This is a genomic window from Vibrio sp. HM8-C (genome assembly GCF_058630515.1).
In genome coordinates this window covers 173,015-288,357 of record NZ_JBMMKS010000001.1, presented here as the reverse complement: position 1 = coordinate 288,357, position 115,343 = coordinate 173,015, and the positions used below count along the sequence as shown (strand labels likewise).

At 43.2% G+C, this 115,343-nt stretch carries 101 protein-coding genes, 1 tRNA gene, 2 pseudogenes and 1 riboswitch (2 of these 105 running past the window's edge); of the genes and pseudogenes, 56 read left to right on the top strand and 48 right to left on the bottom strand.

Going from position 1 to position 115,343, the window contains the following annotated elements:
• On the top strand, window positions 1–791 hold the 3' portion of the coding sequence (locus ACOSVQ_RS01290) for a LysR family transcriptional regulator (RefSeq protein WP_491980797.1). 85 nt of this gene lie to the left of the window's left edge; 791 of the gene's 876 nt are visible here — the last part of the coding sequence; the start codon falls outside the window, past its left edge; its stop codon occupies window positions 789–791.
• Window positions 792–848: 57 nt separating this feature from the next.
• On the opposite strand, the gene ACOSVQ_RS01285 is transcribed toward ACOSVQ_RS01290, so the two are convergent.
• The 3 genes from ACOSVQ_RS01285 to fadI form a co-directional block, all read right to left on the bottom strand.
• Window positions 849–1,397, bottom strand: coding sequence for an NAD(P)H nitroreductase (locus ACOSVQ_RS01285; protein WP_491980796.1), 549 nt, complete (start codon window positions 1,395–1,397; stop codon window positions 849–851).
• A 161-nt stretch (window positions 1,398–1,558) separates the two neighbouring features.
• On the bottom strand, window positions 1,559–3,682 hold the full coding sequence (fadJ, locus tag ACOSVQ_RS01280; protein WP_491980795.1) for a fatty acid oxidation complex subunit alpha FadJ: 2,124 nt from the start codon (window positions 3,680–3,682) through the stop codon (window positions 1,559–1,561).
• Window positions 3,682–4,989: an acetyl-CoA C-acyltransferase FadI gene (gene fadI, locus ACOSVQ_RS01275; RefSeq protein ID WP_491981108.1), complete on the bottom strand. Its 1,308-nt coding sequence runs from the start codon at window positions 4,987–4,989 to the stop codon at window positions 3,682–3,684. The genes fadJ and fadI overlap by 1 nt, the downstream gene beginning before the upstream one ends.
• 640 nt (window positions 4,990–5,629) lie before the next feature.
• Here fadI and ACOSVQ_RS01270 point away from each other — a divergent pair.
• The 4 genes from ACOSVQ_RS01270 to ACOSVQ_RS01255 all read left to right on the top strand — a co-directional run bounded on the left by ACOSVQ_RS01270 (window position 5,630) and on the right by ACOSVQ_RS01255 (window position 10,028).
• Entirely contained in the window at window positions 5,630–6,193 is a 564-nt protein-coding gene (locus ACOSVQ_RS01270) for a sigma-70 family RNA polymerase sigma factor (protein ID WP_491980794.1), read from the top strand.
• Window positions 6,186–6,908: a DUF3379 family protein gene (locus tag ACOSVQ_RS01265; protein ID WP_491980793.1), complete on the top strand. Its 723-nt coding sequence runs from the start codon at window positions 6,186–6,188 to the stop codon at window positions 6,906–6,908. Before ACOSVQ_RS01270 ends, ACOSVQ_RS01265 begins: the two co-directional genes overlap by 8 nt.
• 243 nt (window positions 6,909–7,151) lie before the next feature.
• The gene (locus tag ACOSVQ_RS01260) at window positions 7,152–8,417 is read left to right on the top strand and encodes an outer membrane protein transport protein (RefSeq protein WP_491980792.1); all 1,266 of its coding nucleotides are present in this window, start codon (window positions 7,152–7,154) and stop codon (window positions 8,415–8,417) included.
• Window positions 8,418–8,720: 303 nt separating this feature from the next.
• The gene (locus tag ACOSVQ_RS01255; RefSeq protein ID WP_491980791.1) at window positions 8,721–10,028 is read left to right on the top strand and encodes an outer membrane protein transport protein; all 1,308 of its coding nucleotides are present in this window, start codon (window positions 8,721–8,723) and stop codon (window positions 10,026–10,028) included.
• Window positions 10,029–10,057: 29 nt separating this feature from the next.
• Here the strand turns inward: ACOSVQ_RS01255 and ACOSVQ_RS01250 are convergent, their stop codons facing one another.
• On the bottom strand, window positions 10,058–10,525 hold the full coding sequence (locus tag ACOSVQ_RS01250) for a low molecular weight protein-tyrosine-phosphatase (RefSeq protein ID WP_491980790.1): 468 nt from the start codon (window positions 10,523–10,525) through the stop codon (window positions 10,058–10,060).
• Between the two features lie 85 nt (window positions 10,526–10,610).
• On the opposite strand from ACOSVQ_RS01250, the gene cobO reads away from it, so the two are divergent.
• Window positions 10,611–11,216 (top strand): cob(I)yrinic acid a,c-diamide adenosyltransferase, encoded by a 606-nt coding sequence (gene cobO / locus ACOSVQ_RS01245; RefSeq protein WP_491980789.1) that lies wholly within the window; start codon window positions 10,611–10,613, stop codon window positions 11,214–11,216.
• A 134-nt stretch (window positions 11,217–11,350) separates the two neighbouring features.
• Here cobO and ACOSVQ_RS01240 read toward each other — a convergent pair whose 3' ends face one another.
• From ACOSVQ_RS01240 to apbC, 3 genes are all read right to left on the bottom strand, one after another.
• Window positions 11,351–13,516 carry an AsmA family protein gene (locus tag ACOSVQ_RS01240; protein WP_491980788.1) on the bottom strand — a complete coding sequence of 722 codons (2,166 nt, stop codon included), beginning with the start codon at window positions 13,514–13,516 and terminating at the stop codon, window positions 11,351–11,353.
• A gap of 152 nt (window positions 13,517–13,668) precedes the next feature.
• Window positions 13,669–14,310 carry a uridine kinase gene (gene udk, locus ACOSVQ_RS01235; RefSeq protein ID WP_491980787.1) on the bottom strand — a complete coding sequence of 214 codons (642 nt, stop codon included), beginning with the start codon at window positions 14,308–14,310 and terminating at the stop codon, window positions 13,669–13,671.
• A gap of 245 nt (window positions 14,311–14,555) precedes the next feature.
• Window positions 14,556–15,629, bottom strand: a complete 1,074-nt coding sequence (gene apbC, locus ACOSVQ_RS01230) for an iron-sulfur cluster carrier protein ApbC (protein WP_491980786.1) — start codon at window positions 15,627–15,629, stop codon at window positions 14,556–14,558.
• 158 nt (window positions 15,630–15,787) lie between these two features.
• Between apbC and metG the strand changes: the two genes are divergently transcribed.
• Together metG and ACOSVQ_RS01220 are read left to right on the top strand one after the other, a co-directional pair.
• Entirely contained in the window at window positions 15,788–17,851 is a 2,064-nt protein-coding gene (gene metG / locus ACOSVQ_RS01225) for a methionine--tRNA ligase (protein ID WP_491980785.1), read from the top strand.
• 305 nt (window positions 17,852–18,156) lie between these two features.
• Window positions 18,157–18,963: a hypothetical protein gene (locus tag ACOSVQ_RS01220; RefSeq protein WP_491980784.1), complete on the top strand. Its 807-nt coding sequence runs from the start codon at window positions 18,157–18,159 to the stop codon at window positions 18,961–18,963.
• A 78-nt stretch (window positions 18,964–19,041) separates the two neighbouring features.
• Here the strand turns inward: ACOSVQ_RS01220 and udp are convergent, their stop codons facing one another.
• From udp to moaA, 7 genes are all read right to left on the bottom strand, one after another.
• Window positions 19,042–19,800, bottom strand: coding sequence for a uridine phosphorylase (gene udp, locus ACOSVQ_RS01215; protein WP_042486185.1), 759 nt, complete (start codon window positions 19,798–19,800; stop codon window positions 19,042–19,044).
• 286 nt (window positions 19,801–20,086) lie between these two features.
• Window positions 20,087–20,503, bottom strand: a complete 417-nt coding sequence (locus ACOSVQ_RS01210) for a CBS domain-containing protein (RefSeq protein WP_491980783.1) — start codon at window positions 20,501–20,503, stop codon at window positions 20,087–20,089.
• A gap of 171 nt (window positions 20,504–20,674) precedes the next feature.
• Window positions 20,675–21,130 (bottom strand): molybdopterin synthase catalytic subunit MoaE, encoded by a 456-nt coding sequence (gene moaE / locus ACOSVQ_RS01205; protein WP_491980782.1) that lies wholly within the window; start codon window positions 21,128–21,130, stop codon window positions 20,675–20,677.
• Between the two features lie 2 nt (window positions 21,131–21,132).
• Window positions 21,133–21,378, bottom strand: coding sequence for a molybdopterin synthase sulfur carrier subunit (moaD, locus tag ACOSVQ_RS01200; protein ID WP_491980781.1), 246 nt, complete (start codon window positions 21,376–21,378; stop codon window positions 21,133–21,135).
• Window positions 21,375–21,854, bottom strand: coding sequence for a cyclic pyranopterin monophosphate synthase MoaC (moaC, locus tag ACOSVQ_RS01195; RefSeq protein WP_491980780.1), 480 nt, complete (start codon window positions 21,852–21,854; stop codon window positions 21,375–21,377). The genes moaD and moaC overlap by 4 nt, the downstream gene beginning before the upstream one ends.
• A gap of 12 nt (window positions 21,855–21,866) precedes the next feature.
• On the bottom strand, window positions 21,867–22,373 hold the full coding sequence (gene moaB, locus ACOSVQ_RS01190; protein WP_042486196.1) for a molybdenum cofactor biosynthesis protein B: 507 nt from the start codon (window positions 22,371–22,373) through the stop codon (window positions 21,867–21,869).
• A gap of 78 nt (window positions 22,374–22,451) precedes the next feature.
• The gene (gene moaA / locus ACOSVQ_RS01185; protein WP_491980779.1) at window positions 22,452–23,441 is read right to left on the bottom strand and encodes a GTP 3',8-cyclase MoaA; all 990 of its coding nucleotides are present in this window, start codon (window positions 23,439–23,441) and stop codon (window positions 22,452–22,454) included.
• Window positions 23,429–23,578, bottom strand: a riboswitch (molybdenum cofactor riboswitch). Its footprint overlaps the gene before it by 13 nt.
• A 251-nt stretch (window positions 23,579–23,829) precedes the next feature.
• Here moaA and ACOSVQ_RS01180 point away from each other — a divergent pair.
• On the top strand, window positions 23,830–24,720 hold the full coding sequence (locus ACOSVQ_RS01180; RefSeq protein WP_491980778.1) for a YvcK family protein: 891 nt from the start codon (window positions 23,830–23,832) through the stop codon (window positions 24,718–24,720).
• Between the two features lie 76 nt (window positions 24,721–24,796).
• Here the strand turns inward: ACOSVQ_RS01180 and luxU are convergent, their stop codons facing one another.
• The 3 genes from luxU to uvrB form a co-directional block, all read right to left on the bottom strand.
• Entirely contained in the window at window positions 24,797–25,147 is a 351-nt protein-coding gene (gene luxU / locus ACOSVQ_RS01175; protein ID WP_491980777.1) for a quorum-sensing phosphorelay protein LuxU, read from the bottom strand.
• A complete protein-coding gene (gene luxO / locus ACOSVQ_RS01170) occupies window positions 25,147–26,547 on the bottom strand; it encodes a quorum-sensing sigma-54 dependent transcriptional regulator LuxO (RefSeq protein WP_491980776.1) in 1,401 nt (466 codons plus the stop codon). Before luxO ends, luxU begins: the two co-directional genes overlap by 1 nt.
• A 265-nt stretch (window positions 26,548–26,812) precedes the next feature.
• Window positions 26,813–28,843: an excinuclease ABC subunit UvrB gene (uvrB, locus tag ACOSVQ_RS01165; protein ID WP_491980775.1), complete on the bottom strand. Its 2,031-nt coding sequence runs from the start codon at window positions 28,841–28,843 to the stop codon at window positions 26,813–26,815.
• 640 nt (window positions 28,844–29,483) lie between these two features.
• On the opposite strand from uvrB, the gene ACOSVQ_RS01160 reads away from it, so the two are divergent.
• Window positions 29,484–29,559, top strand: a tRNA-Asn gene (locus tag ACOSVQ_RS01160).
• Window positions 29,560–29,616: 57 nt separating this feature from the next.
• Here ACOSVQ_RS01160 and ACOSVQ_RS01155 read toward each other — a convergent pair.
• The 3 genes from ACOSVQ_RS01155 to ACOSVQ_RS01145 form a co-directional block, all read right to left on the bottom strand.
• A complete protein-coding gene (locus tag ACOSVQ_RS01155) occupies window positions 29,617–32,064 on the bottom strand; it encodes a molybdopterin guanine dinucleotide-containing S/N-oxide reductase (RefSeq protein WP_491980774.1) in 2,448 nt (815 codons plus the stop codon).
• Between the two features lie 23 nt (window positions 32,065–32,087).
• The gene (locus tag ACOSVQ_RS01150; protein ID WP_491980773.1) at window positions 32,088–33,182 is read right to left on the bottom strand and encodes a NapC/NirT family cytochrome c; all 1,095 of its coding nucleotides are present in this window, start codon (window positions 33,180–33,182) and stop codon (window positions 32,088–32,090) included.
• 171 nt (window positions 33,183–33,353) lie between these two features.
• On the bottom strand, window positions 33,354–35,471 hold the full coding sequence (locus ACOSVQ_RS01145) for an alpha-galactosidase (protein WP_491980772.1): 2,118 nt from the start codon (window positions 35,469–35,471) through the stop codon (window positions 33,354–33,356).
• A gap of 364 nt (window positions 35,472–35,835) precedes the next feature.
• Here ACOSVQ_RS01145 and ACOSVQ_RS01140 point away from each other — a divergent pair, with 364 nt between their 5' ends.
• Window positions 35,836–36,840, top strand: a complete 1,005-nt coding sequence (locus ACOSVQ_RS01140) for a substrate-binding domain-containing protein (RefSeq protein ID WP_491980771.1) — start codon at window positions 35,836–35,838, stop codon at window positions 36,838–36,840.
• 21 nt (window positions 36,841–36,861) lie between these two features.
• Here ACOSVQ_RS01140 and ACOSVQ_RS01135 read toward each other — a convergent pair whose 3' ends face one another.
• Window positions 36,862–37,161 (bottom strand): PTS sugar transporter subunit IIB, encoded by a 300-nt coding sequence (locus tag ACOSVQ_RS01135; protein WP_491980770.1) that lies wholly within the window; start codon window positions 37,159–37,161, stop codon window positions 36,862–36,864.
• 308 nt (window positions 37,162–37,469) lie between these two features.
• Here ACOSVQ_RS01135 and rsxA point away from each other — a divergent pair, with 308 nt between their 5' ends.
• From rsxA to gloA, 8 genes are read left to right on the top strand one after another with little or no spacing between them, the layout of a single operon-like run.
• Window positions 37,470–38,051, top strand: a complete 582-nt coding sequence (gene rsxA, locus ACOSVQ_RS01130) for an electron transport complex subunit RsxA (protein WP_491980769.1) — start codon at window positions 37,470–37,472, stop codon at window positions 38,049–38,051.
• Window positions 38,051–38,638 (top strand): electron transport complex subunit RsxB, encoded by a 588-nt coding sequence (gene rsxB, locus ACOSVQ_RS01125; RefSeq protein WP_491980768.1) that lies wholly within the window; start codon window positions 38,051–38,053, stop codon window positions 38,636–38,638. Before rsxA ends, rsxB begins: the two co-directional genes overlap by 1 nt.
• A gap of 8 nt (window positions 38,639–38,646) precedes the next feature.
• Window positions 38,647–41,235, top strand: coding sequence for an electron transport complex subunit RsxC (rsxC, locus tag ACOSVQ_RS01120; protein WP_491980767.1), 2,589 nt, complete (start codon window positions 38,647–38,649; stop codon window positions 41,233–41,235).
• On the top strand, window positions 41,235–42,281 hold the full coding sequence (gene rsxD / locus ACOSVQ_RS01115) for an electron transport complex subunit RsxD (RefSeq protein ID WP_491980766.1): 1,047 nt from the start codon (window positions 41,235–41,237) through the stop codon (window positions 42,279–42,281). Before rsxC ends, rsxD begins: the two co-directional genes overlap by 1 nt.
• A 9-nt stretch (window positions 42,282–42,290) precedes the next feature.
• Window positions 42,291–42,920, top strand: coding sequence for an electron transport complex subunit RsxG (rsxG, locus tag ACOSVQ_RS01110; protein WP_491980765.1), 630 nt, complete (start codon window positions 42,291–42,293; stop codon window positions 42,918–42,920).
• Window positions 42,920–43,621: an electron transport complex subunit E gene (locus ACOSVQ_RS01105; protein WP_491980764.1), complete on the top strand. Its 702-nt coding sequence runs from the start codon at window positions 42,920–42,922 to the stop codon at window positions 43,619–43,621. Before rsxG ends, ACOSVQ_RS01105 begins: the two co-directional genes overlap by 1 nt.
• A gap of 36 nt (window positions 43,622–43,657) precedes the next feature.
• Window positions 43,658–44,290 (top strand): endonuclease III, encoded by a 633-nt coding sequence (nth, locus tag ACOSVQ_RS01100; RefSeq protein WP_491980763.1) that lies wholly within the window; start codon window positions 43,658–43,660, stop codon window positions 44,288–44,290.
• Between the two features lie 49 nt (window positions 44,291–44,339).
• The gene (gene gloA / locus ACOSVQ_RS01095; RefSeq protein WP_491980762.1) at window positions 44,340–44,756 is read left to right on the top strand and encodes a lactoylglutathione lyase; all 417 of its coding nucleotides are present in this window, start codon (window positions 44,340–44,342) and stop codon (window positions 44,754–44,756) included.
• A gap of 77 nt (window positions 44,757–44,833) precedes the next feature.
• Here the strand turns inward: gloA and motY are convergent, their stop codons facing one another.
• Entirely contained in the window at window positions 44,834–45,718 is an 885-nt protein-coding gene (gene motY / locus ACOSVQ_RS01090) for a flagellar protein MotY (protein WP_491980761.1), read from the bottom strand.
• Between the two features lie 258 nt (window positions 45,719–45,976).
• Between motY and rnt the strand changes: the two genes are divergently transcribed.
• Together rnt and ACOSVQ_RS01080 are read left to right on the top strand one after the other, a co-directional pair.
• A complete protein-coding gene (gene rnt / locus ACOSVQ_RS01085) occupies window positions 45,977–46,630 on the top strand; it encodes a ribonuclease T (RefSeq protein ID WP_491980760.1) in 654 nt (217 codons plus the stop codon).
• A 29-nt stretch (window positions 46,631–46,659) separates the two neighbouring features.
• Window positions 46,660–47,985 (top strand): Na+/H+ antiporter family protein, encoded by a 1,326-nt coding sequence (locus ACOSVQ_RS01080; RefSeq protein WP_491980759.1) that lies wholly within the window; start codon window positions 46,660–46,662, stop codon window positions 47,983–47,985.
• 166 nt (window positions 47,986–48,151) lie between these two features.
• On the opposite strand, the gene purF is transcribed toward ACOSVQ_RS01080, so the two are convergent.
• From purF to nagE, 10 genes and pseudogenes are all read right to left on the bottom strand, one after another.
• On the bottom strand, window positions 48,152–49,663 hold the full coding sequence (purF, locus tag ACOSVQ_RS01075; RefSeq protein WP_491980758.1) for an amidophosphoribosyltransferase: 1,512 nt from the start codon (window positions 49,661–49,663) through the stop codon (window positions 48,152–48,154).
• 35 nt (window positions 49,664–49,698) lie between these two features.
• A complete protein-coding gene (locus tag ACOSVQ_RS01070) occupies window positions 49,699–50,190 on the bottom strand; it encodes a CvpA family protein (RefSeq protein ID WP_491980757.1) in 492 nt (163 codons plus the stop codon).
• A gap of 62 nt (window positions 50,191–50,252) precedes the next feature.
• Window positions 50,253–50,528: pseudogene (locus ACOSVQ_RS01065) on the bottom strand (SPOR domain-containing protein); the annotation flags it as partial.
• A gap of 66 nt (window positions 50,529–50,594) precedes the next feature.
• Window positions 50,595–50,804: pseudogene (locus ACOSVQ_RS01060) on the bottom strand (cell division protein DedD); the annotation flags it as partial.
• Window positions 50,805–52,070: a bifunctional tetrahydrofolate synthase/dihydrofolate synthase gene (folC, locus tag ACOSVQ_RS01055; RefSeq protein ID WP_491980756.1), complete on the bottom strand. Its 1,266-nt coding sequence runs from the start codon at window positions 52,068–52,070 to the stop codon at window positions 50,805–50,807.
• Window positions 52,071–52,113: 43 nt separating this feature from the next.
• Window positions 52,114–53,040, bottom strand: coding sequence for an acetyl-CoA carboxylase, carboxyltransferase subunit beta (gene accD, locus ACOSVQ_RS01050; protein ID WP_491980755.1), 927 nt, complete (start codon window positions 53,038–53,040; stop codon window positions 52,114–52,116).
• A 209-nt stretch (window positions 53,041–53,249) separates the two neighbouring features.
• A complete protein-coding gene (gene truA / locus ACOSVQ_RS01045; RefSeq protein WP_491980754.1) occupies window positions 53,250–54,044 on the bottom strand; it encodes a tRNA pseudouridine(38-40) synthase TruA in 795 nt (264 codons plus the stop codon).
• A 149-nt stretch (window positions 54,045–54,193) separates the two neighbouring features.
• Window positions 54,194–58,324, bottom strand: coding sequence for a FimV/HubP family polar landmark protein (locus ACOSVQ_RS01040; protein ID WP_491980753.1), 4,131 nt, complete (start codon window positions 58,322–58,324; stop codon window positions 54,194–54,196).
• A gap of 232 nt (window positions 58,325–58,556) precedes the next feature.
• Window positions 58,557–60,227 (bottom strand): glutamine--tRNA ligase, encoded by a 1,671-nt coding sequence (glnS, locus tag ACOSVQ_RS01035; protein ID WP_491980752.1) that lies wholly within the window; start codon window positions 60,225–60,227, stop codon window positions 58,557–58,559.
• A 253-nt stretch (window positions 60,228–60,480) separates the two neighbouring features.
• Window positions 60,481–62,061 (bottom strand): N-acetylglucosamine-specific PTS transporter subunit IIBC, encoded by a 1,581-nt coding sequence (gene nagE / locus ACOSVQ_RS01030; protein WP_491980751.1) that lies wholly within the window; start codon window positions 62,059–62,061, stop codon window positions 60,481–60,483.
• A 480-nt stretch (window positions 62,062–62,541) separates the two neighbouring features.
• On the opposite strand from nagE, the gene nagA reads away from it, so the two are divergent.
• The 4 genes from nagA to asnB all read left to right on the top strand — a co-directional run bounded on the left by nagA (window position 62,542) and on the right by asnB (window position 68,481).
• Window positions 62,542–63,678: an N-acetylglucosamine-6-phosphate deacetylase gene (gene nagA, locus ACOSVQ_RS01025; protein WP_491980750.1), complete on the top strand. Its 1,137-nt coding sequence runs from the start codon at window positions 62,542–62,544 to the stop codon at window positions 63,676–63,678.
• Between the two features lie 2 nt (window positions 63,679–63,680).
• Complete coding sequence (gene nagC, locus ACOSVQ_RS01020) at window positions 63,681–64,895, top strand: DNA-binding transcriptional regulator NagC (RefSeq protein WP_491980749.1); 1,215 nt, start codon at window positions 63,681–63,683, stop codon at window positions 64,893–64,895.
• 101 nt (window positions 64,896–64,996) lie between these two features.
• Window positions 64,997–66,583 carry a cation:proton antiporter domain-containing protein gene (locus ACOSVQ_RS01015; protein WP_491980748.1) on the top strand — a complete coding sequence of 529 codons (1,587 nt, stop codon included), beginning with the start codon at window positions 64,997–64,999 and terminating at the stop codon, window positions 66,581–66,583.
• A gap of 233 nt (window positions 66,584–66,816) precedes the next feature.
• Window positions 66,817–68,481, top strand: coding sequence for an asparagine synthase B (asnB, locus tag ACOSVQ_RS01010; RefSeq protein WP_491980747.1), 1,665 nt, complete (start codon window positions 66,817–66,819; stop codon window positions 68,479–68,481).
• Between the two features lie 68 nt (window positions 68,482–68,549).
• Here the strand turns inward: asnB and rfaH are convergent, their stop codons facing one another.
• Window positions 68,550–69,047, bottom strand: a complete 498-nt coding sequence (gene rfaH, locus ACOSVQ_RS01005) for a transcription/translation regulatory transformer protein RfaH (RefSeq protein ID WP_491980746.1) — start codon at window positions 69,045–69,047, stop codon at window positions 68,550–68,552.
• A 311-nt stretch (window positions 69,048–69,358) separates the two neighbouring features.
• On the opposite strand from rfaH, the gene ACOSVQ_RS01000 reads away from it, so the two are divergent.
• The gene (locus ACOSVQ_RS01000; protein ID WP_491980745.1) at window positions 69,359–70,747 is read left to right on the top strand and encodes a peptide MFS transporter; all 1,389 of its coding nucleotides are present in this window, start codon (window positions 69,359–69,361) and stop codon (window positions 70,745–70,747) included.
• Between the two features lie 64 nt (window positions 70,748–70,811).
• Here ACOSVQ_RS01000 and hemH read toward each other — a convergent pair whose 3' ends face one another.
• From hemH to htpG, 3 genes are all read right to left on the bottom strand, one after another.
• The gene (hemH, locus tag ACOSVQ_RS00995) at window positions 70,812–71,768 is read right to left on the bottom strand and encodes a ferrochelatase (RefSeq protein WP_491980744.1); all 957 of its coding nucleotides are present in this window, start codon (window positions 71,766–71,768) and stop codon (window positions 70,812–70,814) included.
• 172 nt (window positions 71,769–71,940) lie between these two features.
• Window positions 71,941–72,585: an adenylate kinase gene (gene adk, locus ACOSVQ_RS00990; RefSeq protein WP_491980743.1), complete on the bottom strand. Its 645-nt coding sequence runs from the start codon at window positions 72,583–72,585 to the stop codon at window positions 71,941–71,943.
• A 354-nt stretch (window positions 72,586–72,939) separates the two neighbouring features.
• Window positions 72,940–74,844, bottom strand: a complete 1,905-nt coding sequence (gene htpG, locus ACOSVQ_RS00985) for a molecular chaperone HtpG (protein WP_491980742.1) — start codon at window positions 74,842–74,844, stop codon at window positions 72,940–72,942.
• Between the two features lie 292 nt (window positions 74,845–75,136).
• Here htpG and ACOSVQ_RS00980 point away from each other — a divergent pair, with 292 nt between their 5' ends.
• Genes ACOSVQ_RS00980 through ACOSVQ_RS00970 form a run of 3 tightly spaced genes read left to right on the top strand, consistent with a single transcriptional unit; the run spans window position 75,137 to window position 76,903 of the window.
• Window positions 75,137–76,054 (top strand): winged helix-turn-helix domain-containing protein, encoded by a 918-nt coding sequence (locus tag ACOSVQ_RS00980; RefSeq protein WP_491981107.1) that lies wholly within the window; start codon window positions 75,137–75,139, stop codon window positions 76,052–76,054.
• Window positions 76,051–76,566: a regulatory protein ToxS gene (locus tag ACOSVQ_RS00975; RefSeq protein ID WP_491980741.1), complete on the top strand. Its 516-nt coding sequence runs from the start codon at window positions 76,051–76,053 to the stop codon at window positions 76,564–76,566. Before ACOSVQ_RS00980 ends, ACOSVQ_RS00975 begins: the two co-directional genes overlap by 4 nt.
• A 58-nt stretch (window positions 76,567–76,624) precedes the next feature.
• The gene (locus tag ACOSVQ_RS00970) at window positions 76,625–76,903 is read left to right on the top strand and encodes an Rdx family protein (protein WP_491980740.1); all 279 of its coding nucleotides are present in this window, start codon (window positions 76,625–76,627) and stop codon (window positions 76,901–76,903) included.
• Window positions 76,904–76,948: 45 nt separating this feature from the next.
• Here ACOSVQ_RS00970 and yfcE read toward each other — a convergent pair whose 3' ends face one another.
• From yfcE to ACOSVQ_RS00945, 5 genes are read right to left on the bottom strand one after another with little or no spacing between them, the layout of a single operon-like run.
• Window positions 76,949–77,497, bottom strand: a complete 549-nt coding sequence (gene yfcE, locus ACOSVQ_RS00965; protein WP_491981106.1) for a phosphodiesterase — start codon at window positions 77,495–77,497, stop codon at window positions 76,949–76,951.
• Between the two features lie 46 nt (window positions 77,498–77,543).
• Window positions 77,544–77,951 (bottom strand): CBS domain-containing protein, encoded by a 408-nt coding sequence (locus tag ACOSVQ_RS00960; protein WP_491980739.1) that lies wholly within the window; start codon window positions 77,949–77,951, stop codon window positions 77,544–77,546.
• A complete protein-coding gene (locus ACOSVQ_RS00955) occupies window positions 77,948–78,298 on the bottom strand; it encodes a P-II family nitrogen regulator (protein WP_042486396.1) in 351 nt (116 codons plus the stop codon). The genes ACOSVQ_RS00960 and ACOSVQ_RS00955 overlap by 4 nt, the downstream gene beginning before the upstream one ends.
• Window positions 78,288–79,097: a DUF1538 domain-containing protein gene (locus ACOSVQ_RS00950; RefSeq protein ID WP_491980738.1), complete on the bottom strand. Its 810-nt coding sequence runs from the start codon at window positions 79,095–79,097 to the stop codon at window positions 78,288–78,290. Before ACOSVQ_RS00950 ends, ACOSVQ_RS00955 begins: the two co-directional genes overlap by 11 nt.
• Window positions 79,094–79,828 (bottom strand): DUF1538 family protein, encoded by a 735-nt coding sequence (locus ACOSVQ_RS00945; RefSeq protein ID WP_491980737.1) that lies wholly within the window; start codon window positions 79,826–79,828, stop codon window positions 79,094–79,096. Before ACOSVQ_RS00945 ends, ACOSVQ_RS00950 begins: the two co-directional genes overlap by 4 nt.
• A gap of 205 nt (window positions 79,829–80,033) precedes the next feature.
• Here ACOSVQ_RS00945 and ACOSVQ_RS00940 point away from each other — a divergent pair, with 205 nt between their 5' ends.
• The 5 genes from ACOSVQ_RS00940 (at window position 80,034) to ACOSVQ_RS00920 (ending at window position 84,526) form a co-directional block, all read left to right on the top strand.
• A complete protein-coding gene (locus tag ACOSVQ_RS00940; RefSeq protein ID WP_491980736.1) occupies window positions 80,034–80,948 on the top strand; it encodes a TIGR01777 family oxidoreductase in 915 nt (304 codons plus the stop codon).
• Between the two features lie 18 nt (window positions 80,949–80,966).
• Window positions 80,967–81,794, top strand: coding sequence for an SDR family oxidoreductase (locus tag ACOSVQ_RS00935; RefSeq protein ID WP_491980735.1), 828 nt, complete (start codon window positions 80,967–80,969; stop codon window positions 81,792–81,794).
• A gap of 345 nt (window positions 81,795–82,139) precedes the next feature.
• Window positions 82,140–82,994 carry a co-chaperone YbbN gene (locus ACOSVQ_RS00930; protein ID WP_491980734.1) on the top strand — a complete coding sequence of 285 codons (855 nt, stop codon included), beginning with the start codon at window positions 82,140–82,142 and terminating at the stop codon, window positions 82,992–82,994.
• A gap of 156 nt (window positions 82,995–83,150) precedes the next feature.
• Window positions 83,151–84,080 (top strand): SPFH domain-containing protein, encoded by a 930-nt coding sequence (locus ACOSVQ_RS00925; RefSeq protein ID WP_491980733.1) that lies wholly within the window; start codon window positions 83,151–83,153, stop codon window positions 84,078–84,080.
• The gene (locus ACOSVQ_RS00920; protein WP_491980732.1) at window positions 84,077–84,526 is read left to right on the top strand and encodes an NfeD family protein; all 450 of its coding nucleotides are present in this window, start codon (window positions 84,077–84,079) and stop codon (window positions 84,524–84,526) included. Before ACOSVQ_RS00925 ends, ACOSVQ_RS00920 begins: the two co-directional genes overlap by 4 nt.
• Window positions 84,527–84,578: 52 nt before the next feature.
• On the opposite strand, the gene cueR is transcribed toward ACOSVQ_RS00920, so the two are convergent.
• From cueR to zipA, 5 genes are all read right to left on the bottom strand, one after another.
• Window positions 84,579–84,983 carry a Cu(I)-responsive transcriptional regulator gene (cueR, locus tag ACOSVQ_RS00915; protein ID WP_491981105.1) on the bottom strand — a complete coding sequence of 135 codons (405 nt, stop codon included), beginning with the start codon at window positions 84,981–84,983 and terminating at the stop codon, window positions 84,579–84,581.
• Window positions 84,984–85,045: 62 nt separating this feature from the next.
• Window positions 85,046–85,792 carry a YccT family protein gene (locus tag ACOSVQ_RS00910; protein ID WP_491980731.1) on the bottom strand — a complete coding sequence of 249 codons (747 nt, stop codon included), beginning with the start codon at window positions 85,790–85,792 and terminating at the stop codon, window positions 85,046–85,048.
• Between the two features lie 73 nt (window positions 85,793–85,865).
• A complete protein-coding gene (locus ACOSVQ_RS00905) occupies window positions 85,866–86,954 on the bottom strand; it encodes a porin (protein ID WP_491980730.1) in 1,089 nt (362 codons plus the stop codon).
• Between the two features lie 487 nt (window positions 86,955–87,441).
• Window positions 87,442–89,451, bottom strand: coding sequence for an NAD-dependent DNA ligase LigA (gene ligA, locus ACOSVQ_RS00900; protein ID WP_491980729.1), 2,010 nt, complete (start codon window positions 89,449–89,451; stop codon window positions 87,442–87,444).
• Window positions 89,452–89,515: 64 nt separating this feature from the next.
• Window positions 89,516–90,385, bottom strand: a complete 870-nt coding sequence (gene zipA, locus ACOSVQ_RS00895) for a cell division protein ZipA (RefSeq protein ID WP_491980728.1) — start codon at window positions 90,383–90,385, stop codon at window positions 89,516–89,518.
• 238 nt (window positions 90,386–90,623) lie between these two features.
• Between zipA and cysZ the strand changes: the two genes are divergently transcribed.
• The 5 genes from cysZ to crr all read left to right on the top strand — a co-directional run bounded on the left by cysZ (window position 90,624) and on the right by crr (window position 95,540).
• Entirely contained in the window at window positions 90,624–91,367 is a 744-nt protein-coding gene (cysZ, locus tag ACOSVQ_RS00890) for a sulfate transporter CysZ (RefSeq protein ID WP_491980727.1), read from the top strand.
• A 170-nt stretch (window positions 91,368–91,537) separates the two neighbouring features.
• Window positions 91,538–92,506, top strand: coding sequence for a cysteine synthase A (cysK, locus tag ACOSVQ_RS00885; protein ID WP_491980726.1), 969 nt, complete (start codon window positions 91,538–91,540; stop codon window positions 92,504–92,506).
• A gap of 296 nt (window positions 92,507–92,802) precedes the next feature.
• On the top strand, window positions 92,803–93,060 hold the full coding sequence (locus ACOSVQ_RS00880; RefSeq protein WP_102940220.1) for an HPr family phosphocarrier protein: 258 nt from the start codon (window positions 92,803–92,805) through the stop codon (window positions 93,058–93,060).
• 140 nt (window positions 93,061–93,200) lie between these two features.
• Window positions 93,201–94,925: a phosphoenolpyruvate-protein phosphotransferase PtsI gene (ptsI, locus tag ACOSVQ_RS00875; RefSeq protein WP_491980725.1), complete on the top strand. Its 1,725-nt coding sequence runs from the start codon at window positions 93,201–93,203 to the stop codon at window positions 94,923–94,925.
• 105 nt (window positions 94,926–95,030) lie between these two features.
• Window positions 95,031–95,540, top strand: a complete 510-nt coding sequence (gene crr, locus ACOSVQ_RS00870; RefSeq protein WP_042486447.1) for a PTS glucose transporter subunit IIA — start codon at window positions 95,031–95,033, stop codon at window positions 95,538–95,540.
• 135 nt (window positions 95,541–95,675) lie between these two features.
• Here crr and ACOSVQ_RS00865 read toward each other — a convergent pair whose 3' ends face one another.
• The gene (locus ACOSVQ_RS00865) at window positions 95,676–96,827 is read right to left on the bottom strand and encodes a 2-octaprenyl-3-methyl-6-methoxy-1,4-benzoquinol hydroxylase (RefSeq protein WP_491980724.1); all 1,152 of its coding nucleotides are present in this window, start codon (window positions 96,825–96,827) and stop codon (window positions 95,676–95,678) included.
• A gap of 277 nt (window positions 96,828–97,104) precedes the next feature.
• On the opposite strand from ACOSVQ_RS00865, the gene miaB reads away from it, so the two are divergent.
• The 5 genes from miaB (at window position 97,105) to lnt (ending at window position 102,704) form a co-directional block, all read left to right on the top strand.
• Window positions 97,105–98,529, top strand: a complete 1,425-nt coding sequence (gene miaB / locus ACOSVQ_RS00860; RefSeq protein WP_491980723.1) for a tRNA (N6-isopentenyl adenosine(37)-C2)-methylthiotransferase MiaB — start codon at window positions 97,105–97,107, stop codon at window positions 98,527–98,529.
• A 67-nt stretch (window positions 98,530–98,596) separates the two neighbouring features.
• On the top strand, window positions 98,597–99,703 hold the full coding sequence (locus tag ACOSVQ_RS00855; RefSeq protein ID WP_491980722.1) for a PhoH family protein: 1,107 nt from the start codon (window positions 98,597–98,599) through the stop codon (window positions 99,701–99,703).
• Window positions 99,700–100,164 carry an rRNA maturation RNase YbeY gene (ybeY, locus tag ACOSVQ_RS00850; protein WP_491980721.1) on the top strand — a complete coding sequence of 155 codons (465 nt, stop codon included), beginning with the start codon at window positions 99,700–99,702 and terminating at the stop codon, window positions 100,162–100,164. The genes ACOSVQ_RS00855 and ybeY overlap by 4 nt, the downstream gene beginning before the upstream one ends.
• 73 nt (window positions 100,165–100,237) lie before the next feature.
• The gene (gene corC, locus ACOSVQ_RS00845; RefSeq protein WP_491980720.1) at window positions 100,238–101,137 is read left to right on the top strand and encodes a CNNM family magnesium/cobalt transport protein CorC; all 900 of its coding nucleotides are present in this window, start codon (window positions 100,238–100,240) and stop codon (window positions 101,135–101,137) included.
• 43 nt (window positions 101,138–101,180) lie between these two features.
• A complete protein-coding gene (gene lnt / locus ACOSVQ_RS00840) occupies window positions 101,181–102,704 on the top strand; it encodes an apolipoprotein N-acyltransferase (protein ID WP_491980719.1) in 1,524 nt (507 codons plus the stop codon).
• Between the two features lie 59 nt (window positions 102,705–102,763).
• Here the strand turns inward: lnt and ACOSVQ_RS00835 are convergent, their stop codons facing one another.
• The gene (locus tag ACOSVQ_RS00835; RefSeq protein ID WP_491980718.1) at window positions 102,764–103,234 is read right to left on the bottom strand and encodes a zinc ribbon-containing protein; all 471 of its coding nucleotides are present in this window, start codon (window positions 103,232–103,234) and stop codon (window positions 102,764–102,766) included.
• A 122-nt stretch (window positions 103,235–103,356) separates the two neighbouring features.
• On the opposite strand from ACOSVQ_RS00835, the gene leuS reads away from it, so the two are divergent.
• The 12 genes from leuS to lipA all read left to right on the top strand — a co-directional run.
• On the top strand, window positions 103,357–105,933 hold the full coding sequence (leuS, locus tag ACOSVQ_RS00830) for a leucine--tRNA ligase (RefSeq protein WP_491980717.1): 2,577 nt from the start codon (window positions 103,357–103,359) through the stop codon (window positions 105,931–105,933).
• Window positions 105,934–106,039: 106 nt separating this feature from the next.
• Window positions 106,040–106,672, top strand: a complete 633-nt coding sequence (locus tag ACOSVQ_RS00825; protein ID WP_491980716.1) for an LPS-assembly lipoprotein LptE — start codon at window positions 106,040–106,042, stop codon at window positions 106,670–106,672.
• A gap of 8 nt (window positions 106,673–106,680) precedes the next feature.
• Complete coding sequence (gene holA, locus ACOSVQ_RS00820) at window positions 106,681–107,706, top strand: DNA polymerase III subunit delta (protein ID WP_491980715.1); 1,026 nt, start codon at window positions 106,681–106,683, stop codon at window positions 107,704–107,706.
• 66 nt (window positions 107,707–107,772) lie between these two features.
• A complete protein-coding gene (rsfS, locus tag ACOSVQ_RS00815; RefSeq protein ID WP_042486474.1) occupies window positions 107,773–108,090 on the top strand; it encodes a ribosome silencing factor in 318 nt (105 codons plus the stop codon).
• Window position 108,091: 1 nt separating this feature from the next.
• The gene (gene rlmH / locus ACOSVQ_RS00810; protein WP_102940307.1) at window positions 108,092–108,562 is read left to right on the top strand and encodes a 23S rRNA (pseudouridine(1915)-N(3))-methyltransferase RlmH; all 471 of its coding nucleotides are present in this window, start codon (window positions 108,092–108,094) and stop codon (window positions 108,560–108,562) included.
• Between the two features lie 6 nt (window positions 108,563–108,568).
• Entirely contained in the window at window positions 108,569–110,455 is a 1,887-nt protein-coding gene (gene mrdA / locus ACOSVQ_RS00805) for a penicillin-binding protein 2 (protein ID WP_491980714.1), read from the top strand.
• On the top strand, window positions 110,452–111,573 hold the full coding sequence (gene rodA / locus ACOSVQ_RS00800) for a rod shape-determining protein RodA (protein ID WP_491980713.1): 1,122 nt from the start codon (window positions 110,452–110,454) through the stop codon (window positions 111,571–111,573). The genes mrdA and rodA overlap by 4 nt, the downstream gene beginning before the upstream one ends.
• Window positions 111,573–112,361 (top strand): septal ring lytic transglycosylase RlpA family protein, encoded by a 789-nt coding sequence (locus tag ACOSVQ_RS00795; RefSeq protein ID WP_491980712.1) that lies wholly within the window; start codon window positions 111,573–111,575, stop codon window positions 112,359–112,361. Before rodA ends, ACOSVQ_RS00795 begins: the two co-directional genes overlap by 1 nt.
• An 88-nt stretch (window positions 112,362–112,449) precedes the next feature.
• Window positions 112,450–113,625: a serine hydrolase gene (locus ACOSVQ_RS00790; RefSeq protein ID WP_491980711.1), complete on the top strand. Its 1,176-nt coding sequence runs from the start codon at window positions 112,450–112,452 to the stop codon at window positions 113,623–113,625.
• Window positions 113,626–113,746: 121 nt separating this feature from the next.
• Window positions 113,747–114,025 carry a DUF493 family protein YbeD gene (gene ybeD / locus ACOSVQ_RS00785; protein WP_102940236.1) on the top strand — a complete coding sequence of 93 codons (279 nt, stop codon included), beginning with the start codon at window positions 113,747–113,749 and terminating at the stop codon, window positions 114,023–114,025.
• Between the two features lie 191 nt (window positions 114,026–114,216).
• Window positions 114,217–114,885: a lipoyl(octanoyl) transferase LipB gene (lipB, locus tag ACOSVQ_RS00780; RefSeq protein WP_491980710.1), complete on the top strand. Its 669-nt coding sequence runs from the start codon at window positions 114,217–114,219 to the stop codon at window positions 114,883–114,885.
• Window positions 114,882–115,343, top strand: partial view of a lipoyl synthase gene (gene lipA / locus ACOSVQ_RS00775; protein ID WP_491980709.1) — the beginning only. Its footprint extends 504 nt past the window's final position; only the first 462 of its 966 coding nucleotides appear in the window; the start codon lies at window positions 114,882–114,884; its stop codon lies off the right edge, out of view. The genes lipB and lipA overlap by 4 nt, the downstream gene beginning before the upstream one ends.

Genomic DNA, 115,343 nt, shown 5'->3' with positions numbered 1-115,343 from the left:
TTGCAACGATTACTCGACGCATTCAAGCATTAGAAGACTCGTTGAATTTAAGGCTTCTTAATCGTCACGCACGCAAACTTTCACTGACGGAAGCTGGCGAACGATTTTTCAAAGATTGTTCTCCTCTGTTGCATCGTTTGGCTTCAATGGCTGAAGAGATCACTGATGAGTGTAGAGGTGCATCAGGAAAACTGAAGATCTCTTCACCTTCAAACCTGACTAAGCGCTTGATGATGCCGATGTTCAATGAGTTCATGAAGCAGTATCCAGAAATCAATATTGAACTGACAACCAGCAACCAAGCCGATCAACTTGATCCAACCGAATGGGATGTGATTTTTAGAATTGGTCCTCAGCGCGATTCAAGTTTAATTGCTCGTAAAATCAGTGAAGTGAAAGACATATTGGTCGCAAGTCCAGCTTACTTAGCAAAGAACCCTGCACCCAAACATGCAGAAGAGCTAAGCCGACATTCACTGCTTAAAGGTCACCCTCTATTAAAGTGGCAACTGACCAACACCGAAGGCGAAACGATCATCAACCTAGATAAAGGCCGATTCCAAGCCAATACCTTAGATGTTGTACGCATCGCTTGTTCGGAAGGATTGGGCATTACACTTATGCCAAACGTGATGATCACTGAATACATCGCAGAAGGCAGCCTAGTGCGTGTTCTTGATCAGTGGAGCGCGAACCCTCGTGATATCTATATGTTGTATAACCATAAAGATCACTTACCAGAAAAGGTGCGCCTCTTTATCGATTTTGTTATCGCTTACCATCTGCATTAATTCATTAAAAAAGGGCCTTTCGGCCCTTTTTGTTAGTCTGTTTTCAACCTTTAAAGATTAGAGAAACTCGACAAACTTGCTCAGTTCTCGCTCTGGCACTTTCATTGTCGAACCTTCAGGAGTGCCTAAGTAAAGGAAGCCAACCACGTGGTCTTCACCTTCTAAGCCAAAAGCATTTCTTACTTCAGGATGGAACATCAAGTTTCCTGAACGCCATATCCCCTGAAAACCTTGTGCCACCGCTGCCATCTGCATTGCCTGAACAGCACAACCCGCTGATAAATGTTGTTCGAAAGCTGGGACTTTTTCATGAGGTGTAACTTTAGCAATTACAGTAATCACCATTGGAGCTCTGAAAGGCGCATCTTTCATCTTAGCGACAGAAGCTTCATCGTTGTTATCTGCAATTGCAGCCTTAACCAAAATGTCAGAAAGTTTATGAAGACCACTACCCTGCGCAATAACAAAACGCCAAGGAGTTAGATTCGCGTGGTCCGGAGCGCGTAGGCCTGCACGGATTATATTTTCCAGAGCTTTACCTTCTGGAGCAGGTGCTTCCAGCTTAGCCATTGAGCGACGATTGAGCAGCAGTTCGAGAGCATCCATGATAAGTCCTTCTTAAGTGCTTAATTTGTTGAAGATATGAGTCTAAACCAATCCTAGCATAGATATTTTTATTCTCATCAATGCAAAAAGTGAGGTTTTTACCTCACTTTTCATTTTTGTTGCACAGGTTGTACAAGAACTGCGACTATTGATAGAAGCGACTATGAATAGAAAGCTTCACCTGTTCCTGCTCGAGTTAACAAGCCATCACACGGCGCAAATCTTTCACCATACTTTTCTGCATGTTGGTTCATCATCTCCACCAGCTTAGAGATACCGATATGATCCATGTAACGGAACGGTCCGCCTAAAAATGGCGGGAAACCGATACCGAAGATCGCACCAATATCTCCATCTCTCGGGCTACGAATAATCCCTTCGTCCAAGCAACGTACTGCTTCATTGAGCATCGGCAACATACAACGTAGGGAAATATCACTTTCACTAAGATGAGATTCAGGTTTTAGATTCAGTAGCTTATAGACTGATTTATCCACTTCCTTGTTCTTGCTGCCTTTATAGATATAGAAGCCTTTGCCTGACTTCCTACCTTTACGGTTGTCGTTAAGTAGCTTGTCAAACACATCAGGACCTTGGAAACGCGGCCCCAGCTCTTTTACTAAAATCGGCATGATTTTAGCGCCGATATCGATGCCTACTTCATCCAAAAGCGTGATAGGCCCGACAGGGAAGCCTGCGTTTAACAATGCAGTATCGATCTCTTCAATAGGCACGCCAGCCATAAGAATTTGCGCCGCTTCATTCATATAAGGTGCAAGAATGCGGTTAACGTAAAAACCAGCCTTGTCTTTAACAACAATCGGTGTTTTACCTTGTTTGCGAGCTAAAGCGACAACCGTTGATACGGTTTCATCTGACGTCGTTGCGTGTGGAATCACCTCAACCAAAGGCATTTTTTCAACCGGGCTAAAGTAATGCAAACCCACGACATTTTCAGGACGAGCAGCTTTTTCGGCGATCTGGTGAATCGGTAATGACGAAGTATTGGTAGCAAAAATCGTCGTTGGTTTCGCATGAGATTCAATGTCTGACACCATTGATTGCTTCAATGCTAGGTCTTCAAATACCGCTTCAATAACGACGTCAGCCAAATCGAATGCAGTAAAATCCGTGCCGCCAGACAGCTTCATCATTTCATGCTGAACCTGAGCATTAGTCAGAATGCGACGTTTACGCTGCTTCTCAAACAACCCATAGTTGTATTTCAGCGCATTAAGAACTCCGTCATTTGAGACATCTTTAATTCGTACCGGAACTTTGGCTTTTGATGCGCTAACGTGGCTGATACCCGCGCCCATTAAACCACCACCTAAAACGCCCACTCGCTCCACTTTCCTCGGCTCTGCATCGCTGCCATTTTCTTTCTTCATTTCCGTTGTTGCAAAGAAGATAGAACGCAGTGCTCTCGATTCCGATGTCATCACAAGCTCACCGAATCTTTCCGCTTCTCGCTGAAGTCCAGCTTTCATTCCTTTCTCTAAACCAAATTGAATCACCTCCAAAATGGCTTTTGCTGCTGGGTAATTGCCACGCGTTTTTTGTTCTGTCTTTTTAGATGCTTGCTCAAAAACAAATTTACGACCTAACTGAGTTCGGGAAATGAGTTTTTCTTTGGTGGTTAGTTTGACTTTGCTGCGTTTTTTATTTTTCTCATTCACAAAGCGTTTGGCGACATCCAACAGAACGCTATTAGGTACACACGCATCAACTACACCCAACTTTTTCGCTTTGGCTGCGCGAAGTTGTTTGCCAGTAAGAATTAAATCCAAAGATGCTAACAAGCCAATCAATCGAGGCAAACGTTGAGTACCACCAGAGCCCGGAAGCAAACCAAGCATAACTTCTGGCAAACCTAAACGGGTTTTGTCATCGTCACTACACACTCGGTAGTCACACGCTAGAGCAAGCTCTAATCCGCCGCCCAAACATGGCCCGTGAATAGCGGCAACGACAGGAAATGGCAGGTCAGACAGTTGTTGGAACATCTGCTGCCCTTGGGTTGCCAAGTCCTGAGCTTCTTTAGCAGAAGTGCAGGAATCCAGCATACGAACATCTGCGCCAGCGATAAAATTATCTGGCTTTAAAGAGTGGATAATCAGACCTTTGACTTGACTTTTAGACTGATTGAGTTCTGAGAACACCTCTTGCATTTCCGCTGCAAACGCAGATTGCAAGGTATTCATTTTCTCCCCTGGCACGTCAATGGCGAGCCAAGCAATACTGTCTTCATCAATTTTTAGATGGAACGCATTTGACTCACTCATTACTCAACCTCCAAAATCATTGCCGCACCTAATCCACCAGCAGCACATGCAGTATTCAATGCAAGACCACCGCCTCTACGTTTTAATTCACGAAGCGTTTGAGTGATCATACGTGCACCAGTCGCTGCAAACGGGTGTCCGTAAGCGATAGAGCCACCTAGTACGTTAAACTTATCCATATCGACTTCACCGATCGCCTGACTACGACCCAATATATCTTGAGCAAACTTATCACTAGCAAACATCTTCAAGTTTGCTAGTGTCTGAGCAGCAAAGGCCTCATGCATATCAATCAAAGTCAAATCAGATAGTGAAATACCAGCTCTGTCCAAAGCAATAGGTGTTGCATGGGATGGTCCCATCAGCATGTCTTGCTGAACACCAATTGCGGAAAATGCGTAGGAACGGATATATCCCATAATATCGAGACCTAACTCTTTCGCTTTGCCTTCACGCATCAACATAATGGCAGCCGCACCGTCTGTTAAAGGTGTACTGTTTGCAGCGGTTACTGAACCATATTGGCGGTCGAACGCTGGACGAAGTTTCGCGTAACCTTCTAATGTGGAGTCATGGCGGATGTTGTTATCCTGCTCTATCCATTTCCTATAAGGCTCAGGGAAGGCGGTCATCACTTCACCTTGAATTTTTCCATCATTCCAAGCGGCAGACGCTAGCGTATGTGAACGATGAGCCAATGCATCTTGGTCTGCACGCGAAATTCCGTGCGTTTTCGCCATTTGCTCAGCGGTTTGTCCCATTGAAAGACCTGTAGAATATTCCGCAACAGCAGGCGGCACAGGCATCAAATCTTTCAATGACAGTGACTTTAACACACTGAGTTTTTGGCCAAGCGTTTTGGTCTTGCTTAAAGCCAATAAACTTGCTGCCAGCTTTCTTGAAACACCAATAGGCAAAACAGATGAAGAGTCCGCACCACCCGCAATACCGATATCAATCGTTCCTGCCATAATACTTTCTGCAACGTTTACTGCAGATTGAAAGCTAGTTGCACAAGCGCGCGTCACACTGTATGCATCTGTGTTGATGTCCATACCAGTGCCGAGAACAATTTCCCTTGCAATATTCGGTGCGGCAGGCATCTGAACTACTTGTCCAAACACCACTTGTTCAATCAGTTTCGGTTCGATATTTGTACGCGCGAGCAGTTCGCTCACAACCATTTTCCCAAGGTCAACGGCTGGAACTTGGCTGAATTCAGTACTCTGGCGCGCAAAAGGAGTTCGGAGACCGGCGACGATAGCAACACGTTCACCAGAACGCGTTTTAACTTCCTGTTTGCTAATTCCCTGTTTGCCCATTAACTGTTTACCCATTACTTTTCCTTAGAATAAGAGGTCTGACCTGCTCATTGTAACGAGAATGTTAATACAATCAAACACGCGTTTAGAAAACGTGATATCTGCATCGAAACCACTGTTCTGAGCAAGCTTCTGCTACCTTTAAAACAGATTGTCACTATGGATTTGGAATCAGGTGAGAGAGGATTGAAATAAAAATTTTCAAAAAGATGAATTAAAAGCAAAAAAAAACCACACAAATCTGTGTGGTCGGAATATATAGTAAAACAATTAACTTACGCCAATTGAAAATAATCAGTTTCCTGATTAGGAGAAAGTAAAGTCAGCCTTCAAAAGGAAGTGTCATCTTGCTCAACATGCTAGTCACAAGGACTAACTAGATGACGTAAACAACTATAACCGCTCCTGAGCATTAGATTTTGAAATAGATCAATTTTAATGTGATTTATTGAGTTGAATGAAATTAATTTTATCGAAAAGATGTTTTAAGCACGTATTTCTATCAGCTCTAAAGAATTTCTGTCAGTAAGATTGTAAATATCGAAACCAATGACTTAGCTCTCACCTTAGTCCTAGTATTCGAACGCAGCGAAATATCTACACTACAGAGCCATCGGAGACTCGAGTGTCAATTATAAAAATATTTGGAAAGAAATCCGCTAACCATCCGGTCAATAATGGTATGGATAGACAAAGAAAATACGAAGCACTTGTGCGTGCTTATCACACCGATCTCTATCGCTACGCCTATTGGTTGTGTAAAGACCAAAGCGTGGCGGAAGATCTGGTGCAAGAAACTTGCTTACGAGCGTGGAAGTCACTAGAAAGCTTGCAAGATGAGAAGGCAGCGAAATCTTGGCTCATTACGATACTGAGACGAGAAAATGCTCGACGCTTCGAACGTAAGCAATTCGATCTCGTTGATATTGAAACCCATGGTAGTGAAGCCAAAGTATCGGACGACGCTCACCATCAAAGAGAATGGCTGCAGAAACAGATAATGATACTCGAAGAAGAGTATCGAGAGCCACTGTTCTTGCAAATTATCGGTGGTTTTAGCGGAGAAGAGATAAGTGAGATTCTAGAACTTAACCAGAACACGGTTATGACTCGACTTTTCCGTGCTCGTAATCAATTAAAAGAGATGTTGGATTCTTCCGAAAACTTTAGAGGGCAGCAAAATGGATGATTTAGAATTTCGCCGCCGCGCCATGTCGGATCCGAAGCAAAAAAACAGTGAATACGCTGAAGCATTATCAAAAGAAGCAAACCAAAAGTTTTTAGATGATGTATTAAAATTCGATGCGCAAATTGCAGATGCAATGAAAGTAGATGTGCCTGAAGGATTGGCTGACAGAATTTTGTTTAAGCAAAGCTCACAAGTGGATAATGTCACCACCATCAATTTTGCTCGAAGAGCAATGGCTATGGCGGCATCCATTGCGTTTGTGTTTGGCTTGGTTGTTGGTCAGGTAAACTGGGGAAAACTATTGGTGCCACAAGCACAAGCAAGCTTAGTGGATATAGCCATAAAACATGTCGTCGATGAAGAAGGATTCGTTTCCAATCTTGATGAGCAAGTAAGTTCTCGCCAGATCAATGCAAAGTTATTGCCTTTTGCTTACAAGTTCACTGAGAACTTTCCATACCATGTTTATTACTTGAATCATTGCGGATTTGGACATTCCAATGCTCTGCACATGGTGTTCCAAGGTGAAAATGGCAAAGTGACGCTATTCCTAGCGAGTGTTCAAAGTGACATTAACGGACATTTCAATAAAGATGGAATGTCTGGAATGGTTGAATCGATTGGTGATAAAAGCCTTATTCTCGTAGGTAACAACAACGAAAATATGCGCAAAATTGCCGATAATCTTCTTCCTCTACTTAGCCCTGCTAAATAACCCTTCTGAATAGACAATAAGCCCACTAATTAAGTGGGCTTATTGTCTTCATCCTAGAGTTAAAGCTCTAAAAAATCATGTTTTCTTACAAATTCATGTCAGTTAACCACCATTTCTAGAATTTTCTCGTCCAACTAGACAATGGTCGGATTTCTATATTGTAGACTAGGTACTAGGATCAGCCCCCAACTGAGCAATTGCTCAAAAAAGCCCACCAGAGGCTATACAAAAAAGGAAATACGAATGAACAAGACGCGTCTGTTTAAACGTTCACTATTAGCAGTGACAGTAACACTAGCTACGCAGCAAGCAATGGCTGCTGGCTTCCAGCTCAACGCACAATCAGCAACTGGCCTAGGCCGTGCATTTGCTGGTGATGCTGTAATCGCAGATAACGCTTCAGTAATGGCGCGTAACCCTGCAGCAATGGCACTTTTCGACAAAATGGAACTTTCTCTAGGTTTCGAATCGATTACTACCATGATCGAAGTAAAAGATGCTAGCTATACGGTACCTGTGCTCGGCGCAAGTGATGTGAATGATACTGATGATGTTGGTAGCACGTCGATAGCACCAAACATACATCTAATCGTTCCAGTAAATGAAAAATTTGCCTGGGGTATCAACGCTTATACCAATTTTGGTACAAAAACCGAATTTTCAGACAATTACACAGCTCGGGAATACGGCGGTCTAACAGACGTTAAAAGCTTTAACTTCGGTTTAGCTGGTTCGTACCGATTAAACGAGCAATTAAGTTTTGGTGCAGGTCTAGACTTAATCTATGGTCAAGGAACATTCAAGCGTTCTACAAGCGCATCTATTGAAACTATTACCGGAGGAGCTACTCCTGAAGGTACAGCATTGGTTGATGTTGACAAAGCTGACGGATGGGCAGTTGGTTTTAACCTAGGTACTGTTTATGAACTAGACGAAAATAATCGCTTTGGTTTTGGCTACCACTATAGTCCAGAATTCACAGCAAAAGATGATAAAGGACAGGAAATCACTCTTCCATTACCCGATATTGCTGAGTTCTCTGGTTTCCACAAGATTGAAGATACATCTTTTGCCGTTCATTACAGTGTGCAATGGATTGGCTGGAGTGCATTCGACAAAATTGAAATGCGCAACCTTCAAAACGCAGGTGTGGGTACTTCATACGACAAAAAATATCAATGGCAAGATGGCTGGCATTACTCTATCGGTGGTACCTATTACCTAAACAGCGACTGGACTCTACGCGCAGGTTATATGTATGACACTAGTGCACAAGATGAGTTAACTTCAATCTCTGTACCTGATTCAGATCGTCAATGGTTCTCAGCTGGTTTTACTTACACAATTGACGAAGCTTCTAACGTTGACTTTGGCTTCACATACTTACTTGGTGAAGATACACAAGTAAACGAATCAGTACCTCTAAGCGCTACTGCTTCTACCAGCATTTCTGCAACTACTCATGCTGATGCTATCTTGATGGGCTTACAATACAGCCGTTCTTTCTAATCAATAGTTAGAAATAACACAAACGCTAAAGGGCTGGTTTACCAGCCCTTTTTTACATCTTTCCGAATAATTTTTTTATTTTAAGCGCACAAGTGTGTCTTTAAATCAACCCTAACCCCTACACGTGTACGCTGAAAAAACATTCATGAGAAAAATTAAGCAGTCATATATCTTTCTCATTAAGATTTTTTAGCATTTTATTTTATATATCAGTTAAAAGCTGGTTTTCATTTTTCATGGCTGATTTTAGTTCTTAGACTTTACCGTTCAGTTTTTTCAAATTTCAGCGAACATAAAATCAAAATGAAAACAAATAAGACTCTCCTTACTCTAGCGGTGGCTGCTAGTTTGGCTAGCGTACCAACTCTTTCTCATGCTGCAGGTTTTCAACTTGCCGAATACTCAGCAACTGGCCTAGGTCGTGCCTACGCAGGTGAAGCCGCTATTGCAGATAATGCCAGCGCACAATGGCGCAACCCTGCAATGCTTACTTACCTAAAGGGTACTCAAGTTTCAACGGGCGCAATTTATGTAAACCCGAATTTGGATGTTGAAGGTAATGTTGAGTTCTACGGTAAAAACATACGTACAGAGTCAAACGACTTTGCCAATGATGCAATTGTTCCAAATCTGTATTTATCAAACCAAATCAATGACAAGCTATTTTTTGGCTTAGCTTTTGGAACAAACTACGGGATGGAAACATCTCTGTCTTCTGACTTTTCCGCTAACCATTTCGGTAACGAAGCAATGGTTAAAAGTGTAGAGATCAATCCTAACCTTGCCTACCGTATGACAGAGACAATTAGTGTTGGTGGTGGTGTTCGTTATGTTATGGGTGAAGGTCATTTTGGCGCACAAACAGCATCTAACAACTATGTTGCAACTACGCCAACTTTAGTATCTATGCCTAAAGGTACTACGCTCAAGTACATGGAAGGTACTGATAACGCATGGGGTTGGCAAGCAGGTGCCGCTTGGCAAATTAACTCAAGCAACCGTATTGGTTTTACCTATAAGTCTGAAGTAGATCTTAAGCTTACTGGTCATGCCGAAGGCATTGGATTTGGGTTATCGGCTGGCTCCAAAGATAATGGATACATGGTGTTAACTCTTCCTGCAACAGCGGAAATTGCCAGCTTCCACCAAGTAACAGATAAAATTGCCTTACACGGCAGCATCAACTGGACTGACTGGAGCAGCTTCGAAAAACTTGAAGCTGAGTTGGATAAATTAGGCACTCAGATGGTTAAAGAGGAAAACTGGAAAGACAACTACCGTTTCGCGCTTGGCGCAACTTACCAGTTGGATTCAAAGCTTGCTCTACGCAGCGGTGTTGCCTACGACATGGGTGCGGTAAGCGACCAGAACCGAACCATCACAATTCCAGAAACAGATCGTATCTGGCTGAGCATTGGTGCTGGCTATGATGTAACAGAACAGTTCACTGTCGATGCTGGCTTTACTTATATTGTTGCAAAAGATGCATCGATTAAAGAATCGCGCGGCTATGATTCTGATGACAAAGCAGCAGCAGTTGGTGGCACATTTGTTGGTCAAACTACTGGCAGTGTATGGCTACTTGGTGTGCAAGCAAGTTATCGCTTCTAAAAAGCTAAAGTTAGTTGAACAGGCCAGCATTAAAGCTGGCCTCTTTGTTTCAAATACAGTAGAAACTCGTCAGAAGCTTCCTCTAACAAATCCAGCACTAATTCAAAACCTTGATCGCCGCCATAATATGGGTCTGGAATCTCTTCATAGTGTGATTCTCCATGAGCCAAAAACAGTGACAACTTGTACTGTAAAGGTTTAGGACATAACAACATAAGATCTTCTAAATTTTCATGATCGGCTGCCAATATGTAGTCAAAATCCTCGAAATCCCTTTTGGTTACTTTACGTGCCAAAATACCTGAAAATGAATAGCCTCTTCGTTCTCCAGCAGCTCTTGCTCGCTTGTCAGGTAGAGCTCCCTCGTGGTAACCAATCGTCCCTGCTGAATCCACTTCAACATCCAAACCTAGCTCTTCAGCTTTTTTTCTTAAAACCGCCTCTCCCGTTGGTGAACGACAAATATTCCCCATGCAAACCACTAAAATTTTCGTCATTGTAATTCCTTGCTTTTGGTCTGTGTTTGCTGACGCCTCGTTAAGTTATCATAGTCATAAGAATCAGATTGAAAAAGGAATTGTCATGTCCAGCGAAGATGTAAAACAAGATCGTCATAAAGCTCGCCAACAAAAAGTAAAAGAAAAAGTAGATGCCCGCGTTGCAGCAGCCCAAGAAGTAAAAGGGTTATTGTTAGTCATTACTGGTAATGGCAAAGGAAAATCCACCTCTGGATTTGGTACCATTGCCCGTGCAGTTGGACACAATAAAAAATGTGCAGTAGCTCAGTTCATTAAAGGGACTTGGGACAATGGCGAACGTAACTTGCTTGAGAAATTGGGCGTTGAATTTCAAGTCATGGCAACTGGCTTTACTTGGGATACGCAAAACAAAGAAAGTGATACCGCAGCGGCGCAAATCGTCTGGCAAGAATGTAAACGCATGCTCAAAGACGAATCTATCGATGTCATTTTGTTTGATGAACTGACTTACATGGTTAATTACGGTTACATCGAGCTGGATGAAGTTGTTGAAGCACTAGAAAATAGACCACACATGCAGTCAGTGATAATTACTGGTCGTGCCGCTCACCGAACTTTAATCGAAATGGCAGATACCGTTTCTGAAGTAAAAAACACCAAACATGCTTTTGAAGCTGGCATCAAAGCACTACAAGGTATCGACTGGTAGTCATTTTTAGATCGCCCTACAAGGCGCGAAACTGTCTGGTATATATCATAAAAAAGCGAGTGGCCATTTTAACGCCACTCGCTTTTCCATCAGCTTTTCATCAACAATAAGATGCTTAGCTAAAACCAATCCACTTAGTTAAACAGCCCTTTTAGTAAGCTATCAACCGCTTTCTTAGTGTCTTCGTTTTTGATCTTATCACTTAACTTTTCGATACCTCGATCCACTTCTTTTTTGGCTTTTTGTTTAAGTACATCGTCAAAAATAAGTTTGTATTTAGGATCAGACCATTTGCCAGAAATGTTTACAGGAATAGTCACATCACGCAGTTCATCGATATCTTTACCGCCCTGACCTTTCAATGATCCAACAACAGAAGTGCTTAGAGTAAAGTCTACCGTTTCATTTAAGTAGTTGGCTTTACCCTGCCCTTTAATACGCAGAGCTGGCGACTGCATATGCAGATCGTCTGTAGTCACGTTGCCTTTATCAAGCTTTAGCGTCGCTGTCATCGCGCTAAAATCGGTCTTCTTCACTTGGTCAGCTTCCGTTACATCACCACCAGTAATTTTTGCGTAGTTCGTGCGTAACAGATGGGCAACGTTGATGCCATTAACAGCGCCGTCTTCGAAATTGATAGCAACTGTACCTACAAGATTCTTTTGAATCCCTGTCGGCGTTAAACTTTTTCCTTGAGCATTGACTTCGATGTTACCCGTACCTTCAAGCATATCGTTGTCTAGCACATCAACAAGCATCGGTTGTACCTTCACGCCTTTCACGGACTTCTTAATCGTATACGTAGCTGGTGATTTACGAGCATCTATTTGAGCTGATGCTGCTAGCGAACCTTGATACAAATTAGCGGTAAAAGATTTGAGCGTCACTAAGCCACGATTCACGACAACATCCGCTTTCACGTTCTGCATTTTTGCATTGTTCGCTTTAAGCTTATCAATAGTGATATCGCCTGCCACATCGAGTGTCTGTAAGGCGGAAAGATCGGGTTCCACTTCTTCTTGGTTAGATGCTGTTGGTTTAGCCTCGGTTGAAGAAGAAGATGATTGATTCGTACTTTCTGATGGTTTCGCAGAATCTGCCTTTTCAGTCCCCAAGAATGCATCCACATCGATGTCCGGACTGTGGAGGGAAAAGCGAACTTTCGGAATATCGGCCAAAACAACATTAAGCTTGCCATCAAATTGCAATGCATTAGCAGTGAGTTTTGCCAGAACGACATTTAGCGTGCTTTTACTGATATCAAATGCAATGTCTGATTGCATTCCAACTTTCATCGGTGACTGAGGTAATGCTGCACCTTCTAAATTCGCCTCTAGGTTAAATCCACTAGCAGCGACTTTTGTGATGTCTTTATTTACGACTAGAGAGCTAGAACCTTCGGCCTCTAACACCATGTCCGCTGCTTTTCCTTTTACAGAAAACTCCAGTGCATTTGGCTGGTCGAAATCAAAAGTAGCCAGAGCTAACTTCGCAGACTCAATGTTGTTTGCTTGGTCGCTAAAGCTCGCGTCCACGTTGATATTGCGTAGCGCGTATTGAGCAAAGTCTTTAGACAATTTAACTTCTGCGTTACCCGTCGCTGCGAAATTCTGAGGATTATTTTTTTGCTGCTCGTTACGTCCTTTTGCAGCAAAGCTAACTAAAGTCCACTTTTCAGCTTCGAACTCATTAACTTTCAACTGCACATCGTAGAGTTTGGTTTCAGTACCCGCTTTACGATCTTGAATATCCAGCAGTGCGTTGTTTATGGTCACACCGGCCAGTTGAATTGACCAGTCTTGAAGACTATTGCCTTGAGCGCGATTACCTTGAACGGAATTATCAGGCGAAGTGGTATCTTGAGGTTTCGCTGGAGTTTGTGATTCAACGGCATCTTGAGATGTTTTTGCTTGAGTCAAACTGTCTAGGTTGGTTTTGCCATCTTTGAGCGTTTCTAAATATATTTCCGCACCATCCAGCTGCACATTACCAATGACTAATTGTTTATCAAGTAGCGGCATCACCGAAACATCTACGCCAACATTGTCGACTTTGAACAAGTTTGGTTTAGAGAATCCTTCAGGGTTTTTAAGTTCAGTTTTGCCTATTTCAAAACCGATCGAAGGGAAAAATTTCCAGCCAATATCGCCCTCAATAATAAGATCGAGTCCGGTCTGTTGTTTCGTTTGCTCAACAATTAAAGGCTTGAACTGATTAGGATTAACGAACAAAACAAGTGCTGCAACTGCGCCAATAACAATCACGACTAGTACAGCAACCAAGAGTAACAGTTTTTTCATCTGTTTTATCCTTGTTTGAAAACATCAACATCCATGATTAACCAATGATTTTCAATCCGCTAATCAATGATATAGATATAAAAAAAGTGGCACCTAAAGTGCCACTTTTCAGTTAAAAAATAAAGTCGGCTAATGCCAAGCATTGGTCAAAATTACGATTTTAGCAATTTTGCAATGTGTGCTTTTAACACATCGATCGCGATACGGTTTTTACCGCCACGAGGAACGATGATGTCAGCATATTGTTTTGACGGTTCAATAAACTGGAGGAACATAGGACGAACCGTTTTTTGATATTGCTTTAGCACTGAATCCATAGTGCGACCACGATCTTCTACATCACGCTTAACGCGGCGTAATAAACAGATATCTAGTGGAGTATCCATAAATACCGTTACTTGCATAAGCTCACGAAGGCGTGGGTCAGTCAGCAGCAGAATACCTTCTAAGATTATGACTTTTTTAGGTGTCATCGTCGTAGTGTGGTCTGTGCGAGTATGCTCAGTGTAGCTGTACTCTGGAACTTCAACTGCTTGGCCATTCATTAACTGTGTTAGATGTTCACACAATAAATCATGGTCCAATGCACTTGGGTGGTCGTAATTGGTTTTAACACGCTCTTCCATGCTCAGATGGCTTTGGTCTTTGTAATAGCAATCTTCCGTAATCACACCAATTTGGTGGTCACCAACTTTCGCACTCAGTTCATTGTAAATGGTGCTCGCTATAAGGCTTTTACCAGAAGCTGATGCGCCGGCGATACCAACGATGACGCATTGATTATTATCAGACATGTATGTGCACTCGATACGTGTATTTTGGGAATTAAGTTAAACCGCCTGATTATAGGGAGTTAAAAAGGGTTATACCAGTTTGCATTAGCTTTAAATGCCAGTAATTTCTGATGTTGGACAATAAAAAGCCAGAGCAAACGATTACATTTACTCTGGCTACATTTTGGTATCTTTCGACTCGCTATTTTTCTGCATTCAGCCAAGCATTCGACGTAGAGTGAAAGAATTGCGGGTGAACATTGCCCTTATTCCACCATAGTGAACATGATGGATTCAGGTTTTGGTTTACCTTGCCAATACAGAGAAGCACACACTCGTTCAGCCAATTGAATATAAGCCGCTGCGTGTTCACTTTCTGGTCGTGCTGCGACCGTTGGAGCACCTGCATCGATGTCTTCTCGCATGCTGATGTGAAGAGGAATCTGAGCAAGCAATGAGAGACCAAACTCATTCGCTAAAGTCTGCGCGCCACCATGACCGAAGATATGTTCCTTCTCACCACAATGACTACAGATGTGGTAGCTCATGTTCTCGACCATGCCAATAACCGGAACATCGACTTTCTCGAACATCGCCGCGCCCTTACGAGCATCCGCCAATGCCAAATCTTGGGGAGTGGTAACAATGAGTGCACCAGTAACAGGAATTTGCTGAGAAAGCGTAAGTTGAATGTCGCCTGTACCCGGTGGCATATCAATCACCAAGTAATCTAATTCCGGCCATTCAGTTTCAGTAAGAAGCTGTGCCAACGCTTTAGAGGCCATAGGTCCACGCCAGATTGTGGCATCGGATTTATCCACCAAGTAACCGATGGAATGAGTGTAGATGCCATGCGCCTTTATTGGCTGCATCCATTTATTGTCTCGAACTTCTGGTTTGGCATCTAACTGCCCTAACATCATAGGTACAGAAGGACCATAGATATCAGCATCGAGCAAGCCAACTTTCGCTCCACATTTTGCAATCGCTAATGCTAAGTTGACTGCGGTCGTCGACTTACCTACTCCACCTTTCGCTGAAGTCACCGCAATAATGTTTTTCACACCACGCACTTCTGACGCAACATGTGTTTCTAATGCTTTCGGAGCCACAACAACTTCATAATAGAAATCAGGCACTTCACCAGATTGCTGCTGTTGTGCGATCCAGCTTGAAAGTTCTTCAGGCAAAGAGAGCGTGGCAAATGGAAGTGTAATCTTAAATCCTTGAGCCTCCACAGAAACAATATTTGGTTGCGAAGCCCAATCTTGAATTAGAAAAGGATGCTGAAATTGGTTTAACCAATCACAAAAATCTTGCTTGGAACTGAATTGACGCATAGGTCCTCCTTGTTTGCCCTATGCTACCACCAGCTAAGCCTATACAGAACCCTGAAAAAACTAAGGCAATCACACCTTTGATGCCTTGGAGTTAGGTGGCTCATGGGGTAGTATTACCCATCAAATTTTTATACCTATCAAGAAAGCGAATATTAAGTATGGCAAACGATCCAAGACTCTCTACCGCAAGGAAATTGCTGGTCACTTGTGCCCTTCCGTACGCTAATGGTTCGATCCACTTAGGTCATATGCTTGAGCACATCCAAGCTGACATCTGGGTTCGCTACCAACGTCTACGCGGCAACACTGTAAACTTCATCTGTGCTGACGATGCCCACGGCACGCCAATCATGCTAAAAGCACAACAGATGGGTATGACACCAGAAGAGATGATCGCCGCTGTTAGCGAAGAGCACCAAAAAGACTTCGCTGGCTTTGATATCAGCTTTGACAACTACCACAGCACACACTCAGATGAGAACCGTGAGCTGGCTTCTCACATCTACCTAGAGCTTAAAAAGAATGGTTTTATCTCTAGCCGTACAATTTCTCAGTTGTTTGATCCTGAGAAAGAGATGTTTCTGCCAGACCGTTTCGTAAAAGGTACTTGTCCTAAGTGTAAGTCAGAAGACCAATACGGTGACAACTGTGACGCTTGTGGTGAGACATACAGCCCAACTGAGCTTATCAATCCTAAGTCTGCAGTTTCTGGCGCTACGCCAATCATGAAAGATTCTGAGCACTTCTTCTTCGACTTGCCTCAGTTCGAAAGCATGCTAAAAGAGTGGACTCGTTCAGGCTCTCTTCAAGCTGAAACAGCAAACAAGATGCAAGAGTGGTTTGAGTCTGGTCTGCAACAGTGGGATATCTCACGCGATGCACCTTACTTCGGTTTTGAAATCCCGGGCGAAAAAGACAAGTTCTTCTACGTTTGGCTAGACGCGCCAATTGGCTACATGGGTTCATTCAAAAACCTATGTAACAAACGTGATGACCTAGATTTCGACGAGTACTGGAACAAAGACAGCAAAACTGAACTTTACCACTTCATCGGTAAAGACATCGTTTACTTCCACAGCCTATTCTGGCCTGCGATGCTAGACGGTTCAGGTTTCCGTAAGCCAAACAACGTATTCGTTCACGGCTACGTCACTGTAAACGGCGCGAAGATGTCTAAGTCTAAAGGTACTTTCATCAAAGCAAGTACTTACCTAGAGCATTTAGATCCAGAATGTCTACGTTACTACTACGCGGCGAAGCTAAACAGTCGTATTGATGACCTCGACCTTAACCTTGAAGACTTCACTCAACGCGTAAACGCTGATGTGGTTAACAAAATCGTTAACCTTGCTTCTCGTAATGCAGGTTTCATAGCTAAGCGTTTTGAAGGCAAGCTATCAGACAATTTTGTAGAGCCAGCGCTATACAACGAGTTCGTAGAAGCGGCTGACCGTATTGCAGAACAATTTGAAGCTCGCGAGTTTGGTCGCGCGATTCGTGAAATCACAGCACTAGCAGACAAAGCAAACCAATACGTCGATGAGAAAGCTCCTTGGGTTGTTGCGAAACAAGAAGGTCAAGATCAAGAGCTACAAGATATCTGTTCTGTGGGTATCAACCTGTTCCGCGTTCTAATGACGTATCTGAAACCTGTTATGCCTGAGCTAGCAGCGCGTACTGAAGCATTCCTAAACCAAGAATTAACTTGGGAAGGTATTGCTACTCCGCTAACTAGCCATGAAATCACAGCGTTTAAAGCACTGTTCAACCGTATCGATCCTAAGAACATCGAAGCGATGATTGAAGCGTCGAAAGAAGATGCGGCTGCAGAAGTCGCTGCGAAACAAAAAGCAGAAGCTGCGCAAGCAACTGAGCTAAGCAAAGATCCAATTGCAGAAGAAATCGAATTCGATGATTTTGCAAAGGTTGACCTACGTATTGCAAAAATCGTTTCATGCGAAGCGGTGCCAAAAGCAGACAAACTACTGAAATTCCAATTGGATATCGGTGGTGAAATGCGCCAAGTATTCTCTGGCATTAAAGCCGCTTACGAACCAGAAGAGTTAGTTGGTAAGCTTACAGTGGTGGTTGCAAACCTTAAGCCTCGTAAGATGAAATTTGGCATGTCTGAAGGCATGATCCTAGCAGCCGGCCCTGGTGGCAGTGAGCTATGGATTCTAGAGCCACACGAAGGTGCTCAACCGGGCATGCGTGTAATGTAATTGCTCTAAGTCGTAGCTCTAATTAGTAGCCCTAAGCATCCGCTTTAAAGCAAAACCTTTAATAAGCCCTAGCGTCATAGTCGCCGGGGCTTTTTTTATGAACCAGCTCACACTTTTAGTTCATTTCGCCCTTTAATGGTGCAAGTTTTTATTTAAACATTTTCTAACCAATTGATTTTAAATTAGTTATTCCTTGGCATTAAAACTGCAATTCCTCTGATAAACAATAATATCCCTTCACTGGTCGATGCCAAGGCACGGCTACAAGGTGACCTTCAACGTTCAAGGCATACAAGGAGTTGGTTATGTTTGTCATTGTCTCAATGCTGATCTCAATCGGCATACTTGGTTTGATGTTCTTCTATTCAAAGCAAAGAGAATCGACTTTGCAGCGCAAGTACGAACTTCTTATCGACCTCCGACAACTGCTTTATCTCAGTAGACAACACCGCAGTGCAACTCATCACGCACTGATGTTTGGCGAGAAAAGAGATGCAGAGCTAAGCCATTTGCAAGATTTGCTGCACGAGAAATCGAATCACCTGATCTCTACTTCGCACTTCGATAACAAACCTATGTATCGAGTGTTGCAGCTTAAATTAAAAGCGCTGATGAATAACTGGCAGGATAGAAGCGTTTCTCGTAATCAAATGATGCATGGCAAAGCGATTCGCCACTGTATGTTTTTAATGGACGAAGTGATGCTGGCTTGGTTAGTAGAATCTGGTCGAGAAGATTTAAGCGATGAGTACCACATGAATTGGCAGCAGGTGATCGATTCAATGGACACTCTCACTCAATTGCGTATTTCTATTGAGGATATGCACACGCAAGATGGTTCAGCGCGTCTTCGCCATTACTGTGATTTATTACGTCGTAAACTTAACCAGCTTGCACTGATTAGCCCGTTGTCGATTGCATCTCCAGCTTGTTCGAAAGCCATGCATCTATTGAGTGAGCTGCATGAGAATCCAACTTTCGACATTCCCCAAGATCAATTGTACCAACTGACTTCAGATGTATCGCTGAGCATTGCTCATGTCTACGATCAAATGCTGGCTGATGTGAGTGAAAGTCTTTACATCCCTTTGCCAAAACTTATCGTGGCTTGATAAACGAAAACGCCATACTGCAAAAAGTATGGCGTTTTACAATTTAGATCTTAATCTAAGCTGTTATAAATGCGTGAGTTAAAGCATCTTACGAGCGGCTTCTACTACCACTTTAATTGAACGAGCTTCAGTCTCTTTAAGGGTTGCGTGATCTGGGATTTCTTTTTGAGTACGGTTGATGATAACACCAGCAACACAACCCGCTTTCAAACCAGAACTTGCACACATAGTCAGCAGAGTTGCTGATTCCATTTCAAAGTTCAGCACGCCCATTTCTTGCCACTCTTTCATTGAGCCTTGGAAGCGCTTAACGACACGACCAGTGAACGTGTCATAACGCTCTTGACCAGGGTAGAAAGTGTCACTTGAAGCAGTAATGCCCATGTGTACTGTAGCGCCGCTCTCTTCTGCCGCTTGCTTCATCGCAATAGCAACATCAAAGTCTGGTACTGCAGGGAACTCCATTGGAGCAAAGTGCAGACTTGCACCATCTAGGCGAACAGAACCCGTCGTCACGATCATATCGCCAACATTAACATGTGGCTGAATAGCACCAGTTGTACCAACACGTAAGAAGCTACGAACACCCAGTTGTGCCAGCTCTTCTACTGCGATAGAAGTTGAAGGACCACCGATACCAGTAGAACAAACGACTACTGACTTGCCATCTAGCTCTGCGCGGTAAAGCGTGTATTCACGGTGGCTTGCAAGAAACACAGGATTATCCATCAGTTCTGCAATTTTTTGTACACGTGCTGGATCACCTGGGATGATCGCTAAAGTTGCGCCATTAAGATCAGCTTCGGTAACACCAAGGTGGAATACTGCTTGAGACATAGGTTGCTCCTTCATGCGGCTTATTCAGCTCATAAATGTAATTAGGTACAGGACAACTTTAGCTCACTACGGAAAGTTAAAGAGTGATAAATATCACACCAATGAAAGCAAGATATATTTACGTTACACGCAAAGATGACCGCTATCACATTACTGATAAAATTTAGCCGTCTTCTGGTCACTATTGTACTGAGAAACAAAAAAACACTGAGAAACAAAAAAGCACAGTTCAACACTGTGCCTCTATTAAGCGGTTGGGTATGGACGGTAGCTGCAGAAAAACGCTTTATACAGGATGTTTAAAGCAGCTAGCCAACGTTTTTCCTATAGCACGCAATACATCACGTCGAGTGATAATTCCGACTAACTTGCCATTATCGATCACAGGATATACTTTTGGCTTGCCCACTTTCATCATGTCTGCCAGTTCTATAACCGACATTTCAGGCGATACAGACAAAACTTCTTTGTGCATACAGTCACTCACTATATGAGTGTCTTGGCAGAAATAACTGACCTTCACCAATTTATCGAGCAAATCCTGCTCAGAAAGGAAACCAATCACACGCTCTTTGTCATCGATTACTGGTCCGCCCAAGTGGTCAGAACGAATCACTTTATCTAATGCAGCAGACAAAGACATATCAGGAGTAAAGGTTACCGCTTTCACGGTCATATAATCTTTTACTTTTAGTGAATCCATTTCAGTCTCCTTAGATTCCTTACGTAAAGGTGGCTAATAATCTAAGTGTTGACTAATTTCTTGATTTTACTAAATGGAAATCACCAATTATTTTGATAGTTCTAACCTATTACACTAAATCATATCTATTGATCTTATCTTTGGAACAGTTTCAATATCCCTAAAACGCGACTACTTAGCCCAGCGCTGAGCAGCTTTTGCATCTGATTCTCTAGAGTCTATCCAGCGGGTACCGTCGTCAGTTCGCTCTTTCTTCCAGAATGGTGCTTTGGTCTTTAAATAATCCATTACAAATTCGCAAGCCTCAAAAGAAGCCGAGCGATGAGCGCTACTCACACCAACAAATACTACTTGGTCGCCAATATCGAGATCGCCAATTCGGTGAATTAAGCGCAGTTGAAGTAACGGCCAGCGTGATTTCGCCTCTTCGCAAATCTCATTTAGAGATTTTTCCGTCATTCCCGGATAGTGTTCCAAGTGCAACCCAGTGACATGATCACCTAAATTCATGTCACGAACTTTACCGATGAACGTCACTACCGCTCCCGCATCTGTACCAGAAGCGAGTGCCTCATACTCTTGTGCGACAGAGAAGTCCTCGACCTGAACCGAAACATAAGCGTTCATCGTTAACCCCCTGTCACTGGTGGGAAGAATGCGACTTCATCACCATCGGTCAGTTTAAAGTCCATAGGTACAATTGACTGATTCACAGCGGCAAGCAACTTACCCGATTCTAAAGCCAAAGCCCATTTGTCAGACTGAGAGGCAAGATGAGCACGTAGATTTTCTACTGATTCAAACTCATGCTCTAACGACAGACCATCACAATCTACTAACTCTCTTGTTTGAGCAAAAAACAATACGTTAATCATACATCTACCTTAAAGTGACCCGATTTTCCGCCCGTTTTTTCCAACAGGCGAATTTGCCCGATCACCATATCTTTCTGCACCGCTTTACACATATCGTAAATCGTTAGCGCGGCCACAGAAGCGGCGGTTAGCGCTTCCATTTCAACGCCTGTTTTACCCGCCAACTTACATACCGATTCAATACGAACCTTGTTTTCCGCTTCTATCGCTTCAAGTTGAACTTCTACTTTCGACAGTAGCAAAGGGTGGCAAAGTGGAATTAAATCCCATGTTTTCTTTGCTGCTTGAATACCTGCGATACGAGCGGTAGCAAACACATCACCTTTATGGTGTTGACCAGATACAATCAGTTGCAACGTTTCTGCCGCCATATGCACAAAAGCTTCAGCGCGCGCTTCTCTAACTGTTTCCGCTTTAGCAGAAACATCAACCATGTTCGCTTCACCCGAAGCGTTGATATGAGTGAATTGAGTCATTGTTGTTTACTCTTACAGATGCGGCATAAAGTTACATGGGCGGTGGCTAGCGTCTAATTGTTGTTTGATGATTTTCGTCCAACCTGTACGACATGCACCTGTTGAACCTGGCATCGCAAAGATAACGGTATGGTTTGCAAAACCAGCTACTGCGCGAGATTGAATGGTAGAAGTACCAATCTCTTCATAAGAAACCATGCGGAACAATTCACCGAAACCTTCTACTTCTTTGTCAAATAGCGGCTTCAAAGCTTCAGGTGTGCTGTCACGAGATGTAAAGCCAGTACCACCCGTAATCAATACCGCCTGAACTTTTTCATCAGCAATCCACTGCGAAACTACTGCGCGAATTTTGTACATATCATCAATTACGATTTGCTTATCCGCTAAATGGTGACCCGCTTCTTGAAGTTGCTCTGCAAGGTAACGCCCTGATGTGTCATTTTCTTCTGTACGTGTATCTGAAACGGTTAGAACTGCGATATTCGCTGGCTGAAATTTGCTTTCTGCGTGACCCATTTGCTCACCCTAATGTAATTTTCTTATTCGTTAATTTAACTGCATTAACCTCGAAAGCCCGGTGCTTTCGCGGTCTACTTATCCACCAATAGACGCTAAATGTGGCGTCATGCCGGTGTTTCCTTCTTGAAGAAAATGGCTGACGGATTTGTTTTGTAACTGCATTTGAATTCGAGCAATAAGCTCAGCTTCCTGTGCGTCTTGTTGTAATAAATCTCTAAGTTCGATGCCCTGATCGCCAAAAAGGCAAAGATGAAGTTTGCCAAGAGCAGAGACTCTTAGGCGGTTACAACTCTCACAGAAGTTCTTTTCATAAGGCATGATAAGACCTATTTCACCCTGATAATCGGGATGAACAAAGACCTGTGCTGGACCATCATTGTTCTCTCTGACCTTTAGAATCCAACCATTAGCAATCAGTTGATTTCGAATCGAGACACCGGATATATGATGCTTGGTAAACAAATCGTCCATTTCACCTGTTTGCATCAGTTCAATGAAACGCAATTGGATTGGGCGATGTTTAATCCAGTTAAGAAACAGTGGAAGCTCGTGGTGGTTGCGATCTTTCATCAACACCACATTCACTTTTACTTGCTCATAGCCGACTTCGAATGCGCGATCGATACCAGCCATGACTTGATGAAAACGGTTTTCACCCGTGATCTGATGGAACATTCTGGGATCTAAGCTATCAACGCTGACGTTGATGTGCGTCAGACCTGCCTCTTTCCACTCTGCTACACCCTTTTCCATCCGATAGCCGTTGGTTGTGGTCGCAATTTTTCTGATGTTTCCGTTGTCTGCAACGACTCGGATAATATCGGTAAAATCCTTGCGTAAGGTCGGCTCTCCGCCAGTGATACGGATTTTAGAGGTGCCACAATCAGCAAACGCGTTCACCACGCGATGAATTTCTGGAAGAGTTAGAAAAGACGAGTTTTTGCTTCCCGAAGGTTTATAGCCATCAGGTAGGCAATAAGTGCATTTGAAGTTACATACATCGGTAACTGATAGGCGCAAATAATAAAATTTACGCTGGAATTTATCTTCGAATTGTTGCGCCAAGGAACACCTTTCCAAATACGGGAGGCATAAGCATTTCCACTCATGCCCTTGTGACAACATGCCACTGGCTTTTTCACCATATCACTACAATCAATCAGCAGAGACTTAGATAAAGAAGCTCGGAGTTATGGCAGCCGGTTAGAAAGCTTTTAACTTATCTAATCAGCGACTACTGGCAGTAAAATACTGAAAAACGCATCATGTTTCTAGTAAATCAGTTGCAAAAGAAAACCAATATCCTAATTTACCTCTAAATAAGTATATGGACTTTTCTTTATCCTATACATTCTAGTATACCCAAGCGACCTAGCATGTTGAGCGTTCTCATATCAGCTTAACAATGACGACTATTGAACTGGGTATATAAAATATTAGAAGAATAAGAAGTATGAATTTATATCAAGATAAAAAAGTGGTCGCTATAGGCGGCGGCCATGGCCTCGGACGTATTTTGGCCGCGTTGAAACACTTTGGTTCGAACGCGACAGGCATTGTTACTACCACTGACAATGGTGGCTCAACGGGACGTATCCGCAACTGCCAAGGCGGCATTGCTTGGGGTGATACTCGTAACTGTATTAACCAGCTCATTACCGATCCTTCAATCAGTTCGATGATGTTCGAGTATCGCTTTAAAGGCAGCGGTGAACTCGATGGGCATAACCTTGGTAATTTAATGCTCACTGCCCTAGATAACCTTTCAGTTCGCCCGCTGGATGCTATCAACCTTATCCGCGCAATGCTTAAAGTAGATGTAAACATCATTCCAATGTCGGAACACCCTTCAGATCTCACTGCGTTGGCAACGAACGGTAAGTGGGTTACTGGCGAAACCAGTGTAGACGAAATGGAAGATGATCTGTTACGCCTTGATTTAGAACCTAAAGTAACGGCTACCCTTGAAGGTGTAGAAGCTATTGCTGAGGCGGATGCAATTATCCTTGGCCCCGGAAGTTTTCTTACCAGTATTATGCCGCCTTTGCTTTTGCCGAAAATTGGCCAAGCCATTTTTGATAACACAAAAGCCAAGGTAATTTTTATTGAAAACTTATCACCAGAGTATGGTCCTGCTGGACGCATGAACCTAAAACAGAAACTGGAATGGTGTGAACGAGCCTGTAAAAACCGTAAGATTGATGTGGTTCTGGGTCCAAAAGAACATCCAGAATTAAAAGAAATATGGAACTGTGTGACTCGCGATTTGGCATCACCAAACCGCGATTGGCGTCATGACCGAGATAAATTACGTCTGGTTATCGAAGAGCAGTTAAACGACTAACACTTAGTCTGTAAATCTGCTAATTGGCTCAAGTTGAAAGTGTTGATTATCGAGACTTTATTATGGTTCTCGATAATCAATGGCTACTGACAATCAACTGCTGATAGCAGCCGTGAGTTTGATTGAGAATATCAACCATATTTTCAGCTTCAATCCCTTCATCAAAATGTTCACCTAACTTTGCCTTTGCATCGATATCGACCGCCTTGGCACAAAGCTTATCTGCACCAAAACTGGCAGCACTGCTTTTTAATGCGTGGCTGATATCTTTAAGGTATTGAGTTTTATCTGTTAACTCATCACTGGTTAAACTTTGTTGGTAAGTCACCAGCTCTCCAAGAAAGATCTCAACGAGAAGCGGAACGTTATCCTCGCCTATTTCTCTCGCCAGTTTATCTATCTTGCTTTGATTTAACACGTCCACCATTACCTACTTTCCTTCTCTTTTTCATTCCACGTTTGTAGTTTTCGATAAAGGGTTGAAGGACTTACATCCAAATAACCCGCCGCTTTAGGAATGTTGCCATCACACGCTTCTATCGCTTTTTCGATGGCCTGCTTTTCTGTCATCCAAAGAGGAAATATTTCATGAGCGCTTATCGGAGCACTGATTGGCATCTCGGCAATCTCAACACGTTGCTGAGGCACGTTCAAAGGAGGTGGTAACATCTCTTGAGATATCTCTTTACCGTCATTTAAAACCACCACATTACGCAATACGTTCTGCAACTGACGAACGTTCCCCGGCCACTCATAACGTTTAAAGCGTTCAACCACTTCTGGTGACAGACGCACAAAACCTTTACCTTCTTCTTTGGACATATAACCGAGCAGCGAGTACGCGATTTCAATAACGTCATCGCTGCGTTCACGTAGAGGTGGCAGATGTAAAGGAATCACGTAGAGACGGTAATACAAGTCTTCCCTAAAACGTCCTTCCTGCACCTCTTTCCATGGGTCTCTGTTGGTTGCACAAACAAATCGCACATCCACGCTTTTCATCTTCGAGGAACCCACTTTTTGAAATGTACCTGTCTGAATAAAGCGCAGCAATTTTGTTTGCAATTCTAGATCCATTTCGCACAGTTCATCGAGAAATAGTGTGCCTCCGTCTGCCAACTCCGCTGCGCCTTGTCGATCTGAAGCCGCCCCTGTAAACGCACCTTTGACGTGGCCAAACAGTTCACTCTCAATCAAATCTTTAGGAATCGCGGCACAGTTAATAGCGATGAAAGGTTTGTCACCCCGCTTACTCGCTGCGTGAATCGCTTCTGCACATACTTCCTTACCCGTACCACTTTCACCCGTGATAAAGATACTCGCTTTACTGGTTGCAGCTGAGTCAATGGTTCGGTAGACCGCTTGCATGGTTTGGCTACTACCGATAAATCCTTGATAGTTTTGATTATTGACGCCATCAACATCATTTTTCAGCTTGCTAGCTTTGCGGATTGCATTATTTACCGTGACACGTAGGCGGTCTGCTTCACAGGGCTTAATTAGAAAGTCCTGCGCTCCATGACGCATTGCTTCTACAGCAGTATCGATAGAGCCGTGCGCCGTCATAAAGATGACCGGAACGTCAGGTGATTTCTGTTTCACTTCATGTAAAACGTCCATCCCGGTCATATCGGGTAGTCGAAGGTCGAGTAGAATTAAATCCGGCTCGCGCGCTGCAATACTTTCAATCGCTTCGCGGCCGGTACCTACGATATTGATGTCTATTTCAAGTGGAGTGAGATAAGAACGATACAACGCCGCTACAGACGCCGTATCTTCCACCATCAACAAGTATTTTGTTTTTTGTGGAGTGTAATTTTGTTGCATAGCCTAGCCATTTATTATTTGCATTTTGCTTCATGATTGCATTAGAAGTTGCAATTTGCAAACCAACAGTGTCTAAACCATACATTTAGTATGAGAATTATACAAAAACAGCATTTTATACATGGCACATTAAATGCTAGTTTCATAATGACCCTAACGGGTCACCTAGCCAACTGACGTTGTTAGTGAATACGATATTCACAAAATTACAGCCAATAGACCGATTTCTATTGGCTATTTTTTTAGCTGAAAATTGCTCCAATCACTAAGAATTAGTAATGAACTGCTTTCTCAAATCTTCAATCTTGTCGCGCGTTTTCGCCGCCAACTCAAACTCTAAGTTTTGAGCATACTTGTACATCTGACCTTCAAGCTTACTGATCTCTTTATCCAATTGCTGTGGTGTTAAAGACCCGTAATTCGCAGCGTCTTCAGCAACTTTAGACAGCGCAACCACTTTGCTCGTTTTCTGCTTGCGAGATTTAGCAATGTCGCCAATCTCCATAATGTCTTTGATATTGCGTTTTAGAGCCTGAGGTTTGAGCCCCATAGCCTCGTTATAAGCATGCTGCTTTTCTCGACGACGATTAGTTTCATCCATCGCTTTTTTCATCGACTTGGTAATACTGTCTGCGTAAAGAATTGCTTTACCTTCAATATTACGAGCCGCACGACCAATGGTCTGAATTAATGAACGTTCTGACCGTAAGAAGCCCTCCTTATCAGCATCCAAAATGGCCACCAGCGACACTTCTGGCATGTCTAAGCCTTCTCGCAACAAGTTAATGCCAACAAGAACGTCAAACTCACCCAAACGCAAATCACGGATAATTTCGACCCTCTCGACCGTATCGATATCCGAGTGCAGATATCTCACCTTAACACCATGCTCATGCAGATATTCAGTAAGGTCTTCAGCCATTCTCTTAGTCAAGGTAGTAACCAACACCCTTTCATCTTTAGCAGAACGAATACGGATCTCAGAAAGCAAATCATCCACCTGAGTCGTCACTGGGCGCACTTCAAGTTGTGGATCTAATAGACCTGTAGGACGAACAACCTGATCAGCCACTTCTCCGCCAGATTTTTCCAACTCATAGTTACCCGGTGTTGCAGAGACGAAAATCGTTTGTGGTGCTAGCGCTTCGAACTCTTCAAACTTGAGAGGTCTATTATCCAGTGCCGAAGGCAGACGGAAGCCAAACTCCACCAGCGTTTCTTTACGAGAGCGATCACCTTTAAACATGGCGCCGATTTGCGGTACCGTAACGTGCGATTCATCAATGACTAACAAACCATCGTGAGGAAGATAATCAAACAGTGTCGGAGGCGGCTCACCCTCGTTACGACCACTCAAGAATCTAGAATAGTTTTCAATGCCCGAGCAAAAACCTAACTCGTTCATCATTTCAATATCAAATTGGGTTCGTTGAGTAATACGCTGCTCTTCCAGCAATTTGTTGTTCTCAAGCAGATACTTACGGCGCGATTCAAGTTCTACTTTAATGCTTTCAATCGCTTCAAGAATCCGTTCACGTGGCGTAACGTAGTGCGTTTTAGGATAAACAGTAAAACGAGGCAAATCTCTTTGCTTGATTGCACCTGTCAAAGGGTCAAACAAACTGATGCAATCAACTTCATCATCAAACATTTCCACACGCACCGCATCTTGATCAGATTCAGCGGGGAAAATGTCAATGACTTCACCACGAACGCGAAACTGACCACGCTCGAACGCTACATCATTGCGTGAATACTGAAGCTCAGCCAATCGACGTAACATATCGCGCTGATCGATCACATCACCACGACGCAAGTGAAGCATCATTTTCAAATAAGAATCTGGGTCACCCAGACCATAAATTGCCGAAACAGAAGCTACGATAATGGCGTCTTTACGCTCAAGCAGAGCTTTAGTAGCAGAAAGACGCATTTGTTCAATGTGGGCGTTAACCGAAGAGTCTTTTTCGATGAAGGTATCAGTTGTTGGTACGTATGCTTCGGGTTGATAGTAGTCGTAGTAAGAAACGAAGTATTCAACGGCATTATTTGGAAAGAATGACTTCATTTCACCATATAGCTGCGCCGCAAGAGTCTTGTTCGGTGCGAGCAAAATGGTCGGTCGCTGAGATTGAGCGATGACATTGGCTAGGGTAAACGTTTTACCTGAACCCGTTACACCCAACAGTGTTTGGTGAGCCAACCCAGCCTCAATTCCTTCCAAAAGTTGTTCTATGGCTTTAGGCTGATCGCCAGATGGACGATAGTCTGATACCAATTCAAACGCCTTACTCATTACGCATTCTTCCTACTCTTTTGACTCGGAGGTATAAAACAGAGAGCTATTGTCGCTGCTTGACTTACAGCATGGCAAGTCATAATTGCCAAGCACACAATCAACCCATCGAAAACAACAATTAATTTCATAAAAATCATCAATGAAACGAATGTAAATTCACAAATCAAACTTGTGTTTCAGATCTATCACACCCGAAAAATAGTATTCGCATCCTTCTCTGAAGTTTGTTAGTATCGTCGCCCCACCGAGTTATATCCGTTTAAAATCCTCAAAAAATAATCCACTGGTTTTCCCCAAAATATTTTATTTTGACATTAAATTGACCTTTCCATCGTCATATCAACGCAATAGAAGAAACAGTGGATAAAGTACTTAAAATCTAAAAAATCATTAAGTTAGTCGATTTATACAATCGATTACATTTAGAGTTTTCACTTAAATAATAACAACCATAAAGATTGCTCAAGTTTCATTAACACACTTATCCACAAATTTGGTGGATAAGTAAATCCAGCGTAATACCCATAAGGGGTACAGAAAAGTAAACTGTTTTTTTTGAAAAAAATTCACTTAATTTTCGAGTGTAAAGGTTGACACTCCACGCCCCTCTAAGTAACATCCGCTCGCGTAAAGCAATTCCCCCTTAGTTCAGTCGGTAGAACGGCGGACTGTTAATCCGTATGTCGCAAGTTCAAGTCTTGCAGGGGGAGCCAAATTCCATAAAAAAGACGTCCTAGGACGTCTTTTTTTGTTTCCGGTGACCAATCAAACTAGCTGCTCATCGGTGGTTCAAACGCGGTAAGAGTCGGTGCGTCTCCTGTGTATTTCTCGATTCGAACTAATGCTGAATTTGCTGCACACCCATTAGCCAAGCGAGACGACGGTATATCTAGCGTCAGCACATTACAGCCACCGTTCTTACATATCCCCGTCTGCTTATCAAAGTCTGGCCAAGCGCCTTCGTGAATACACACGGACCCTTGTTTGATTCTGTCCGTTACTTCTGCACCAACCAACACTTGCCCTCGTTGGTTAAAAGCTCGTACTAAATCACCCGTTTTTATATCTCGCGCCGCAGCATCATCAGGGTGGATCCAGATGGGTTCTCGATCAGCAATCGCATACTGCCCACGAATAGCGGCGTAGTTAAACTGGCTATGAAGACGATGTGCAGCATGCGCTGTCATTAGCTGCAATTCTCCGTCTTTTGCGTTACCTGTGTATTCGTCTGGAGCCAACCATGTTGGATGCGGCGGGCAATCTTTGAGGTTATACCCTTCAATAGTTTTGGAGTAGATCTCAATCTTGCCACTTGGAGTGCCCAAAGGATTGAGTACCGGATCTTCACGAAATGCCGCATGGCGAACAAACTTGGCATTCTTCTCATTCCATTTCATTTCGATAAGCTCGTTATCTTCCCAGAACTTGCTGAAGTTAGGCATAGCTACGCGAGCATTACGTCCCCCTTGTTGTGCTGCGGTGTAAAAGCCGTACAGCCACTCCATCTCGGTTTTGCCGTCGGTATACACATCGTGCCCACCGGGTGCGAGCAATTCAGACATATCAGCAAATACATCAAAATCGCTTCGAGACTCACCTTCAGGCTCAACCACTTTCTTCATTGGCACTAAGTGTTGGTTACTGTAGTCCCCTGTCATAGTCAGATCGTTACGCTCAAACGACGTGGTGATAGGTAACACTACATCTGCATGCTTTGCAGCAGCGGTCCAATATGGTTCAGAGATCACTATAAGTTCAGGTTTTTGCCACGCTTTGATAAGCCTATTGGTATCTTGATGGTGTGTGAAGTTGGCACCACCAGCCCACCAAATCATTTTGATATTCGGGAACTTGAGCTCATGCCCGTTGTGCATGTAAGACTTACCTGGATTTTCGAGAGCCTCCACAATACGCGCCACAGGGAAGCTTTGTGTCGCTCCAGAAACAGCCCAGTCATTGCCCGCCGAAGAGCCGCCACCGAGCGATGCCGAAATTGCAGGAAGTACGCCCGCATCACGAGTTGGGTTACCACCGTTTGAATAGTGATACGACAGACCAAAACCACCACCGGGCAAACCAATCTGTCCGAGCATTGCAGCCAAAGTCGCAATCATCCAATGGCGCTGCTCGCCATATTGCTGACGCTGCATTCCCCAACCTGACATCAACATGGTTCTGTTTTGGATGAAAATATCAGCTAATAAATCAAGTTGCTCTGGAGAGACGCCACAAATCTTTGATGCCCATTGCGATGATTTTTCAATACCATCTTCTTTGCCCAGCAAATACGCTTCAAATTGTTCAAAGCCCGTAGTGTACTTATCTAGAAACGCTTTATCGTGCTTACCCTTTTTCACTAAGGTATGGGCGATACCTATCATCATCGCCACATCGGTCATGGGATGAGGTGCTATCCATTGAGCATTTTCACCAAAAAACTCTATGGTTTCAGAACGTATCGGGTCTATCGCAATGATGGTTTTTCCAGATTTTTTCAGTTGATGGAAGAACTCAAGCCCCGCGCAGTCTGTTGAACTCCACGCGATTTTCAGTGTGTTTACTGGGTTTAACCCCCACAGAACAACCACTTCGCTGCTTTCCAAAATTACTGGATATGTGGTTTGCTGCTCATACACCTCAATCGACCCCATCACGTGGGGCATAATGACTTGCGCAGCACCTGTCGAGTAGTCGCCAAGGTGTCCTGAATAGCCACCCGCCATACTCATGTATCGTTGCAACAAGGTTTGAGCTTTGTGTAATACACCGCTGGAACGCCAACCATACGATCCTGCAAATACAGAAGCAGGGCCGTATTGTTTGCGAATGCGCATGTGCTGCTCGTGAATGAGTTTGTACGCTTTCTCCCATGACACCTGAACAAACTCATCACTACCACGAACGCCCTGCGGCGAACTAGGATTGGCTAGAAAACCTTTACGGACCATTGGGTACTTCACACGCGCTTTGGTATACACCTGATCAGGACCAGTAAGCTGAAGACTATTTGGCATGGTCTGAGCCAGTGCATTTTTTGAAGAAACCAAACGTCCATCTTGCACTTCACATAGTAGTGGTCCCATTCGTCCAGCGGTTAATACACCACTACCGCGCTCATTCATAGCTGCTAGAGAAACCGGTGAAAATGAACTGTACGCAAGCGCGCCAGCAGTGATACCAGTACCTTTTAAGAATCTACGGCGAGTCATATTAGTCATAATATTTATCCTTCTTTATATCCTTAGTGACCAACCACATCTTTCGCGTGGTGCTGGAAGAACTTGGTGAGAATTTCTAAGTTTTCGACTGAGATATCAGTACGATCCCCCATACTCTTCGCCACCGGTCCCCATGCGTTCACCGTAAAGTGATTCGAAGGTATTTTTGCATGACAAGTTGAACAATAAACGTTATTCAACTCTTCAGCGTATGACCAAACCGGATCTAATGAATCAACGACGGGCGAATTAATTGCCCCTGTTAACGATACAGTTCGCCATTCATTACCATATATATCCGCTTTGAACTCCGCAGCTTGTAGAGCCTGTTGCCCTTTCTCCGTCAACGTTGCCACGATCGCGCGTTGACCTTCACCCATATAAAGTACTTGCTCTGCGCCTTTCATCTGGTAAGCGGAAAGTTTAACTGTGCGTTCATCACCATTTGCCTGAACTACTTCAAGTGCCGCTGTTGGATTTAACTTACCTAGATCGGCTATTGCAATTTCGGTCACGGGATAGACAGTTTTTGCATCTGGAGAGGTTTGTTTGGTAAACGCCATTAAGGTATCGAAGGCTTTACTATCTAACTCGACTTCGGGCGCAAAATGAGCAACGCCTTTATGACAGTCAATACAGGTTTGATTCTCTTGGATGCCGTATGCATGCATTTTTGCTGCTTCTCTGGTTTGAGCAAAAGGTTCCATAGCATCAGCGTTGTGACAAGTGCGACATGTGGCTGAATCATTCTCACGGAACTGCTGCCACACCATCTCAGCCAGCTCTTTTCTGTGAGCTTCATATTTTTCAGGGGTATCTATCTTGCCGGTGATAAATTCGTGGTAGATATCTTTTGTTGCACGAATCTTAGTGATCAAATAGCCCATAGTATCTGTGGGAATATGGCAATCAGAACATTCTGCTCTTATGCCTTTAGCATTACTAAAGTGAACAGAGCCTTGGTATTCCTTGTAAGGAATTTCCATTGAGTGACAAGAGAGGCAAAACTCGGTATCGGAGGTGTAGTGCATAATAGCCGCGCTTCCTCCTAACGTTAGCCAACCTATACCTATGCCCACCAACATTAATAACGCGAGATATCTTTTTTTTATCGACATAGCAGCACCACATCCACATTAATTGTAGTGTTAAGTGTAATTCACGGATTGTAGTTGTGTTGCTTATGCCCCTAGTACACTATCGAAATATTTATTTTTCTTATCTCTAAGAAAATTGAGATATGAAAAAAGACGGCACCTATGTCCGTCTTTTGATGATTTGAATCGCGTTTAGCTAATCTTATCCAGTTTTATCAATATTGCCGTTTCAGCATCGAGAATCGGCATTGTTAGCCCGACGTTTTGACACCATTCACCCGACATTTCACAGCCTGTTGTCGTCCATTCTGGCTGACAAGCCACAATATTGTTGAAGTTGCTAGGCTTATCAATTACTGACACTTGGTATACAGACTCTGGATCTAACCCAACAATACGCAGGTGACCACTTAATGAGTAGGTTGGCATCGCCAGTTGAGACACTAACACGACCGCTTCACTAAGGTCTTGTGATACAACTGCATGTATCTGATGAGCCTTGTCTTCACTCGGAATACGCCACGTCGTTCCACTGTGTAATAGCGGACGAAGCACCTTATGCAATTTCACGTAGTGTTCAAACCCTTGCTTTTCTTCTTGGCTCTCTTTCACAGGGTCAAGTTCAATCCCCATGTGCCCAAATAAAGCAGTCAGTCCCCTGAACTCAATACTGTGTCGACGACGTGTACTGTGGCAATGACTAGCACCAATATGGCTACCCATCACTTCCGGAGGGAAGAAATAACTCATTCCACGCTGAATGGTCTGGCGCTCCAATGCATCGTTGTTGTCTGATGCCCAGAATCGCTGAGTTCGTTTTAACACTTCGTAATCAATACGCCCGCCACCAGCAGCACACGATTCAATATCCACATGCGGATGCTTAGCTCGAACCTTATCCACCAACTGATAGTAACGCTGTGTCTGTTTATGCGCTGCAGCCTGACCGGCATGAGCAGGCTGAACCACTTCCCTGTTCATATCCCACTTGATATAAGCAATATTGTAACTGGATAGGAAATGATCTAGTCGCTCAAACAGGTAATTAAAGGCATCTTCATTCAGTAAATCAATCACATACTGATTACGCCCTGTTGGCTGCTCATACCCTTCTACTGCCAGTAACCATTCAGGATGTTGGCGGTACAGGTCTGAATTTTTGTTGATCATTTCAGGCTCAAACCACAAACCAAACTCCATACCAAGTTGATTCACGTGATCGACAATCGGACTCAAGCCTAAAGGGTATTTGCTTTCATCAAGAAACCAATCCCCCAAAGCAGCTTTGTCATCGTTACGCCCTTTAAACCAACCATCATCAATGATGAAGCGTTCCACACCCATTTCTGCCGCTTGAGTTGCCATTGACAAAATGTAGTCAGGATCGTGATCAAAATAGATACCTTCCCACGTGTTGAGATGGATTGGGCGTGGCTTTGATGCAAATTCTTCAGACAAAATGCTGTGACGTACATGAGCGTGGAACTGCTGGCTCATGCCGTTCAGACCTTTATCACTGTAACTGGCATACAGCCAAGGCGTGGTGACACTTTCACCTTGAGCTAAAGCGAGTTCTCCAGCGAAATAGATCACTTCTGCTTGCACAAGGCGTCGACCGTCGGCTTTTACATCAGCACGCATTCGGTGGTTTCCACTCCAAGCGAAATGGAACCCCCAGACATCACCGCTTATTTCATCGAAATATTGTTCACCTGCGACAAATGCAGGATAGTGTTCATGGGAAGTACGACCACGACGATTTTCCTGTTGATACCCACCCTGCACTAATGGCTGGCGAGCTGTTTGAAATTCATGAACCCAACGCCCAAAAAAGGTCATCAGCTCATTAGCTCTTGCAGGCAAAGGTAAGGTACTCGCCAAACGATTGACCTGATAAATACCCGATTTCAAATTAGTTAGCGTATGGCGGGTTTTCACCACATCATCGGAATCTAAACAAAGTTCCGTCGTCAGAGCCAAGCCTGCAAGCTCATCAACACTTTCAATGCGCACACCTGTATCGATTTCCGTAATTTGTTGCACTACAAAAACCGGTGCCCAATCCTTACCATCACGATGCCCTTCTAATCCTGGGCTGTTAAAAGCGCCTCGTCCCAATTCAGGACTCAGTGTCATTGGAACATCTTTATCTAGGCGACCAAAAGGTACCGGGCGATACAGACTTTTTCTGAAATTCTCTAGAGCGCCTCGAACAGGTTTTCCCCAATAGAGGATTTCAGCAAACTCCCCAACCTCTACAATGAGTTGGCTACGCTTACCGGTTAAGTTAATTAATACAGGCTCCGTCACTGTCCACTACCCTTTAAACCTTCGAATTTCCAATATCATAAGCAAATTAGAGAAACTTTCTGTGATTCAAACCATAATCATGGAAACGTTTCCATGCATCTCAATTATTCATTTGCGGCAGTAGGTGTAGCATAGAGACTTGCCTTATTCGGTATTGGAAATAACTAAAAGCATGAGCTTGCGCATTAGTTCTGCTTTAAGCTCTTGAGTTGGGGAAACAACCGATATTTAATAAACGCCATTAGAGGTCACAAGACCTGAAAACATTTTCAGAGAACCACGTCTACCATGCACACTCTCCAGTATTTAAGTGTGTGGAAATGATATTAAAACGTTCTCATCAATACCTAAGGCAGATGCAAGCATGGCGACCATAAAAGATGTTGCGCGAGAAGCTGGCGTGTCCATCGCGACCACCTCTCGCGTAATTAATAACGCCCCTCACACCAGCGAAACAGCGATTATTGCCGTTAAAGCGGCGATGGAAAAACTAGGTTATCGTCCGAACGCGAACGCGCGCGCACTGGTGAGCAAATCCTCCAACGCTATTGGTGTTTTGGTAAGTGACGTATCAGCACCATTTTTCGGCATCATGGTAAAAGCAATTGATACCATAGCCAGTGAACAAGAGAAGCAGTTACTGGTCGGCAGTGGATATCACGACGCAGAGAAAGAACGCAGTGCCATCAATTTGCTTATCAACAGCCGTTGTGAGTCCCTTGTTTTACACAGCAAAGGCATGAGCGACGAAGAACTGACTAAACTCGCGAAAGAGGTTCCGGGAATGGTACTGATCAACCGAGTTGTGCCTGATATTGCCAAACGATGCATTGCATTAGATAACCGTCGCGGCTCTTACATCGCGACTGAGTACCTGATTAAAAATGGTCACAGGCACATCGGGTATATTGCTTCTAGCCACAATATAGATGACGCTCATGACCGCCTTGCTGGTTACTTCGATGCACTGCGCGACCATGGTATAGAAGCCAGAAATGAATACGTTGAGTATGGTGAGCCTGATGAGCTAGGTGGTGAACAGGCAATGGTTAATCTGATGGCAAAAAATACCGCTATTACTGCCGTGGCTACCTACAACGACTACATGGCGGCTGGCTGTTTAGTGTTACTGCAAGAGAATGGAATTCGAATTCCAGAAGAGATGTCCGTAATTGGGTTTGATGACGGACACATGGCTCGCTTTGTCTACCCGCGTCTTACCACTATTCGTTATCCAATCCAATTAATGGCAAATGAGGCGGTGAAGCTTTCTTTGCAATTAGTGAATAACGAAGACGTAGATCGTTCAGACAGCAAACTGTTTATGCCCACCTTAGTTCGTCGTTCATCTGTTGGCAGAGCTCAATAAGCTCTGCCCTATCGGTTTTGCCTATTGCGCTTGAAGTCTAGCGTCGATTTCCTGTGCGTAGTTATTCGCTTTTACACCGTAGATGATCTGAACATTCTGTTTGTCCAAGCGAACCACGCCAAAGGCGCCATTCTTTTTTAGAAAATCCGCATCCACTAAATCAGAATCATTAAGCTGCAATCTCAATCTAGTTGCACACGCTCCTGAATGAACAATATTTTCTAAACCGCCCACAGCTGCCACGATACCATCCGTTTCCTGACCGATGTTTGGATTCACTTTCACTAAAAATTTAAAAAACTGACGAATTTTGTCGATCATAAAAACCTGCGGATGTTTGAGATAACTTGCTGTAAATACAATAAATAACCCTACACTGTATATACGTCAGCACAAATTACACTATGGATGCGCGCGAAAATATATCAGAGCTTTCTGATTAAAGCGTTATACCTTGCAAACGAACATCATAAACGAGCCTTTCAAATTCTATCGCTCGAAGAGATCAATCTAGCGTGTAAAGTTGGGCGTTTTTTTATTCTGAAATTGAAAACCTTATCTTTCGTTGGTTGTTATTGCCTACGCAAAGCATGATAATACCGAGATCGGAACGAAGACATTACATAATTATGACCGAATATCTTTTGTTGTTAGTCGGCACTGTGCTGGTGAACAATTTTGTACTGGTAAAGTTTTTGGGCTTGTGTCCTTTCATGGGCGTATCCAAAAAATTAGAAACTGCAATTGGCATGGGGTTAGCGACAACATTCGTTTTAACCTTGGCTTCCGTATGTTCGTATCTTGTAGAAAGTTACATCCTAAGACCGTTAGGTATTGAATACCTGCGCACCATGAGTTTCATCCTCGTGATAGCGGTTGTAGTTCAGTTTACTGAAATGGTCGTGCACAAAACCAGCCCGACACTTTATCGCTTGTTAGGTATTTTCCTGCCACTTATTACGACCAACTGTGCCGTTTTAGGTGTGGCATTACTGAACATCAATGAAAACCATAACTTCATTCAGTCGATCATCTACGGTTTTGGTGCAGCGGTAGGTTTCTCAATGGTGTTGATTCTGTTTGCTTCAATGCGTGAACGTATTCAAGTAGCTGATGTACCCGCTCCATTTAAAGGTGCTTCGATTGCTATGATCACTGCTGGTTTGATGTCGCTTGCCTTTATGGGCTTTACCGGATTGGTGAAGTTGTAATGAGTACGATATTAATTGCTGTCATTGCTATTGCCGTTCTTGCTGCACTGTTCGGCGCTATTCTGGGCTTTGCTTCGATTCGTTTTAAAGTTGAAGCAGACCCTATCGTTGACCAAATCGATGCCATTTTGCCTCAGACACAATGCGGTCAATGTGGCTACCCGGGCTGCCGTCCTTATGCGGAAGCCATTGCCAATGGCGACCAGATCAACAAATGCCCTCCGGGCGGTCAGCAGACCATTGAAAAACTCGCAGATTTAATGGGTGTTGATGTTCAAGAATCTGCGCACGATTTGGATAACAAAGTAAAAACCGTTGCTTTTATTCATGAAGACATGTGTATCGGCTGCACTAAGTGTATTCAGGCTTGCCCTGTAGACGCAATTGTGGGCGGCACTAAAGCACTGCATACCGTCATCAAAGATGAATGTACGGGCTGTGACCTCTGCGTTGCACCTTGCCCAACAGATTGTATTGAAATGATCCCTGTTGCAACCACCACTGATACTTGGAAATGGCAGCTCAATGCAATTCCCGTCGTTGACGTGACTCACACTGCAACCTCTCATCAAAGCCGCGGGGATTAAGGATTCATATGTTGTCATTAATCGAACAAATTAGAACGGGTAGCCTGTGGTCATTTCCGGGTGGCATTCACCCACCAGAAAACAAGCAACAGTCGAATAAATCCGCGATAGCTCAAGCAAGCATTCCAAGTGAAATTGTATTGCCCGTTAAACAACACATCGGTAAACCGGGTGATTTGCTAGTTAGCGTTGGCGACAGCGTAAAAAAAGGTCAGGCTTTAACTCAATACACTTCAACATTCATGTTGCCAGTTCATGCACCAACGTCTGGTGTGGTTAAAGCGATCGAACCAAGAACAACCGCACACCCTTCAGGTCTTGCGGAACTTTGTATCGTGATCGAATCTGACGGTCAGGACTGCTGGATTGAAAAAAATGGCGTTGAAGACTTCACACAGCGCACACCAGATGAACTGATTGAAATTATTCGCCAATCTGGAATTTCAGGTATGGGTGGTGCAGGCTTCCCAACAGCCAAGAAAATTCAGTCTGGATTATCACGCACCGAAATTCTGATTATTAACGCAGCTGAGTGTGAACCTTACATCACCGCTGACGATGTTCTGATGAGAGAAAATGCTCAAGAGATCATTCAAGGCATCAGCATTGTTGAACACATTCTTAAACCTAAACTGACCATTATTGGTATTGAAGATAACAAGCCGAAAGCGATTCAAGCTCTGCAAAACGCAGCGCTAAACAAAGATATCGTCATTCGTGTTATTCCAACCAAATACCCATCGGGTGGCGAAAAGCAACTGATCAAGATTCTGACCAATCTTGAAGTACCGAATGGCAGAATCCCTGCTGATATCGGTTTGATGGTGCAAAACGTCGGCTCTATGCAAGCCATTAAACGCGCAGTGGTTGATGGTGAACCGTTGATTCGTCGCGTAGTGACACTAACAGGTAACAGCTTTAGAAAGCCTAAAAACGTGTGGGCATTGCTAGGCACACCAGTTCAAACTCTGCTTGATGAATTTGGTTATCAAGCAGATAAAAAACTGCCGCGTTTGATCATGGGTGGTCCTATGATGGGCTTTACCCTGCCACATGCAAATGTGCCAATCACTAAAACATCCAACTGTATTCTTGCTCCGACTCGCCAAGAAATTGCGCCACAAGCCTATGAAATGGCGTGTATTCGCTGTGGTCAGTGCGCAGAGGTATGCCCTGCCTCACTTTTACCTCAGCAACTACAATGGCATGCAAAAGCGCAAGAATTCGACAAGTGTGAAGAACTGCATTTAAAAGATTGTATTGAATGCGGCGCATGTGCGTATGTGTGCCCAAGTGAAATTCCTCTGGTTCAATACTACCGCCAAGCAAAAGCGGAAATCCGCACTCGCAAGATAGAATCCGACGCTGCTGAGCGCGCTCGACTCCGATTTGAGGAGAAGAAAGAGCGTATGGAACGCGATAAAGCGGAACGTGAGAATCGATTTAAAGCTGCAGCAGAAAGCCGCCGTCAGGAGATGACCACCAGCGGTGGTGAGAATGCGATTGCAGCGGCTATTGCACGAGTCAAAGCACAGAAAGAACAGTCAGCAGAAACAGAATCCGCTGTGAAGCCTGCCGTTGCTGCGGCAATTGCCAAAGCGAAAGCCAAACAAGCTGAAGCTGCGAAAACTGGCGCAGCCGAACCTGACAACGCTGAGATGATCAAACTGCGCGAAGAGCGTAAACGTCAGGCTCGTGAACGCAAACAAGAGAAAGAGCAGCAAACAGACGTCGTTGATTCTCCAACTAACGATAAAAAAGCTGCGGTAGCGGAAGCCATTGCGCGAGCTAAAGCACGTAAAGCTGAACAACAAGCGCCTGTTGAAGAAACTCAAACAGAGCTTGTAACTTCTGACGATCCGAAAAAAGCCGCAGTAGCCGCTGCCATTGCGCGTGCTAAAGCACGTAAGGCTGAACAACAAGCACCTGTTGAGGAAACTCAAGCAGAGCCTGAAACTTCTGACAATCCGAAAAAAGCCGCAGTCGCCGCTGCCATTGCGCGCGCTAAGGCGCGTAAAGCTGAACAACAAGAGCCTGTTGAAGAGGCTCAAGCAGAGCCTGAAACTTCTGACGATCCGAAGAAAGCCGCAGTCGCCGCTGCCATTGCGCGCGCTAAAGCTCGTAAGGCTGAACAGCAAGCACCTGTTGAAGATACTCAAGCAGAGCCTGAAACTTCTGAAGATCCAAAGAAAGCAGCAGTAGCCGCAGCCATTGCACGTGCTAAAGCTCGTAAAGCTGAACAACAAGAGCCAGTTGAAGAAACCCAAGTAGAGCCTGAAACTTCTGAAGATCCGAAGAAAGCCGCAGTAGCCGCTGCCATTGCGCGAGCTAAAGCTCGTAAGGCTGAACAGCAAGTACCTGTTGAAGAGGCTCAAGCAGAGTCTGAAACTTCTGACGATCCAAAGAAAGCAGCAGTCGCCGCAGCTATTGCGCGCGCTAAAGCGCGTAAAGCTGAACAACAACCGCCAATTGAAGAGACTCAAGCAGAGCCTGAAACTTCTGAAGATCCTAAGAAAGCCGCAGTCGCCGCAGCCATTGCGCGAGCGAAGGCACGCAAAGCTGAGCAACAAAATAAAAATACCGAGGAGAATAACTAGTGGCTTTCTTTATAGCTAGTTCCCCACATACACATATCAAACGCAGCACTTCCGATTTAATGAAGTGGGTAGCGTTATGCGCACTACCGGGCTTATTTGCTCAAACCTATTTCTTCGGTTTTGGTACGTTAATTCAGTTGGTCTTTGCAATCCTTGTTGCGCTAGCGTTTGAAGCTGCAGTAATGAAATTACGTAAGCGCCCAGCGCATTTTGCTCTTAGGGATCACAGCGCTATCGTTACCGCATGGCTATTGGCAGTAGCAATACCACCCATGTCACCTTGGTGGATTGTGTTTATTGGCCTAATTTTCGCGATTCTAATTGCAAAGCACTTGTACGGTGGACTTGGTCAAAACCCGTTTAACCCTGCAATGGTTGCTTACGTGGTTTTACTTATCTCCTTCCCAGTGCAAATGACAAGCTGGATAGCACCACATCAGTTGGCACCAGATAGCATATCGTTCAGTGATTCGCTTTCGCTGATCTTTACTGGTTTCGATTCTGACGGATTGTCTCTTCAGCAAATTCGAACCGGTATCGACGGTATGACCATGGCAACACCACTTGATTCGTTAAAAACGTCGCTAAAGGCGGGTCATACGCTATCAGAAGTCATGGCTCAGCCACAGTTTGGATCTTTAGCAGGCATCGGTTGGGAATGGGTAAACTTAGCTTACTTAGCTGGTGGTATTGTCCTTCTAAGACTGAGAGTGATTAACTGGCACATTCCAGTTGCGTTTCTAACCAGCTTAGTGGTGATCAGCACCTTAGCAGTGTTGTTTGCTCCGGGTACTACCGCTTCACCACTGGTACATCTATTATCTGGCGCGACCATGCTCGGTGCATTTTTCATTGCTACCGATCCGGTTACGGCTTCAACGACCGTTAAAGGGCGCTTAATCTTTGGTGCATTCATCGGTATTGTGGTGTTCATCATTCGCAGTTGGGGCGGCTTTCCAGATGGTGTGGCTTTCGCCGTTCTGCTAGCTAACATGTGTGTGCCGCTTATCGACTACTACACCAAACCTCGTACTTATGGGCACTAAGGAGCAGACATGTTAACCGCAATTAGAAAGAACGGTCTTATCCTTGCTGCTTTTGCTTGTTTATCAACGGGTGTGGTGGCGTTAACTCACCAATTGACCGAATCACAGATAAAAAAACAAGAAAACATTCAACTTCTATCTGTTTTGAACCAAGTTATTCCGAAAAAACTGCATGACAATGAGCTTGCACAATCGTGCATTTTGCTTAATGACCCAGCGTTAGGCACGGACAACGATATGCCCGCGTATGTGGCTACACTCAATGGTCAGCCTAGTGCAATAGCGGTTGAGGCGATTGCGCCTGATGGATACAACGGTGCGATTAAAGTCATTATTGGTATCAAAAATGATGGCACGATTACTGGCACTCGAGTTCTGGCACATAACGAAACCCCTGGGCTTGGCGATAAAATTGACCTAAGAATCAGCGATTGGATACTAAGCTTTAAAAGTAAATCGGTAACAGCAGACAATGAAGAGCAATGGAAAGTTCGCAAAGACGGCGGTCAATTTGACCAGTTTACTGGCGCAACCATTACCCCTCGAGCTGTGGTTAAAGCAGTGAAAAAAGCAGTGACTTACGTAAATGAAAACCGTGAGTCGTTAGCTAAACAAACATATAACTGCGGAGATAAGTGATGAACAGTGAACATAAAGCGCTGATGAAAAACGGTATGTGGGAGAACAACCCTGCGTTAGTTCAACTGCTAGGTTTGTGTCCGCTGCTTGCCGTTTCATCTACTGTAACCAACGCATTGGGTTTGGGTATTGCCACAATGCTAGTACTAGTAAGTTCAAACGTGACGATTTCTTTAGTTCGTGACTACGTACCAAAAGAAGTTCGTATTCCAGTGTTTGTTATGATTATTGCAGCATTGGTAACTTGTGTTCAGTTGCTAATGAATGCTTACGCGTATGGGTTGTATTTATCGTTAGGTATCTTTATCCCACTTATCGTTACCAACTGTATTATCATCGGTCGTGCTGAAGCGTTCGCATCTAAAAATGACGTTTTACCTTCCGCTCAAGATGGTTTGTGGATGGGTCTTGGCATGACCTCCGTACTGGTTGTACTAGGTTCAATGCGAGAAATCATCGGTAAAGGTACCTTGTTTGATGGCGCAGATTTGTTGCTAGGTGATTGGGCGAAAGTACTACGAATTGAAATTTTCCACTTTGATAACAGCTTCCTGCTTGCATTGTTACCGCCGGGCGCATTTTTCGGCGTCGGTTTGCTCATTGCTCTCAAGAATGTTATCGACAAACAACTTGCAGCACGTCAGCCAAAACAAGAAAAACCGACCATCGAACGTGCACGAGTGACCAACGTATCGTCTTAATAGAAAAATTCAAGAGACTAGAAGCAGCGCAGATCAATGAACAAAGATAAAAGAATACAAATTCTAAAGCGACTGAGAGAAAACAACCCAAAGCCAGAAACCGAGCTCAACTGGAACTCACCTTTCGAACTGCTCATCGCGGTTCTGTTATCCGCTCAAGCAACTGACGTGAGTGTGAATAAAGCGACTGACGAATTGTATGCCGTCGCAAACACACCTCAAGCCATATTTAATTTGGGTGTCGATGGCGTCAAAGAGTATATAAAAACCATCGGTCTTTTTAACTCTAAAGCAGAGAACGTCATCAAGACTTGCCGTATTTTGCTTGATAAACACAACGGCGAAGTACCGGAGAACCGCGAAACACTTGAAGCGCTACCCGGTGTCGGGCGTAAAACAGCAAACGTTGTGTTAAATACCGCATTCGGCTGGCCTACCATCGCCGTAGACACTCATATCTACCGAGTGTCGAACCGAACCAAATTCGCAATGGGAAAGACTGTCGACGATGTCGAACAGAAACTACTTAAAGTCGTTCCTGCAGAATTCAAATTAGATGTTCACCACTGGCTCATTTTGCACGGTCGATACACATGTATTGCTCGCAAGCCTCGCTGTGGTAGCTGTCTGATTGAAGATCTATGTGAATACTCTGAAAAAGTTGAATAGAATTATAAAATTACGCTGAAAGCGATACCTTGAAATCTAGGAGCCCAAAATGTCAAACAACCGTGTTCTACATACCATGCTACGCGTCGGTGATTTAGACAAATCTATCGAGTTTTACACCAAAGTTATGGGTATGGAGTTATTACGTAAAAGTGAAAATACAGAGTACAAATACACTCTAGCGTTCGTTGGTTACGGTGATGAATCAAAGGGTGCTGTCATTGAATTAACCTACAACTGGGGCGTTGAAGAGTACGACCTAGGTAAAGGCTTTGGACACATTGCTATCGGCGTTGACGATATCTACGCAACATGTGACGCAATCAAAGCGGTTGGCGGCAACGTGACTCGTGAGCCAGGACCTGTGAAAGGCGGTACAACACACATCGCTTTCGTTAAAGACCCAGATGGTTACATGATCGAGCTTATCCAAAACCGTCAAGCAAGTGCAGCGCTAGAAGGTTAATCCTTCTTTTATGCCAGTGATAAAAAACACCGCCTATGAGCGGTGTTTTTATTTAAATTCAGCTATACCGACTAGAACTAAACCTGAGTACGACCAAGCGAAATCACTACACGGCGGTTCTTATCTTTGCCGATTGGTGATTCGTTGTCGGCGATTGGTCGGCGCTTACCAAAGCCTTGGACTTGAATTCGATCTTCTGGCAAACCCAGTGACTTAAAGTAATTACGCAGCCTTTCCGAACGCTTCTCAGACAAGCTCTGACTCTCATTTTTGCTATCCGCAGAATCTGTATAAGCTGCTACTAACACCAAATCGATGTCTTGGTTGTAGCGAATGTACTCAGCAATTTGTTCTAAACGTTTTTGCGAGGCTTTGTTCAAATCAACGCTGTTACCGCGATCGTAATGCAAAATCGTAAACGAAATATCTTCGAAACTGTATGGCAGCAGATTCGCTATGCAGTCACTAAAAGCATTGTATTGAGCTTGGAACAACACTGAAGATAGTGCCACTTCAATACGCTGGTCACGACTTTGCCAATCCTGATAACTGAAGGTTGGGTAACGACCTTTTTCCAGTTCGCTTAACAGTGTCCATGCCGATTGACCACCGATGTAACCATCAAATTGTTTGAAGAACTGAATGTTGGTAATGCGATCAGCACTTTCACCTGGTCTCCATGCTGGCGGCATTGAAACTAGACTGACATTACGAGTATCTCCCATTGGGCGACGCATCTTCAGCTCAAAGTCCAAGTTCATTTTCTTACTGGCACGAGCAGAGAACTCCGCATCACCATAATTTGGAATAGGATGTACAAGTCGACACTCAAGCGGGGTATTAGTCACCATCTGCCAAGTGGACTGCTGTGGCGTTGCCACATAACGCTTTTCTAATGCCGAGGCGGCAACAGGCGTCAATAGTGTGGCAGCGGCTAAACTTGTAACAAGCCATTTATTCATAAGGACTTTTTTCTCTTAATACTGCATGTCATCGTGGCGAAACATTGCCACTAACTTTATTCTGATGTGAATAATGCAAAAATCCCGCCAGTTCAACCTAAAAGTCTTTAAACATAAGCCATTTCAGACAAGGATTGAGTTCGTATTTGATATAGCCGAATAATGAACCAATTAATTCCGTCTAAATAGAGTGCTCAGGTTTTTCTTACAGTCATAACATGCAATAATGCCGCCCTTGTCACAATAACTAGAGCCAGCATGACTGATTTAAAAGAAGCAAAGACATTGAAAGAGCGTTTTCGTGGTTATTTTCCAGTCGTTATAGACGTAGAAACTGCGGGATTCAACGCCCAAACAGATGCACTATTGGAAATTTGCGCCGTCACTTTGCGCATGGATGAAAACGGCGACTTACAACCAGCTTCTACTATTCACTTTCATGTTGAGCCTTTTGAAGGTGCCAATATAGAAAAAGCGGCACTTGAGTTCACGGGTATCTATGACCCATTTAGCCCTCTGCGAGGCGCAGTATCAGAAGATCACGCATTAAAAGAGATCTACAAACTGGTTCGTAAAGAGCAGAAAGATACGGATTGCAGTCGAGCTATCATCGTGGCTCACAACGCTAACTTCGACCATAGCTTTGTCATGGCCGCAAGCGAACGTAGCAAACTTAAACGCGTGCCCTTCCACCCTTTCGCTACTTTTGACACTGCAACACTGAGCGGCCTAGCTTACGGGCAAACTGTCTTAGCTAAAGCGTGCAAGGCCGCCGGAATGGAATTTGATAATCGTGAAGCACATTCAGCGCTTTATGATACACAAAAAACCGCAGAGCTATTCTGCGGAATCGTTAACAAATGGAAAGCTCTTGGGGGCTGGCCAATTGCTGACGAAAAAGAAAACAACTAAAACCAAACACGACTTGAATTGAGAATAATATGAATCCTGTAGTCATTTCCGTTTGCGTCATGCTGCTGCTTGCTCTGATGCGCGTAAACGTTGTAGTTGCCCTAACCTTCAGCGCTATTGTTGGTGGTTTAGTGGCAGGTATGAGCTTAAATGATACTGTAGCGGCTTTTGAAAGCGGCTTGGGTGGCGGTGCAACTATTGCACTTAGCTATGCAATGCTCGGCACCTTTGCTGTTGCTATTTCTAAATCTGGCATCACTGATTTGCTAGCGCAAAGTGTCATTAAACGTCTTCATGGCAAAGAGCATGGTGCTGCAACCACTGGCTTGAAATACGCTGTATTGGTTGCGTTATTGCTAATGGCAGTTTCTTCGCAAAACGTTATTCCAGTGCATATTGCCTTCATTCCAATTTTGATTCCGCCACTACTAGGTGTATTTGCAAAACTTAAACTTGACCGTCGTTTAGTTGCCTGTGTACTTACCTTTGGTTTGATCACCCCTTACATGGTGCTACCGGTCGGTTTTGGCGGTATTTTCTTAAATAACATTCTGCTTAAAAACCTACATGAAAACGGCTTAAACAACATCACTGCGGGCCAAGTACCAATGGCAATGCTGCTACCAGCTATTGGAATGATCGTTGGTTTACTTATTGCTGTATTTTTCAGTTACCGTAAACCACGCGAATATGCAGAGACTGAGCTAACCGTTGTTCATCATCAAGCAAACGAAATCGACAAGAAACACGTTGCGATTGCAGCCGTGGGTATTGTTGTAGCGCTAGCCGTTCAACTTGCAACAGGTTCTATGATCATCGGTGCACTGGCTGGTTTTATGGTGTTTACTTTCGGTGGCGTTATCGCATGGAAAGAGACTCATGATGTGTTCACCAAAGGTGTTCATATGATGGCGATGATCGGCTTTATCATGATTTCTGCAGCAGGTTTTGCAGCGGTAATGAAAGATACCGGTGGTGTTGAATCGCTCGTTAGTGCTCTATCTACCAGCATCGGTGATAACAAGCCACTAGCAGCGCTACTGATGCTTGTGGTTGGTTTGCTGGTGACTATGGGTATCGGTTCATCATTCTCAACCATTCCAATTATCGCGACGATCTATGTTCCGCTATGTGTTGCATTTGGCTTTTCACCAATGGCAACTGTCGCACTTGTAGGTACGGCAGCTGCGCTTGGCGATGCGGGTTCTCCTGCGTCTGACTCAACATTAGGTCCAACTTCTGGTCTTAACGCTGACGGTCAACACGAGCACATTTGGGAAACCGTTGTACCAACGTTCCTTCACTACAACCTACCGCTAGTTGTGTTCGGTTGGATTGCGGCGATGGTTCTGTAGTTCTATAGCAAAGCAGTTCTGTAACGATTTTACCTTCGATTCCACATGACCATTTATGGAATTGATAAATTGCTAGACATAAAAAAGGCTTCCTATTGGAAGCCTTTTTACTATTCATCAATTACTTATTACTTTAAACGTAACTTAACTACTAAGGTAAAAAGTATTAAGCACCTTCGTTGTACAGTTCTAAGCTTGCTAGATCCTGAATTTCACGCTGTGCTTTTACATCATCACCACGCATAGACTCTAGGTAGTCTAGGTATTGCTGATCGATATCGCCCGTTACGTATTCGCCGTTAAATACTGACGCTTCAAACTCAGCAATATCAGGGTTGCCTGCACGCACTGCATCTTCTAAATCTTCAAGAGTTTGGAAGATAAGTGCATCAGCACCGATTTGCTTACAGATATCTGCGTTATCACGGCCGTGAGCAATTAGCTCATTTGCCGTTGGCATATCGATACCATATACGTTCGGGAAACGAATCTCAGGCGCAGCTGACACCATGTAAACTTTTGCTGCACCTGAATCGCGAGCCATTTCGATAATCTGCTCAGACGTTGTTCCACGCACGATTGAGTCATCAACAAGCAGTACGTTTTTATCTTTAAACTCAGAACGGATTGCGTTCAGTTTACGACGTACTGATTTCTTACGTAGCTGTTGACCCGGCATGATAAACGTACGACCAACGTAACGGTTCTTCACAAAACCTTGGCGGTATGGTTTATCAATCGCTTGTGCGATTTGTAGTGCGATATCGTTTGATGTTTCTGGAATTGGAATAACAACATCAATATCCAGATCTGCGAATTCATTCTTGATACGGTCGCCTAAACGCTTACCCATTTCAACACGTGCGCTGTATACCGAAATCTTGTCGATAAATGAATCCGGACGTGCAAAGTAAACGAACTCGAAAATACAAGGAGTTAGGCTTGGGCTGTCTGCACATTGCTTAGTAAACAACTCACCTTCAAACGTTGCGTAAATCGCTTCACCCGGTGCAACATCGCGCACGAAGTCAAAACCAACCGCATCTAAAGCAACAGATTCTGACGCTACCATGTACTCAGTACGACCATTCACTTCACGCTTACCAAGACATAGTGGACGAATACCGTGTGGGTCGCGGAAAGCAATCATACCGTGGCCGATAATCATCGCTGTAACAGCGTATGCACCACGAATAGTGCGGTGCACGTTTGCCACTGCGCGGAAAACGTCTTCAGAGGTTACATTACCTCTTACAGTGTCAATTTCATGCGCCAATACGTTTAGCAGTACTTCAGAATCTGAAGTGGTATTGATATGACGACGATCTTTTTCGAACAACTTGTCACGCACTGCGTTCGCATTGGTCAAGTTGCCGTTGTGAGCAAGCGTGATACCGAATGGAGAGTTTACGTAAAAAGGTTGAGCTTCCGATGCACTTGAGCTGCCAGCAGTTGGGTAACGAACGTGCCCAATACCAACAGTACCTTGAAGACGCTGCATGTGTTTGGCTTCAAAGACATCTTTTACTAAACCGTTCGCCTTGCGCAGACGGAAACGATTGCTTTCTATGGTACAAATACCAGCGGCATCTTGGCCACGATGCTGCAATACCGTTAAAGCGTCATAGATAGACTGGTTTACAGGCGTTGTGCCCACGATTCCAACAATACCACACATGTCCTAATCCTCGATTTGCGTCAGTAACTGACGCGTTATATCGCGTCAGATAGAAAACTTGATGTTGCTTGTATGTGTTCAAACAGAGGCGCAATCACACGGCTAAACTCCGGTACTAATTGCGAACTCTTCCACCACTCTGAGCTTGGTAAGGCTGTAAAGGTATCTACGAAAAACAAAGCCGCAGCGACGATAAGAACTCCACGTAATGCACCAAACACGACGCCTAGGATTCTATCCGTACCTGATAAACCTGTTTTCTGCACCAATTGCGAAATCACATAGTTCACAATCGCACCGACCACTAGTGTTGCTACAAACAATGCAGCGATGGCAGCGCCGTTGCGGAACATTTCATCTTTAATATTGGTAAAGTACACCGCCAGTTTTGCGTAGTACTGTGAAGCGATAAAAAACGCACCACACCAAATAATTAATGACAGGGCTTCTTTCGCAAAGCCACGAACCAAACTGATCAAAGCTGACAAGCCGATCACACTTAAAATGACAATATCTAACCAATTCATGAGTTCTTACATCTTAAGTTGGCGCGCATTTTAACAGAAAAAAACGCGACGCAAACGTTTTCTTATGGGTTTAGTGGTTTAAATTTGAGCAGTTGACCTTTTGAACCGGTAACTTTCTCTAATTCCAGCAGTTGTCTCTCAAGCTTACTTTTAGAGACATCAGGTCCGATGATCACTCGCGTAAAACCGTTTTCTTGTTTCGTGTGTGCCTGATATCCGCGCTTTTGCAGATCATCCACTACACTTTTCGCGTTTTCTGCGTTCTTCAAAGCCATCAGCTGAATGATCCATGCGCTGTCTTGGTAGTCATTTTTCTCAGGGACTTCTTTGACAACCGTTTCTATCGGTTTTTCAGCCGCAGTAGTCGACGTAGATACTTGGCTTGTTGCTTGAGTAGCTGACACTGGTGACACTGGTAACGCCACTTCATCTTCAACAGGTTCAAGGACTTCAAACTTTTCTACATCACTATTCAGCTCAGGCTTAATAGGTATGCTCGTAATCTCTTCTTGATAGTGCATCTTTTTACCATCAAGAACGTCAGGCAGAACAATGACACCTATCGCCACCAAAATAATAGTACCTACTAAACGGCTTTGAAATTTACTCGCCATCTACGCTCCTTTATTTTTCCAGTGCTCAAGCACTTCACCGACTGTGTGGAAAGACCCAGCAACGATTATGACATCACCTTCTGATACCCTTGTCATCGCACTTTCAAATGCACTTACAGGGTTTGAATACTCTTCATGGCCTACTTTTAAATGCTTGCACAATTCACTTGCTGAAGCGGCTCTAGGACCAGATAAAGATGCAGGATACCAATGGCTCACTACGGGCTTTAAAACGTCAATTGTCGATTTGATGTCTTTGTCGTGCAGCATTCCTAGAACCATATGTATGTTTTGGTTTGGGAACTGGGTGCGAATTTGAGACGCAAGATACTCAGCAGAATGAGGATTGTGAGCCACATCAAGCATCACAATTGGATCATCGCAGATACGCTGCATGCGCCCAGCCAATTTTGCGTTGCGCAGACCTTCAACAATATTTACGTCACTGACATCTAATCCTGAGCAACCTAAAGCCATCAGTGCTGTTGCAGCATTAGCCAGAGGAAGTGTCGGGACAGGCAAATCGGTAAGGTCAAACGAACCACTTCGCCATTGCCAAACCGAATCAGATACTTTTTCATACTCAAACTGGATACCAACTTGATAGAACTCTGCACCGATATCATCAGCATGAGCAGCAACCGTAGATGGTGGTTTAGGCTGACCACAAATGGCAGGTTTACCTGATCGGAAAATACCGGCTTTTTCAAACCCGATGACATTGATATCGTCGCCTAACCAATCAACATGATCGATTGCCAGACTCGTGATTACAGACACATCATGATCAACAACGTTGGTTGCATCTAAACGTCCACCAAGGCCGACCTCTAATAGAACAACATCAACTTTCTCAGTTTGAAAAATACGTAGTGCTGCTAATGTACCGAACTCAAATAGGCTTAATGTAATTTCGCCACGTTGATCTTCAACAAAAGCAAAAGCTTGTGTGTGCTGCTCATCACTTGCATCAACGCCGTTGATACGTACACGCTCGTTGTAGCTAATAAGATGAGGAGAACTGTACACACCAACTGAGTAGCCAGCGTCTAGAAGAATACTTTCCATCAACGCACACGTAGAACCCTTACCGTTAGTTCCGGCAACAGTGATAACTGTAGGTGCTGGTTTCGTAAGAGAGGCTTTAGTTGCAACCGCCTGAACGCGGTCTAAGCCTAAATCAATTGCAGATGTGTGAATATGGGTTAAATAATCAAGCCACATCGACAGTGGGGATGTGGCTTGAGGAATTGGGTTATGTTTCATCTAACGTAGAACCATTGTTTTCTTTGGTTTAGTTAGCGCTACTTTACCCTTTTTTCTTCGCTTCTGGTACTGAATATGCTGCCTCTTGTGGCGCATCGTTCACAGAAACAACCAGAGGAGATTTCTGGTTGGTCATCTTAGCTAGAAGGCCGGCAATACGTTGGCGCATTTCACGACGGTCAACGATCATATCAATCGCACCGTGCTCAAGTAGAAATTCACTACGTTGGAAACCTTCTGGCAAGTCTTCGCGTACCGTTTGTTCAATTACACGACGACCAGCAAAACCGATCAGTGCTTTTGGCTCACCGATGTTCACGTCACCCAGCATAGCCAGACTAGCAGAAACACCACCCATAGTTGGGTCAGTCATTACTGAAATGAAAGGCAAACCTTTGTTCGATAAACGCTCTAGCGCAGCACTGGTTTTAGCCATTTGCATTAGAGACATCAACGCCTCTTGCATACGTGCACCACCACTCGCAGAGAAGCACACCAAACCACAATTTCTTTCAATTGCAGATTCAACCGCGCGAACAAAACGAGCGCCAACAACAGAACCCATTGAACCGCCCATGAAAGAGAATTCAAATGCACAAGCTACTAGAGGAATGCCGTGCAGTTCTCCGTTCATAACGATAAGAGCGTCTTTCTCACCACTGCTCTTTTGAGCTGCAGCGATACGCTCTTTATAGCGCTTAGAATCTTTAAATTTCAGTTTGTCTTGTGGCTCAAGCTCTTGTGCAATCTCTTGACGATTGTTTTCGTCTAGGAAAGTTTCCAGACGACGGCGCGCTTTCATGCGCATGTGATGATTACACTTAGGACAAACTTCGAGGTTGCGCTCGAGTTCTGCGTGGTAGAGTACCTGCTCACAAGATGTACACTTCGTCCAAACACCTTCAGGAATCGATGCTTTGCGTGAAGTAACTATGTTGCTTTTTTCTAAAATCTTTTCAAGCCAACTCATAGAAGACCTTTTACTCTGTGCTCTCCCGCTCAATGCGAAAGATTTAAATTCGACAATAATGCGTGGGGATTAAAGCATAGAAAATGCCAACTGTAGACAAAAAACTGGTTGTACCTATTTCTTGTACCAGTTCCACACATCTAATACTGCTCGTTTTCAATGCTAATCAGCTGATAACTTTGAGCCAATTACTACACTTTAGTTCAACATTAGTTCAAATGATCAGGCAAAAACAGTGGACCTAATGGTGGTTGTGGTAATTCAAACTCTTTCGGATAATCCACAGAGACCAAATATAAGCCTTCCGCTTTCGCCGTTGCCCCTGCCAGTGTGCGATCTTTTGCTTCCAATAACCATTGGATCCATTCAGGTTCTTTCTCGCCACGGCCTACCAAAATTAAGCTGCCCGTGATGTTGCGAACCATATGGTGAACGAAAGCATTCGCTTTAATATCAATCACTACGTAACGCTCATGGCGGGTAACATTCAATTGCATAATATTACGCCACGGACTACGTGACTGGCAATGAACCGCTCTAAATGACGTAAAATCATTCTCACCGAGTAAATACTGACCTGCCTGATGCATTTTTTTCGCATCAAGTTCACCGTGATAATGGCTCACCCCTGAAGCTAAAATGCCAGGGCGATATTCATGGTTATAAATCACGTAACGGTAGCGACGTGCCGTTGCTGTGAAGCGAGCGTGGAACTCATCTGGAACTTCTTTAGCCCAACGCACAGCAATATTCTTTGGTAGATTTGCATTGGTTCCCATCGTCCAAGCGACCATTTTTCTAGTCGCTGTAGTCTCAAAATGCACAACTTGCCCAGTACCGTGTACGCCAGCATCTGTGCGTCCGGCACATTGAACTTCGACAGGATGGTTGGCGACAATAGACAGAGCTTTTTCTAACTCTTCCTGAACACTTGCAACTTCTCTTTGACGCTGCCAACCAAAGTAGTGAGTACCATCGTACTCAATACCCAACGCTATTCTCATGGTGTATTACTCTTTATCACTATAGGCCTAAAGACCTTGGGGCGGGCAGTATAATATCAATTGCTTGAGATTTCTAACCCGCAAAATGATGATAGTCGAATAAGCAAAGAGGCAGCGAATGCTGCCTCTACTACTCTTATTTTTTCAACTTACACTCGGCCATTGATGACATCAATAAGGTGCTTTGCTTGTTGTCTGATTTCATCGCTACCATCAACGATAGCTTCTTCTAACAACTTAATGGCACCTTTATCATCATTCATCTCGATATAGATTTTTGCTAAATCAAGCTTACCTGCGGCCTCTGAATTGTTGTCCACGTCGATATCAGCTACGTCGCCGATAACATCTGGGAACTCATTAAGACCCACATCCAACTTTAGCTCCTCATTATCGAGGTTGAGCGTACTGCCATCGTCATTCTCGACCTGAGCCATTAAATCGTCGATTGTCATAAATTGACGAGTAGCAGGTTCGAACTCAGCGAATTCTTCCTGACTTCCCCAGTTTTCTTTTGCAACTTCTGGCTCTTTTACCTGAATTTCAGGATGCCAGACATCTTTCTCAGCTTCTGGAACTTCATCGGAAATCGTTGCTTTTTGATCTGGTGTTAGGTTGAATCCGTTCCAATCCTCACCGCCCATTTCAAGCATGGCATCAATGTCCATACCGGCACTATCGACAGACTTCACATCAATCGGCTTGTCAAAAGCGAAGCGAGTTTCGCTTCTCTCTTCATCTGACAACCAATCTGAAAGTGCCTGTTCGTCAAACTCTTGTTTTGAAACGTCACTAAGATTGACTTCTGTGCTCGCTAGCTCAACATCTTCATAAAGCGAAGAATCATCCAACTGTTCATCTTCTGACTCATCAGACAATTCATCCGTTTGACTAAACATGTCTGCTAAAGCGTCTTCCTCTGTGTACTCAGGAAGTTCAAAATCTTCGAATTCTACTTCAGCAAGTTCAGATTCAACTTCGGGTAAATCTTCTTCAGGATCAGATTCTGAATCCGCTAACGCGTCTTCTTCTGTATATTCTGGAAGCTCTAAATCATCGAACTCCGCTGCGATATCGAGATCTGACTTTTCTGAATCAACGTCACCCGCTTCAGCTTCTGCAACTTCAATCTCATCAAGAACGTCCGTAGTATCTTCTTCTACTTCAGACTCTGAATCCGCTAACGCGTCTTCTTCTGTGTAGTCTGGAAGATCTAAATCGTCAATCTCAGCAGAGATATCAAGCTCTGAATCTTCGGATTCAACGTCATCCACTTCAGCTTCTGCTACTTCAGTCTCATCAAGTACATCTGCAGTTTCTTCTACTTCAGATTCTGAATCCGCTAACGCGTCTTCTTCTGTGTATTCTGGAAGCTCTAAATCGTCAAACGCAGCAGAGATATCAAGCTCTGACACTTCGGATTCAACGTCATCCGCTTCTGCTACTTCAATCTCATCAAGAACGTCCGCAGTTTCTTCTTCTACTTCAGATTCTGAATCCGCTAACGCGTCTTCTTCTGTGTATTCTGGAAGCTCTAAATCGTCAAACGCAGCAGAGATATCAAGCTCTGACACTTCGGATTCAACGTCATCCGCTTCAGCTTCTGCTACTTCAATCTCATTAAGAACATCCGCAGTTTCTTCTTCTACTTCAGATTCTGAATCCGCTAACGCGTCTTCTTCTGTATATTCTGGTAGCTCTAAATCGTCAAACGCAGCAGCGATATCAAGCTCTGACTCTTCTAAATCAACGTCATCCGCTTCAACTTCTGCTACTTCAATCTCATCAAGTACGTCCGCAGTTTCTTCTTCTACTTCAGATTCTGAATCCGCTAACGCATCTTCTTCTGTGTATTCTGGTAGCTCTAAATCGTCAAACGCAGCAGCAATATCGAGCTCAGACTCTTCTGATTCAACGGCATCCTTTGCTACTTCAACTTCATCAAGAACATCCGCTGCTTCTGCTTCTGCTTCTAGATCATCAAATACCCAATCGTCATCTTGTGGGATACCAAATTCATTCGCTACAGCCGGAACTTCTGGTTCAGAATCTTCCTCTAAATCGGCCAGTTCACCACCTTCGATTTCTGGATTGAACTCAAAATCATCAAGGTCAAAGTCTTCATCAAGATTGGTAGAAATTGACTCAAACTCTTCATCAAGTAGAGGGTCAGATTTAGGTGCGTTGGTAATTAAATCGTCGATAAAATTAGCACTATTGAAATCTTCAATTGGCTCCTCTTCCTCGGCGTTTTTCTCAATAGTTAACAGTTCGTCAAAAAGCTCTAAACTTTCGTCGACTTCTTCAGGCTCATCAATTTTTAAGCTAACTTCGTCAGTTAAAAAGTCTTCATAACCTGTTGGCTCTTCATCAAGCTCGCCCACGAAATCGTCTAATAATGCTGTGCTATTTTCATCGATTTCAGGAATTTCAGTATCACCGGCATCACCCAGTAATTCATCCAACTCCATCATCATTTCATCAACAGCGTCTTCTGCAGACTCTTCCTCTCCGAATGTGTCGTCTTCCAAAAGTTCGTCAAGCAATGCGGTACTGTTCGCTTGAACTTCTGGCTCATCGTCTTGTAACAACAATTCATCAAGTAAAGCTGCTTCATCTAGAGCGTTTGCTTCTAAAGACTCTAAATCGGCTTGAGCTTCAATGTTCGCAAATAAGTCGTCTAACTCTTCATCTGAAGTGAACTTAGCCGCTTGTGGCTCAAGGCTACTTTTAGATTTTTCTTCATCAAGTAGACTATCAAAATCCAAAAGTTCGGACGTTTCATCTTCATCGTCTTGTTGAGATGCAAAAAGTTCATCCAACATCGATTGATCAAGTGTTGAAGAATCGAGCTCTTCAGAATCACCATCAGCTGCTAACAATGACTCAATATCAGCTTGCGACATTTCACCGTCATCAGACAAATCAAAGCCGATTTCATCATCTTCATCATAATTCTGTGAAGCTTGGTCAAGAGCACGTTCCATTTCCTCTAGACCTAGAGCTTTTTCATCTCCGCTGACACTGATGCCGTTGTTACTAGACGACAAATCTCCGAAATCTGTATCTAAATCACCAGAGTCATCAATAGCGGCAAACAAATCTTCGCCATCTTCACCTTCTAAGTCGAAGTCTAAATCGCTTTCATCTAAACCAGCGAAGATATCGCCATCATCATCTTCAGCTGTTTCTTCTTTTTTCTCTTCGCCAAATAGTGAGTCGTTGTCATCCATACTACCGAACAAGTCATCGTCTAGTAGTAGCTCGTCATCTAGATCTTCTAATGACTGGTCGCCAACAGCAATTGGAGCTACAACATCGGCGTTAGATGCAGTATTTAATGCGGTCTCTTGAGTTGGTGAGTTAGCTTGGTTTGAGCTAGAACGACGTCCTAGGAACATAACAACTAATAAGGCAATAAATAAACCAGGGATAAGCGCCAAGCCTGCCACTAGCCAGTTGTTTGATAAAAGTTCATCCAACTTAGAAGGTGCTAGACGTTGCATTTCTTCGCGTTTCGTTCTCTCTTCTGCAAGAAGTTTTTCAACCTCTGAACGAATGCGATTTTCATCACCCAGTTCCTGTTTAAGACCACTCACTTCAGATTGAACTTCAGCAAGCATTAAACGCAACCTGTGGTTTTTCTCTTCTAAAGCTTGGATTTCATTTTGCTCAGCAATTGGAGCTTTTATCTCTGGGGTTTTGGTTTCAGTAACTACAGGCTTTTCTTCAACCACCGGTGCACTTGGTATTACTTGTGCCTGAGTAGGATTAACTTCTACCGGAGGAACAGGTTTCACCTCTGCTTTTGGCTGAGTTACAACCGGCGTCGTAGGTTTTGCTGTTTTTTGAGTAAGACGTGCTTTATGAGCTGCCATCACATTGACAGCTTCTTCTGTAGAAACGCTATTTACTTGTGCGAGTGAAGGAATACGTAATGTGCTACCGGGAATCAAATTATGAATATTTTGATCTTCAAATGCTTGAGGATTTAAACGGTAAATTGCCAGTAAAGTCTGTTGCACAGAAACTTGATTAGAGGGGCGTATGCGTGAAGCAATCGACCACAACGTATCTTTTTCCGAAGTTGGGCCAACCACTTGCGATGGCTCTGCCGATGTTGTAGTTCGATTACGGACAATATCACTACTGTATTGTGGCGCTGACTGGACTTCGCCAGTCGGACCAATAAGGCGAATACTCTCTGCACTAACGAAAGAAGTCTGAGTCACGGCCGCTACAGCAATTGGCAGTAACAGGCGTTTGAAAAATTGACGCATATAAGGCTCAGCTAGGTGCTATGAATTAATAAAGATAACAATCTGTTAAATATATCGGATAAGACAAGCAAAACTATAGGATCTAAAGTAAAAAATGTGTTCACACCGTAATAATCGCAGCAATCTCACACTAATACTCCGCTTTGTGTCTTATCTTGAATACCATAATGACGATTCAAAAAATAAAAGCCAGCTTTAAGCTGGCTTTTAAACTGTTTTACTTTAGCTGTAATTACTCAGAATCGATTTTCGCCCAAGTATCACGCAAGCCAACAGTACGGTTGAAGACTAAAGATTCAGGAGATGAATCTTTGTTGTCTGCACAGAAGTAACCCATACGTTCAAACTGGTAGCCAACTTCGGCTTCAGCATTCACTAGGCTTGGCTCAACGAAACCATTCACTTTAATCAGTGATTCAGGGTTAATTGTTGCTGCAAAATCATCAGCGGCAGCTGGATTAGGCACTGTGAACAGGCGATCGTATAGACGGAATTCAGCAGGCAAACCTTTATCAGCTGATACCCAGTGAATAACACCTTTCACTTTACGACCATCTTCAGGGTTTTTGCCCAGTGTAGCTGGATCATAAGTACAATAAATCGTGGTGATATTACCGTCTTGGTCTTTCTCAACACGCTCAGCCTTAATCACATAAGCACCGCGTAAACGAACTTCTTTACCTAGTACCAAGCGTTTGTATTTCTTGTTACCTTCTTCACGGAAGTCTTCACGTTCAATCCAAATTTCACGAGTGAAAGGTACATCGCGAGAACCCATTTCTGCGTTATTTGGATGGTTAGCAAGATTTAAGACTTCAACGCTATCTGCATCAAAGTTTTCAATAACGATTTTCACTGGATCCAAAACAGCCATTGCACGAGGTGCATTGTTGTTTAGGTCATCACGAATACAAGATTCAAGTGAGCTGAACTCGATCATGTTGTCTTGCTTGGTAACACCAATACGCTTACAAAATTCGCGGATAGATGCTGAAGTAAATCCTCGACGACGTAGACCCGAAATCGTTGGCATACGAGGGTCATCCCAGCCATTTACTAATTTCTCAGTAACCAGTTGGTTAAGCTTACGCTTAGACATCACAGTGTATTCTAGATTCAGACGACTGAACTCATACTGACGAGGGTGACAATCAATAGTGATGTTGTCTAAAACCCAATCGTACAAACGACGGTTGTCTTGGAATTCCAAAGTACAGATCGAGTGTGTAATACCTTCTAACGCATCAGAGATACAGTGCGTAAAGTCGTACATCGGGTAGATACACCACTTATCGCCAGTCTGGTGATGTTCTGCAAAACGAACACGGTAGATCACTGGATCACGCATTACGATAAATGAAGAAGCCATATCGATTTTAGCGCGAAGGCAAGCCTCACCTTCTTTGAAGCCACCAGTTCTCATTTTTTCAAACAGAGCTAAGTTTTCTTCAACACTGCGATCACGATAAGGGCTATGTTTACCCGGAGTAGTTAACGTACCACGGTACTCACGAATCTGCTCTGGCGTTAATTCCTCAACATAAGCTAGGCCTTTGTTGATAAGTTCGATTGCATATTCGTATAGCTTGTCAAAATAATCAGATGAGTAGCAGATATCACCAGACCACTCAAAGCCTAGCCAACTTACATCTTTCTTAATTGATTCTACGTATTCGATGTCTTCTTTCTCTGGGTTTGTGTCATCAAAACGTAAGTTACACTGGCCCTGATAGTCTTGAGCGATACCAAAGTTCAAACAAATCGACTTCGCGTGACCGATATGCAGATAACCGTTAGGCTCTGGCGGGAAACGAGTATGCACGCTAGTGTGTTTACCATCCGCTAAATCTTTATCTATGATTTGGCGAATGAAGTTCGATGGACGAGCCTCAGCTTCACTCATCTATAGCACCTCAAAATAATTTAATACTGGCAGAAAGTTTTCCTGTCTGGGCCAACTTAGCCACAATCCACAGAAATATTGCGTTCAATGATCCACAATTCTGGGCATTTTCACAATAAAAACTGCGGATTAATTAGGAAATAATCATTACTTCGCTTGTTCTGTAGCCAACGTCTTACAAAGCAAAAAGCCTTCGCACAAGGCGAAGGCTTCAATTTTAACTAAAAACGTCTGTTATTAAAGACAATGACTCTTATGGTAGTTTTACGCCAGACAAGTCTTCAGTAGTACTAATCGCTTTCATCTCACCCGCAACGATTTCTGCTAGTGGGCCAAGGATTACTTGCAGGTTGTTTTCACCAAGCTTAACAACACCTTTAGCACCTAATTTTTTCAGTACTGCTTCATCAGCAACTGAACGATCTTTTAGTGTAAGACGTAGACGTGTAATACAAGCATCAATCGTAGTTAGGTTGTCATGACCACCAAGAGCTTTTAGGTATTGACGAGCTAGTTCACCTTTATCAGCACTTGAGTTAGATGGTGCCGCTACAGCTACAGCTTCTTCATCATCTTCACGACCTGGTGACTTCAAGTTGAAAGTACGGATTGCGAATGTGAATGTGAAGAAGTACAGAGCAAAGAACGCTAGACCGATGATTAGTAGTGTTACCGGTTTAGTTGCTAGACCCCAGTTTAATGCGAAGTCGATTAGACCAGCAGAGAAACCAAAGCCGTGTAGCGTACCAAACATGTTTGCAATAACTAGAGCTAGACCAGTAAACACAGCATGCATTGCATATAGCGCTGGTGCTAGGAACACAAACATGAACTCTAGAGGTTCTGTAATACCTGTTAGGAATGAACAGAAAGCAACAGAGAACAATGCACCACCCACTTGATGACGTTTCTCAGCTGGAGCTGCAAAGTACATTGCTAAAGCTGCACCTGGTAGACCAAACATCATGATTGGGAAGAAACCGTTCATGAACACGCCAGCGCTCTTATCGCCACCGAAGAAACGGTGTAGGTCGCCAGACTTCATAGTTTCAGTTACTTCTTTTACAACCGCAGTGATTTCTGGGTTCACAGCATTCTGGAAGTTAAACGTGTGCTCCTGACCAACAACTAGAGCTTTAGCAATAGAAGGATCTACACAAAGTTTTTGTAGAGCAGGTAGAGCTTGACCAGCAGCTTGAGCGCCTGTAACTACGATCTCTTGACACGTACCCATACCGAACCAGAAGTATGAGTTAAGAACGTGGTGTAAACCAACAGGGATTAGTGCACGGTTTAGAGTACCATAAACAAATTGACCTACAGCGCCAGAAGTTGATACTGCATGAGCTAGCGCATCAAGACCACCTTGGATGCTTGGCCATACAACACCAGAGATCGCACCTGCAACAAGTGCAAATAGACCAGCCATGATAGGAACAAGACGCTTACCAGAGAAGAACGCTAACCATTCTGGAAGACGAGTAGCGTGAAAAGCGTTGTAAGCGTGACCTGCGATGATACCCGCAAAGATACCGCCGAAGAACGACATGTTGATTGAAGGATCGATGGTTTTTGCTGTTGCTGTTAGTACGAAGTACGCAACTGCACCAGCTAGACCTGCAGCACCAGAACCGTCTTTAGAAAGACCGATTGCAATACCAAGACCGAATAGAAGAGGTAGCTGTCCAAAAATTGCACCACCAGCTTCTGCCATGAATGGAATGTCTAGTAGGTCGCCCTGACCTAGACGTAATAATATCGCTGCAACGGGTAGCGTTGCGATAGGTAGCATCAATGCTTTACCTAACTTTTGCGCATATCCAAGAATATTCACCGTAAGTTCCCCCTATAGGATTTTATAAATATCGGCAAACTTATTTTAGTCGCCCAATTTAGTCATAATCAGTGTATGACAATAATTTTGCTCCGCAAATTAAAAGCTCATCAATTGTGACCGTAATCACCTCAAACGGGCATAATTCAAGGTTTTTGCTAGCGAGATCATAAAACTTATTTTACAATATAAAAAAACATTAATTTATCGGTACTATTCGGCTAATAACTAGATGATGTAATGTCTTATGGTAAAAGAGATTATACCGATTAATAGACCTATTTGCTGATTACATAACTAAGGCAAATATGGCGCCAAATAATAAGCTGAAGGCAGCATTTTCGTTGCCGATGAGCATAAAGATATTTCGCGATTTGATATAAGTTAGAAAAGAGTGAGTTCATAACATACTCTTTAGAGACAATATCTGTTGATCGCACCTAAAATTTTAGAATGTCTATCGACGAGGATTCGTTAATTATGTACGCACTAACTAACTGTAAGATATACACAGGCAGCGATGTACTCACCAGTCATGCTGTTATCATTAATGCTAATACAATTCACGCCATTATCCCTCAAGCAAATCTTCCGAGTGACATAGAGCGTAAAGATCTAAAAGGTGCAAACCTAAGTCCAGGTTTCATTGATTTACAACTCAATGGCTGTGGCGGCGTAATGTTCAATGATGAAATAACCGCTGACACAATCCACACTATGCACCAAGCAAACCTAAAATCAGGTTGTACAAGCTTCTTACCTACTTTGATTACTTCTTCAGATGACAATATGCGTCAAGCGATTGCAGCTGAGCGCGACTATCGACAAAAATACAGCAATCATTCTCTTGGGCTGCACTTAGAAGGTCCATATCTAAACATTGAGAGGAAAGGTATTCACAGCGTTGACTTTATTCGCGAGTCAGATGAAGCCATGATCAATTTGATGTGTGAAAACAGTGACGTTATTACTAAAGTGACTCTGGCACCTGAGAACAATAACCCACAACACATTGAAAAATTAGCCAAAGCAGGCATTGTGGTTTCTATTGGTCACACTAACGCAACTTACCAAGAAGCACGTAAAGGATTTGAGTCCGGAATTACTTTTGCAACTCACCTATTTAATGCGATGACACCTATGCAAGGCCGCGAACCGGGCGTTGTAGGTGCTATTTTTGACACACCAGAAGTCTACACTGGCATTATTGCTGACGGCTTCCACGTTGATTACGCTAATATCCGCATTGCCCACAAAATCAAGGGCGAAAAGCTCGTATTAGTGACAGATGCCACAGCTCCTGCAGGCGCTGAGATGGATTACTTTATTTTTGTCGGTAAGAAAGTATATTACCGAGATGGCAAGTGTATCGATGAAAACGGAACACTTGGCGGCTCAGCCCTTACTATGATTGAAGCGGTTCAAAACACGGTTGAGCATGTCGGCATCGCTTTAGATGAAGCACTGAGAATGGCTACTTTGTATCCAGCAAAAGCAATTGGGGTTGACCATAAATTAGGTCGTATTAAGCAAGGCATGATTGCCAACCTGACTGTTTTTGACCGTGACTTCAATGTAAAAGCGACTGTGGTTAACGGACAATACGAGCATAAGTAATAATGAATGGCGGACAAATAGGTAACGTAGATCTAGTCAAGCAGCTGAACAGCGCTGCAGTATATCGATTAATAGACCAACAAGGTCCTATTTCTCGAATACAGGTTGCCGATGTAAGTCAACTTGCTCCTGCAAGTGTGACAAAAATAACCCGCCAACTTTTAGAACGCGGTCTAATTAAAGAGGTCGCACAACAAGCTTCTACGGGTGGTCGAAGAGCAATATCTCTGACCACCGAAGTTGCTCCATTTCACTCAATCGCTGTACGTTTAGGTCGAGACTACATCCAATTTAGTCTGTTTGACTTGGGTGCAAAAGAAATCGCCTCTGAGTACCAAGAGTTTATCTACACTAGTCAAACTGAATTAGTTGATGGTCTGCTGAAGCATCTCAAAGACTTTAACAATCAACACGCATCGTCTATCGGTCAACTCATCGCTATTGGTGTTGCTCTCCCTGGCTTAGTTAATCCAGAGACTGGCGTCGTTGAGTACATGCCAAATGTCAAAATTAGTGCTTTACCTCTCGGTGAAATCATTAAAGACCATTTCCATGTGGAATGTTTTGTTGGTAACGATGTACGAGGAATGGCACTCGCGGAACACTATTTTGGCGCAAGCCAAGATTGCCAAGATTCTATTTTAGTCAGTGTCCACCGTGGTACAGGGGCCGGCATCATAGTCAATGGTCAAGTGTTTTTGGGATTCAACCGAAACGTAGGTGAAATTGGCCATATCCAGATAGACCCTCTTGGTGAGCAATGCCAATGTGGCAACTTTGGTTGTTTAGAAACAGTGGCAGCAAACCCTGCCATCGTAAATCGAGTAAACAAGCTTATCTCTCAGGGTTATGAATCTAGCCTCTCTCAAGTCGATGCGATTACTATCCATGAGATTTGTGAGCACGCGAATAATGGGGATGAACTTTCCAAGCAAGCATTGGTGAGAGTGGGAAATCAGTTGGGTAAAGCGATTGCGATTACGATTAACTTGTTCAACCCACAAAAAGTCATCATTGCAGGTGCAATTACTGAAGCGAAGGACATTCTGTTTCCTGCAATTCAACGCAATGTAGAAAACCAGTCTCTAAAATCGTTTCATAGTCACTTACCAATTGAAGCTTCGTTACTCGATAAACAACCTACATTAAGCGCATTCGCTATGATTAAGCGCGCGATGCTGAATGGTGTCTTGTTACAAAAACTTCTTGAAGATTAAGACTTATCTACATTGGTATAAGCAACTGATTACCCTATAATACGAGGCTGTGTTTACAAAATAGACACAGCCTTTTTATATCTGGGAAGCAACTGATACCAATGGAAATTATTCTAATTACAACGGCATTCATCGCTGGTTTTATCGCGCTAAAATGCAACCTCCCTCCCCTTGTGGGCTTTCTCATCGCAGGATTTGGCTTGCATGCCTTTGGCTTTGAATCAAATGAGACAATATCCCTTTTAGCCGATCTTGGGGTAACTCTGCTCCTATTTACCATTGGTTTGAAACTAGACGTCAAAACGTTATTGGCAAAGGAAATCTGGGCAGGCGCTACTATTCACAACCTTTTATCAACAGCTGCGTTCAGTTTAGTACTTATCGGATTTAAATATCTCGGCTTAGACAGCCTTGCGCTAGTGTCTTTATCTAGCATCATTTTGTTGGGTTTTGCGCTTTCCTTCTCAAGTACGGTTTTCGCTGTAAAATCCTTGCAGGAAAAAGGTGAAATGAACGCAACCTATGGCACTATCGCCATCGGTATCCTTGTTATGCAGGATATTTTTGCCGTTATTTTCTTAACCGTATCTACCGGCAAAATACCTGAATGGTACGCCATAGCCCTATTCTTGCTTCCTTTTATTCGTCCACTCTTCTTTAAGATTCTTGATTGGGTAGGCCACGGAGAGATGCTGGTTTTAGCGGGAATCTTCTTTGCTTTAGTGGTTGGCGCTGGCTTATTCGAATTTGTTGGCATGAAGCCAGATTTAGGCGCGCTAATTTTAGGGATGATGCTCGCGAGTCATAACAAAGCATCGGAGTTATCTAAGTCTCTGTTTAATATGAAAGAACTTTTCCTTGTCTGCTTCTTTTTAAACATTGGATTATCCGAACAACCTACCGTTACTGGTTTCTTGCTAGCGCTTTTGTTGCTACTGTTGCTACCGCTTAAAGGCATTTTGTACTTCTTAGTGTTAAATAAGTTTCGCTTTCGCGTTCGTACCTCCCTGTTGGCAACAATATCCTTAGTTAACTTCAGTGAGTTTGGACTGATCGTCGGTGGTCTAGCATTTAAAATGGGCTGGCTATCTGGCGATATTCTTGTTGCATTAGCCATTTCAGTACCTCTCTCTTTTATCATTACAGCGCCAATAGTGCGCAAAGGGCATGAGATCTACCATTACTCTGCACAATGGTTAAAAGAACAAACTGCAGAACGAATCAATATCCGCGATAGATTTATTAACCCCGGTAGCTCACAGTTATTAATTCTAGGAATGGGACGCATCGGTACCGGTGCTTATGAGGAGTTCCATTCTCGTTATGGAAAAATATGTCTGGGAGTGGAGCTAAGAGAAGATGCAGCGCAGCAACACCGAAACGAAGGTAGAAATGTCATTTCAGGTGATGCTACCGACCCTGATTTCTGGGAAAGAATCTTAGACACAGGCAACGTAAAAATGGTGTTGTTGGCAATGCCCCACCATCAAGCGAATCAGATCGCCCTTGAACAACTAAAAAAACGCTCATTTAACGGTCAGATTGCCGCAATTGCTGAATATCCTGATCAGCTAGACAATCTGATTGAGAAGGGAGCAGACGCAGCATTCAATATCTATCGAGAGGCGGGGTCAGGTTTTGCTCGACATGTTTGTGAACAACTAACTCCTGAATTTGTAAAACATTAACCTCAAGAAATCTGAATGAGAAAATAAAAAAGAGCTCCAAGTGCTCTTTTTTATTTTATTTGGTGTTTTTTTCATCATTATTTAAAATACATCCAACAAAATAGTTAATTAGATAGATAAAATTCACCTTAATTGAATTTATTTAAATATTTCATCAATCATGGGTTGTTTTTTTTAATCAAAATGGCAAATTGGAGTCATCTGATTAAAACTCGTTTACTAAGGGAAGTTGTATGTGCTCTATCTTTGGCATCTTGGACATAAAAAGTGATTCAGCTGCGCTACGTCCAGTGGCATTGGAAATGTCGAAAAAACTCCGTCACCGTGGGCCAGACTGGTCTGGTATCTATGCATCTGACAAAGCAATTTTAGCGCATGAGCGTTTAGCGATTGTTGGTCTAAATAGCGGAGCGCAACCTTTATACAGCCCAGATAAGAAACTTATCCTAGCGGTAAACGGCGAGATTTATAATCACAAAGAAATCCGTGCTCGTTACGAAGGAAAATACGAATTCCAAACAGACTCTGACTGTGAAGTTATCCTTGCACTATATCAAGATAAAGGCGTTGACCTTCTAGAAGAACTAAACGGTATCTTTGCTTTCGTTCTGTACGATGAAGAAAAAGATGAGTACTTGGTAGGTCGTGACCACATTGGTATTATCCCGCTATATCAAGGTCAAGATGAACACGGCAACTACTACGTTGCTTCAGAAATGAAAGCACTAGTTCCTGTATGTAAAACTCTGAGTGAGTTCCCTCCAGGTAGCTACTACAGCTCTAAAGATAAAGAGCCAACTCGTTACTATGTACGTGATTGGAACGAATACGCAGCAGTAAGCGGTAACACAACAAGCAAAGAAGAACTAACAGCGGCGCTAGAAGCAGCAGTTAAGCGTCAGCTAATGACAGATGTACCTTACGGTGTACTTCTATCTGGCGGTTTAGATTCATCCATTACATCAGCGGTTGCAAAACGTTATGCAGCAATGCGTATTGAAGATGATGAGAAGTCTGAAGCTTGGTGGCCACAACTTCACTCATTCGCAGTCGGTCTTGAAGGTGCTCCTGATCTTAAAGCGGCTCGTGAAGTAGCAGATAAGATTGGCACTGTTCACCACGAATTCACTTACACCATTCAAGAAGGTCTTGATGCTATTCGTGACGTGATTTACCACATTGAAACTTACGATGTAACGACTATCCGCGCATCAACACCTATGTATCTAATGGGTCGTAAGATCAAAGCGATGGGCATCAAGATGGTTCTATCTGGTGAAGGTGCAGATGAAATCTTCGGTGGCTACCTATACTTCCACAAAGCACCAAATGCGAAAGAGTTCCACGAAGAAACCGTTCGTAAGCTACTTGCTCTAAACATGTTTGACTGTGCTCGTGCTAACAAGTCTCTTGCTGCATGGGGCGTTGAAGGTCGTGTACCTTTCTTAGATAAAGAGTTTATCGATGTAGCGATGCGCCTAAACCCAGCTGATAAAATGTGTGGCAATGGCAAGATGGAGAAACACATTCTGCGCGAGTGTTTTGAACACTACTTACCAGAATCTATCGCATGGCGTCAAAAAGAGCAGTTCTCTGACGGCGTAGGTTACAACTGGATTGATACGCTAAAAGCGACTGCTGAGGCAAAAGTAACAGACCAGCAAATGGAAACTGCTCAATACCGTTTCCCATACAACACGCCAACGACAAAAGAAGGTTATGTGTATCGTGAAATTTTCGAAGAGCTATTCCCACTTGAGTCTGCAGCTCAATGTGTTCCTGGCGGTCCTTCTGTAGCGTGTTCTTCTGCAAAAGCGATTGAATGGGATGAGTCATTCAAGAACTGTATCGACCCATCAGGTCGTGCTGTAAAAGCAGTGCACAACGAAGCTTACTAAGTTCTGTGAACAAAAGAGGCGCCACTGGCGCCTTTTTTTGTTGTTTACGTTCTTTCGATAATTAAACGCTACTGCATATCTAAATCTTTGTTATCGATACTCATGACAATAGGCTGGTTAATCAGTTTTATCAGCATCAGAGAACGTGTTTCCCCATCCGCTTCTTGATAAATCGCCTCTATCCCTGAGAACTGTCCGCCTGTCACCTTCAATACTTGGCCTTGTTTTGGCATTTTGGAAACAACCAAATTCCTCTCACTCATGTCCATCTGCTTCAATTCGTAAATCAAATCACCTTGTAACTCTTTAGGTTGAGATCCAAAACGGATAAAGTCAGCCACACCTCGAGTAGAACGTACGGTGGTAAACGTCGGGCCGATTTCAAAGTCGAAACGTACAAACATATAACAAGGAAAAAGCGGTTCTTTCACTGACTGCCTCTTTCCTCGAAGTATTTTTTCAATCGTCACTTCTGGGTAATAACACTCAACGCCTTGATTTTCCAAATGGGCTTTAGCTCTCAGCTGTTCGCCTCTTTTACAATAAAGTAGATACCAACGTTTCATATTCTTAACCAATAAAATTTTGTCAATGCTACCACTATGACTATGCATAGTCATGATTAAAGACGCTGACACCTCCCCTTGTAAGCTTAAGTGGTGATATAAACACCGCTATATGCACAGAAAGAAGATATCTAGCAAAAAATTAGTTTTCACAAATGATAACAACCTCAAATATCCTGCAATAACAAATGCAATCAGAACGAAAAACCACCAATAACACTAATTTACAAAATTAAATCATTTGAAATATCTTTATCTCCAATGTATATCTATCGCCCACTAAAAATATAACGATGACTTTAGTATTCACTATGCAAAACCAACATCAAATTTTTGGTCACCCACGTGGCCTATTCCTTTTATTTAGCACAGAGCTTTGGGAACGTTTCTCTTACTATGCAATGAGAGCAATCTTAGTTCTTTATTTAACTGATGCGACGATTAATGGTGGCCTCGGTTGGTCTACCAAAGATGCTCTTGACCTTTACGGTATCTATACTGGCTTGGTATACATCACACCACTCATTGGTGGCTACTTAGCGGATAACTACCTTGGTCAACGCCGTTCAATTCTGATCGGTGGTGCTCTAATGGCTATTGGTCAGTTCACTCTTGCAATGCCTGCAGATGCAATTGGTATTTCACCAATGCACTCGTTCTACCTTGGTCTTGCTCTACTTATCGCTGGTAACGGTCTATTTAAGCCAAACATTTCAACAATGGTAGGTGACCTATACAAAGAAGGTGATAACCGTCGTGATGGCGCATTCACTATCTTCTACATGGGTATCAATATTGGTGCTTTACTTGCAGGAGTTGTAGCGGGTTCAGTTACTAACTCATACGGATGGAAAGCAGGCTTCGTAGCTGCTGGTATCGGCATGTTAATCAGCCTTGTTATGCAAATGACTCTAGCGCAATCTTGGCTTGGTAATATTGGTAAAGTTCCCGCTGCAAAACGTGACCTAGAAAACAAGAAATCGCAAACTAAACAGCCACTAACGAAAGAAGAAGTGGACCGTTTAAAAGTTATCCTGATTATGGGTCTGTTTGTCATTGTATTCTGGGCTGGTTTTGAACAAGCTGGTGGTCTAATGAACATCTACACACAGCAGTATACTGACCGTATGTTAGGTGATTTTGAAGTTCCAGCGGCATGGTTCCAATCATTAAATCCATTCTTCATCATTACTCTTGCGCCTGTATTGGCTGCTATTTGGGTGAAAATGGGTAAACGTGAACCAAGTTCTCCAGTGAAATTTGCTCTTGCTCTGTTCTTCTTAGCTCTTGGCTTCCTATGTATGGTAGGTGCAGTACTTGAGCAAGGCGGTGACTTAGAAGTGAAAACATCTATGTGGTGGTTAGTAGGTGCATTCCTATTCCACACCCTTGGCGAACTGTGTCTTTCTCCAATTGGCTTATCTCTAGTTACTAAGCTAGCTCCGCTACGTCTTGCATCTCTAATGATGGGTGCTTGGTTTGGCTTTAACGCTATCGCTAACTATGTTGCTGGCTATGTTGGCTCTCACGTGGGTGAGTTAGGTGCCATGGCAATCTTCAGTGGTATCGCGATTACAGCAACAATATCTGGTCTAGTTCTTCTGCTCTGTGCAGGCAAACTCGTTGCTTGGATGCATGGCGCAGAAGGCTACGTTGAAATTGAAGCAGAAGATAAACAAGCACAAATTCAACCTGCTTAATTAAGTTTCAATACTAAAAAGGACCACGTAATGTGGTCCTTTTTGTTTCTCGGAAGACCAAAATCTACTTAGTAACCAGAGCTTTCATCAATTCGATATGGGCTTCATCAGCATTCAAACAAGGAATGTAATTAAACGATTCTCCACCCGCTTCTAAAAACAGCTCTTTGTTCTCACCTGCAATCTCTTCCAGCGTTTCCAAACAATCTACTGAAAATGCGGGACAGAGGATGTCCAATTTCTTAATACCTTGTTCAGGCAGTGATTCCATTGTTTTATCAGTATAAGGTTGCAACCACTCTTCCTTACCAAACTGAGACTGGTAAGTCATAAGCACTTGGTCTTCCTCCAAGCCTAACTCCTGCGCCAACAAACGTGTTGTTTCCGCACAATGCAGAGGATAGATATCACCGTTATCAGCGTATCGTTTAGGAATCCCATGGTACGAGCAAACCAACAAGTCACCCTTACCATTAACTTTCCATGAATCTCGAACACTGTTGGCTAGCGCTTTAATATAGAGCGGATGATTGAAGTAATCGCGGATAAACCTAATCTCAGGCATGGTTGGTATCGATTTGATAACTTTAGCTAACCCATCGAACACAGCCGCTGTCGTTGATGAAGAATATTGTGGATATAAAGGTAAAACGATGATCTCTTCAACACCTTGTTGTTGAAGTTTCTCTAAGCCAGAACTCAAACTTGGCTGACCATAAGTCATGCCCAGCTCTACAGGTAAGCCAAGAAGATCTTTGAGCTTTTCTCTTTGACGCTGAGAGTAAACCATCAGAGGAGAGCCTTCATCCATCCAGATTGATTCGTACAGCTTAGCTACTCGGGGAGAACGTCGTGGCAGAATGAAACAGTGAAGAATGGGATACCATTTCCAAGGGCTGAGATCGACCACTCGTTGATCATGAAGAAATTCAGCCAAGAAGCGTTTTACTTCAATGGCAGTAGGAGCTTGTGGTGTACCTAAGTTGGCTAATAAGACACCTTGTTTTTTTATAGTTTGCATAGCGTCCTTTTATTGATTGGGCATAGACTTTAAAGAAGATGTAATAAATCCCCTAACTCATAAAGAAAACTGAAGCTATCCAGTTTGAGTTGCTCAGGAATAAAAAAAAGCGACCTTACGGCCGCTTAACTATAACAAAATTCTTAAAAATTTTGATAATAGGTATTAGCTATTATGCTAATGCCTTTTCGATATCAGCACTTACTTCACTAACTTGCTTAGTACCATCAAATTTAAGGTACTTAGTGTTACCTGCCGCTGCTTCTTTACCGTAGTAAGAGATAAGTGGTGCAGTTTGGCTATGGTATACACCTAGACGTGCACGTACTGTTTCTTCTTTGTCGTCATCACGAACAACAAGATCTTCACCAGTTACGTCATCTTTGCCTTCAACTTCAGGCGGGTTGTACACAACATGGTAAGTACGACCAGAAGCTAGGTGAGCACGACGACCAGCCATACGCTCAACGATCACATCGTCAGCTACGTCAAATTCGATTACGTAGTCAACATCGATACCCATTTCTTTCAAGCCATCAGCCTGAGGGATAGTGCGTGGAAAACCATCCAGTAGGAAGCCTTTTTCGCAATCATCTTGTGCGATACGCTCTTTGATCAGACCAAGAATGATTTCATCAGAAACTAGCTGACCAGCATCGATTACAGATTTAGCTTGTTTACCAAGTTCTGTACCTGCTTTGATAGCGGCACGTAGCATGTCACCAGTAGAGATTTGTGGAATACCGAACTTCTCCATGATGAATTGAGCTTGTGTACCTTTACCAGCACCTGGAGCACCTAGAAGAATGATGCGCATGTTTAATCCTCTTTAGAAAATAATATTTATACCGAAGCTCACAATATCCTTATCCTTTCGGGAAGACTCCTTTCGAGGAAAAATCCTTTAATAGAGGAACGGTAAGTTTCGGTATAACAGTTGTTACAGCAAGCGAGTGCAAGCTGGCGTGCAAAATACACGCGTTGATAACCTTATTCAAGCTTCGCATTCTATCACATAAATTTGCCTCTCTGGCGAATCTAAGACTAAAGAATGCAAACGGTTGTTTAAATACAAAACAGCCTGACAACATTTCAATACAAATCGGCGACGTTTAGCCACTTTTCAATAAAAAAGCCCGCAGTTCGCGAGCCTTTTTATTCATTAACAATATTAAACCTTAGTCAGAAGTTGGTTCATAGCGCCTAAGAATTGAGAAGGATCTGCCATTGAACCACGCTCCGCCAGCATTGCCTGACCAAGTAGCACTTCAACCCATCGACCAAAAGCTTCTTCATCCGGTTCGTCAGACATCATCTTAACCAATGCGTGATCAGGGTTAATCTCAAAAATGTACTTCACTTCAGGAACAGCTTGACCAGCCGCTTCCAATAGTTTTGCCATTTGAGTGCCCATCTCATAATCGTCAGTCACGACAACTGCAGGTGTAGTAGCAAGCTTGAATGTGGTGCGCACATCTTTCACTCGATCACCCAAGTAGCCTTTGATTCGCTCAACAACAGATTGAAACTCTTGCTCTGTCTCTTTGTGCTTCTCTTTTTCAGCTTCATCTTCGAACTTGCTTAAATCAAGACCCGCTTTGGTGATTGATTGGAACTGCTTACCATCGAACTCCGTTAAGTAGTTCATCAGCCACTCATCGATACGGTCATACATCAGAACAACTTCAATACCTTTCGTTCTAAACTGTTCTAGGTGTGGGCTATTCTTAGCTGCTGCATAACTGTCAGCTGTTAAATAGTAGATCTTATCTTGGCCTTCTTTCATGCGTTCAACGTAAGAAGCAAGACCAATGGTTTGCTCAGCAGAGTCGACTTCAGTTGAAGCAAAGCGTAACAGACCGGCAATCTTCTCTTTATTTGCCATGTCTTCCGCAGGGCCCTCTTTCATCACCAGACCAAACTGCTTCCAGAAGGTTTGGTATTTTTCTGCATCATTACTTGCCATACGCTCAAGCATCGTGAGAACGCGTTTGGTACATGCATTACGCAGAGACTGAGTCACTTTATTGTCTTGCAAAATTTCGCGCGACACGTTTAGTGGTAAGTCATTTGAGTCGATCAAACCACGCACAAAACGCAGGTAGGAAGGCATAAACTGCTCAGCATCATCCATGATAAATACACGTTGCACATACAGTTTCAAACCTGACTTGTGGTCGCGATTCATCATATCCCAAGGGGCTTTTGAAGGAATGTACAGCAGACTGGTATAGTCGTTTTTACCTTCAACCTTGTTGTGACTCCAAACTAATGGTTCTGCAAAATCGTGCGACACATGTTTGTAGAACTCTTGATATTCTTCATCGCTAATATCAGATTTGCTGCGAGTCCATAGAGCTTGCGCCTTGTTGATTTGTTCCCACTTTTTGTTGCCAGTTTCTTTACCTTCATCGTCACGCTCTTCTGTTTGAATAAAGACTGGAATACCAATGTGGTCAGAGTATTTCGAAATAACATCACGCAGACGCCATTCAGATAAGAACTCTTCACCTTCGTCACGAAGATGCAAAATAATGTCCGTACCACGACTCGCCTTTTCAATAGACTCAACCGTGTATTCGCCTTCACCTTCTGAATGCCATTGAACCGCCTCACTACTTGCAGCGCCTGCGGCTCGAGTACGAACGGTGACTGCATCAGCAACAATAAATGCAGAATAGAAACCGACACCGAACTGACCAATTAATTGTGAATCTTTGGTTTGCTCGTCAGAAAGCTTAGAGAAAAACTCTGCTGTACCAGATTTCGCGATGGTACCTAGGTGGTCAATCACGTTTTCGCGAGTCATACCGATACCGTTATCAGAGATCGTTATCGTTTTTGTCTCTTTATCGAATGACAGTTTAACGCCAAGGTCAGCATCACCTTGATAAAGTTCTGGATTTGATAATGCTTGGAAACGCAGCTTATCTGCAGCGTCTGAAGCATTGGAAATCAACTCACGTAGGAAAATCTCTTTGTTTGAATACAAAGAGTGAATCATCAGATGAAGTAGTTGCTTAACTTCCGATTGAAAGCCACGAGTTTCTTTGTTTGCTGTCATTGTTTCGCTCATTTTAGCTCCATAACATCACATTAGAGATTTCTAGCCACTATTGCAGAAAAGTTAGCTTGGCTAGAAAGATAACCAAGTTGCTAAATAAGTAAGGTCTTTGAATGTAAATTCAAGGTCAGTAACGGCAAAAAACACTGTTTTTTTTATTTATATTGATTATGCTTGGCACTGTTTTATATCAAGGAAGATAAATATTCATTGTGGTCTTAACTCCTTCTTAACTCGTTAGCATGGAGACTAGCGCTAAGTTAGCCGTGATTTAAGACTCTAAAAATTAATGAAGAAGATATCGATGACGGGCATTGGCACAAAATTCCTTCTCGCAGACAGATTCACATTTGATTCAATCAGCAACTCGCTTGTTGATAATAATTTTGACGACGAACTTGTTCGTTTGGGGAGTAATGAAAATCGCATTCTCCTACTATTTTGCCTGCGTCCAAACGAAGTGGTTACACGTAATGAACTCTATGATTTCGTATGGAGAGAACAAGGCTTTGAAGTAGACGACTCCAGCTTAACTCAAGCTATCTCTACTTTGCGTAAACAGTTAAAAGACTCCACCAAGTCCCCACAGTTTGTGAAAACTGTGCCTAAACGTGGGTATCAGTTAATTTCAACCGTCACTGACATCTCTGATTTAGAAGCTAAGAATTACCAAGGTGACAACTCAGAAGAAGAGTTGACTGAATATGAATCACACCAGGCAGCTGAAGACAGTTTTCTGCCGTTGGAAATAACTGAATCGGCTTTAAATGAGACAGAGCTTAGCCGAGAGCTGACTCCTGAAAGTGCACAAGCCATTCTTGAGTCAAAGGCTGTTGCTCAGAAAAGACCTGTAGACTTGATATCCAAGCTGTTGTTCCTGTTTTCTGTGCTATTGCCAATTTTTGCCGTTATGTTTACCAGCCCCACAAAATCAGAATTCAGAAGGCTTGCTAGTTTTCAAGGCGTTGTGGTGGATACACCCAAGAACCACCCAGATCTAACAGAGTGGTTACCGTCGATTGAGATGTGTATCAATCAGTACGTAACTCAGTATCAGGGAGAGTTTGCGCTTGAAAAAGTCATTGCAACGGGTGGCAACAACGATGTCCTTATTTTGAATTACATCCACAAACCAGATTATTCTCCAGCAAACATCACACTGAAAATTGTGGCTAATCAGGATGAAATAAACAAAGTTTGTCAAACGGGGGCATCATCATGATGAGAAAAATCGCTGTAGCGATGAGTATTGCCTCTATAGCCTTCAGCAGTTGGCTTTACTGGGGAAGTGATTTAAAACTGGAGCAAGAGATTTCCTCACGCGAGTGGCAGTCAAGAACCGTGACTGTAATTGAGAACACTAAAACTCATCAGCCAATTGGTCCACTTCGCCGAGTCGATATTTCGTCGAATGTGAAGTATTTGCCAAATGGAACCTATTTACGTGTTTCCAATGTTATTTTGTACGCGGAAAACGACGATGCCCAAAACATAATGAATATTTCAGAAACTGGTCAATGGGATGTGAGCGACAATTACTTACTGGTAACACCAACCAAGTTTAGGAATGTTTCACAGAGTCAGAATCAAGACTTCACGCCAGAAGAACTGGAATTAGTAACTCAGTTTTTCAAAATGGATGCTCAGCAGAGTCGCCGTGTCGACATCGTTAACAAGAATACTTTGTTGCTAACAAGCTTGAATCACGGCTCAACCGTGCTCTTTAGTAACTAATAAGCGTCAGTGATTACATAAGCATTAGTTATTAAAGGGATCTGCTAAAAGGGAAGATATGGACAAGGCAAAGATAGATATTTTTTACTGCCGTCAGTGTAACTGGATGTTGAGAGCAACTTGGATAAGCCAAGAGCTTTTGCATACTTTTAGTGAAGAAATAGACACAGTGTCTCTTCACCCAGATACTGGCGGACGTTACGAGATTTTTTGTAATGGCGTGCAGATATGGGAACGTAAGAAAGATGGCGGATTCCCTGAAGCTAAAGAGCTGAAACAGCGTGTCAGAGATCTCATAGACCCAGAACGAGATCTCGGTCATTCGGACAGAAAGTAAAAGAAGAGCTCAAATGAGCTCTTCTTTATATTTGAAGCGTGAAGATCAAATTGTCGTCTGCGCAATTATTTCATCGCCATCAAGAGATAAAACGCTCAATATATTTCCATCTAATACCCCGTAGCTTGTAGCAAAGCCGTTTCTAGGAAATGTCACCGAGCCAGGGTTGAAGAAATACCCTTTATCCCACCGTTCTGCAGACGGTATGTGAGTGTGTCCATGTACGAGAACATCATGCTCACCCATTGTTGGACATTTTTCTTGGTTGTATAAGTGCCCATGAGTGAGGAAAATTCGCTGCCCAGATTCAAGCATCACCCATGCGTAATCAGACATCATCGGAAAAGACAGTAGCATCTGGTCTACTTCACTGTCGCAGTTACCTCTCACAGCCATAATTTTCGCTGCATACCCGTTAAGCAGCTCAGCCACTGCCGCAGGGTTATATCCTTCTGGAATAGGATTTCTAGGTCCGTGATTAAGCAGATCTCCGAGCAAAACTAACGTATTAGCGCCTGACTTCTCAAACAAAGAGAGCATCTTTTCAGTCGCAGGCAGAGAACCGTGCAAATCGGAAGCAAAAAACAGTTTCATCATAGACCTCTTAACAAAAAACCATACAAGTCTAATGGTTTAGTACTTAGTCGTCATCCCTTGCCATACCATTCACCACGATATTGTTATAACTCACCATCCCGATTACCTTGCCGCAGTCAATCACAGGCGCCCGACTTATACCAAATCTCTCGAATAAACGAGCACAGTACTTTACATTCATATCAGGCGCGACAGAGAGCGCTGGCTTAGTCATAATTTCATAAATATTGGTTCGCTTTGGAGAACGATTTTTCGCCAGTACTTTCTTAGCAATGTCATTCATCAACACAATTCCGTACTCATCATCTTCGTGGCGCTTATCAACGATCAGCGCTTTCACCTGATGTTTTTTGGCAAGCCGAATACCTTCGTAAACTGTGGTTAATCCGTCAACCATCACATAAGTACCAGCCATTACATCTCTTACGCGAATTTTATCTTCTCGGTTCATAGATTTTCCTCCACGACTTTAGTTAAACGTTCAACCTGATGAGCGACGCCAACGGCATCTTCAATATCTATTTGAATGGCAATACCCTGCCCTGACGTTGCATCAAACTCTCCGACTTCATTGATAGTTTCAAGAATATGGCGAGCTAAATGCTCTTCGACCACCAGCAAAATCACGTCTTTCTGTACTTCTAAGGTCAAACCAAAAAATGTTCTTTTCTTATTAAGACCCTCGCCACGCGCATTGTTAATCACCGTAGCACCTGTCGCCCCAGCTTCTCTTGCGGCATCAAGCACTAAATCCGTTTTTGCATCTTCGACAAACGCTAGAATCAACTTAAACCGCATTGTCATTCTCCTTTATAGTTTCATCTGTGCACTCAGATTTTCGATTAAGCCACTGAGTAATTTGTGCGTATCCCATTACCGAGATAATAGGAAATAAACTGGCGAACGCGATGAGCCCAAAGCCGTCAATCATTGGATTTCGTCCGGGAACTGTGGAAGCTAAACCTAGCCCTAATGCCGCCACAATAGGTACTGTAACGGTGGAGGTTGTGACGCCACCTGAATCGTAAGCCAAAGGCGTTATTAACTGTGGAGCAAAGAAGGTTTGGATAACGACAACCACATATCCAGCGATAATGTAGTAATGGATTGGGTCTCCAACCACAATCCTATAGCAACCAAGAGTGATTCCAATCGCAACACCTAATGCCACAGCCACTCTCAATCCGTTAACCGATATTGCCCCACCTGAAACTTGATTGGCTTTTATAGCAACTGCAATAAGGGAAGGCTCTGCTATGGTGGTGCTAAAGCCGATAAAAAAAGCGAACAGATAGACCCAGTAGTAATCCACCCACTCTAGCTTTTCACCAATACTTATACGGTATTCGGTAAGTAAATCTGGTGAGGTTAACTGCATCGCCATAGTTTTTCCCAAAGGGAATAGAGCAAATTCCAATCCAAGCAAGAAGAGAGTAAGTCCAAGAATCACATAGACAAACCCCACCAGCACCCTCATCGGATTAGCTACCGGTTTACGCAAAATAACGAATTGGAAGCCAGCGATGATTACCGCTATCGGAAAAACATCTTGTAAGGTGGATATGAGTGTGGAATAGAAAGTGGTGAATGAAATCATGTCATCACCATGCCAAATACCATAACAAAAATCATCGGCAGCAATGAAGCAAAGGCGATCAGGCCAAACCCATCCAACATAGGGTTTCTGCCTTTAATAGCCGATGCGAGCCCAATACCTAAAGCGGTCACTAATGGGACCGTAATGGTGGAGGTTGTGACACCACCTGAATCATAGGCCACACCGATAATGCTGGGCGGTGCGAAAGCCGTCATCACGACCACTCCGATATAGCCTATCGCAATCATGTAGTGAATCGGCCAGCCTTTAATGATTCTGATAACGCCAACAACAATGGCGATACCCACAGATAAGGCGACCGTGAGCCGAAGTCCATTGGCATAGCTTTTCATCTCTTGCTCTGAATGCGTAATCATCCCGCCTTCTGCTGCTACTTTCGCTGCTTCAGTGGCTATTGAGGTAAGAGCAGGCTCAGCAATCGTCGTTCCAAAGCCCAAACAAAAGGCAAATGCTAATAACCAGAAGGCGCTCCCTTTTCTAGCAAAAGCTTGTGCCATCGACTCACCTATTGGAAACAATCCCATTTCTAAGCCGAAAATAAAAAAGGTCAGCCCTAGAACAACCAGAACTAACCCAAACAGCACACCGAGGATATTAGGAAGAACATCTTGTAAAACAAACAATTGGAAAAAGATTATAACTATGACGATTGGCATTAAATCTTTCATGCTTGCTAACAATGCTTTAAACAACGCAACCAATCCCGACATAGTTCCCCCTTTCATTTTGCTATTAATTAGCATGGCAAAAGAATTTTTAGGTCGGTGTGACCTAGGTACAGGGCTGAGGAAAAAACTATCACAAGTAAAAACAGTGTATTGGCAGTTCCTAGCGAATCTCGTACTCTGATAAAACGCGGAGTTGCTTCGAGCAAGCTTGGGATAACACCTATACTTAGGTACCAAAGGAGAGGCTATGAATATATTGATTACTGGCGGAACCGGTTTTATCGGGCGTGAGCTGTTGAAACTGCTCATGACCGAACAGATAACCGTTTTAACGCGCAACACCGAAAATGCTAAACGCCAGCTCAACCATATCCATAGTGGGAACCTAAGCTTCATCAACTCTTTAGGTGATTTACACGATCTCAACCACTTCGATGCTGTGATTAACCTTGCAGGAGAGCCCATCGCAGATAAACGGTGGAACAAAAAGCAAAAGTCTCGAATCTGTCGCAGCCGCTGGGATATTACAGAGCAATTGGTATCTCTGATTCACGCCAGCACTAAACCACCATCGGTATTCATTAGTGGTTCTGCCGTGGGTTACTACGGTGATCAACAATCTCATCCCTTTGATGAAAGCCTGCATGTTCATCATGAAAGTTTTTCTCACCAAGTGTGTGATACATGGGAACAAATTGCCTTACGCGCCCAATCAGATAGAACTAGAGTTTGCATACTGAGAACCGGCGTGGTTCTTTCTCCTAAAGGTGGCGCATTACAAAAAATGCTCCCCCCTTACAAACTCGGAGTGGGCGGCCCAATCGGTTCCGGTCAGCAATACATCCCATGGATACACATGACTGATATGGTTCAAGCAATTTTGTTCCTTCTAACAACAGAACATGCGCAAGGCCCTTTCAACCTTAGTGCACCTCACCCTGCAACAAATACCGTATTTAGTCAAAACCTAGCGTCTGCTGTTAAACGTCCGCATTTTTTGTTTACACCTAAGTGGGCGATAAAACTGCTCATGGGGGAAGCGGCAGAACTGTTACTCGACAGCATGCGTGCAAAGCCTAAGAAACTAACCGAGCTAGGATTCCAGTTTCAGTTCTCCCATATCGAGCCTGCACTTAAAAACTTACTGCAACATACAAATTAATCGAATTTAGGAAGGAACATGACGCATTCAATATTGATTACAGGTTGCTCTTCGGGGATTGGATACATGGCAGCTCATGCCCTACACAATCGAGGCTATCAAGTTATTGCATCATGTAGAAAGGAAGAAGATGTTCAAAGACTCATCAGTGAAGGGTTAACCTGCATTCAAATAGATTTGGCCGATGACGAGAGCATCAAACTCGGTGTCGAACAAGCACTAGAACTATCTAACCACAAGCTTTCAGCATTGTTTAACAATGGAGCCTATGGTCAGCCGGGAGCTTTAGAAGATTTACCGACGCAAGCTTTACGTCAACAACTTGAAACTAATTTATTTGGTTGGCACACACTGACAACTACCATATTGCCTCACTTTCGCCGACAGGGATTTGGACGAATTGTCCAAAATAGCTCTATTTTAGGTTTTGCGGCGATGAAATACCGTGGGGCTTACAATACTTCGAAATTTGCTTTAGAAGGATGGACAGACACGATTCGTCTAGAGCTCAGAAATACCAATATCAAAATTAGCATCATTGAACCAGGCCCTATAGAAACTCAATTTAGAGCGAACGGTTTACGAGCTTTTAAGCAGTGGATAAAGATCGAAGAAAGTGTTCATTTTTCTGAATATGAAGCCCAGCTAGCTCGTTTGAGTAAAGAGACATCTAACAATCTTTTTGTATTACCACCGGAAGCCTGTCTTGCCTCTTTGATTCATGCTTTGGAGTCTGCGAAACCAAAAGTGCGTTATCGCATAACCACTCCGACCAAAGTTGCGGCTGTTTTAAAGAGAATTCTACCAAGTTCGATGCTTGATAAGCTGCTGTACAAAGCGGCATAGAGAATAAATTAAAAATATTTTCATTACCGAGTGAATTGTCATTTATTCGCAACATTCACCGTGAATACTGCGCAGATATTAAGCAAGTTATTCGTATTGAGTTAGGTATGTTGAGTTCATCTATGACATTAAACCAGTGTAATTGGCTTGGTATTTGTATTGCACTCATTGTAATCGTGACGCTCTAATACCTTGCTATAGAAGCAAAAAGACCACCTCTGGGTGGTTTTTTTGCTTCTATAGCAAGGTATTTGCCAGTGATTAAATACTTGAATTTCTATATTCTGCCCCCATTTCAAGTTCATTATATTAGTGCTCAAATTGCAGTTGCTATAAGGAATGTCCATGCAGTCACCCTATATCGTCGACGTAAATCAACAGAATTTCCGTCAGGTACTTGAAAGTTCAGCATCAACTCCCATCCTGTTTTATTTTTGGGCGCCAGTAAGTCAAGAAAGCGCACAGATGATCCCTGCACTTCAACAACTGACACAGCAATACAGTGGTGTTTTCACATTAGCAATGCTCAACTGTCAGGATGAACAAGCTATTGCCGCTCAATTTGGTGTACAGGCTTTACCTACCATCGCCCTGTTTATCAATGGGCAACCTGTAGATGGCATCGGTGGGCCTCAACCTATAGAAGCCGTAAAAGAGATGCTGAATCGTCATTTGCCTAGTCAAGATGAAATGACCTTCAATCAAGCATTAGAGTTAATGCAAACTCAGCAGCATCAGCAAGCTCTTCCGCTTCTGTTAGGGCTACCGGAAGACCTGAAACGTAAAGGTGATGTGAAACTTGCTCTTGCTGATTGCTTTATTGAGACGGGACAAATTGAAGCAGCTAAAGCTGAACTGGAGTCAATTCCATTAGAGTATCAAGATAGCTACTATAAAAGTCTAATGGCAAAGCTTGAACTGCATGACCAAGCGGCAAATAGCCTAGAAATTCAAGCCCTAGAGACTGCATTATCAGCAAACCCAACTGACGCAAAAATCGCTGTTGAGCTCGCCACACAGTACCACCATGTAAAACGAGATGAAGAGGCGCTAGAGCTATTATGGCGTTACCTCAAATCCGATTTAAACACACTTGATGGCGACATGAAAAAGACATTCATGGATATCCTAAGTGCCATCGGACAAAGCAACGGCATCGCAAGCAAATATCGTCGCCAACTGTACTCATTACTTTACTAACTACTACTATAAATAGGCAGGTTAATTACACCTGCCTTTTTTCTGAACTTTCCTACAAAACAGATGACCAAATATTGTTCATTTTGACGCTATAAGACACACTGCTTCTCAGGGCAATACACCCTAATTACATAATTCACTTAATAAGGACATGTTATGGCTTTTGATTCACTCATTGCTATCGGTGTGTTTGTTTTTCTTGTCATCGTATTTATTTTTTCAGCAGTAAAAACCGTTCCACAAGGAAATAACTGGACGGTAGAACGATTCGGTCGCTACACCCATAGTTTAAAACCGGGCCTCAACATCATCATTCCATTCATCGATAAAGTTGGTCGTAAAATCAACATGATGGAACGAGTACTTGATATTCCGGCGCAAGAAGTCATCAGTAAAGACAACGCGAATGTGGTTATCGACGCAGTCTGCTTCGTACAAGTTATCGATGCGGCAAAAGCCGCGTATGAAGTTAATGACTTAGAAAACGCAATTCGCAACCTAACTTTAACCAACATGCGTACAGTGCTTGGTTCTTTGGAACTGGATGAAATGCTCAGTCAGCGTGACATGATCAACACAAAACTACTGGCTATTGTTGACCAAGCAACCAACCCTTGGGGTGTAAAAGTTACACGTATCGAAATCAAAGATGTTCAACCACCAACAGACCTAACAGAAGCGATGAATGCTCAAATGAAAGCTGAGCGTATGAAACGTGCTTCTATTCTCGAAGCCGAAGGTGTTCGCCAAGCAGAAATACTTAAAGCAGAAGGTCAAAAGCAGTCTGAGATCTTAAAAGCTGAAGGTGAAAAGCAGGCGGCAATATTGCAAGCAGAAGCTCGTGAGCGTGCAGCAGAAGCCGAAGCCAGAGCGACAGAAATGGTTTCTCAAGCGATCGCACAAGGCGATATGCAAGCCGTAAATTACTTCATTGCACAAGGTTATACTGAAGCACTTAAAGCCATTGGTCAGGCAGAAAATGGGAAAATCATTATGCTACCGTTAGAAGCGACTGGTTTAATGGGCTCTGTCACAGGTATTGCCGAAATGTTTAAACAAACCAACAAAAAAGAGGCTAATTCTTGATTGAATTATTATCTGAGCTTAACCATTGGCACTGGTTAGCTTTAGGCTTATGTCTGTTAGCAGTAGAGCTACTAGGTACCGCAGGTTATTTTCTTTGGCTCGGAATATCAGCACTGATCGTCGGAGTAGTTGTCGCTTTCTTGCCGATTAGCTTGCAACTACAGTGGATTTCATTTGCGAGCTTCTCGCTTATTACCACTTGGTTGTGGTGGAGAAAACAGCTTTCAACAGACAAGCAAGATGATGCTCACCGAGAGTTGAATCAGAAAGATAAACAGTTGATTGGACGAACCTCTGTAGTCGAAGAGGATGTCGATGGTGGACAATTTCGTTTGACGCTTGGTGATACGACTTGGACGGCAGAGTGTGATACACCTTTGCAAGCAGGAACTCGAGTAAAGGTGGTTCATGTTGATGGTATTGTTGTGAAAGTCGAACCAATTTGAACGACTAATTAGCCTCCTTAGAAAGCCAATAAAGCAAGCCTATCGGCTTGCTTTATTTTGTATGGCAGCAGTGTCCTTTTAAGTCATCAATGATCGGACATTCACTTCCTTCATCGCCAGGGCATTCCTGAATCCACACTTCGAGTTGCTGTTTGATCACTGTGAGTTCTTTGAGTTTTAACTCAACATTTCTGAGTTTCTGTTGAGCTTTTTCTTTTACCGCAGAGCTACTTCGTTCGGGGTCATTTGCTAGATTAAGCATCGCTTTGCATTCATCAAGACTAAATCCTACGCCCTTACATCGAGCAATCAGATTGAGATCATCTACATGCTGGGGAGTATAATCGCGATATCCATTGTCCAGCCTATGCGGCGGCTTAATGAGCCCCTTTTCTTCGTAAAGTCTGATCGATTTTGCCGTCAGACCAGTCAATTTGGAAACTTCACTGATGTTCATGGTTAAACTGATAATAATTAAAGACACAGACAAACCATGCCTTTAATTACACTAAATAGCAATTACTCCTGACGGATCAACCAAGATAAGATTTCAGACTTCTCGGTTTTATCGGCTTTATCATACCAATAAGCCATCATTTCAACTGGTTTGCTCTCAGTTTGAATCATGCTAGTCACGGATGTTCTTTGGCTAAATGCCCAATCAGCAAACTGTTTTTTATCTTCCGCTGAACCCTCATTGAACCAGTATTGAACCATGTCTATCTGTTTGGACTCGCTTTTCCGTGAATCCACTGAGTGAAATTTTGATTCAACGTTTGCATCAGTAGATGCAATCTGGATGTTGTTCTCTTTGTTATATGACGCTAACTCTTTCAAATAATCACGAGTTAAACCATTAGATGCATGCAATACGCCTTGAGTATTTTTTTCTATCTTGCCACTAACTGCACTGATTTGAAATTTCGGATTTTTATCAAACTCTTCAGCTTGAGTTCTTTGACTAATGCTACTTATCGGTTCGATATTTACAACGCTGTCTTGAGCGTCAAAAGTTACCACTACAGGTTTTGAGTTAAATTTCTCTCGTTCACCAAGGTGCTCAACTAATTTTTCAATTCGGATGACTAATTGGTTAGTACCATTGGGTAACAAAATTGTGTCCTTTTTCTTAAGAGAAAAGCCCACTTCTTTATCTTGAATGACTAACGGTGCAACATCTCTATGCAACCTTACTTCAACTTGTGCAATCGCATTACAAGAAGCTATCAGCGCACCAACCGAAAGGATACTTCCTAATACTCTCATTGATGATCTCTCCTAAGAAAAACGAGCATCTTAGCCAGATGCTCGTGTGTTTAATTAATTATTTCTTACTTATTTAGAAGTAGTATTCCATACCAACTAAAACATAATTTGCCCAGTCACCATCATACTCATTCTTAGCTGTATTCATCTTATAGTTACGAGAATCGATGTACATATAAGCACTTGGAAGAATGTAACCTAGACGAGCTGTAATTGCGGTATCACCAGAGTTATCTTTACCATCAGCGTCATCAGTAGCTGAGTAACCAGCTTTGAATACCCACTTACCATTTAAGATATACTGTGCTGTAGCAGATAACGCATTTTGGCTAACGGTACCTGATGCTGAATCTGTTTCCATTGCTTTATATGCAGCAGTAAGCGTTACATCACCTAGGAAAACACTACCGCCCAAAATGGCATAGTTATGTGCGTAGTTAGTAACTGTAGCACCACCAGCGACATAGTCAGGGTTAGCAATTAAGTTACCAGTATCTTGGTCGATGATATATTTAGATTGCTCATCTTCCTTAGACTGGTATTCACCACGATGGTAGTAACCCGCATGCAAGCTAAATAGGTCTTTAGAGAATGACGCTGCAATGCTACTAACCACTCGGTCTGTATCTTGCTCCATACCACTCAAAGTTGCTTGCAAGCCAAAACCGCCCCAGTTAGCTGAATCAAAACGGAATGTGTTATCAGAACGATCTTTATATGAAACGCCTAGGTCGTTGTTCCAGTCAAAAACATTACCAAGACCTGGGTTTGAGTGTGGCCAGTCTACATAGTTGTATGCAGCTACCAATTGACGTCCAAATTTAAATTGGCCGAAACCATCAAAATCAAGACCTAGATATGTATCACGAGCACCTAGCTGACCAGACTTAGATCCGTTATCAGCATTGCCGCCTTCAATCTGCCAAATAAAGTTTGGAGAGAAATCTTCAAACTCTACGACACCACGAAAACCAACACGAGACTCAATTACTGCACCAGCACTTTGAGTATCACTGTCGTCGCCCATGATCATAAAACCAGCAGCTTGACCGTAAAACTGAACGGCATCACCAGCAAGTTGTACTGCTGCGTTAGCTGAACCTGAAACAGAAGCGATAGCGACTGCCGCACCGATAAGTGTGCGTTTAAATACTTTTTCCATGGAAAAACTCCTAAAAAATAGACATAGCTGTTTGTTTCGTCTCTCTTAAGTTGGCCGCCGAAGAGAAGACTTATTTTCCGAGCTTAAATGCGATTCAACTCGCTCTAAAAACTCTGAATGTACGAATACATTCATGTAACTAGACTAACTTTATGGAGTAAAACATCAATGAGAACTTAATTTTCGACTAAAAAAATATGAACTCGAGCAAACTTTAACCAAGTAAGTGACCGAGATCTCAATCTAAAACATAAAAATAAAAACAATCAATAAAAAATATAAAAATCAAATAGTTAAAAAATAGTAATTTCAAGTAAAGTGAAATAAATCGCATATTTCCAAACAAATGGCACAATCGATACAATTGCTTACACTCGAAGAATTGACGGAATAAACGTAGTTTGTGACGAATATGTTTAAAGTTATTTTACGGGTAAAATAAAAGCCTCGACAGTTTCCTGAAGAGGCTTTTTTAAACCAAACGAATCTACTTCATTAAGTCTAATAAATCTTGTTCATCACGAATTTCAATACCCAACTCTTGAGCTTTCGCCAGTTTTGAGCCAGCCGCTTCACCTGCAAAAAGAATATCCGTGTTCTTAGAAACACTACCCGTAACTTTAGCGCCTAAAGCTTGTAACGCTGCCTTTGCATCACCACGAGAAAGCTGTGATAGAGAACCAGTTAGAACAACTATCTTACCCGCTAGCGGTTGAGGAACATCCTCTCCTTTAGGCTCGATATCTTGCCATTCAACACCAAGTTCAATTAATTCTTGAATAACTTTTCTGTTTTTCTCTTGAGCAAAAAAACTATAAATATGATTTGCTACCACATTACCTACATCCGGTACTTCAATCAGCTGTTCAACGCTAGCTTTAATTATCGCGTCCAAGTTTGAGAAATATTGAGCTAAGTTCAGAGCAGTTGCTTCACCGACCTCTCGAACCCCTAACGAATACAGGAAACGAGGTAACGTTGTTTGTTTGGATTTATCAAGTGCATCGACGATGTTTTGTGCAGATTTTGGCCCCATGCGCTCTAAAATTGTTAGTTCACCAGCGCGCAACTTGAATAGATCGGCTGGTGTAACCACCATCTCTTTATCTACCAGTTGTTCGATAACTTTGTCACCTAAGCCATCAACATCCATTGCTTTGCGAGACACAAAGTGTTTAAGAGCTTCTTTACGCTGTGCTTGGCAAACTAAACCACCAGTACAACGAGCAACAGCTTCCCCTTCCACACGCTCAACAGCAGACTGGCAGACTGGGCATACCACAGGGAAAAGAATGTCACGAGCTGTTGCAGGGCGCATTTCTTCAACCACAGAGACAATTTGAGGTATCACATCCCCTGCACGGCGAATGATGACAGTATCACCAATTTTGACTCCGAGGCGCTCAATTTCATCAGCATTGTGTAGCGTCGCATTACTCACTGTAACTCCGCCGACAAAGACGGGATCGAGTTTAGCTACTGGGGTTATCGCCCCAGTTCGTCCAACCTGAAACTCAACATCATTTAAAGTGGTCATCTCTTCCTGAGCTGGAAACTTATAGGCAATTGCCCAGCGAGGAGCACGCGCAACAAAGCCAAGCTGTTCCTGCAACATGACGTCATCTAGTTTGATAACCACACCATCAATTTCGTATGGTAGGTCTGCCCTGCGCGTCAAAATATCTTGATAGTAAGCTTTGACATCATCCAACGACGCAACTCGCTTCGTTTCAGGACACATTGGCAGCCCCCAGCTTTTTAGCTGGATAAAGCGATCATAATGACTAGATGACAGCTCTCCGCCTTCAATAACACCAACACTGTATGCGTAGAAAGCTAGTGGTCGCTTTGCAGTAATTCGCGAATCCAATTGGCGTAAACTTCCCGCAGCAGCATTTCGCGGGTTAACAAATACCTTTTCACCTTTCTTAACAGCCTGCTCATTCATTCTGTCAAAGCCCGCTTTTGGCATGAATACTTCACCGCGCACTTCGATACGTTGCGGCCAAGACTCTCCTTGCAGTTTTAAAGGTATTGATTTTATTGTACGAACGTTTTCTGTGATGTTTTCACCTGTAGATCCATCACCTCGGGTTGCGGCTCGAACTAGAACACCATTCTCGTATAGCAAACTCACTGCAAGTCCATCTAGCTTAGGTTCACAACAAAATGCAGCTTGCTTTGCGGCAGGAACGCGATCACCCATTCGGCGGTTAAAAGCATTTAACTCATCATCATCAAACGCATTGTCCAAAGACAACATGGGGATTTCGTGAGCAACGGGTTCAAAACCGCTTAACGGCATCCCACCTACTCGCTGACTTGGTGAATCGGCAGTCACAAGATCTGGATTAGCTTCTTCCAAGTCGAGTAACTCGCGCATCAAGCGGTCGTATTCTGCATCAGGAATCGTCGGGTCATCTTCAACGTAATAGCGAACCGCATGTATATGAAGCGTTTCTCTTAGTTCTTTTAGCCTTTGCTCTACGTTTTGCATTTCTTATTCTCTCGAATCATGAAAAAAGGCTCCGACTTGGAGCCTTTTAATAATAACTGTTCACTTACTGCTGAGCAGCTTTCATCTTGAAATCTTGAATTTGTTTTCTGTAAGCATCTAATCGATCGGGAGTCATCATGTTACGAGCATCGTCCAGTACGTTACCGCTTAAATCATCTGCGATTTGTTGCGCTGTTTTCAACATCAACTTGAAGTTCTGAGCAGGATCACCGAAACAAGGCAAAGTCATAAAGAATGAAATCCCCTTAGTTGTAAACTCTGCTGGATCATCATGCTTCAGAGTCCCTGGTTGCATCATATTAGCAACGCTGAATAACACTTTGCCTGTTCCAGACATGTCAGCATGACGATGGAAAATATCCATTTCACCGTACAATAAACCGTTTTGCTGCATGCTATCGAACAGCTTAGTGCCAACAAACGGTTCATTACCTGCACAATGAACATTTAGAACGATCACTTCCATTTCATCCGGTTGAGATGACTGATGTTCTTTTTCATTTACTTCTGACTGAGCATCACTCTTAACAGCAGCAGCAACATCTATACCATCATTTGCTTTTTCGACAATCATAGATGGAACTTCTAGCTCCGGCTCTTCCTCTACAGATTCAATAGTGACATTGCTTTCAACCATTGGTTCGTAATCAGAAATCAGTGGATCTTCTTTTGGTGCTGCTTCAGACAAACCAAAATCAGGTTCTTTGCGATCCTTACGAATGATTTCGTAATCGTCTTCCGGAGCAAATGCACGCGATGGTACTAAATCTTCTTGCTCGACATCTAGTTTACCAAGGGGTTTATCACCAAACTTAGATTTCCCTTCTTTCTTACTGGTCCAAAGACCATGAAACAGCAAAGCGGCTATCGCTAGCGCGCCAACAATAATCAGTACGAATCGCAATTCCTGCATCTTAAACTCTCGGCTTCTCGATTTTTGATGTCCTGAATTTCACGCTTTCGAAGAACGTCAACCAGAGGCAAAATTTCTTATATCGGGATACTCTACCAAAACTCTACCCCGATTTAGAACAACTTAATGTTATAAGTTGAGATAACAATGTGATTTTTAGCATTCTTTCATTCTGAATTGGCTTAGTTACAATAGAATACTCACCCTTATGACACTTTTATAAGACACGGATTAAGCTATGCAATTGAAACAGCGTTCAGGCTTGAGATATTTTTTTTACGGATTCGAGCTGGCGGTCTCTCCCGGCATTCGACGCTTTGTGATTCTACCACTGTTGGCTAACATATTATTAGTAGGCGGAGCCTTATATTATCTTTTCATACACTTAGATGAATGGATAAATAGTTGGATGGGACACATTCCAAGCTTCCTTTCTTGGCTTAGTTACATTCTATGGCCACTGCTAGTACTAACGATTCTGGCAACCTTCTCTTATTTTTTTAGTACATTAGCGAACTTTATTGCCGCGCCGTTCAATGGATTGCTTGCTGAAAAGGTAGAACAAAAGCTAATTGGGGAAAAAATTAACGATGACAATGTATTAGATTTCGTTAAAGACGTTCCACGTATCATGGCTCGAGAATGGCGTAAGCTGATTTATGTATTACCGAAAGCTATTGGCTTATTTATCCTGTTACTAATTCCGGCGGTTGGACAAACCATAGGGCCTTTTGCTTGGTTTATCTTTACAGCTTGGATGCTTGCAATTCAATACTGCGACTACCCGTTTGATAACCATAAAATTTCGTTTCAGGACATGAGAAACAGTTTGAAACAAAAACAGAGCAAAGCCTATGGTTTCGGTATTCTGGTCGCCTTTCTGACAACAATACCTATTATTAATCTAATCGTTATGCCTGTTGCCGTATGTGGCGCAACAGCGATGTGGGTTAATGAGTTCAAACGTAACTACAAAAGTTAATACGGCAATATCATCAACTGAAATAGGTAAAGTGCTGAAAGATCTCTTCTATCTATAAGATATAACGATTTAATCCTTTTACCTTTTCAAGTGAGCACATATGCTCTTTTCGTATCCGCTAACGTATCGTCTTACCGATACCCAAACATGCGCAATGAAGGAATATAACAATGAGCAAAATCTACGAAGACAACTCTCTAACTATTGGTAACACACCTCTAGTTCGACTAAATAAAGTCAGCAAAGGAAAAGTATTGGCGAAAGTTGAATCTCGCAACCCAAGCTTTAGTGTTAAATGCCGTATCGGTGCGAACATGATTTGGGAAGCAGAAAAGCAAGGCTTACTTAAACCTGGCGTTGAGCTAGTAGAACCAACAAGTGGTAACACTGGTATTGCTCTTGCGTTTGTTGCTGCAGCTCGTGGCTATAAGCTTACGTTAACTATGCCTGAATCAATGAGCTTAGAGCGCCGTAAGCTACTTAAAGCACTAGGTGCAAACCTTGAGCTAACTGAAGCTGCTAAAGGCATGAAAGGCGCTATTGCTAAAGCAGAAGAAATCGTTGCTAGTAACCCAGAAAAATATCTGCTTTTACAACAATTCAATAACCCAGCAAACCCTCAAATCCACGAAAAGACTACTGGCCCTGAAATCTGGGAAGCTACAGATGGTCAAGTAGACGTATTCGTAGCGGGTGTTGGTACGGGTGGTACGCTGACTGGTACAAGCCGTTACATTAAAGGCGAGAAAGGTAAAGCAATTATCTCTGTTGCAGTTGAACCGGCTGAATCTCCAGTTATCACTCAAGCTCTAGCTGGTGATGAAATTAAACCTGCTCCACACAAAATCCAAGGTATTGGCGCGGGTTTCATCCCTGGCAACCTAGATTTAGACCTAATTGACCGCGTTGAAACAGTGACTTCTGAAGAAGCAATTGAGATGGCTCGTCGTCTAATGGAAGAGGAAGGTATTCTTGCTGGCATTTCTTCAGGCGCAGCAGTTGTAGCAGCTAATCGCTTGGCTGAACTACCTGAATTTGAAGGAAAAACAATTGTAACCGTACTACCAAGCTCTGGTGAACGTTACCTAAGTACAGCTCTATTCGCAGGCATTTTTACGGAAAAAGAAATCCAGCAGTAATATGTGGTTAAATCAATTTTTCCGCTAAAAAAGCCCCTTTAAGGGGCTTTTTTGTTGACCCTATTTCTACCTTTGGTAATATCAACCTGTTTTATTTTTAGCTTCAAAATAAAGAAGCGCTAAAAATTCCAGTTCAATGGTAACTGCCCACTCACAGGGAATACGATTGACGAATTTTAGATCAGTATCAGTTCTAACACGAAAAGCGCGTTACTCTTCTAGCAGAAACGCAGTTCTACGGTTAAGCTAAAACTGGTTAATAAACTTACAAAAAATAAATTATTGGGGTATATCACATGTACGAGAAGAAAGTAGAAATTACTGCAGAAAACGGTCTTCACACTCGTCCAGCAGCACAATTCGTAAAAGAAGCTAAAGCTTTCGATGCGGATATCACTGTAACTTCTAACGGCAAAAGTGCTAGTGCAAAGAGCCTATTCAAGCTTCAAACACTAGGCCTTGTTAAAGGTACTGTAGTAACTATCTCTGCAGAAGGTCCTCAAGCTCAACAAGCTGTTGACCACCTAGTAGCACTAATGGACCAACTTCACTAATCAGGTCTATTCCTATTCAAAGCCATTTTGTCCACGCAAAGTGGCTTTGTTGGATATTATTCAAAGAATAAGCTAAAAATATCTTTAGCGCCTGCGTCCATTTATCTCCCGTTTACAGTTGACCAATTTAAGGTAAAGCTATGATTTCAGGTATCCTAGCATCTCCAGGTATTGCTATCGGTAAAGCACTACTACTTCAAGAAGATGAAATTGTCCTAAATACAAACACCATTTCTGACGATCAGGTAGAAGCTGAAGTTGCTCGTTTTTATGACGCTCGCAATAAATCTTCTGCACAGTTAGAAGTTATCAAGCAAAAAGCGCTTGAAACGTTTGGCGAAGAGAAAGAAGCCATCTTTGAAGGCCACATCATGTTGCTTGAAGATGAAGAGCTAGAAGAAGAAATTTTAGCACTCATCAAAAACGATAAGTTGTCTGCGGATAACGCGATTTACACAGTTATCGAAGAGCAAGCAGCAGCTTTAGAATCGCTTGACGACGAATACTTAAAAGAACGTGCAACAGATATCCGTGATATCGGCTCTCGTTTCGTTAAAAACGCACTAGGAATTAATGTAGTTTCTCTAGCTAACATTAATGAGCGCGTTATTTTAGTCGCTAACGACCTAACTCCATCTGAAACAGCACAAATCAATCTTGATTACGTGTTAGGTTTCGCATGTGATATCGGCGGTCGTACTTCTCATACATCAATCATGGCTCGTTCTCTAGAACTACCTGCGATTGTGGGCACAAACGATATCACTAAGAAAGTTAAGAACGGTGACATGCTCGTTCTTGACGCGATTAACAACAAAATCTTTGTTAATCCAACTGCTGCAGAATTAGCTGATGCAGAAAAAGTACAACAAGCTTTCGTAGCTGAAAAAGAAGAGCTAGCGAAACTTAAAGACCTTCATGCTGAAACTCTAGACGGTCACCGTGTAGAAGTATGCGGTAACATCGGTACAGTGAAAGACTGTGACGGCATCCTACGTAACGGTGGTGAAGGCGTTGGTCTGTACCGTACAGAGTTCCTATTCATGGACCGTACAGCACTTCCAACTGAAGAAGAACAATATCAAGCTTACAAAGAAGTTGCAGAAGCAATGGAAGGTCAAGCAGTTATTATTCGTACTATGGATATCGGCGGCGACAAAGATCTTCCATATATGGATCTTCCAAAAGAGATGAACCCGTTCCTAGGCTGGCGTGCAGTACGTATCAGTTTGGATCGTCGTGAAATTCTACGTGACCAGCTACGCGGTATCCTACGTGCATCGGCACACGGTAAGCTACGTATCATGTTCCCAATGATCATTTCTGTTGAAGAGATCCGTGCTCTTAAAGAAGCGATTGAAGAATACAAAGCAGAGCTTCGTGAAGAAGGTCTAGCGTTCGATGAAAACATCGAAATTGGTGTAATGGTTGAAACGCCTGCTGCTGCTGCAATTGCACACCACCTAGCGAAAGAAGTATCTTTCTTCTCTATCGGTACTAACGATTTAACTCAGTACACGCTAGCGGTTGACCGTGGTAACGAGATGATTTCTCATCTTTACAACCCACTATCTCCAGCAGTACTAACTGTTATCAAACAAGTTATCGATGCATCACATGCAGAAGGTAAATGGACTGGTATGTGTGGTGAGCTTGCTGGTGATGAGCGTGCAACACTTCTGCTACTAGGTATGGGCTTAGATGAGTTCTCAATGAGCGGCATCTCAATCCCTAAAGTGAAGAAAGTTGTTCGCAACTCTAACTTCGCAGAAGTTAAAGCAATGGCAGAGGAAGCGCTTTCTCTACCAACAGCTGCTGAAATCGAAGCATGTGTTGAAAAATTCATCGCAGAGAAAACACAATAATCTGTGAATACCAATGATTTAGACGACTAAAAGTAGTCGTCTATTGTTTTTGATTGGTATACTATACTTCGACAGAATATTTTAAAACGTTAGGAGCATGACACAATGGGTCTGTTTGACAAACTGAAAAAGCTAGTCTCTGATGACAGCGCTGACGCTGGTGCAATTGAAATCATCGCACCACTTTCTGGTGAAATCGTAAATATCGAAGACGTGCCAGATGTCGTGTTTGCTGAGAAAATCGTTGGCGACGGTATCGCTATCAAACCATCTGGTAACAAAATGGTTGCTCCAGTAAATGGTACTATCGGTAAGATTTTCGAAACTAACCACGCATTCTCTATCGAGTCTGACGACGGTGTAGAACTATTCGTTCACTTCGGTATCGATACTGTAGAACTGAAAGGCGAAGGCTTCAAACGTATCGCTGAAGAAGGTCAATCTGTGAAAGTGGGCGACACTATCATCGAATTCGATCTAGCTCTACTAGAAGAGAAAGCGAAATCTACTCTAACTCCAGTTGTTATTTCTAACATGGACGAAATCAAAGAGCTGAACAAGCTTTCTGGTACTGTTTCTGTTGGTGAAACTGCCGTTCTTCGAGTAACTAAATAACTCGCAAGAGACATTAACTCGCAAGAAAAATAGTTAGTTGAATCTAAAAACGCTGCCTAGTGCAGCGTTTTTTGTATCTTGCGTTTGGTAATTTCGTCTTTACGACACCGAACCGTCTAAAGAGGTCCTTACAAGTTAAAGCCCTAATGCGTAACGCAATACTTGTTCTTTCGCTGGGCCTGCTTGCTCAGCCAGTTTTAAAGCGGCATTTCGTACAAACTTCAGAGGCGCAATATCGTTACTAAACGTTTTGTAAAAGAAATCCATGCCGGTTTGCATCAACAAATTATCGGGACGTCTTTTTCGCTCGTAACGTCTGAATGCACTTATTGTCAACTCGTCCAAAGAAGCCGTGCAATTCAATAACGTTGCTACATCCTTAAAGCCTAAGTTAACGCCCTGCCCTGCTAACGGATTAATGGTATGCGCAGAGTCGCCAACCAATACACATTGATTCTTCACGTAAGTTTGAGCGTGGCGACGCGTCAGAGGAAAGGAACCTTTTTGCAGAACTTTAATATCACCTAACTCTTGTGGGAAATGTGTCAATATCTCTTTTCGTAGTTGCTCATTGGTCATCATGTTTAGCTGTTTAATGCGACTCGGTGAATCATACCAAACTAGAGAAGCTTGATTACCACTAAGCGGTAAGAATGAGCGAGGGCCCGATGGGAAAAACTGTTGCCAAGTAATATCCTGCTGCCCTTTTTCCGTTTCAGCATTAATCAACATGCAGTATTGGCGATAATCCCAAGCAGTTACACCAATATTAGCAATGGCACGAACTTGAGAATTAGCACCATCTGCGCCAATAACCCAATCACACGTTAGTGTCGTACCTGATTGCAGTTCGACTGAATTTCTCTCGCAAAAGCGAATGCTTGATAACTTATCTGGGCAAAACAAGGTAATGTTTGTGTACGTATCCATACAGCCCCATAAGCCCAATTGAATGACTCGATTTTCAACCATGTAGCCTAGCTGCTCTAACCCTAATGATTGAGCAGAAAAACGAGTTCGACATTCAGGGTGTTCCCATGTTTCAAGACGGCGATAGGGGCAAACACGCATCGTCTCAATACCTTGCCAAGCACCGAGTGAATCCAGTAAATCTACCGACGTTTGCGAGATAGCAGAAATACGAACGTCCATCGCTTGAGTTGGTTCAAACTCTTCTGGCTTTGCGCCTTCGACAACAGCCACTCTTCGCCCTTGTTTTGCAAAGCCAATTGCAGCTGCGGCGCCAACCATGCCACCACCAATCACAACAACGTCAAAATCGTTCATCTTTCCAACTATTCTCTCTATTTATTAACGTCGCTTATTGTACGGAACAGCACTTTTTTTGCGAACGTTTTCGTCACAAAACCTTAGACTTAACAGGGTAAAAAGCCATATGTAGCAAAGGATTTAAGAGATTTCACCCAATTACTAGTCAGTGAGTTTTTAAAGCAGTACAATACGCGGCTTACCGCCGAGATGGCGGCTATAATTTGAGCACAAACGGTTAACAAACCCTGTCGCATTCAAGATTTATTTAAGAATTAACACGAGCGAAAGTGAAATGAGTAAGAAACTGCTAATTAAAACCTGGGGTTGCCAGATGAACGAATACGATTCATCAAAAATGGCCGACCTGCTTAACGCTGCTAACGGCTATGAGCTGACTGAAGATCCAGAAGAAGCAGACGTACTTTTACTTAACACCTGTTCGATTCGTGAAAAAGCACAAGAGAAAGTTTTCCACCAGCTTGGTCGTTGGAAAACACTGAAAGACAAGAAAGAAGGCGTTGTAATTGGCGTTGGTGGCTGTGTTGCAACTCAAGAAGGCGACCACATTCGTGAACGTGCACCTTTCGTTGACGTAATTTTTGGTCCACAAACGCTGCACCGTTTACCAGAAATGATTAAACAGTCTCGTACTGACAACGCACCAGTTATGGACATTTCTTTCCCAGAGATTGAGAAATTTGACCGTCTTCCAGAGCCTCGCGCGGAAGGTCCGACTGCGTTCGTTTCAATCATGGAAGGCTGTTCTAAATACTGCACATACTGCGTTGTACCATACACTCGTGGTGAAGAAGTTAGCCGCCCTATGGACGACGTGTTATTTGAAATCGCACAGCTTGCAGAGCAAGGCGTTCGTGAAGTAAACCTATTGGGTCAAAACGTTAACGCATACCGTGGTCCTATGCATGATGGCACTATCTGTTCTTTCGCTGAACTGCTACGCCTAGTTGCAACTATTGATGGCATCGACCGTATTCGCTTTACAACAAGTCACCCACTTGAATTTACTGACGATATCATCGCTGTTTACGAAGACACGCCAGAGCTAGTGAGCTTCCTTCACCTACCAGTACAAAGTGGTAGTGACCGTATTCTTACTATGATGAAACGTCCGCATACAGCTATCGAATACAAGTCTATTATTCGTAAACTACGTAAAGCTCGTCCTGACATTCAGATCAGTTCTGACTTCATCGTTGCTTTCCCAGGCGAGACAGATAAAGACTTCCAAGACACTATGAAGCTGATTCGCGACGTTGATTTCGATATGAGCTTTAGCTTTATTTTCTCACCTCGTCCAGGTACGCCAGCAGCCGACTATCCATGTGATCTCACTGAGCAAGAGAAAAAAGATCGCCTATATGAGCTACAACAGCAGGTCAACTCGCAAGCAATGCGCTATTCTCGTCTAATGTTGGGTACAGAACAGCGTATTCTGGTTGAAGGTACATCTAAGAAGAACTTAATGGAACTTCGTGGTCGTACAGAAAACAACCGTGTTGTAAACTTTGAAGGCTCACCAGATTTGATCGGCCAATTCGTAGACGTGAAAATCGTCGATGTATTCCCGAACTCACTTCGCGGTGAACTGATCCGAACAGAAAAAGAAATGAACCTTCGCGTTGTAACTTCTCCATCAGAAATGATGGCTAAGACAAAACGTGAAGATGAGCTAGGAGTAGCGACGTTTACTCCATAAGCTTTAACAGTCATAAGGTGTCCGGTCGAAATCGGGCACCTTGATATGACCATACTGAGAGGCTAATTTGAGCAATAAAATTGTTACCCTAGAGATCAATCTCGAACCTTCTGACAACCGCCGCCTTGCAAGTTTGTGCGGACCTTTCGATGACAATATCAAGCATTTAGAACGTCGTTTAGGCGTTGAAATTAATCACCGTAGCCAGTTTTTTACCATCGTTGGTAAACCGCATACGACGGCTGCAGCACTTGATATCATCAAATCACTTTATGTCGATACAGCTCCAATTCGTGGTGAAATTCCGGATATTGAACCAGAACAAATTCACCTTGCGATTAAAGAATCAGGCGTTTTAGAGCAAAACACTGACGTGGCTGAAGAGTTCACTCACGGCAAAGAAGTGTTTGTAAAAACCAAAAAAGGCGTTATCAAACCGCGCACACCAAACCAAGCACAATATCTAATGAACATGGTAACCCATGACATCACATTTGGTATTGGTCCTGCTGGTACAGGTAAAACATACCTTGCAGTTGCTGCCGCAGTTGATGCTTTGGAACGGCAAGAAATTCGTCGAATTCTGCTTACTCGTCCTGCTGTTGAGGCCGGTGAAAAACTCGGTTTCCTACCCGGCGACTTAAGCCAGAAGGTAGACCCTTACTTGCGCCCTCTTTACGATGCTTTGTTTGAAATGCTTGGCTTTGAACGTGTTGAAAAGCTTATTGAACGTAACGTTATCGAAGTAGCACCGCTTGCATACATGCGTGGTCGTACTTTGAATGATGCATTTATCATTCTTGATGAAAGCCAAAACACGACCGTTGAACAGATGAAAATGTTCCTGACTCGTATCGGTTTCAACTCTCGCGCAGTGATCACCGGTGACGTTACTCAGATCGACTTACCTCGTGGTGCAAAATCTGGTCTTCGTCATGCAGTTGAAGTTTTGAGCGAAGTAGAAGAAATCAGCTTTAACTTCTTCATCGCCGATGACGTTGTTCGTCACCCAGTCGTTGCTCGTATTGTGAATGCTTACGAGAAATGGGAAGCACAAGATCAAAAAGAGCGCAAAGAGTATGAAAAGCGTCGCAGAGATGAGCGTGAATCAAAATTGCTTGAACTGCAAAAAGAAGAACTTAGTGCTTCAATTAAAGAGTCAGATCAACAATGAGCATTGAACTTGATTTGCAATTAGCAGTGGAAGATGAAAGCGGATTGCCAAGCGAAGAGAATTTTTTGACTTGGCTAGAAGCGGCAATCACTCCATTTCAAGAGCAAGCGGAAATTACGATTCGTATCGTAGATACGCAGGAAAGCCACCAGCTCAATATGGGTTATCGCGGCAAGGATAAACCCACTAATGTGCTCTCTTTCCCGTTTGAGTCACCTCCGGGTATGGAGCTTGATCTGCTAGGCGATTTGGTCATCTGTCGACAAGTTGTTGAACAAGAAGCCAGTGAACAGAATAAACCTCTGTTGGCACATTGGGCGCATATGGTTGTACATGGGAGCCTGCATCTGTTAGGTTATGACCATATCGAGGATGACGAAGCCGAAGAGATGGAGTCCCTCGAAACAGAATTGATGCAAAAATTGGGGTTTGAAGACCCTTATTTGGCAGAAAAAGTGTAAATATAAGGTCAATTTGACCTTATATTTATTTGTGAGCTACCACACTTTGGTAGCGTTAATAATTAGAGTAATAATGAACGAAGACAATTCGCCCCCTTCTAACGAAGGTAAAAAAGAAAAGTCTGAAGGTCCGAGTAGAAAGTCCTTCTTTGAACGCCTGAGTCAAATGTTTCAGGGAGAGCCGAAAGATCGCCAAGAGCTGGTTGATGTCATTCGAGACTCTGAAGTAAATGACTTAATTGACCACGACACCCGTGACATGCTCGAAGGTGTTATGGAAATTTCAGAGATGCGAGTCAGAGATATCATGATTCCTCGCTCTCAAATGGTCACAATTTCACGTACTGATGATTTGGATACGTTGATTGCACTGATCACCGATGCACAGCACTCTCGTTACCCGGTGATCAGTGAAGATAAAGACCATGTTGAAGGTATTCTACTAGCGAAGGACTTACTCAAATATTTAGGTTCTAATAGCACCCCTTTTGATATTGAAGAGGTGATACGCCCAGCAGTCGTGGTACCAGAAAGTAAACGCGTTGACCGTTTGCTAAAAGAGTTCCGTGAAGAACGTTATCATATGGCGATTGTTGTGGATGAATTCGGCGGAGTTTCAGGCCTTGTCACTATCGAAGACATTCTCGAAGAGATTGTTGGTGATATCGAAGATGAAACTGATGACGAAGAGCAATTAGAAATTCGTAAGCTAAGCAAGCATACCTATGCTGTTAAAGCGCTTACGACAATCGACGATTTTAACGATACTTTCAAAACGCAGTTCAGTGATGAAGAAGTCGACACTGTAGGCGGTATGGTAATGACGGCTTTTGGTCATTTACCTACTCGAGGTGAAGTCGTTGAAATCGGAAATTACAGCTTTAAAGTCACCGCTGCTGATAACCGTCGCGTTATTCAGCTTCAGGTCACCATTCCAGATTTGGAAGCGCTACCTGAAATTACTGAAGAATAAATCTTTTGTCTCTTAACAACTAAGAGTCTATTAAAAATTGCTGATGAATAATATTTTTACTCATCGCCTGATGCGGCCGCTTGCGGCCGCTTTTGTTGGCGCTCTCACTACCCTATCTTTCGCACCATACCAATTGTGGCAATTGGCCTTTGTTAGCCCTGCACTTTTACTGCTTTTAATGCATAAACAGACTCCAAAGTACAGCGCTTGGATAGGCTATTTTTGGGGATTAGGTCAGTTTGCAACGGGTATTAGCTGGGTACATGTCAGTATCGATACCTTTGGTGGAATGCCAAAAATCGCCAGCGTGTTCTTAATGGTGTTGTTGGTTGCTTATCTGGCTATTTATTCGGCGCTTTTCGGTTGGTTGATGAATCGATATTTTCAAACCAACAATCGAACGAGACTACTGCTTGCTGCTCCGATTATCTGGTTAATTTGCGATTGGTTACGCGGCTGGGTGATGACTGGCTTCCCATGGTTATGGTTAGGATACAGCCAAATTGATAGTCCTCTGGCCAATTTGGCCCCAGTAGGAGGAGTTGAGCTGCTCACGTTATTTGTTTTGCTCAGCTCAGGCTGTTTCGCATATTCAATCCTTCATAAATCGTGGTCAATGCTTGTCATCCCTGCAGTAATTTTTGCGACAAGTTATGGGCTAAGTGTTGCACGATGGGTGAGCCCTCAACCAGAGCGTTCAACCAAAGTAGCTTTGATCCAGGGAAACATCGATCAAGCTTTAAAATGGGTACCTTCTCATCGTTGGCCAACCATTATGAAATATACGGATCTCAGTCGAGAAAACTGGGATGCAGATATTATCATTTGGCCAGAAGCGGCTGTTCCAGCTTTCGAATACGAGCTTCCTTCTTATTTGAAGAGCCTTGATGAACTTGCACGTATGAACAATAGCGGAATTGTTTTAGGAATTCTTAATCAAGGTGAAAACAAACAGTTCTACAACAGTGTATTAGCGGTTGGTGGAACCAACGATGCTGAGTACGCCTACCAAAATGCAAGACGTTACAACAAGTATCATCTTCTTCCGTTTGGTGAATTCGTGCCTTTTGAAAGTCTACTGAGACCAATTGCACCATTCTTTAACTTACCGATGTCTTCGTTTAGCCGCGGTAGCTATATTCAACCGAATATCGATGTGAATGGCCATAAACTTGCCTCTGCGTTGTGTTACGAGATTATTTTCAACGAACAAGTGCGAAAAAATGTTAACGAGGATACTGATTTTATTCTGACTCTTTCAAACGATGCTTGGTTTGGTAAATCAATTGGCCCGTTACAACATATGGAAATTGCTCGTATGAGAGCACTAGAGATGGGTAAACCCGTAGTTCGCTCAACAAACAATGGAGTTACGGCAGTTACAGATCATCTAGGACATATCGTCAAACAAATCCCTCAGTTTGAGACAGGTGTACTCAAAGCCGAAGTGGTACCTACACGGGGACAAACACCTTACCATTGGTACGGTAGCTGGCCATTGTATATCTGGGTGATATTTGGACTAATCGCAAGTGTAATCAACCAACGAAAGCCAAAACCAGAATAATATAGATACAAGTTAAAAGAGCCCAAAGGGCTCTTTTGTTATTTTAGATTGAGTGATAGCTAAGGTTTGAGTGGCAAACGCCCAAATACTTTATTACCACAATGGATACATGGGGCTATTTCTGATGGATGGTTATATTGCACTTTGTGACCGCAACTTTCACAAACCAGCACACCAAGACCAATCATATCGCCAGCTTGGTATAACCCTTGGTGTTCTAAGTCCTGAAACAGTTCAACCCATTCCACTTTGGTTCTGTCAGTGATATCAAGCAATCCTTGCCAAATTGAGTCTGCAATCATCAGGTAAAATGGGCCACTTTTACTCTCTTCATAACTTTCAGCGAATTCCTTCAAGTCCGACTTAACATATTCAGATATAAGGGATAATTCATCTTTGGTTAAATCATTGGCCGCACTGACAATTTTGCCAGAAGTTTCCACAATATGACTGACTTCTTCACGGCTGTGCTTGAGAGTTTCAACGACATCTTTAAGTAATGCTTCATAACCAGATTTTTGTTTTGGCATAAGACCTCTCTTTCAAATCGGATTGGCTATTGTTGTGCTGTGCTCCTTTATGTATTCTATGTCGATCTAAAAGAGTCTGTTCAAACTGAACTCACAAATTCCAAGAGAACCGGATATCATCGATGCAAGAGCAATACAACCCGCAAGACATTGAACAAAAAGTTCAACAGCACTGGGATAACAACAAAACTTTCGTTGTAAGTGAAGACCCAAATAAAGAAAAATTCTACTGTCTGTCTATGTTTCCATACCCTAGTGGTCGACTGCACATGGGTCACGTTCGTAACTACACCATCGGTGATGTGGTTTCTCGCTTCCAGCGTTTACAAGGCAAGAACGTTATGCAACCTATCGGTTGGGATGCATTCGGTCTGCCAGCAGAAAATGCTGCGGTAAAAAACAAGACAGCGCCCGCTCCTTGGACATACGAAAACATCGAATACATGAAAAACCAACTTAAGTTGTTGGGCTTTGGCTATGACTGGAATCGTGAATTCGCGACATGTCGTCCTGAGTACTACCGTTGGGAACAAGAGTTTTTCACTAAGCTTTACGAAAAAGGCTTGGTTTACAAAAAGACATCATCTGTAAACTGGTGTCCAAACGACCAAACTGTACTGGCTAACGAGCAAGTTGAAGATGGTTGCTGCTGGCGTTGTGATACTCCAGTTGAACAAAAAGAAATTCCACAGTGGTTCATTAAAATCACTGCATACGCACAAGAACTCCTAGACGATCTAGACAAACTTGATGGCTGGCCAGAAATGGTTAAAACCATGCAACGCAACTGGATTGGCCGCTCTGAAGGTGTTGAACTTAAGTTCGAAGTGAAAGGCGAAGCTCAAGATCTTGAAGTGTACACCACTCGTCCTGACACACTAATGGGCGTAACGTATGTAGGTATCGCAGCTGGTCATCCTCTAGCAACGAAAGCAGCTGCAACTAACCCAGCGCTAGCAACTTTCATTGATGAGTGTAAGAACACTAAAGTTGCAGAAGCAGAAATCGCGACGATGGAAAAGAAAGGCATGGCAACAGGTCTAACTGCTATCCATCCATTAAACGGTCGTGAAGTTCCTGTTTACGTAGCAAACTTCGTACTGATGGACTACGGCACAGGCGCTGTAATGGCTGTACCTGCTCACGACCAACGTGACTACGAGTTCGCCACTAAGTACGGTTTAGATATCGTTCCTGTAATCAAACCTCTTGATGGTAGCGAGCTGGATATCTCTGAAGCGGCATACACGGAAAAAGGTGTACTGTTTGACTCAGGTGAATTTGATGGACTTGAATTCCAAGCAGCATTCGATGCTATCTCTGCAAAATTACAAGCAGAAGGTAAAGGTACTAAGACAGTGAACTTCCGTCTGCGTGACTGGGGTGTATCTCGTCAACGTTACTGGGGCGCGCCAATTCCAATGGTAACGACTGAAGATGGTCAAGTTCATCCTGTTCCAGCAGATCAACTACCAGTGATTCTGCCTGAAGACGTGACTATGGATGGCGTAACCAGCCCAATTAAAGCAGACAAAGAGTGGGCAAAAACCACTTTCAACGGCGAACCAGCACTACGTGAAACCGATACATTTGATACATTCATGGAGTCTTCTTGGTATTACGCTCGTTACTGTTCTCCACAAGCTGATGACATTCTAGATCCAGAAAAAGCGAACTACTGGTTACCAGTAGACCAATACATCGGTGGTATTGAACACGCGTGTATGCACCTGTTGTACTCTCGTTTCTTCCACAAGTTGCTACGTGATGCAGGTTATGTAACGTCTGACGAGCCATTCAAACAGCTACTTTGCCAAGGCATGGTACTGGCTGATGCTTTCTTCCTGACAAACGAGAAAGGCACAAAAGAGTGGATCTCACCAACTGAAGTGAAAGTTGAACGTGACGGTAAAGGTAACATTACTTCTGCAGTAGATAACCAAGGTCGCAGCGTTGAGCACTCAGGCATGATCAAAATGTCTAAGTCAAAGAACAACGGTATTGACCCTCAAGAAATGGTTGATAAATACGGCGCAGATACAGTACGCCTATTTATGATGTTCGCATCACCTGCTGATATGACTCTAGAATGGCAAGAATCTGGCGTTGAAGGTGCAAACCGCTTCCTTAAACGTGTTTGGAAACTGGCTCGTGAGCATTCATCGAAAGGTGTTGCTGTAGCTGTTGATGCAAGCGCACTAACTGCTGACCAAAAAGCTCTTCGTCGTGATGTACATAAAACAATTGCCAAAGTAACGGACGATATCGCTCGTCGCCAAACGTTCAACACGGCAATTGCAGCGATCATGGAACTGATGAACAAGCTGACAAAAGCGTCACAAGAGTCAGAACAAGATCGTGCAATTTTGGATGAAGCAGTAAAAGCAATAACGCTAATGCTTTACCCTATTGCGCCACACATTTGTTTTGAAATGTGGACAGCACTTGGTGAGTCAGATATCGATGCCGCTGCGTGGCCAACGTTCGATGAAGCAGCGTTAGTTGAAGATGAAAAGCTGATCGTTGTTCAAGTAAACGGCAAACTGCGCGGTAAGTTAACCGTAGCGGCTGATGCAACGAAAGAACAAGTTGAAGAACTTGGTCTTAACGATGAGAACGTAGTGAAATTTACTGAAGGTCTAACCGTACGTAAAGTTATCTACGTTCCTGGTAAGCTGCTGAATATCGTAGCGAACTAATTCGAACTTGAGTTGTCTGTAAACAGGGCTTAATGCCCTGTTTACTTATGTTAGTGCATAACGCTTTGTGCCCTAACATAAGTAATCTAACGAGAATAATAATCCCATGCGTTTTACATGTTCGTCTTTTATGAAATTGTCACTGGTTCTCCTCTCAACAACGTTACTGAGTGCGTGCGGTTTTCACTTACGTGGTGATTACGATGTTCCCGACGAACTTAGTAAACTTTCTATAACCAGTTACGACCAGTACAGCACTTTTACGCGCATGGTTACTCGTCAATTACGTATGAATGAAATTGAAATCGTACAGCCAGCTGACGATGTGCCGAATGTTCACTTGATTAGTGAAGGAACGGGTGAACGCACACTCTCTCTTTACCAAACAACCCGCGCGGCTGAAATTGAACTAACATTCGTAGCAAGCTATAGAGTGACAATTCCAGATCTAGGTACCAAAACGTTTTCGACCAGCGTTACTCGCAGCTATTTGGATAACCCTCTCACCGCGTTAGCTAAATCGGTGGAAAGAGACATGATCGAAGATGAGATGCGTAAGCTTGCAGCCACACAAATTGTCCGTCAGATGGGTCGTCTAAAAGCCGCCATTCAAGCAGGCACTTTGGATGATACTACTGACGAAGAAGACACTGAGAAAAGCGACAACAGCAACGAGTCATACCTCATCGATACTATTGAAACTCACCAAGAGCCATCAGCTCAACCGGAAACTGAGTAGTACCCACAATGAGAGTCTACGCCGATAAACTCGCGGATTCATTACAGAAATCGTTGTTACCCGTTTATCTCATTTTCGGTGGAGAGCCACTGCTGACTCAAGAGTCTGTTAAAGCAATAGAAACTAAAGCGCGAAGTGAAGGTTTCGAAGAGAAACATCATTTCACCGTTGATAACGGTTTAGATTGGAATCAAGTGTATGACAGCTGTCAATCTTTAAGCCTATTTAGCAGCAGACAGATCATTGTATTAGAGATTGCTGAGGCTGGCCTTAATGCGGCTTTATCGAAATCGTTGGCATCTGTCGCTGAATATCTCAATCCAGACATTGTTCTGATAGTGATAGGCAATAAGCTAACTAAAGCTCAAGAAAGTACCGCTTGGTTTAAGGCTCTAATTGCTAAAGGTTGCTTGGTTAACTGTTTAACGCCGGATTTATCTCGACTGCCTCAGTTTGTGTTGGCTCGTTGCCGAAAGTTGGGACTTAACCCCGATGCAGAAGCAATACAAATGCTCGCACAATGGCATGAAGGCAATCTGTTTGCGTTGATGCAAAGTTTGGAAAAACTGGCTCTCAATTATCCTGATGGTCAATTAACCCTAGTTCGCCTTCAAGAATCGTTAGACAGACACAACCACTTCACTCCGTTTCATTGGATGGATGCACTTTTAGAAGGTAAAGCGAATCGAGCTCAACGAATTTTAAGACAGCTGGAAGCGGAAGCGGTCGAACCTATTATCCTGATGAGGACCTTGCAAAAAGAGCTATTAATGTTGCTACAAATGAAGCAACAGCTTAATAGTTTAGGGATAAGCGCAGTGTTTGATAAACATCGAGTATGGTCAAACAAGCGTCCGCTTTACTCTGCAGCACTGCAACGACTGCCTTTAAGTAAATTGCAGCACCTGATTAGGCTACTTGCTCAAACGGAAGTCTTGGCTAAAACTCAATACGAGCAGCCTAGCTGGCCACTTCTTCATCAGTTAAGCGTAGAGTTCGCCGTTCCTCAGGCAAACATCCCTTTGCCAGTTTAAACAGTGTTATACTGCGCACCTAAATAGTAAAAATTGTACCAATAGACCATTTCAGAGGAATACCCCTTGCAACGCGAAGAATTAAATACCTTTCTTGCAGACAAAGTTGACGACATGAAAGCCGTTGACATCATCACCTTAGACGTACAAGGTAAATCAAGTGTGACTGATTACATGATCATTTGTACTGGCACTTCAAAACGTCACGTTTCTTCAATTGCAGACCACGTTGCAAGTGAAGCGAAAAAAATTGGTTTCGACCCGTTAGGTATGGATGGCGAAAACGAAGGTGAATGGGTTGTGGTTGATATGGGAACAACCATGGTGCACGTAATGCAGGAAGAACAGCGTGAAATGTACCAACTAGAAAAACTTTGGAGCTAATGTGAAAATTCAGCTTATTGCCGTAGGCACTAAAATGCCTAAATGGGTTGAAGAAGGCTTTCAAGAATACCGCCGTCGATTCCCTCACGATATGCCACTCGAGTTAGTTGAGATCCCAGCTGGCAAACGAGGCAAAAATGCTGATATTGCAAGAATACTGCAAAAAGAAGGCGAAGCTATGTTAGCTGCCGTGCCAAAAGGCAACAGAATTGTTACCCTCGACATTCCAGGAAAACGCTGGGATACAGAGGAACTCGCTGGCCAGCTTGAAAGCTGGAAACTAGACGCAAGAGACGTATCAATTTTGATTGGAGGACCTGAAGGTCTTTCACCAGCCTGTAAAGCTGCTGCTGACCAAAGCTGGTCTTTATCACCTTTGACTTTGCCACATCCGTTAGTTCGCGTCGTCATGGCGGAAAGCTTATATCGGGCGTGGAGTATTACTGCCAACCATCCATATCACCGAGAATAGGCATCGATGTTACGTAAGAGTAACCCGTTTCGAGATTACATCGCTGAAGCACGACTTTTCAAAAGTCGTGCTGTGGTATCTTTTGTTGGCATTGTGTTCATGATGGGAATTCTTGTCGCGAACCTCTACAACATTCAGGTAAATCAATACCAAGATTACAAAACTCGTTCTAACGATAACCGTATCAAAGTTGTCCCTATCGCTCCCAATCGCGGCTTAATCTACGATAGAAACGGACGACTATTGGCGGAAAACCGCCCTGTATTTAACTTGGAAATCACTCCGGAACAAGTTAAAGATATCGATGCTACTATCGTTCGTTTGCAAGAATTCCTAGAAATTACACCGGAAAAAATCGCCACATTTGATAAAGAACGTCGTCACTCTCGTCGATTTAACTCAGTTCCGTTACTAACACAACTTACTGAAACTGAAGTAGCTAAATTCTCGGTACAACAACACAAATTTCCCGGCGTCACAGTTACAGCTAGCCTAAAACGTTATTACCCTTATGGCGAAGTGCTCACTCACGTTATCGGCTATGTATCCCGAATCAACGATAAAGATATTGAACGTCTTGAGCGAGATGGAGAAGTAGCCAATTACCAAGCTACGCGCGATATCGGTAAGCTCGGTATTGAACGCTACTATGAAAGTACTCTGCACGGCACCGCTGGGTACCAAGAAGTTGAAGTCAATAGTCGCGGTCGAATCATTCGTACTCTTAAATACGTACCACCAGTGCCAGGTAAAGACATCGTCCTAAACCTAGACATCGATTTGCAGCTCTATGTACACAAACTACTCGATGGGCGTCGCGGCTCAGCGGTAGTACTTGATCCAAAAGACAACGGTATCTTAGCCATGGTTTCTAGCCCAAGCTACGATCCAAATGCCTTCGTCCATGGGATTTCAGGTAAAGAGTACAGTAACCTTTTAAACGATAAGAATCGCCCGCTGGTAAACCGAACCACTCTTGGTATTTACCCTCCAGGTTCTACCGTAAAACCTTTTATTGCCGTATCAGCACTCAAAGAAGGCGTGATTACACCTAATACCACACGAAACGACCCAGGTTTTTGGAAAATCCCGAATTCCACCACTCGTCCATTCCGTGACTGGCTTCGTTGGGGACACGGTAGAGTGGACATCATCAAAGCGCTTGAAGAGTCTGTCGATACCTTCTTTTATCAAATTGCTTACGATATGGGTATTGACCGTCTTTCTGACTGGATGATGCGCTTTGGTTTTGGTGATTACACTGGCATCGACATATACGAAGAAAGCAAAGCCAATATGCCTACACGTGAGTGGAAACTCTCTCGTCACCGTACACCTTGGTATCAAGGTGATACCATCCCTGTTGGTATCGGCCAAGGCTACTGGACAGCTACTCCAATGCAAATTGCCAAAGCTACATCAGTTTTAGTTCATGAAGGTGAAGTTTGGGCACCCCATTTGTTGCGTTCTACCATTGATAACGGTGAAGAGTTCACACACCAGAAAGAAGCTGAATATGTGAGTTACCCTCCTATCACAGGTGTGCCTAAAAAATACTGGGAAATGGCAACCGAAGGTATGTATTTGGTAAACCATGGAAATAAAGGAACAGCAAGACGTGCTTTCCAAAATCTAAAATACAAAAGTGCCGGTAAATCAGGAACGGCACAGGTATTCGGATTAGCGGAAGGACAAGAGTACAATGCGGACGAACTGGCAGAACACTTACGCGATCACGCGTTGTTTACTGGTTTTGCCCCAGTTGATGACCCACAGGCTATTGTCACTATCGTTTTGGAGAACGCAGGTGGCGGTTCAACCAACGGCGCACCCGTAGTTAGACGTATATTCGATCACATCATTTTGGGCGCTAAAGAGGACGACGAGCAATGAAACTGGATCCGTCAACAGGACAAAGCCGAGCTCTATTTGAAAGGCTCCACATAGACCTGCCTCTACTGATTGGTATTTTGATCGTATTTGGTTTTGCACTTATGGTCATGTATAGCGCCAGCGGTCAAAGCATGGCGATGATGGATCGTCAGGCGATGCGTATGGTTTTAGCCTTAACCGTCATGATTGGTTTAGCGCAGATTTCACCACGTACTTATGAAAGTCTTGCCCCGCTGCTTTACTTCGCCGGCATTGTTCTGCTTCTGGGTGTACTCTTTTTTGGTGAATCCTCTAAAGGTGCACAGCGCTGGTTAAACCTTGGTTTTGTGCGCTTTCAGCCCTCAGAACTGCTAAAACTAGCCGTTCCTTTGATGGTGGCTCGTTATGTAGGTAAGCGCCCGCTTCCTTCTAACTTCCCAACACTGGTGGCATCCATTGTCATGGTATTAGTACCTACAATATTGATTGCTAAGCAACCAGACTTGGGTACATCGATCCTTATTGCCGCTTCGGGTATTTTCGTTATTTTCCTAGCTGGTATCAGTTGGAAAATTATCATTGCTGCTGCTGTCGGAGTCGGTGCTTTTATCCCTGTTTTGTGGTTTTTCTTAATGCGGGAATATCAGAAGGTTCGCGTGCGAACACTGTTTAACCCAGAATCAGACCCATTAGGTGCGGGTTACCACATCATCCAAAGTAAAATCGCTATCGGTTCTGGCGGTATTTCAGGTAAAGGTTGGCTACATGGCACACAATCTCAACTAGAGTTTCTACCGGAGCGACATACTGACTTTATCTTTGCAGTTATCGCCGAAGAATGGGGCATGATTGGCATCTTAGGTCTTCTATCCGTTTATCTGTTTATTATCGGACGAGGACTCTATTTGGCAAGCAATGCTCAAACTGCGTTTGGCCGTATGATGGCAGGCAGTATTGTTCTGAGCTTTTTCGTTTACGTATTTGTGAATATCGGCATGGTGAGCGGCATTCTACCAGTTGTAGGTGTTCCTCTTCCTCTGGTCAGCTATGGTGGTACATCAATGGTTACCTTGATGGCTGGCTTCGGTATCCTAATGTCGATTCACACTCACAGAAAAGCATTTTCAAAGGCGACTTAATGAAATTGAAAGCGTTCTTTTTTCCGCTATTAGTGTTGATGATTCTGGCTGGCTGTTCAACATCAGGCGGACGTTATGATATTAAAGATGATGTTGCGCCAAATACGCCAATTTCGGTAGAACACATTGAAGATGCACATCCTCAATATGAACCTTATAGTCGTGGCGGAAACAAAAATTACACGCTACGTGGTGAGACTTATCAGATCGTTAAAAACACTGACGGTTTTAAAGAACAAGGGCAAGCGTCTTGGTATGGTAAGAAGTTCCATGGACACTTAACCTCCAACGGCGAAATCTATGACATGTACTCGATGAGTGCTGCACATAAAACATTGCCAATACCAAGTTACGTGAAAGTAACGAATCTTGATAACAACAAAACGGCGATAGTAAGAGTCAACGACCGCGGTCCATTTCACTCCGGACGTATCATTGACTTAAGCTATGCCGCAGCTTACAAACTGGATGTCATTAAAACCGGTACCGCAAATGTTGCGATTGAAGTAATTAAAGTGGATAAGCCACTGACAACCATAGTTAAAAACTCAGACCCAAGGTATGTAATTCAGGTCGCATCTTCACAAAATGAAGAAAGAGTTCGAACTTTATCGCAAAATTTGGGACAAAGCTTATCGGTGCAAAGTTTTATTGATAGTGAAAACGGTAGCCATAGAGCTGTTTTAGGCCCTTTTACTGACTATACGCTGACTCAAGAAACATTAGAGCGTGTAAAGTCCTTAGGTTACGAAACCGCATTTATTAAAAAGTACCAAGTTGCACAGTAATGACGAACGAGCCAAGTCATATCGGCTCTGGTTTGAATAGTCGTTTCTGTTAAGATATACACAACCAACTAAATAACACGCATTTACCATGAAAAAATTGATTCTAAATTCTGTTCTGGCGTCGTCCACTGCGCTTTCTACTCTTGTCTCATTCGCAGCCGCAGCTGCACCTATTGTTATGCCAGACGCACCACAGATCGCCGCTAAGGGCTACGTTCTGATGGATTTTCATTCAGGTAAGATTCTGGCTGAAAAAGAGATGGACACTAAGCTGTCTCCTGCAAGTTTAACTAAGATGATGACAAGCTACGTTATCGGCCAAGAACTCGCGCGTGGAAATATTTCGCCTAATGACGACGTTGTCATTAGTAAAAACGCTTGGGCTAAAAACTTCCCAGACTCTTCTAAGATGTTTATCGAAGTTGGTACAACGGTAAAAGTGAGCGACCTAAACCGCGGTATCATCATCCAATCGGGTAACGATGCTTGTGTGGCTATGGCTGAGCACATTGCGGGTTCTGAAGATGCATTCGTAGACTTAATGAATGCTTGGGCAAGCTCACTGAAAATGACCAATACGCATTTCGCGAACGTACATGGTCTGGATGATCCAAATCTATACTCAACACCTCACGATATGGCTCTACTGGGTCAAGCTCTGATTCGTGATGTTCCAGATGAGTACGCACTTTACTCTGAGCAAAAATTTACTTACAACGGCATCACTCAATACAACCGTAACGGTCTGTTATGGGATAAGAGCATGAACGTTGATGGTATTAAAACCGGTCACACTTCGAACGCGGGTTACAGCCTAGTAAGTTCTGCTACTGAAGGGAAGATGCGTCTGGTAGCCGTTGTAATGGGCACCAAAGATGCTAATGCTCGTAAATCAGAAAGTAAAAAACTACTAAGTTACGGCTTCCGCTTCTTCGAAACCGTTGCGCCGCATAAGAAAGGCGAAACATTCGTTGAAGAACAAATTTGGATGGGCGACAAATCAACCGTTGCCCTAGGTGTTGACGAAGATACATATGTCACTCTTCCACGTGGTCAGGCGAAAAACCTAACGGCAAGCTTTGTACTTGAAAAAGAGCTTAAAGCCCCAATTAAGAAAGGTGACGTAGTAGGTAAGCTTTACTACCAAGTAGACAATGAAGATGTTGCTCAATACCCTCTATTAGCACTTGAAGATGTGAATGAAGGTAGCTTGTTCAGCCGTCTATGGGACTACATTGTTCTACTATTCAAAGGCTTGTTCTAATACCAAAGCGATTAGTTTTAAAAAGCCGCTTTTAGCGGCTTTTTTGTTCACTTGAGATCCACTTCGATAGGCTGTACTATTCCGCACCGCTTAATCGAATGCCAAACTTGGAGTTTCCAATATGTTGACCATCAACTCTGATGCAAAATTGAAAGACCTGCTTGAGTTCCCTTGTTCTTTTACCTACAAGGTGATGGGCCATGCTAAACCTGAATTACCAGAACTTGTTTTGGAAGTAATTCAACGCCACGCTCCTGGCGATTACAGCCCACGAGTTAAGCCAAGCGCGAAAGGTAACTATCACTCAGTATCGGTGACGATTACCGCGACTTCTATCGTGCAAGTTGAAACCCTGTACAAAGAACTGGGTGACATTGAAATTGTTCGAATGGTTCTATAACTGGACTAAAATCAAATAATTCGATATCGATTAAAATATTTTTGAAAGCAGCATAAAGCTGCTTTCTTTATATTTATCAGATTGTTAAAAAAACATTACTCAAAATATGGTCAAAAAAATGCCCACAATGAGTAGTTCATCGCTCCTAAGGCGTTTATAATCACCCAAATTTTTACAACCACTGACGGAATATGACACTAGATAACCAGCTTGTTGTCAGACAATGGGGTCGTCAAGACTACCACCCAGTTTGGCAGGCTATGCATGATTTTACCGATCAGCGTGACGATGAGACTCGTGATGAGGTCTGGCTTGTAGAACACAATCCAGTATTCACGCAAGGTCAGGCAGGTAAAGCGGAGCATTTGCTTAACACGGGTGATATTCCGGTTGTACAGAGCGACAGAGGTGGTCAGGTAACTTACCATGGTCCCGGTCAGTTAGTGGCTTACTTCTTAATTAACCTAAGAAGAAAAAAATTAGGTGTTAGAGATTTGGTAACAGACATTGAAAATCTCGTTATCAATACTCTTAAAGCTTACGATATTTCGTCCGCAGCACGACCTGATGCACCTGGCGTCTATGTTGACGGAAGAAAAATCTGTTCACTTGGACTTAGAATCCGAAAAGGCTGCTCGTTTCATGGGCTAGCATTAAATGTAAATATGGATCTCTCTCCTTTCTTGCGTATTAACCCATGCGGTTACCAAGGCATGGAAATGGTACAAGTGAGCAACTTAGGTGGACCAGCAGACATCCACCAAGTAGAACAACAATTAATCCAAGAACTCGTAAAGCTATTTGGCTACGAGCATGTCGAATTCAGCACTGAAGCACCCTCAATCGGTAACAAAGTATGAGCAAACCCATTCAAATGGAAAAAGGCGTCAAATACCGTGACGCTGATAAAATGGCACTGATTCCAGTTAAGAACATGCCAACTGAGCAAAAAGAAATTCTACGTAAACCTGAGTGGATGAAAATCAAGCTGCCAGCGGACAGCCAACGTATTCAAGACATCAAATCAGCGATGCGTAAGAACAATCTGCATTCAGTTTGTGAAGAAGCCTCTTGCCCTAACTTGGCCGAATGTTTCAACCACGGTACTGCAACCTTTATGATTTTAGGTGCTATCTGTACACGTCGTTGCCCATTCTGTGACGTTGCCCATGGTCGCCCTGTTGCTCCAGAAACAGACGAGCCTCAAAAACTAGCGAAAACTATTAGCGATATGAAGCTCAAGTACGTGGTTATTACCTCAGTTGACCGTGATGACTTACGTGATGGTGGTGCACAGCACTTTGCTGACTGTAACCGT

Bases quoted from the DNA above. Each gene is read 5' to 3' on its own strand.
- ACOSVQ_RS00955 (WP_042486396.1), bottom strand. From the start codon at position 78,298: ATGCGGTTTAAGTTGATTCTAGCGTTTGTCGAAGATGCAAAAACGGAT.
- ACOSVQ_RS01135 (WP_491980770.1), bottom strand. From the start codon at position 37,161: ATGATCGACAAAATTCGTCAGTTTTTTAAATTTTTAGTGAAAGTGAAT.
- moaE (WP_491980782.1), bottom strand. From the start codon at position 21,130: ATGAACGCTTATGTTTCGGTTCAGGTCGAGGACTTCTCTGTCGCACAA.
- nagA (WP_491980750.1), top strand. From the start codon at position 62,542: ATGTACGCACTAACTAACTGTAAGATATACACAGGCAGCGATGTACTC.
- luxO (WP_491980776.1), bottom strand. From the start codon at position 26,547: ATGCAACAAAATTACACTCCACAAAAAACAAAATACTTGTTGATGGTG.
- purF (WP_491980758.1), bottom strand. From the start codon at position 49,663: ATGTGTGGTATTGTTGGAATCGTGGGCACAACGCCTGTAAACCAGTCT.
- ACOSVQ_RS01155 (WP_491980774.1), bottom strand. From the start codon at position 32,064: ATGACTAATATGACTCGCCGTAGATTCTTAAAAGGTACTGGTATCACT.
- truA (WP_491980754.1), bottom strand. From the start codon at position 54,044: ATGAGAATAGCGTTGGGTATTGAGTACGATGGTACTCACTACTTTGGT.
- ACOSVQ_RS01220 (WP_491980784.1), top strand. From the start codon at position 18,157: ATGTTTGTCATTGTCTCAATGCTGATCTCAATCGGCATACTTGGTTTG.
- adk (WP_491980743.1), bottom strand. From the start codon at position 72,585: ATGCGCATCATTCTTCTAGGTGCTCCAGGTGCTGGTAAAGGTACACAA.
- udk (WP_491980787.1), bottom strand. From the start codon at position 14,310: ATGTCTGATAATAATCAATGCGTCATCGTTGGTATCGCCGGCGCATCA.
- miaB (WP_491980723.1), top strand. From the start codon at position 97,105: ATGAGTAAGAAACTGCTAATTAAAACCTGGGGTTGCCAGATGAACGAA.
- ACOSVQ_RS01265 (WP_491980793.1), top strand. From the start codon at position 6,186: ATGGATGATTTAGAATTTCGCCGCCGCGCCATGTCGGATCCGAAGCAA.
- fadJ (WP_491980795.1), bottom strand. From the start codon at position 3,682: ATGAGTGAGTCAAATGCGTTCCATCTAAAAATTGATGAAGACAGTATT.
- holA (WP_491980715.1), top strand. From the start codon at position 106,681: ATGAGAGTCTACGCCGATAAACTCGCGGATTCATTACAGAAATCGTTG.
- luxU (WP_491980777.1), bottom strand. From the start codon at position 25,147: ATGGTGGACGTGTTAAATCAAAGCAAGATAGATAAACTGGCGAGAGAA.
- ACOSVQ_RS01180 (WP_491980778.1), top strand. From the start codon at position 23,830: ATGAATTTATATCAAGATAAAAAAGTGGTCGCTATAGGCGGCGGCCAT.
- ACOSVQ_RS00940 (WP_491980736.1), top strand. From the start codon at position 80,034: ATGAATATATTGATTACTGGCGGAACCGGTTTTATCGGGCGTGAGCTG.
- moaC (WP_491980780.1), bottom strand. From the start codon at position 21,854: ATGACTCAATTCACTCATATCAACGCTTCGGGTGAAGCGAACATGGTT.
- rodA (WP_491980713.1), top strand. From the start codon at position 110,452: ATGAAACTGGATCCGTCAACAGGACAAAGCCGAGCTCTATTTGAAAGG.
- leuS (WP_491980717.1), top strand. From the start codon at position 103,357: ATGCAAGAGCAATACAACCCGCAAGACATTGAACAAAAAGTTCAACAG.
- ACOSVQ_RS00835 (WP_491980718.1), bottom strand. From the start codon at position 103,234: ATGCCAAAACAAAAATCTGGTTATGAAGCATTACTTAAAGATGTCGTT.
- folC (WP_491980756.1), bottom strand. From the start codon at position 52,070: ATGAAACATAACCCAATTCCTCAAGCCACATCCCCACTGTCGATGTGG.
- ACOSVQ_RS00910 (WP_491980731.1), bottom strand. From the start codon at position 85,792: ATGAGAGTATTAGGAAGTATCCTTTCGGTTGGTGCGCTGATAGCTTCT.
- glnS (WP_491980752.1), bottom strand. From the start codon at position 60,227: ATGAGTGAAGCTGAGGCTCGTCCATCGAACTTCATTCGCCAAATCATA.
- ACOSVQ_RS00950 (WP_491980738.1), bottom strand. From the start codon at position 79,097: ATGATTTCATTCACCACTTTCTATTCCACACTCATATCCACCTTACAA.
- ACOSVQ_RS01210 (WP_491980783.1), bottom strand. From the start codon at position 20,503: ATGGATTCACTAAAAGTAAAAGATTATATGACCGTGAAAGCGGTAACC.
- ACOSVQ_RS00970 (WP_491980740.1), top strand. From the start codon at position 76,625: ATGGACAAGGCAAAGATAGATATTTTTTACTGCCGTCAGTGTAACTGG.
- lipB (WP_491980710.1), top strand. From the start codon at position 114,217: ATGACACTAGATAACCAGCTTGTTGTCAGACAATGGGGTCGTCAAGAC.
- motY (WP_491980761.1), bottom strand. From the start codon at position 45,718: ATGAATAAATGGCTTGTTACAAGTTTAGCCGCTGCCACACTATTGACG.
- ACOSVQ_RS01260 (WP_491980792.1), top strand. From the start codon at position 7,152: ATGAACAAGACGCGTCTGTTTAAACGTTCACTATTAGCAGTGACAGTA.
- ACOSVQ_RS01240 (WP_491980788.1), bottom strand. From the start codon at position 13,516: ATGAAAAAACTGTTACTCTTGGTTGCTGTACTAGTCGTGATTGTTATT.
- cysK (WP_491980726.1), top strand. From the start codon at position 91,538: ATGAGCAAAATCTACGAAGACAACTCTCTAACTATTGGTAACACACCT.
- ACOSVQ_RS00925 (WP_491980733.1), top strand. From the start codon at position 83,151: ATGGCTTTTGATTCACTCATTGCTATCGGTGTGTTTGTTTTTCTTGTC.
- moaB (WP_042486196.1), bottom strand. From the start codon at position 22,373: ATGGGTCACGCAGAAAGCAAATTTCAGCCAGCGAATATCGCAGTTCTA.
- zipA (WP_491980728.1), bottom strand. From the start codon at position 90,385: ATGCAGGAATTGCGATTCGTACTGATTATTGTTGGCGCGCTAGCGATA.
- ACOSVQ_RS00960 (WP_491980739.1), bottom strand. From the start codon at position 77,951: ATGAACCGAGAAGATAAAATTCGCGTAAGAGATGTAATGGCTGGTACT.
- ACOSVQ_RS00975 (WP_491980741.1), top strand. From the start codon at position 76,051: ATGATGAGAAAAATCGCTGTAGCGATGAGTATTGCCTCTATAGCCTTC.
- ACOSVQ_RS00790 (WP_491980711.1), top strand. From the start codon at position 112,450: ATGAAAAAATTGATTCTAAATTCTGTTCTGGCGTCGTCCACTGCGCTT.
- ybeY (WP_491980721.1), top strand. From the start codon at position 99,700: ATGAGCATTGAACTTGATTTGCAATTAGCAGTGGAAGATGAAAGCGGA.
- udp (WP_042486185.1), bottom strand. From the start codon at position 19,800: ATGTCTCAAGCAGTATTCCACCTTGGTGTTACCGAAGCTGATCTTAAT.
- ACOSVQ_RS00865 (WP_491980724.1), bottom strand. From the start codon at position 96,827: ATGAACGATTTTGACGTTGTTGTGATTGGTGGTGGCATGGTTGGCGCC.
- nth (WP_491980763.1), top strand. From the start codon at position 43,658: ATGAACAAAGATAAAAGAATACAAATTCTAAAGCGACTGAGAGAAAAC.
- ACOSVQ_RS01285 (WP_491980796.1), bottom strand. From the start codon at position 1,397: ATGGATGCTCTCGAACTGCTGCTCAATCGTCGCTCAATGGCTAAGCTG.
- moaD (WP_491980781.1), bottom strand. From the start codon at position 21,378: ATGATTAACGTATTGTTTTTTGCTCAAACAAGAGAGTTAGTAGATTGT.
- rsxG (WP_491980765.1), top strand. From the start codon at position 42,291: ATGTTAACCGCAATTAGAAAGAACGGTCTTATCCTTGCTGCTTTTGCT.
- ACOSVQ_RS00905 (WP_491980730.1), bottom strand. From the start codon at position 86,954: ATGGAAAAAGTATTTAAACGCACACTTATCGGTGCGGCAGTCGCTATC.
- gloA (WP_491980762.1), top strand. From the start codon at position 44,340: ATGTCAAACAACCGTGTTCTACATACCATGCTACGCGTCGGTGATTTA.
- uvrB (WP_491980775.1), bottom strand. From the start codon at position 28,843: ATGAGTAAGGCGTTTGAATTGGTATCAGACTATCGTCCATCTGGCGAT.
- crr (WP_042486447.1), top strand. From the start codon at position 95,031: ATGGGTCTGTTTGACAAACTGAAAAAGCTAGTCTCTGATGACAGCGCT.
- ptsI (WP_491980725.1), top strand. From the start codon at position 93,201: ATGATTTCAGGTATCCTAGCATCTCCAGGTATTGCTATCGGTAAAGCA.
- cysZ (WP_491980727.1), top strand. From the start codon at position 90,624: ATGCAATTGAAACAGCGTTCAGGCTTGAGATATTTTTTTTACGGATTC.
- ACOSVQ_RS01255 (WP_491980791.1), top strand. From the start codon at position 8,721: ATGAAAACAAATAAGACTCTCCTTACTCTAGCGGTGGCTGCTAGTTTG.
- ACOSVQ_RS01015 (WP_491980748.1), top strand. From the start codon at position 64,997: ATGGAAATTATTCTAATTACAACGGCATTCATCGCTGGTTTTATCGCG.
- apbC (WP_491980786.1), bottom strand. From the start codon at position 15,629: ATGCGTCAATTCAGTTCCAAGCAAGATTTTTGTGATTGGTTAAACCAA.
- ACOSVQ_RS01000 (WP_491980745.1), top strand. From the start codon at position 69,359: ATGCAAAACCAACATCAAATTTTTGGTCACCCACGTGGCCTATTCCTT.
- cueR (WP_491981105.1), bottom strand. From the start codon at position 84,983: ATGAACATCAGTGAAGTTTCCAAATTGACTGGTCTGACGGCAAAATCG.
- accD (WP_491980755.1), bottom strand. From the start codon at position 53,040: ATGAGTTGGCTTGAAAAGATTTTAGAAAAAAGCAACATAGTTACTTCA.
- rsxB (WP_491980768.1), top strand. From the start codon at position 38,051: ATGAGTACGATATTAATTGCTGTCATTGCTATTGCCGTTCTTGCTGCA.
- ACOSVQ_RS01150 (WP_491980773.1), bottom strand. From the start codon at position 33,182: ATGTCGATAAAAAAAAGATATCTCGCGTTATTAATGTTGGTGGGCATA.
- ACOSVQ_RS00825 (WP_491980716.1), top strand. From the start codon at position 106,040: ATGCGTTTTACATGTTCGTCTTTTATGAAATTGTCACTGGTTCTCCTC.
- ACOSVQ_RS01105 (WP_491980764.1), top strand. From the start codon at position 42,920: ATGAACAGTGAACATAAAGCGCTGATGAAAAACGGTATGTGGGAGAAC.
- ACOSVQ_RS00795 (WP_491980712.1), top strand. From the start codon at position 111,573: ATGAAATTGAAAGCGTTCTTTTTTCCGCTATTAGTGTTGATGATTCTG.
- cobO (WP_491980789.1), top strand. From the start codon at position 10,611: ATGTCCAGCGAAGATGTAAAACAAGATCGTCATAAAGCTCGCCAACAA.
- yfcE (WP_491981106.1), bottom strand. From the start codon at position 77,497: ATGAAACTGTTTTTTGCTTCCGATTTGCACGGTTCTCTGCCTGCGACT.
- lnt (WP_491980719.1), top strand. From the start codon at position 101,181: ATGAATAATATTTTTACTCATCGCCTGATGCGGCCGCTTGCGGCCGCT.
- rfaH (WP_491980746.1), bottom strand. From the start codon at position 69,047: ATGAAACGTTGGTATCTACTTTATTGTAAAAGAGGCGAACAGCTGAGA.
- rsxA (WP_491980769.1), top strand. From the start codon at position 37,470: ATGACCGAATATCTTTTGTTGTTAGTCGGCACTGTGCTGGTGAACAAT.
- nagC (WP_491980749.1), top strand. From the start codon at position 63,681: ATGAATGGCGGACAAATAGGTAACGTAGATCTAGTCAAGCAGCTGAAC.
- htpG (WP_491980742.1), bottom strand. From the start codon at position 74,844: ATGAGCGAAACAATGACAGCAAACAAAGAAACTCGTGGCTTTCAATCG.
- ACOSVQ_RS00945 (WP_491980737.1), bottom strand. From the start codon at position 79,828: ATGTCGGGATTGGTTGCGTTGTTTAAAGCATTGTTAGCAAGCATGAAA.
- metG (WP_491980785.1), top strand. From the start codon at position 15,788: ATGGCAAACGATCCAAGACTCTCTACCGCAAGGAAATTGCTGGTCACT.
- hemH (WP_491980744.1), bottom strand. From the start codon at position 71,768: ATGCAAACTATAAAAAAACAAGGTGTCTTATTAGCCAACTTAGGTACA.
- corC (WP_491980720.1), top strand. From the start codon at position 100,238: ATGAACGAAGACAATTCGCCCCCTTCTAACGAAGGTAAAAAAGAAAAG.
- ligA (WP_491980729.1), bottom strand. From the start codon at position 89,451: ATGCAAAACGTAGAGCAAAGGCTAAAAGAACTAAGAGAAACGCTTCAT.
- asnB (WP_491980747.1), top strand. From the start codon at position 66,817: ATGTGCTCTATCTTTGGCATCTTGGACATAAAAAGTGATTCAGCTGCG.
- mrdA (WP_491980714.1), top strand. From the start codon at position 108,569: ATGTTACGTAAGAGTAACCCGTTTCGAGATTACATCGCTGAAGCACGA.
- ACOSVQ_RS00935 (WP_491980735.1), top strand. From the start codon at position 80,967: ATGACGCATTCAATATTGATTACAGGTTGCTCTTCGGGGATTGGATAC.
- ACOSVQ_RS01070 (WP_491980757.1), bottom strand. From the start codon at position 50,190: ATGAATTGGTTAGATATTGTCATTTTAAGTGTGATCGGCTTGTCAGCT.
- ACOSVQ_RS01080 (WP_491980759.1), top strand. From the start codon at position 46,660: ATGAATCCTGTAGTCATTTCCGTTTGCGTCATGCTGCTGCTTGCTCTG.
- ACOSVQ_RS00930 (WP_491980734.1), top strand. From the start codon at position 82,140: ATGCAGTCACCCTATATCGTCGACGTAAATCAACAGAATTTCCGTCAG.
- rsxC (WP_491980767.1), top strand. From the start codon at position 38,647: ATGTTGTCATTAATCGAACAAATTAGAACGGGTAGCCTGTGGTCATTT.
- ACOSVQ_RS01140 (WP_491980771.1), top strand. From the start codon at position 35,836: ATGGCGACCATAAAAGATGTTGCGCGAGAAGCTGGCGTGTCCATCGCG.
- ybeD (WP_102940236.1), top strand. From the start codon at position 113,747: ATGTTGACCATCAACTCTGATGCAAAATTGAAAGACCTGCTTGAGTTC.
- ACOSVQ_RS01040 (WP_491980753.1), bottom strand. From the start codon at position 58,324: ATGCGTCAATTTTTCAAACGCCTGTTACTGCCAATTGCTGTAGCGGCC.
- ACOSVQ_RS00980 (WP_491981107.1), top strand. From the start codon at position 75,137: ATGACGGGCATTGGCACAAAATTCCTTCTCGCAGACAGATTCACATTT.
- ACOSVQ_RS01250 (WP_491980790.1), bottom strand. From the start codon at position 10,525: ATGACGAAAATTTTAGTGGTTTGCATGGGGAATATTTGTCGTTCACCA.
- rnt (WP_491980760.1), top strand. From the start codon at position 45,977: ATGACTGATTTAAAAGAAGCAAAGACATTGAAAGAGCGTTTTCGTGGT.
- ACOSVQ_RS00880 (WP_102940220.1), top strand. From the start codon at position 92,803: ATGTACGAGAAGAAAGTAGAAATTACTGCAGAAAACGGTCTTCACACT.